This window comes from Photobacterium sp. GB-50, from assembly GCF_003026755.1.
GTDB lineage: Bacteria > Pseudomonadota > Gammaproteobacteria > Enterobacterales > Vibrionaceae > Photobacterium.
The window spans coordinates 1-115,343 of record NZ_PYNX01000007.1 but is presented as its reverse complement, the minus strand read 5'-3'; the positions used below and the strand labels follow the sequence as shown (position 1 = coordinate 115,343).

Sequence of the window (115,343 nt, the reverse complement as noted above, 5' to 3'; positions counted from 1 at the left end):
CGCCAGTTTTTTAGCTGTTTTCTTTTTATGCTTTTTTTGTTCAGTCTTACCTTCTGTATTTGCGAGTGGTGTTTCTAAAACCACCTTCGCATCTAAAATTAAATCACCGTAAGTAAAAGATTTCACTTTAAATTTGTGCATCGGCAATTGCGCAAGGTTGGCAATGGTTTGTCCTAAGTGGTAGCCCTTATTATTAATATCGGCACGCTCAACAAATTGCGGCAAATATTTAGGTTCTTCAATATGAAATTTATCAGTGGTTAACACCATAGAGTCTATTGGATCATGGAAATCAATCGCGAAAGCCATTTTCGTGATGATTTGCTTTTCTAAAATTGAATATAAGGTTTCCCACTCTGGAACCAAAGAGCCAATATTAATTTTGAGTGGAGTTGAATCCTTCTTCCAAGCAATAGAAAAATCACCATCGTTAAAAGGTAAACGATAATGAGGAGAGGGATTATAGTCAGGGAAAAACAGGGTTATCACACCGTGCTTTACTGTGCCAGATAATGCAATATCAGGATCACTATTAAAATCTACGTTAACATCTTCTAGTATCTGGATAGCGTTAGGCCACCCACTTACACTGTTAGTATGCAGCGCTGATGCTGTTACTTTTCGCGCATGGGCTGAAAAAAGAAAAGGTGTCTTAAAATGCGTAAACTTAAAATCAGCATCCCAAAAGTGAATGTAGTTAAGTTGTACATTGTTCTCTTTAAGCATTGATTTTGCTGCAGGAGGAAGTACCAGTTTCGTTTTTGTTGCCACTATATGATACGACACTTCTCCACTGGTTTTATCGAGACGTCGTTGAAGAGATAAATTGTTAAACTCTAATTTTGTATCATTAATACTGACAGAGATTTTCTTGGCAGAAAGACCATGTTTGAAATGTAACCCTGAAACGCTGTTAAGGTGGATCCCTTTACTGTTCAGCCAGATAGAAAGTACGACAGGCGGAAGCGTTGTGAAAAGTAAAATCGTCCAAAATAGAAAGCGACGGAATCGCTTAGGCTGCGAAACCGCATTAGTATGATCATTCTTACTTATATCTGAGTTTGTTTCTGCTTTATTATCTTTTTGACTGCCATTCGACATAGAATACAAACTCATCCGTAAAAGTGTAACAACACAATGTAAATCGTTATCATGTTATTGATATTAAAGATTATAGCCCTATAGTAAAGTGATTGTTTTTTGCTTTGTCATATTTGGGTTATTTATAGCTTTAAATATTGATTTGCAATGAATATATCATTCATATCAGCTTGCTTATCGTTATTCGGCAAGATAATGCAACCAGCCTTGATTAATGACAGAAAAATATTCAGGACAACGCTCTTTTTGCTGTTGGCGTTCAGAGACGGGTAACTCATCGAATATACGTTGATAACGGTTAGGGTTACTACCATACACTAAACATAAAATATTATAGTAACGCTGCAAGTCTAAACTGTGCTCGCTGACAAAATCCGCGTCATCAAAACTGTCTATATCCAGATCTTCTAACGCAAATAAATCGGCGGAGTTCATCGCTATTTCATCTCCTCTTGCGATATCGTTAAGTAATAGGATAGTCGCAAAGTTATCAATGGAATCTTCCTCTTTGCCTAAAATGGGTATTGCTCTATCAAGAATATAAGCATGACCAATTTCATGTAGTAGGGTATGTAATAATGCATCTTCTGTTGCTTGATTTAACTCTCGTTGATTGTTGATCAAGCCTTTATTTTTAAAACGTTTACGGACTTCAATGACAAATTGATAGGGAATGTGGATCGAATTTTTCTCAGGATCGAACAGTGGGCCATCTTTAGAACCGAACACAACCTGTAAACTGGGTGAGAAAATAAAACGACGTTGGCTAAGTTGTTTGATGGTGTCGAGTACAGGAGATTGTTCTATAAATTGTTCAATTTGTTGCTGTCCGGCTGCTGGTGGTAAAAAGCGATAAGTGATAGTTGGAGCAGGTTCAAGTGCTAATCCGTACTGATCATCAAGAGGAATGTTGGTACCAATATTTTTGGTCGTTCCTGCGTAAGTAAAATGCGATAGAAACAAAAAGCTCATGATAGTGGTGAGTAAATATAAATAATGACGTGTTTTATATCCCTCAGTGTTTAGATAGTTATACACAGTAACACCTCACATAATTCGGATAACTGTCTTTAAAGTGAAAATTATAGTGTATAAGGCATTTTTGTTAGCTAAATATGCTACGGCTTTAAAGATAATTTTATCAATACGTTTGATATTCTCAGTTTTAAAACAAATTACTGTAGTTTATAAATTTAAGTGCAATTAATTGCTTATTCTATATAAGGCTACAAGCTATGGACATTTTGGGTTAACTGAAGTGATCGCCGTCATATCTGCCGTTATTACTCAATAATAAAAGGCTAATACATTATGAATATCTCCAATATTTCAATAAGAAATAAGCTACTAATAAGTAATGGCTTCGTTATTTTTTTACTTGGCGTTTTATTTACCATTGTATGGAATGCAATTAATACAATGGAGCAAACATCCAAAAAAGTAGAACACACATATAAAGTTATCGATCATGCGAATGGGCTTGTTAGTGCGATGATTGATCAAGAAACAGGACTGCGCGGTTTTGCTATTGGTGGACAAACTGAATATTTAGAACCTTATGTGAGTGGTAAAGATAGGTTCAAAAAAGATCTTAATATTGTTAAACAATTGACCAGTGATAATCCAACACAACAACGACGGTTTGATAAAGTCGAGAGTGATGCGATGAACTGGCAAAAGTATGCAGAAAATATCATTAAGCTTCGAAAAGATATTAAAAGTGGTGAGAATGCAGCCATTGAAATCGATGAACTATTAGCTTCTGGAATGGGGAAGAAGCTTATGGATCAGATTCGAGTTGAAGTAAAAGATAGAAAGTTTGGCTATAAAAGCACTGATGTACTCCAAGCGTTAATTAATATGGAAACAGGATTACGTGGTTATATCATTAATAAAGATGAAGCTTACCTTGAGCCGTATTACATCGGTAAGAAAGAGTTAGAAAATATATTTAAATTCAACAAGTTTGAAGATAGAAACGTCAATGCTTGGATTAATAATTATGCTGAGGTTGCAATTAAGCTGATAAAAAATGGGCTTGATTACAAAGTGATGGAAGATTTATACCAAGAGCTTTCAACGAAGCAAGGCAAGATCTACATGGACGAACTGCGTACTAAAGTGAATGATATCATCGTAGTTGAAAAAGACTTAATGCAGCAACGTAAAATATCGGCAGAAAATGCTGCGGATTTAGCAACCAAAGTGATTACTTGGGGGGGAATCATTACAGCGATTCTTACCTTGATTATTGGCATTATTATTTCGAAAACCATCACTGGACCAATAGGACGAGCGGTTGTTGCCGCAAAAGAGCTCGCTAACGGTAATTTAACGATTCAAATCAAGCCAAATGGTAATAATGAAGTAGGTGTATTACTCACTGCATTGCAAACAACAGCAGATAGCTTAAAACAAATCATTTTAAAAATGAGTAATGCGAGTGATCAACTTGGAAATGCATCAGATAATTTAACCACGATAACGACGCAATCAAGCCAAGGTGTGAAAGAACAACAACATATGACAGATGAAGTGGCAGTGGCGATGAATCAAATGTCTATGTCAGTTCAAGAAGTTGCACAGAATGCCTTTTCAGCCGCTCAATTCGCTAATGAAGCAAATAGGGAAGCGCAATCAGGGATTATCATTGTTAAAGATACAATAGAAGGTATCCATCAACTTGATGAAGAAATAAACCTCACCTCAGTACGGTTAAATCAATTGGTGCAAGAGACTGAAAATATAGGTGGAATTTTAGATGTTATTCGCGGCATCGCAGATCAAACGAATTTGCTGGCTTTAAATGCTGCAATTGAAGCGGCACGAGCTGGCGATCAAGGGCGAGGTTTTGCTGTTGTGGCTGATGAAGTCAGAGAGTTAGCAAAACGCACGCAAGATTCAACGACAGAAATTCAAGTATTAATTGAAAAAGTGCAGCTAGGCACTAACGAACTAGTTGTCAGCATGGATAAGAGCAATAACTTTGTGAAAGAAAGTGTTGTGAATGCGACGAAATCCCGAGATGCGTTTGGCGTGATCAGCGAATCTATTGCCAAGATCAACGATATGAATACACAAAGTGCTAATGCTTCAGAAGAGCAAAGTACAACGACTGAAGAAATAAATAGAAACATGGAAACGGTGAATATGATTTCTCAGCAAAGTGCTCAAAGCGTTAATGAAACCGTTAAATCCACCCAAGAATTATCTGATTTATCATCACAGCTACATTATATAATTCGTCAATTTAAAGTTTAACGTTAGATGTTGAATATAAGCAATAAAATCAAAAAAGGCAGCAATTTGATGATTTCATCGAATGGCTGCCTCGGAGATTAGCTATCTTTTTTGTCAGTAAGTGGAAGTAGCATTTCCACAATGCCATCTTCTAGTTGTACATCAATGCTAAAACCGACTTTCTCTGCAAGATGGATCATCCCGCGATTTGACGGCATCGTCATTCCCGTTAAATATTGCAATCCACGTTGTTTACTGTATCTCACTAACTTGTCCATTAAGATACTGCCAAGTCCTAATCCTTTCATATCAGAGCGTACTAGAATCGCAAACTCGGCATCGTGGTTTTTAGGATCAGATAATGCCCGAGCAACACCTAAAACAACATCTTCTTTCTCATTTGTATCTGGGTTGATATTGGCATTTTGTGCAACGGCAACAAAAGCCATCTCACGGTCGTAGTCTATTTGCGTAAACTTAGCGAGTGCTTCATGGTTTAGCTCGCCGACATCAGAGAAAAAGCGTTTATAAAGATCTTCAACCGAAACCTTAGACATAAAGGTTTTATGTAACGGTTCATCTTCAGGCAAAATAGGGCGCAATAGTAAGGTTTGACCATCTTTGAGCACACAACTTTCTTCGTACTCTTTAGGGTAAGGACGTATCGCAAGGCGTTTTTGTTTATCACCACTGAAAGATTGAATCTCCATTGAGGCATCTAACACAGTGAGATCACTACCGCTGATTAATAATGGATGAATATTAAGGGCTTTGATCTCTGGGCAATCGATGATCAAATGTGAGATCTTAACCAATAAATTACACAAAGCAGGAATGTCTATTTTCTCTAATGCACTGCGCTGTTTGATTTTTCCTGTTTTTAGAGCATCGATCACCATATAACGAGCCAGCGCCATATTTAATGGTGGTATACCTACTGCTGCGTCACGGTGGATATCCCAATGCGCATTATCTTCACCCATTAAGATCACAGGGCCAAAGATCGGATCATTATGTACATCGATCCGCAATTCCTGTGCCCCTGAACGATCTGCCATACGTTGTACTAACAATCCATCAATACGCGCAGTGGGGTAAAGCATAGTAGCCCTATCAAAGATAGCTTGCGCTGCGGTTTCAACTTCTGCTGCGGTACGTAAATGAAGAACAACGCCATGTATTTCTGATTTATGTCGTATATCAGGAGAGCGTAACTTAACCGCAACGGGATAGCCTATTTGCTCAGCAATATGAACGGCTTCAACAGCATCAAGCGCAATCCATGTTGGTAGAGTATTAAAGCCATAACATTCTAAAATCGGGCGAGCTTCATGCGTTTCTAAATGATGAATATTATTGGTCAGCATGATATTCACTAATTCATGGACTTGATGTGAATTATGATTGTCATAGCCAACAGAAGCCGGTGTTTCCATCAGTTGCTTTTGGTTACGTCGGTATTCGACTAAATGCATGAAAGCGGAGACTGCGCTTTCAGGAGTGCGATAGGCAGGAAACCCTGCTTCTGTAAAGGTTCTTCGTGCTATAGCCGCTTCGTTTTCACCTGCCCAATTAGTCAATATATTAAAACGTTTAGTCCGAGGGTGCTGGTGGAGAGTGTCAACGAGTGCTTCAGCGGTCGCTGTATCGGGCGCAATAGCAGATGGACTGTGCATGATCAATAAGGCATCAAAATCATCACTGTCTAATAAGATCTTAATTGCCTGTTGGTAACGCGTTATATCAGCATCACCAATAATATCAATGGGATTAGAGTGAGACCAAGATGAAGGTAACACAGCAGAAAGCCGATTAATGGTTTCAGGACTGAGTTGGGCAAGTTTTCCACCGCGATCTGAAAGCGCATCGACAGCCATAATTGCAGGCCCGCCGCCATTGGTTAAAATCGCTAAGCGCTCGCCTCGTAACGGCACAGAGTGGGCAAGTGTTTCAACCGCAGCAAACAGTTCATGAGTATTGTTTACGCGTAACATACCTGATCGCCTAATCGCAGCGTCATAAACCGCATCTAAGCCAATATCACCACCGGTATGGATATGTGCAGCAGAGCTGCCCGCTTGTGTTCGGCCACTTTTTAACACCAGTATTCGGCGGTTACGAGCAGCGGCCCTAGCGGCAGACATAAAACGGCGTGCATCTTTTACCGAATCAATGTAAAGCAAAATCGCTTCTGTTTTAGAATCTTGGCATAAGGTATCTAATAACTCCGCAAAGTTAATATCGCAAGCATCACCGAGTGACAAAAAGGTAGAGAATCCAATACTCTTATTTTTTGCCCAATCTAAAATAGTGGTACAAACAGCCGCCGATTGAGAGATGAAGGCAATATTTCCTTTATTAGCACTTATAGGAGAAAACGATGCGTTCAAGTTTAGCCACGGTAAGATCAATCCCATACTATTAGGGCCGATTAATCGCATTCCATATTCTTTGGCTTTTGCCAACATTTGATCTTCAAGGCTTGGCTGATGGTTTGGCGTAAAAGGGGCGGGGTTTAACTGTGGATTATTCATTCCTGCCGCAAGAATAATAGCAGCTTTAACGCCTTTCTTACCCAGTTGTTCAACGATATCAATATTTAACTCAGCCCGAGTACACACAATAGCTAAATCAGGGACACGCGGTAGGCTAGCAATATCAGGATAAGCGAGAATACCTGCTACCGCATCATATTTTGGTGTGACAGGCATAATAGGACCACGGAATTGATCGGATAAGAGATTCCGAATAACCACATTACCGGCACGCGAAGGGTTATCTGATGCGCCAATAACGGTAATTGATTTTGGTTTGAGCAAACGTCTCATCCCATCCATGATCGATATCCTTTATAGTTAATAGATAAGCTAGTTATAGGATAAACCTGAATCAGATAAGATGGAAAACCTAGCCAAAGAGCTGTGATCTGAACGTAATAAATTCATAAAGAGATAAAGCTAAGAGGATCATTAATATCGATACTTGACTAGATAATTACACAATTCATTCAATTAACATTATTTTTTATCAATAAGTTATCTAATTGTTTTTATATAGATTTTGTTACAGTTTCTTTTTGGAGTATTTTTAACTGTTGAATTATTATTCATTAATATAGAACAAGAAAGAATAATAAATATGCTATCTAAATTTACATTCCACTATCAGCCCAGATATATCAACGGCGAAATCTCATCTTATGAAGCGCTATTATGTGCTGCCGAACAATCGATTAATATTCAAAACTATGTCAATGCTGTAGAAGATACTGTGAATTTTGATCTCATGGTTATTCGTCAGGTACTTGAGCAACGTGGAGTTAATCACTGTGCGTCAAAGATAAGAATTGCGATTAATATTTCAATTAACAGTTTGATTAACTTTGAGTTTATTAAACAATGTAAAGAAATCTTCGCTGTTGAGAAAAATGTTATATTAGAATTAACGAACCATGATAAGTGTCATGATTTTCGTCAAATTCAAGCGGCAATTGCTGAATTAAAAGCCGTTGGTGTGAATTTTGCGCTGGATGATTACGGCAAAGGCTATATCAATAGTGAGATGTTGATTCATCTTGATGTCGATTACATTAAATTAGATAGAAAATTAATTGAGAATATAGATCAAAGCTATGTCGCCTATTCGTTAGTAAGAACAACTTATGAAAAAATAGCTAAAGTTCTAGGTAAAAGAATTATTGTTGAAGGAATAGAAACCTTTGAACAGTTGAATTTGCTAAAGCAGTTTGGAGAGATGGAATACCAAGGTTTCTATTTTTCCAAACCGTTACATGTAGATAAATTGCAACCAACAAAGTCCTTGTCAGTTAATGAAAAAGGGCAAAAGTCTTTATGTTTAGCACTTGATCAGGCGATTTATGAACTTAATCGTTCTAAAAGCCCACTAGAAGCCAGAGCGGCGATAGAAAAGTTAACTCAAATTGATCACTATAATATTATCGGTGTGAGTCCCAATAGTTTTGATGTTTATGCAGAGCAACAAAGGATCAACGAGAATTATAAAGAGATCTTAGAAAACTGTAATAGTGCACCTTCTTTACTGATGTCATCACTGATTAGTACCTGTGATGCATTTGTCATTATTCGTGATAATAACGGTAATGCGATTTATAACAATCAAAAGCATATTGATTACCTTAATATGGATTTAGTTGATGTACCTGTTGATGAGGTATGCAGAATATTTCCTGATTACCGTACTTGCTTAGCGCTAGATCAAGAATTACTTAATGGTAATAGTTGTTTCATTACATCAAATGAAACCGTAGAAACAGACAATGGTAGTCAGTTTTTTCAGACTTATCGCCAAAAGTTAACCCACTTTGGCCAAGACTTTGTGATTTGTAGTGTCTATGAAGATAACGGTAATATCTCGATTGATAATTTAACGGGTTGCTTTCAAAAAGATTACTTAGAATCAAGCTATGTTAAACATAGCCAACAATTAGTGTTTATTGATCTAGATGGTTTTAAACCTATTAATGACTCGTACGGACATAGTAAAGGCGATGAGGTTCTACGTGATTTTGCTTACACTTTGAAAACTATGTTACGTACGAATGATGTCATGATTCGTTTTGGCGGCGATGAATTTATATTACTGTTCGATAGTCTATACGTTGATGTTGTAAGTAAAAGAATGGAAAAAATACGTACTAGTATTGAAGAGTATTTTTCAGCTCAAGAACTATATCTGAGCTTTTCATATGGTATTGGCACCTTAGATGATGGTGTTAAAGCTGCACTCAACATTGCAGATCAGAATATGTATGAACAGAAACATATTCGAAAGTTGGCTAAGCAGTAATAAAAAAGAGATCGCTATGATCTCTTGTTATCATCAATAAAATGTCATTGCTTAAACTTGATAACGTGTTTTATCACCAATATCAAAATGTAAAGGCATACGCCACTTACTAAATGCAGCTACGCCTAATAAGATTGCGCCAAGCATTGCACACGCAATAACGCCGGCGGGAACATTAAAGATAAAACAGAACCAAAAGCCAGCTAATACAATAGGGGTAAGCAGCAATGCTTTAATTTGAAAACAAAAGTATTCTTTGACGGAGAGTGCGCTAAACACAAATAAAGCAGCACCTAATGCTAACGGTTGCCATAAACCAGCAATTAGCCAAATAGCAGCAAATAAACCAGCGCCTTGAATTAACCAGCGGAAGCGTTTGTCATAAATGTGGACGGTTGTTGAAGCTAATAAAGCGACAATAATTAAGAATGGCGTTGCCGGTATCGTTTCGTAGCCAATAATAGCCATGATAAGTGCAGCAATCGTTAGTGCAGAACGGTAAAGCACAACAGTGAGCTTATCTAATACATCAAGTTCACATTTAATATGGGGATCAGCCATATCTACTCCAAAATAAAACACAATACAAAATAATAACGTCAGTTTACTGAATGAAGATGCTGACTTAAATAACTATTTAGTCAATATAGCTTTTCATTGACCTGCTTTAAAAAAATACCTTTCATGAGAAAAAATATCGATGCTTAAAATGAATATATACGTTTTGACTCAGGTATATCTGACGGTATGAGTGCTACTGAAACCGATGTTGAATTACGCTTAAATCTGAAGAACTTATTTGATATTGAGTACTTTGGCGGTGGTGGAAAAACAAATACAAATGTAGCTGGTGATCGAGAGTAAAGGCTAGGCATCAATGCAACATTATAATCAACTGAACCGTATTAATTCTTTTTATCGCTAACATTTCGCTCTGTATAATGCAGGGGGCTTTTTTCCTTTTTAGCGTGACCTTTAAAACAATTACTTAATAAAGAATCTATTAATAGAAGGTTACTGTTGATTGGTGAATAAAGGCACGGCAGAATATCATTAATGTAGTTGCTACACTTTCGTTAGGTCTGAATCCAATCATGAAAAAAATATTTACTATCAGTATGCTAGCTGCACTTACTGGCTGTATGTCTACACCGCAAACTCAAGCACCGGTTGAAACAATTAATCAATCTAATGCAGAACAAACAATAAAACCTATCGATACCGTAGCGGAAGTCGATCCAAGTGTTGTGTCTGAACCTTTATATTTATCCAGTGAATCTGTCGCCATTAGTGAAAAACAACTCCCAACAGAAACAACACCTGCTGTTGTACCAACAACAACTGAAACCCCAAATACGCAGACGACAGCAATAGAGCCTGAGCAAAATATAGCACAAGCTGATAATGCTAAGGTTCAAACACCTAATGATATGGTAGATATCGTGGGTGAAGACCATCAAGTATCAGCCCAACGTGTTGCTGAAAATACTCAGAACAAAAATGTAGTCGAGGCAACACCACAAGCAGCAGCGAATGTAGCGACAGCAGCAACAACGGCTGAACAAGCGGCAGAAATGGCGGTTGAAAGCACACCAGAACCTGAAGCTGTGAATGAACAAGCGACAGAAGCCACGCCAAATACACAGCCTATTGATGAAACACAAAACGCGGTTGATAAAGAGACGACGACAGAAGAAACTGCAGTAGGGGAGAAAACCACAGCCGTTAAAGGGTTCAGCATTCAACTGTTAGCCATGCGTGAAACAAATGAATTTAAACCTTATTTAAGTCAGTTACCCACCGATCAACCTGCATGGCTAAATGATAAGATGATCAATGGTAGTAGTGTCTATACCTTGCTATATGGCCATTACAAGGATTATGAAACTGCAAAGGCAGCACTGGCAGCTATGCCTCAAAAAGTGGTTCAATCTGGCGCATTTGTTCGTAACCTCGCAGATATTGAAGCAACACAATATCCAACATTACAACGTATTCGTTAAGCATTTCACATAACAGATTATATTGATGAAAAGTCATTTATTACGGTAAATGACTTTTTTATTGTCGTAAGTCCAGTAGATACATGTAAGCACGGTGTTAGAAGCGTTGATTTACTAAGCAAGTAACGAGTCAAATTTAAAATAAATCACGATTCACGATAGCAGAGGGTGCACAGTATCGATTTTTTTGATTACTATGTTATTCACACAGACTTTGACGATTTTGCATTGGTTCTATTTGTATCAAAGTTATTAATTATTTTCACGTTAGCGACATCTAAAGCTAGCGGCGTTTACAAGGGATGATGATGAGCTCTATCCATGTTTTATTATTATGCGGCGGCGGTAGTGCTGAGCATGAAGTTTCTCTCGTATCAGCAAACTTTATTGAAGAGCAACTAAAAACGATCAGCGGTGTTACTTATACTCGAGTAGAGATGACTAAAAATGACGGCTGGTTAGACGCTGAAAATCGTTCTTGTGAGTTAAATTTAGACAAAACATTGATTGTTGGCGATCAAGAAATAGTGATCGATTATGTCATTCCTTGTGTTCATGGTTTCCCAGGTGAAACGGGCGATCTGCAATCTTTACTGACAATCGCTGGTCTACCTTTCTTAGGGTGTGGAGCAGAAGCAAGCACAAATTGCTTTAATAAGATCACAACTAAACTGTGGTTTGATGCACTAAACATCCCTAACACGCCTTATATTTTCCTAAGTGAAAACAACCAAGAAGCACATCAAGAAGCGCTTGAAGCATTTAAAAAGTGGGGCAAGGTCTTTGTTAAAGCGGCTTGTCAGGGATCTTCAGTTGGTTGTTACTGCGTAACGACTGAACAAGAACTAACAGATGCTGTTAACAATGCGTTTGGTTACTCTGATCAAGTACTTATTGAAAAAGCGATTCGTCCACGTGAACTGGAAATTGCTGCTTACCAATACGGTGACGAGCTAGTGATCACCAAGCCGGGTGAAGTATCTTGCCCAACTGATAAATTCTACAGCTACGAAGAAAAATACAGCGCTGATAGTGTATCAACCACCATGGTTGAAGCAGAGAACTTAACGCAAGAGCAGATTGAAGCGATCCGCACTTATGCTCGTAAAGCGTTTGTACAAATGAAGCTAAAAGATCTTTCTCGTATTGATTTCTTCCTAAGTGAAGACAACGAAATCCTACTGAATGAAATCAATACCTTCCCAGGAATGACGCCAATTTCTATGTTCCCGAAAATGCTAGAGCATCACGGACATAAATTTGCTGAGTTCATCGAACAAGCAATTAAGAGCGCAGCGAAGTAATCATCGCCACGTTTAGCTAAATATAAAATAAAGCCCGTATACATGTTTATGAACAAGTTTACGGGCTTTTTGCTGGTGGATGTGAAGTTATTTATCGCTGTTTTTCTTAGCGAATTTTTTTAATTCATTATCACGTTTACCACGTTGGCCAATATATTGTGCGGGCATAGCAGGGCTTCGCCAACGTCCCTGATGCTGAATTTGACTAATAGATAGACCAGAATCGGCTAAATCTTGGCTTGCACCAACACGGGGTGATTGTCCTGAGAAAATGACATCAGCAGGTAAATCCAACTCTTGGCTTGCACGACGGAAAACACGGTAAATTGATGAGTGATCCAGTGGTTTATCGCCAATGTTACTGTGTCTATCAATACGTCTAAATACAAAGCTGTCCATAATCATGCCGAGTGTTAACCAGCGTTGAACCGCTTTAGAGGCTAAATCGCTAAGGGCAATAATCCGATCGTTCACAGTGATATTGATTAAGCCCGAATCTTCTATTTCAATATGATTTATTGTCAGTGCTGCGACTTCTGAACGTTTTAACATTGCCTCAAAGGTAATAGCCCAAATGGCCATATCGCGGACATCTTTGGGTTTTGTTGATAGGGCAAAGATATCAAGTAATGCCTGTAAATGATTATCTCTAAAGCCTTGTGCATGGGTGTAATCATCATGTTTATTTAACCGCTGCTTATGCATTGCGAGCTTAATTTCTTGGCTTTGACATGGATTAGCTAGGGCATGACATTTATGAATAAGTCCTATAGTGACAATGTAACGTTTTAGGCTGGCTAATTTACGTGACTCTGCCATTTTTTCGATAAAACGATGCACTGTTTCAGCTGTTGCAGGTAATGCTGATACCTTATTGTTTTCACAGAATATTAAAAAGTGGTTCCAGTCATTTTTAAACGCCACCAAGGTATTTTTAGCGTAACTATAGTGGGTAAGTGATTGCCAAATAGCAATGTTATCTGCCACTTGTTTAAACTGAGTAATACTTTTGGCACGTTTTACATCACAATCAATAATTGGAATTTTTTTCGCCATTACTTAACACCTAACGCACTATAACTTTATATCTAGAGTAAATTATAACACTATATATTGAACAAAGTATGCAAACTTTAAACATAAACCGCTTTAGTAGCATTAAAATACTAGTCATCAATAAAACATCATGCTTAAATTACAGAGCATTTATTAACAAATGGTAACCTTGTTATCATGATGTTGGACTTAAAGTAAGACAAGGATCAACAGTATGAAAAAACGGATTTTTCACCGTGGATATACTATTGAAAATACAACGGGCGTTACCAATGAATGGAAATCAGCAATTAAAGGTAACCCTATCAGCGGCACACTGACTGAAATTAAAAAAAGTGTTGATTGGTGGTTGGACATGAGTACATTCATTCATCCTCAGAAGTTCTCATCTCAATCCTCAAAGCCCGTTTCCCAAGGTTCATCTGAGAACTATCGTGGTTTTATCATACGTAATGATACGGGTAAGCCTAACGAATGGTATTTGCTTTTAAGAGGGCAGTTATTAAAGGGTAATGCGACATCCATTAAGCAATACCTTGATAAAGTCATTGAGAAACAATCTAAAGCGCAATAAACGACAAAGCCTGCTAATTCAGCAGGCTTTGTTTTAATCGTTATGACTTACTCTTTGTTTTTTATTATCTAATCGTCAGCATCTTCTTTTGTAACATCAACAAGGTAATCACCTTCTAGCCAGTTACGTCCAATTAAGAGTTTGTATTCTAATTTACTACGATCACGTAAGTTAACAGGAATTGCTTTGTTCTGACCGTTCCAAATCAGATCCATGACAACGGCATAACGACGCTCGACACCTTGCGCATTACGAATTTTACTTACTTTAATAATTTTAGCGGTGTGCGTGACTTCTTGACCAAGCTCATTCTCAGTTGTGAAAGTAATCTTGCGTCCTAAATTATTATGCATACCTTGCTTACTGTCGTCGTTCTCAGTTTTTCCGTCGATTTTGATATTGTAAGCATTGATAGATGTTGTGTTAGCTCCTGTATCTATACGGGCTTTATAATTAATACCAAGATCTTTTACTTTGATCGTTTCAACGGGGCCCACAATGGATTTTCCATCACATTGTGGTGTAGCAAAAGTTGTTCCTGAGGCAAGCAAAAGCACCGCAGAGATAAAAATGTTTTTCACACATACTCCTGAAACAAATAATATATCTATTTACTGATAATAGACTGGATACACCATTATTGGTTCAAGTGATTGTTAAAATTCATTAAAAAGCTTGGATTTCAGGGCTAAACATTGCAAGTACTTCTTCTATTTCTCTTATACAGTCTTGCGTTGGTGTAAAATGCACCGTATTAAACCCGAGTGATTTAGCTGTTTCGATATTAGGATAATGATCATCAATAAAGAGACATTCATGGGGATTAAGATGATAACGTTGACACAAAAGATGAAAGATTTCAGGCTCTGGCTTCATAGTTAGCTCTTTTCCTGAAACAACACCACCGTCAAAAAATGAAATAAAATGATGCTTTTCGTACAAGGTTTCAAAAAAAGCACTACACATATTGGTTAGGTAGTAGGTAGGGTAGTTTTTATCTAGAATTCTAAAAAATAATGCCTCAGTTTCTGGTATTTTTTCCAAACTTAATTGGATATGGTTAATGAAATCTTCCATCCGTTGGCATGAAATTCCTGTCCTTGCTGAAAATTTAGGTATTTCCTCTGCTAGTAGCATGGTCCCACGATCAAGCGCTAACCAATCAGGGTGGGCGAGTACTTGTTTCATTAGGATATTTTGCTCATCTATAGATTGAGTAAAAGTATCTACTATTTTCTGTGGATCCCACTCAAATAACACTGCACCAAAATCAAATATAACATTCCGAATCATAAGCTGTTCCGTTTAGTGTTCTTTTCTTGATAATATTAGCTTAAAGCGAATTAGCAAGATTCATATGTGAACTTGAAAGCTTATTCACAATAACCACGTAAACAATGAGACTAATTGCACAATGAATGATAACAGTCGTTTAGTTTTCTCAACCGAAACTGGTCGAATTAAAGAAGAAACTGTAGCACCCGTTCGCCCAAAAGGTGATGGTATTGTCCGTATTCAGCGTGAAACTAAAGGTCGTAAAGGCAAGGGAGTTTCTATTGTCACGGGCTTAGATGTTGAGGACACCCAACTAAAGTTAATTGCTGCCGAATTGAAGAAAGTATGTGGCTGTGGTGGTTCAGTAAAAGATGGAAAAATTGAAATTCAAGGCGATAAGCGTGATGTAATTAAAGCGCACCTTGAGAAAAAAGGTCACACAGTAAAATTAGCTGGCGGTTAAGTCAGCAATATAGAAAAGAGGCCATTAAGCGGCCTCTTTTGCTTTGAAATGAGTTATATTTTTAACGCTCTGAATTTTAATTGAAAAGGCTACAAAGCAGCCTGTTGTAGTGAGTACATCATGTCACTCTGGGCAGCCTGCATCAATCATTGCTTGAATATGTGTACCGTAGAACGAATCGTCTCCGACCCAACCCGCAGGATCGGGAGAAATAGCTGTGCCAGGCATGGTTTGATTAGCTGCACTTCTTAGCACTGTGTTGCAATAATCAAAGGAGATACCACCTATCTCATGGCAACTCGCACATGCACCATCGCCAAGTTCAGCAAAGGCAGGGGGATTTGTCCAGCCTTGTGCAGAGATCGGCTGATAGCGAACATTAGGATCAATGTCGTAATCATCAGAAATATCAATTGGCGTGTCGGGGTGAATTAAGAAAACATTCTTACCTCTATGGCAGTTAGTACAGTTTTCAGCGAGGTTATCACCATTTTGAATATCCGAAATTTTAAACGTTAAACCTTCACCACCTGTAATTCTTCCGCCTGTTTCTTTACTGATATTATCCCAAAAACACGCTTTACCTGTGGTTTTACTTTGGCAAATGATGCCAAGAAATTGTATATATTCACTGCCTGAAGCCCCTAAACTCCAGCGAGGTAGTGCCATACAGGTTCCTGCAACACTAGGATCTTCATAGGCATAAACTTCAGTTCTTCGGCTAGCAAGAAAATCAGTGGTTGCTGTACCTTGGTGTACCCATAAATCAGAGCCCCAATCGGGTGGAATAGGGACATTATTTTCACGGCAAGTCGCAGCATAATCGTCAGTCGTTTCTGGTGGGATCAATATAATATGCGTTAACCAAGAGCGTTGATTTAGAAACTCAAATAGCCAACTGTAATCACCTAAGCGTGAAATAGGGAACAGATGATGTGTCTGTTTACGGAACAAGCGAAAAGAAGAAAGGTATTTATCTTGTGTCTCTTTATCTGCACTGCTTAACATCGCATCAATCATGCTGTTGGAAAATAAGACCTTATCGACCTCATTTTTTTCGTCGAGGTCTTCAAATGCCTTATAGGCTTCGTTAAATGTATTTTGCTGTTCCTCTGTCAAAATAGGTAACACATCATCAACTAATGCGTCTTGCATAGATAAAACCTGATCTTTATCTAGCGTTAACTCATTACCTACCGCGTCATACAACTTATCGTAATAACCGCTTGAGATATCACTGATCAAAAATTTAGGCTCAGGATCATCAGTAGGTTCAGTTTCGTTCTCTGGTGTGCTGGGAAGTTGTTCATCAAGGGGAGGGAGCTCAGCCGTTGGTGTATCAACTTCAGTTGTATTTGTTGTGTCATCAGAGCTTCCTCCTCCACATCCTGTGAAGGCTAAAGAAGCTAATAACACAAAAAGTATCGTGTACTTCATCAATCATTCCTGTACTTATTGTGCTTAGAATCAATTACAGAAAGGATAGTGAGCAATAAATAATCACAAATCGCATAATTAAGAATTGAGGTATAGAAGCAAGAATGTTCTATAGTGAAGGTGTCATATATAAATAAAATTTAAAATAATGCCGCAACATAAAAAGCGCTTACTAAGTAAAATACTATGTTGGAACGGTTACTGAAAATGCATAAAAATAAAGAGAATAGACATGTCAGAACTTAATGTTTTTAAACAACCCAAGCCGTTTTATCTCATTTTTTCCATCGAGTTTTGGGAACGTTTTGGTTTTTATGGCATGCAAGCCATCCTTACCGTTTACTTGGTCGATGTGCTTGCCATGTCAGAAGCCGAGTCATTTACCTTATTTGGCGCATTTTCAGCATTGGTGTTTGGCTCTATTGCTATTGGTGGCTGGGTTGGTGATAAAATTATAGGTACAAAACGCACCATCGTATTGGGTGCAATTGTGCTTATGTTAGGGTATGCACTACTGGGTATTTCAGCGTCAGGCGAATTTAATAGCAAGGAACTGATTTATATTGCGATGGGGTTTATTACTATTGGTAATGGCCTATTTAAAGCGAATCCATCCAGCTTATTAGCTAAAGTTTATGAAAAAAATGATCCACGATTAGATGGTGCTTTCACCATGTATTATATGGCGATTAACCTCGGCTCATTTATCTCTACATTACTTACCCCATGGATATCTGAGCATCTAGGTTATGGAATCGCATTTGGTGTAAGCTCAATTGGTTTATTGATCACCATCGCTAATTTTCTTGTTAGCCGTCGATTAGTAAAGAACATTGGTTCTCAACCAGACAAAGAGCCAGTTAATTACGGTAAGTATTTTATCGTTGTTATAGGAACTATTCTATTAGCGTTTGTGAGTGCATTTTTGTTGCAACATATCTTTTATGCTCACCTGATCCTTGCCGTTGTGGGTGTCACCATTGTTACCTTATATTTCAAAGAAGCATTACAAACGACAGGATTAGAGCGCGCAAAGATGATGGTTGCGTTTGTACTTATGCTACAAGGAATCGTCTTCTTTGTTCTGTATTTTCAAATGCCAACGTCGTTAAATTTTTTCGCTATACACAACATTCACCATAAGATCTTTGGTATCGAAGTACAGCCAGAGCAATTTCAAGCACTCAGTCCATTTTGGATCATGATCTGTAGCCCTATACTCGCCATGGTATATAACAAAACGCGCGAAAACTTTTCCATGCCCTATAAGTTTGCTTTAGGTATGGTGTTATGTAGCTGTGCATTTCTTATATTAACCTTAGGCAGCCATTATGCAGATGCTAACGGTATAATGAGCTCAAATTGGTTAATACTTAGCTACTTATTGCAATCTCTTGGTGAGCTATTAGTTTCAGGATTAGGGCTTGCGATGATAGCCCAATTAGTGCCACAACGGATGATGGGATTTGCCATGGGGATGTGGTTTTTAACATCAGCAACTGCAGCGGTTATTGCAGGGTGGGTGGCAACATTAACAGCCGCACCTAAAGGGGTAACCGATCCACATACAACGCTAGAAATTTATGGTGTAGTGTTTAAAGAAATCGGCGTTATCACGGGTATTATTGCCATAATCACATTGATGATGGCACCTAAACTCACTCGTGTTATACAAGGTAAATAACCCGTTACGCGATTTTACAACATGTACACTGGCAATAAGACATCATCGTCTTAAGGAAATATATTCCCAAATGTTTACCATGTTCATAATCGTGATTTAATGAAGTTATATCACTACCAATAAGTTTAGATTTCAAAGACTTATGCGGGAAGATTTCATAAATATTAACATCATCAGGAGGGTTGGCAATAAAGTGTTCACTCTCGCTATAGCTTTTCTCGTGTAATAACAGCATATCAATTAATGTTGCTGCTTTAGTTTTTGATAAGCCTGCTTTTACTTTATGTAACCATTCATGATTCGCGCTAAGGCCAATAGGGTTAGTGCGAATAACAACAATGTTTTTAAAACCACGGTTATAGGCTTCTTTAGCTGGAATTGGAGCATTAAGGCCACCATCAACCCAATAATGATTATCAGAATAAATAGGTTGACGGTTTAATACAGGAATAGCACAAGAGGCTTTTAAGCGTTGATCCCATGAGTCAGAATTTAAATCAAAAAATCCTGCTTGATGGTGATCAATACCTGAAGCACTAGCAAGTACCGTTTTATTTTGCATATTACGGCGACCCGTTTCCCAGTCTAACTTTAATGTGGTTTGGGTTTGTTCTAATAACCAATCCAAATCCATACCACCTCGATTTGAAAACAGTTTGGAATAGCTAAAAAACTTCTTCTTGGTGGTGATTTCTGTGATCACACGATAAGCATGTTTTTTTTGTTCACAGATATATGAGGCAAGATTTAATGAACCAGCAGAAGTACCAATTAATAACGAAAATGGATTAAACTCATGCTCAAGAAACGCATCTAAAACACCTGCAGTAAAAATACCTCGTTGGCCTCCGCCTTCAGTAACAAGTGCGATATCTGAAATATTTTTTTTGGTAGCACAAAGAGCTTCAAAATTATTACGACAATATGAGATATGTTTTCCAGTCATGGTTAAATCCATTTTAGTTAAATAATACCGATAATTTTAAGCTAAAAATTATCGGTAATTGTTTACGCAGCACGAACATGTAATGGTAATTCACAACCTTTTTTGTTAGTGAAAATTGTAATAGGTTTAAATCACGACTTCTAAATGCACCAGCACAACTTAATAAATAATAACGCCACATACGATAGAAACGGTCGTTATATTGATCAGATATTTTATGCCAGTTACGTTCAAAATTTTCACACCATGCCATTAATGTCTGATCATAATCAGGACCAAAGTTATGAATATCTTCAATATTCATTTTTCCTTCAAGCGCACTGCTTAATTGTGTAATAGATGGAACAACACCTTTTTCTTCCCATAAATATTGTGACGTTGGTTCGCCTTCAATTTCACGGTCTAACGTATTTTCAAATAAAATTGCACCGATAATACGATCACTAGTGAAGACTGGGCTTGTAATAATACGAGAGCGCATGGCATGAACAAGATCATACATTTGTTCGTCATTATTGTAATCTGATTCATTAATACCATAAGCTTTTAATGCTTTAGGTGTGCTGCCGCCACTTTGGTCAAGTGCTGCAATGAAACCATCTTGAGTACGCATTTTTTCTAGTTGTTTTGAAAATGTCATCACAATTCCCCCTGGGGCTACTTGTGATTCAGTGCCACATGCTTCAGCGTTTCTACAGATTTATTATCTTTCTAACTTGTTACAAACTATAACGAATAATTTTATTGCTGAATTTATAACTTTTGACAATTAAAAGCTAAAAAACAGTCACTGCGTGTTTTTAGTTCTTACATGTCGGTTAAGTATCGCATTTACCTCTGATTTAACATCATCACGGGCTCGCCATCCCCAAAAACGTTCTCTCGCTTTTATGGAACTGCGAGCCAGATCAATAATGGGGGAAAGATAACGGCTGTTGTTATCTAGTTGGTACATCACAACTTCTAATTCTTTAAGCGTCCAAGGTTCAAATAACAAAGGAACGGGGATATTTGCTAATTCAGGTATCCATTTATGGATAAACTCACCATCAGGATCATGTTCTTTAGCTTGCTTAGTCGGATTATAAAGACGAATAGTGTTAATACTTGTAACTCCAGCTTGCACTTGGAATTGGCTGTAATGAATAGCGGGGTAGAAATATAAAAACAATTGGGCAAAGTGAGTGACATCGTCATGCCATTCAATATTTAAGTGGTGGGTAAGAAAGTTAACAAGCATTGAACGCATTCTGAAATTGATATAGCCGGTGTGATACAAACATCGCCTGCAAGCACCTATAAGAGGGATCCCAGATTACCGTGAAAGATAAAGACTTGGCTATTTACACAGCAAACTGATGGTTCATATCTTCCAATGATTGGCCGATAAATCGCAATAAGCCACACACATTTACTTTTTTCATCAATCTAGAGTACTTGTATGATTAAAACAATGTATACCCAAGCGACTTTAATATGCCTGATTCAGAGCTAAGGTCGTCTCGCTGAACACTGCATCTTGAGGTTGCTTGGGTATATAACATTACGAAGTAAATAATCTTTTTTCTTACTTGGTACGTAACAGTCATTACACTTAATGTTTGAAACAAAGAGAAGAGACACATGATGACGATGCCACTAAGTAAACTCGAAAAATTCTTTTACATTGATAAATTGGTTGTTCATTCGTTAGATTTATCATTGTATCAAGCATCAGCGGTTATAGATGAACAAGAGCATTACATTACTAATGAAAAAGGTGACTACATCAAAGCGATTTCTATATTAGAGATACAAAAAATATGCAGGAAATTAAAAGTAAAAGATTGGGTGCTAAGACAACAAAGTGCTTATGATGAAATGATAGGTATGCCAAATGGAAAACAAGATAATACGTTAGAAGTTCCATTAAGCAATAATAAACTGTATTAATCATGAAAAATTGTTATTACTGAGCATAATAAATAAGGTGCTTTTATTGTTATTTTTAATCATTGTCTATAAATGACAATAAAACGATAATTTATATATTTACATGTAAGCATTCCCATTCACACTGTGAATGATGATGTGATAGGAAGTTACATTTTTCTGTAAATAAAATCGAATTATTGCTAAATAATCAATGTAGACTATTCATAGTGATGACTAATAGCTTATTTTTCAAAAATAAAAAGTTAGTAATATCTAATATCTGTTTTTATAACTGTCTATTCTCTATAGAATCAAAGTCATAATACTAACTATCGAAAAAAGCAATATCTTGCTTATTAAGTTGCAATAATAAGCGATTATATTAGTAGACGATAAAAACATAGCAGCATCACTCATGTCTTCATATCGCCTTAAAAACGTATTAAAAGCTAAATTAAGAAAGACGTTATTATTGTCCTTAATAGCTTTACCGATAACAGCATTCGCACATACGCATTCTGAACATCATGTTGAACTTGATAAAAAACATCATTCAAATATTCATCATCATGTAGTTACTCACCATTACAGTCATAATATTGAACATAAACATAGCAAAACACCAAAACATAGTGAGAAGCATGAAACGCATCATGCACATTCAACACACCACAGCACAAATCATCATGTAGTGCATAAATCGCATTACTCACACCATGATAGTCACTCAAGGTACCATGATAGTCACTCAAGGCATCATGTTAGTGCTAGGAGGCATAGAATTCCTGTCGATTACTACACCTTGAAAGGGCATTACGTACATCACAGATCATTTTGGTCTGATGTCAGGAATTTGAGGCTGTCTCAAAAATGGCGTTCTAAGATCTGGCATGCTTATTCACATTGGGCGCATACGCCATACCTTTATGGTGGTAACTCACATCATGGTATTGATTGCTCAGCATTTGTTCGTCGAGTGTTTAATGAGGTCTATCATGTACATTTACCAAGAACTACATTACAGCAAGTAAAATTAGGTTATAAAGTTAGAAAAGAAAACCTTCACTATGGTGATTTAGTCTTCTTTAAAACCAGTGGCTGGCATCACCATGTTGGAATCTACTTAGATCACGGACGTTTTGTGAATGCAACAAGTTCACGCGGTGTGGCTATATCCAATATTAATCATCCCTATTGGCGTAAACGTCTATGGCAAATACGTCGATTAGTTGATTAGACGATTAATGAAATAAAGTAAACTAAGTGCTGCTGATATAGTGGCACTTTTTTTATATGTATATGAATAAAAAATTGAAATAAAGATTTGAAATTATTCATTTAGAAACTATAAATATACTAATAATTTATAAAGTCTATCTCGTATTACTTTAGATGTCTGATTTTAAATCAACTCATCTATTAACTGGTACCTATTAGCTCAGTTATATGACATTAACATTAAATATTTATTAAATTTAATTAAGTTCAAGTTGTACGAGTTGTACGGTTTATACAATTTAAAAAATAAATGTAAACATTTCAATTAGTAAACACTATTTTTTCATGGATGGAATATTACACTTTATATTATTAATAGGTGAGGATAATGGAGAAAAAAACATTAATTATTACAGGGACAAGACCTGAAATAATAAAAATGGCTCCGGTGTATACTGAATTTAAGAATCAAGATAAAACTATTGAATGGTGTCACACAGGTCAACATGATTCTCTTGCAGAGCAAACATTTGAAGTCTTTGATATTAAACCTGATTATATATTTCAACGTCCTACAGGCACTACATTAGTTGATCTTTTATCTGGCTTAATGACAAATATTCAATCGTTGCTGCAAAAAAATAGCTACGATTGCGTTTTGGTTCATGGTGATACAAGCTCAACCCTTGCAGGGGCTTTAGCTGCGTATTACGCAAAAGTACCTTGTATTGGACACGTTGAAGCAGGGCTTCGATCTGGCAACTTACAACATCCATTTCCGGAAGAATCTAATAGAACATTAGTCGCTCGCATTGCGAATTTACATTTTTCCCCTACTGACATTGCACAAAAAGCATTATTAGCAGAAGGGATTAATATAGATACAACAGTTGTAACGGGCAATACCATAATTGATACACAAAAGTTATTAATAAATAAAGGGTTAGTGAACCATACGGTGAATAATACAGTTTTAGTTACGACTCATCGACGTGAAAATTGGCAATCCATTTGCACAATCAGCCAAGCAATTAAATATCTCTCCTCAATTAAGCCCGAATTAGATTTTGTCGTTGTCGTACATCCCAACCCAACAGTGAAGCAAGCCGTGTTAGATAACTTAAGTGGTATTGAAAATATTACCATTGTTGAGCCGTTAGATTACCTAGCGCTTCAACAACTATTAGCTTCTTCTGTTTTAATAATGACCGATTCTGGTGGTATTCAAGAAGAGGCACCGACTTATGGCACGCCTGTTGTGATTTTACGAGAAACGACAGAGCGACCAGAAGCAATACATTTAGGTTTATCAAAACTTGCAGGAGCAAAAGATTATAAATCTATTGTAGATGCGGCCTTAACATTATTATCTATTGGTAAATCAGACGCTTGCTTTAATCCATATGGTAAAGGAAATGCATCCAAAATCATTCTCCAACGAGTGCAAGAGTTCTAATTATGGATATGTTCGATATTTTCATTTATTACCTATATGGATTACGTCTCGTTTTATTTGTGACTATGGTGATCTTATGTATTTGCGGTATCGATGATCTATTTGTTGATATTTATTACTGGGTGCGTCACTTATGGCGTAAAGGAACCGTTTATAAAAAATACACACGCAAAAACGTGGATGATCTTTATCAAAAAGACGAACAACCACTGGCTATCATGGTACCAGCCTGGCAGGAATTTGGTGTTATTGACAAAATGGCTGAGCTTACCGCGTCAAGTTTGGATTATGAAAATTACCAAATATTTGTAGGCACTTATCCGAACGATCCTGAAACCCAAGCTGATGTTGATCGAGTTTGCATGCGTTTTCCTAACGTGCATAAAGTTGTGTGTGCAAGGCCAGGACCGACTAGCAAGGCTGATTGCTTAAATAATATTATCTCATCAATTATTGAATTTGAGAAAAAGGCAAAGATTAAATTTTCGGGGTTTATTTTGCATGACGCTGAAGACATTGTATCGCCAATGGAATTACGTCTTTACAACTACTTATTGCCTGAAAAAGACCTCATTCAGTTACCTGTATATCCGTATACCCGCAAATGGTATCAAATGACGCCAGGGCATTATGCGGACGAATTTGCAGAATTACATGGCAAAGATGTTGTTGTCCGTGAATCTATTGCAGGGCAAGTACCTAGTGCTGGTGTGGGTACCTGTTTTAGTCGCAGAGCAATTTTAAAACTATTGGTTACCGGTGATGGTTTAGCGTTCGATGTTCAATCATTAACTGAGGATTATGAGATAGGCTTACGCTTAAAACAGTGGGGTATGAGCGAGATATTTGTACGTTTTCCTATTATTGATAAAGAACAACCAACACTAAAAGAATCGTCATTAGGCGTATCCCTGCACGATGGTAGTGTGGTTTGTGTGCGTGAACATTTTCCGACAACCTTTAGCGCTGCAGTACGTCAAAAAAGCCGTTGGATAGTGGGTATCGTGTTTCAGGGCTTTAATAAACAAAAATGGACCAATGACTGGAAGTTAAATTATTTTTTGTGGCGCGATAGAAGAGGCTTTATTAATAATACGATAGGCTTTTTGTCTATGGTTATTTTCCTTCAATTAGTGGCGCTCAGTATTTATTCTTACTTTGTGAAAGATGGTTATCATTTTTTGTCAATTATTGCTGATAATAAAGTGAATCAAGTACTATTAGTGATTAACACTTTCCTACTAATCAACCGCTTATTACAACGATTTTATTTTGTTAGCCGATATTATGGTTACTTTGAAGGTTTCCTATCATTGCTACGTTTATGTTGGGGAACGGTGATTAACTTTGCAGCTAATGTACGTGCGATTCGTCAAGTAATTCAACAAGGTGATGTTCATCGTGTTGCTTGGGATAAAACGACCCATGATTTTCCAACGCTTGCTAATGATTCACGAAAGCAACCACTTGGTGAGATATTAAAACGTAACATGAAAATTTCAGAAGAGATGCTAACAAGTGTCCTTCTTGATATGCCTAAAAATCGCTTGATAGGCTCGTATTTAGTTGAGCAAGGCATAGTCAGCAATGATGATTTAAGTCAGGCGATTGCAGAACAATTTGAAGAAGAATTTGAACACTGTGATCCCTTTGAATTAGATCCTTCACTCATACATCTATTACCTAAAAAACTGGCCTTAAAATACTCGGTACTACCTTTGCGGAAAGATGGTAATACTTTGATTTTAGGAAAAGAAATGCCATTAAGCCCTGTCGCAAAAGCAACAATTTCGAGACGTTTAAAGTGCCCAGTTAAATCAGTGATCACCACCAATGGTGCAGTGACACTAGGGCTAAGATACTGGTATTTAGAACAAAAAGGGATCAATCCTTATCACATAATTAAGACCATGGTCGGTCACCATAAATACTCAAAAGCCAAATATAAGCCTTTGATTGATAAATACTATGCAACACAAAGTCAGTTGGGGCAGTGTTTGTTAATGAGTAGGGCAATTGAACCTGCTGTATTACATCAAGCAATTCTTGCTTATGAAAACGAGCATGAAAAAAGCTTCGGAAAATTTTTGATTAATCATCGCTATGTCACCAAAGAAGTAATTGATAAAGCACTTGAATTACAAGTCGACCAACAAATGAATGTTGATAACCTTATTAATGAGTGTAAACAGTACTAATGAATTATATCGAAAAAGCCTTAATCGCAAGCGTTTGTACATTATTAAGTATCAGAGTTGATGCGGATGACAATATTTACACTAATTTGTCTGATCTTGAACATTTTCGTACATACCCGTATGTTGATAAAGCGTTTAAAAAGCAAAATAATCAACAATACAATGCGGCATTAGAAGAGCTTAATAATGCATTAGCAATTGTTCCAGCCCATATTCCTTTTTTAAAATTTGGTTATCAGCTAGCAGTCAAAGCCGATCAACCTATCAACATTCAACTCAAGTATCTAACTAAAATTCCGAAGGGTAAAAGGGGGGATGACATTCTTAATGTTTGGCTTGACGATGCCAACAACGGCAAGATCTATACGGATACCCAATTACAACGTATTGCTAGTACATTAACATCTAAACAGATGAAAAAGTTCTTTATATACAATGTTTATAAACTGTTAAAAAAATATAATGCAGAAACTGCAGTCGAATGGTCGTATAGTAAGCCTAATAAATATAAATCATTAGCGACTTTGCATTTTGAAGCGTATAACCTTTATGCAATAAAAAAATATGAAAAAGCCCAGCCGTTGCTAGAAAAACTTTATGAGTCATCACACAGCAACCAAACATATTTAAAGTATTTAGCCTTGAATACACTCGCAAATGGCAATGAAACTCAAGCATTAAAATATGCGGAAAAGATAATATTAGACAGTAGTTATAAAGACTTTTACAACCAGTATATAGAGTACCTATTATCAACTTATCAATACCGTAAAGCCAAAATTGAGCTCAATAAATTACACGATAATAATGCGCTACCAGAATCTTTTGCCAAACAGCATAATTATCTTAATTTATTAAATCAACAAACACTTAAAGAATTTTCGGTAATGTCTGATTGTCTAAAAAAGACAGTTACCAAGATCAGTACAAATAAAGCAGAACTAGCGCGATTTCAGTTTAAACACTGTAAGCCAGAAACTGACTCAGTAATGTGGATTAAACTGGCAAGTGAATTGAATTTATATACACAAATTGAAAACACCCAATTTAATACAGCAAGTGCTAAAAAGTTGAAAAAAGAGGTGTTACTAACACATTATAAACAACAACAAAAATGGTTGAAAATCATAAACGAATTAAAAGATGAAGGCTATAAATCACCATCATTATCACGTGATTTGGCTTATGCCTATTCACAAGTAAATCAATATAATAAATCTGCTCAGATCTTTTTTATCAACTATAAAAACAACCATCAGAATAGCGATTTAAGCCATGCTATTTTTAATGCGTTACAGTCGCCAAATGGGGATGAAATTGCAGCTTCGATGGTTAACTATGGATTGAAAAAACAGAAAGGAAAATTACTAGCTGACCCAAAGTTTGTTAATAACATTCTAAATATGATGCAACGTAACGTAAGATTATTTTCACCACAGAGTATTGCAGCCGCCAACCGGAAAATAGTGACATTGTCACCTAAAGTTTGGGGGATACAGCATCAATGTCATTTGATAGAAGGCTTATCTACTAATGATGACTTTTTAAAACAAGCAATCGCATATTGTGTTGCTGATAAGGATCCGCTAAAGGCAGCTAAGCATTACCAATCCTCGCTTAAGCAACAACCCACCAAAGAACAAGCATTACTATTAGCAGAATGGTTTGCAAAAGCAAACGAATATCAAGCCAGTTCGACATATTGGCTTAAAGCGGTGCGTAACAGTACCGACCTAAAAAGACTCACGCCATATTCACGTTATCTGTTTATTCATACACTTACTAAGGTAGGTGAACCAAAACTGGCTAATCAGTCTTGGTTAGAATCAGACTTTGATAAGAAAAATGTGCAATGGTGGGAGTTAGGCATTGATATTGCTAAAAGGTTAGAAGACCAAGAAATATTGATTGCACGTATAGAGCAGGGAGTTGATCACACACAATCAGCAGTATTAACACAGTATCTAGCCGAACACATAGTGACAACTAGCGATAGTAGATTAGCTAACAAACTATTTGAAAATGATAAAACGGGCAATGCGAGTGCATTACTGGGCTATCAAACCTATAAAAAAGATCCACAGTTAGCACTACGTGCATTTGAAAGTGCATATCGTTATCCGAAGCACAAAAAAAATGTAGATATGATCTCTCAATATGCTGATCTTGAATATAAAAATGGCAATCTTAGCAATGCGCAACAGCTTTATAAGTCTGCGATTGATCAAGTACTTGAACAAAAAGAAGCTAATCCGAAATTATTAGCGTACTTACAAAGCTCACATAAGAATATTGATCTAGGATGGAAATACAATGTTTCTGGTTGGGTAGGAACAGATCAACAAAATGCGATACCTGGACTAACTAACAGCACAGGCAATTACTTTTTATACGAAGAAGCCAAATACTATTTTGAAAAACCTTGGTTACCACGTTCTGCTTTTTCTATTGCGGCGTTAAGTAATGGGGGATTTGAAAATAAGTTATCGGACAATATCACCGATATAGACTTATCATATCAAATTCAGCCCTTTGCTAAACATAACAGCTACTTAAAAGCAGGCGTACGTCAGCGAGTTATTGGAAAAGATCATAAAACACGACCTTACCTTCGTATTAGTTCCAACGTATTATCAAATGATAAATGGTCAAAAGATTGGAAGCCAGAGCCTGACCAGTGGCTATATCAAAGTCTTTATGCTGATGGTCTAATTTACGTTGATAATTTACATGATTATATTTTGTTTGCTCGCTACGAAATAGGTAACACATTTAAAATTAAAGAGAAATACCAGCAAAGGCTTACTCCATATACATTTGTACAATGGGCCGACGACAGTGAAGACATATCGACTGTTGTTGGCTTGGGAGTAAGTTGGAACTTTAAATTGTTTAACACAAAATACAATGGCTTGAACCTAGATTCAGAAGTAGGTCTTGAATGGCAACATACAGTAGAAAGTTCACAACGCAACAAATCAGACGATGCTGCATTAGTACGGTATTCCTTTTCCTTTTAATCGGTTGCCAGAACACAGCCCAGAAAAACGATCTCAGCATCTTTTACCAACCACTCAATCAAGACTACGATATTTCAATAAAGCAATGGCAGCATTTTGGAACTGAAATAAAAAAGCTAGGCGTGCAAAATGTTGTTATCCAATGGACGCAATATGGCAATGAAACTTTTGGTGAATCACATGGTTGGCTTGCTAAGCGGATGGAAGTACTTCAAGACAACAATATAAAGCTATGGGTTGGCTTATATTCAGATCCAAATTATTTTCGACAAATACATACAGATCAAATCGCACAAAAAGTATATTTAAAGCAATATTTCGATAAGTTACATGAATCCTATTTACAATGGCGAGTATGGTTAAAGGTATATGCTAATAAAGTCCAAGGGTTATATTTACCATTGGAATTAAGCGATTATGACTTCAAAACACCAGCTCAAAGAGAACAGTTGGCAGAGATCTTAGCGCAACAAGTGAAGTTATATGACCAGCCATTAATGATAAGCCTTTATCTATCGGGTGAATTACCTCAAAAACAGATAAAGCTATGGACAGAGCAACTTACGAACTTGGGTTTAATTGTCTACGTACAAAATGGTGCGGGAACTCAAGCATTATCGGCAGATGAACGGCATGCATACTTAAATGATTTAGACTGTAATGTCGGCATTATCCGCGAAATCTTCGTGCAAGACAAAGCATATAAAAGTTTCAAAGCTGATCGTATAAGTAAAGGAAAACTCGACGGCATTTTGAACGAAAAAACCTGCCATCCAGACGCTATGTTTTCTTTACGTTACTTACCCATCAATTCCAATCCATTGAAATTGGTTGGCGAAAAGTAATTTCATTGTGGGTATATTTTTTATATTTAAAATTGAAATATAAATTTGCAGTAAATTATATTTCAATTAAATAAGAGAGCGATGTGTCGCTCTTTTTTAGTTTTAAGTATATGTAATTCCTGATGTTGGAGAGAATATAAGTACCTTTTTCTTACAATCATTTTAAACGGTGTATTATTTTTTTCTTTTTATAATTGAATATATTGTTTTATTATCGTAAATTCAGTCCGAATTATAGGTTGATTGAAAGTTACGTAAAAGTCATTAATTTTATTTATTTTTACTACATATTCATTAATAAATATTAACAATCATTGGTTAATAGCTTTTTGGATATTATAGGGGAGTTTTATATTAATATTTAATATTAAAATTTCAGATGGGTTTTGAGTTATAAATAGTTTGAGTAAATATCTATGAAAACACTTATTATTACAGGGACTAGACCAGAAATAATAAAAATGGCACCAGTATATGCTGAATTTAAAAAACAAAAAAAGTGGGTTGAATGGTGCCATACAGGGCAACATGACACGCTAGCAGAGCAAACTTTTCGAGTTTTTGACATAAAACCAGATTATTTCTTTCAACGTCCAGAAGGAAATACATTAACGGATTTAGTCTCTGGTTTAATGGTAAATATTCAATCGGTATTACAAAAGAACGAATACGACTGTGTCCTCGTTCATGGTGATACAAGCTCTACATTAGCCGGTGCTATGGCTGCGTTTTATGCTCAAATACCCTGCATTGGCCATGTTGAAGCTGGTTTGCGTTCAGGTAACTTGCAACATCCTTTTCCAGAAGAATCGAATCGAACCTTAGTCGCTCGTATTGCAAATTTGCATTTTTCTCCAACAGAAATGGCAAAGAAAGCACTACTTGCAGAAGGTATAAAACCTGAATCTGTGATAGTGACAGGTAATACAGCAATTGATGCGCAAAAATTATTATTAGACAAAGGTATCATTAACCTTGAAGCGACTAATACAGTACTTGTTACTGCTCATCGTCGTGAAAATTGGCTGTCTATTCCTACCATTAGCGAAGCAATTAAGAAACTTATTAACTTAAAGCCTGAGTTGCGCTTTGTTTTGGCGGTGCATCCAAATCCAACAGTTAAGCAAGCTGTGATGGATAATTTAAATGGGGTGGAAAACCTATCAATTGTCGAGCCGCTTGACTATTTGGCCTTGCAGCAGACTCTCGCTTCATCTGTGCTGACTATGACAGACTCTGGTGGTATCCAAGAAGAAGCACCGACTTATGGAACACCAGTTGTAATTTTACGAGAAACGACAGAGCGCCCAGAAGCGCTAAATTTAGGATTATCTATATTAGCGGGAGCCGATGATAGTGATCGTATTGTCGATGCAGCGTTGACACTGTTGCTGCAAGGGAAATCTGAAGATTGTCTAAACCCATACGGTAAAGGCGATGCATCAGCCCTTATTTGTAAGCGAGTGCACGAGTTCTAATCATGGATATGTTCGATTATTTTCTCTACTACTTATATGGCTTACGCGTTGTACTGTTCGTGACCATGGTGATTTTATGTATTTGTGGTATCGATGACTTGTTCATCGATCTCTACTACTGGATACGCCATTTTTGGCGAAAGGGCACCGTTTATAAAAGATTTTCACGTAAAAATGTAAATGATCTTTATCAAAAAGAAGAGCAGCCATTAGCGATCATGGTACCAGCATGGCAAGAGTTTGGCGTAATCGATAAAATGGCTGAGCTGGCAGCATCTCGCTTAGATTATGAAAACTATCAAATTTTTGTTGGTACTTATCCTAACGACCCTGAAACACAAGCTGATGTTGATCGTGTTTGTGCACGTTTTCCTAACGTACATAAAGTGGTGTGTGCTCGCCCAGGGCCAACCAGTAAAGCAGATTGCTTAAACAATATTATTTCATCAATTATAGAGTTTGAGAAAAAAGCAAAAATCGAATTTTCAGGTTTTATTCTCCATGATTCAGAAGACATTGTTTCACCAATGGAACTGCGCCTTTACAACTACTTATTGCCTGAAAAAGATCTGATTCAGTTGCCTGTTTATCCTTATACCCGTAAATGGTATCAAATGACACCGGGCCACTACGCTGATGAATTTGCTGAATTACATGGTAAAGATGTTGTTGTTCGAGAAGCGATAGCAGGACAAGTACCTAGTGCTGGTGTGGGGACATGTTTTAGCCGTAAAGCGATTTTAAAACTATTAGTGGCAGGTGATGGTTTACCATTTGATGTTCAATCATTAACGGAAGACTACGATATTGGTTTACGGCTGAAGCAATGGGGAATGAACGAAATCTTTGTACGTTTCCCTATTATTGATAAAGACCAATCAACACTCAAAGAAGACTCAATTGGGGTATCCCTGCATGACGGTAACGTTGTCTGTGTGCGTGAATATTTCCCTACAACATTTAGTACAGCAGTCCGTCAAAAAAGCCGCTGGATTATTGGTATCGTTTTCCAAGGTTTTAAAAATACCAAATGGACGAGCGATTGGAAGTTAAATTACTTTTTATGGCGTGACAGAAGAGGTTTTATTAACAATACGATAGGCTTTCTATCTATGCTTATCTTTTTACAATTAGTGGGACTAACAATCTATTCCTACTTTGTGAAAGATGGCTTCCATTTCCTATCTATAATTGCTAAAGATAAGACCACTCATATTCTTTTAGTGATTAATACCTTATTGTTTATTAACCGCTTATTCCAACGTTTTTTCTTTGTAAGCCAATACTATGGTTATTTAGAAGGCGTGCTATCACTACTACGTTTATGTTGGGGCACTGTTATTAACTTTGCTGCTAACGTTCGTGCTATTACACAAGTTATTCAACAAGGTGATGCAAGGCGTGTTGCTTGGGATAAAACTACCCATGATTTTCCAAGCATTCAAGATGAAATACGGAAAAAGCCAATTGGAGAGATCTTAAAAGAAAACAATAAAATAACGGAAGAAATGCTAAATAGTGCATTACTCAATATGCCGAAAGACCGTTTACTCGGCTCTTACTTAGTTGAGCAAGGTATTGTGAGCAATGACGATTTAAGTAAAGCAATTGCTGAGCAATTTGAATCTGAATTTGAACACTGTGATCCCTTTGATTTAGATCCAGCACTTATTGAATTGTTACCTAAAAAACTGGCATTGAAGTACTCGGTACTGCCACTACGAAAAGATGGTGAAATGCTCGTGCTAGGTAAAGAAATGCCATTAAGCCCTGTAGCGTTAGCAACGATAAAAAGACGATTAAAGTGCCCTGTAAAATCAGTAATTACGACTAATGGTGCTGTGACATTAGGTTTACGCTACTGGTATTTAGAGCAAAAAGAGATTAATCCTCATAAAGTGATTGAAGAAACCGTTGGTAAGAAAAATCTTTCTCAAGAGGCTTACAACACTCTGATTGATCAGTACTTTGCAACACAGAGTCAACTAGGTCAGTGTTTATTAATGAGTAAACAAATAGAGTCAGCGGTGCTGAATCAGGCTATCCTTGCTTATGAAAAAGAATATGAGCAAAGTTTTGGTGCATTTTTAATACAGCACCATTACGTGACAAAAGAAGCCATAGACAAAGCATTGGAGCTTCAAGCTTCACAGCAAATGAATGTTAATCAACTTATTAATGAATGCAAACAGTACTTATGAATAACTTCAAAAGAACATCAATCGCTATGGCTTGTGCATTTATGAGTGTTAATGTACATGCGTCAGCTAATATTTATGCGCATCTTACAGATTCAGAGCATTTTCGCACTTATCCGTATATTGATAAGGCGTATCAGGAACAAAAAAACAAACAATACAATGCAGCATTGAAAGAAGTGGATCACGCACTCATTATTGTTCCGAACCATGTTCCTTTTTTAAAATTCGCTTATCAGTTAGCTGTAAGTGCCGGTAAGCCGATTGAAACGCAATTAAAATATTTAACCAAAATACCAAAGAATGAGAGGGGTAATGAGGTTCTCAATGTCTGGTTGAATAACGCAAAAAATGGCAAGTTTTACACGCAGGAACAGTTGAAAGAAATTGCTGACACACTAACAGCAACACAAATGCAGAGTTTCTTTGCTAATAATCTGTACAATATAGATAAACAGTATGGCTCAACCAAAGCATTACAATGGTCATATAATAAGCCAGATAAATATAAGTCGTTAATAACGCTTCGCTATGAAGCTTATCATTTATATTCAGACAAGAAGTATGTTGAAGCACAACCAATACTTGATTCAATTTATCAATCACACTCGAGTAATCAGACGGATTTAAAATATCTTGCTCTTACTACATTAATGAATGGTAATGAGATAAAGGCGCTGAGTTATGCGTCTAAACTTATTTCACTTCCTGATCAGCAAGAGTTTTACAACCAATATATTGAACATTTATTGGCGACATACCAATACAAAAAAGCACGAAAAGAACTAAATCGCTTATATGACAATAATGCGCTTTCTGATGTGTTTATAAAACAACGAGATTACTTAAATTCATTAGACGAACAAGTCATTAATGAATTTGCCGAAATGACGCCTTGTTTGAAACAAACAATGAATAGTATATCGGAAGATAATATCACACAGGCCAAAATGAAATTGAAGCAATGTGATCCGCAGAAAGACTCAACAATGTGGATCGAACTTGATGATAAATTAGGGTTGTATGGCCAACTAGAACAAATTGACTTTAAGCAGAGTAGTGCAAAGAAATTGAAAACAAGCGTGCTATTAACGCACTACAAGAATCAACGCGCATGGTCGAAGATAATCAATTTATTAAAAGATAACGATCATCAGGAGTCATTTGGCAGAGAACTTGCTTATGCCTATTCAAAAGTAAAACAATACAGTAAAGCAGCCAGAGTATCTTTTCAGATTTACAAAAATGATCACCATAACTCCGATTTAGTTCATGCGGTGTTTAATGCGTTACAATCTTCCAATGGGGATAAACTCGCAGCATCAATGATTAAATACGGCTTACAAACACATAAACAAAAGCTATTGGCCGATCGTAAAATTGTTAATAACATCTTAGATATTGCTCAACGTAATATTACATTGTTTACCCCGCAAATCATTGCGGACGCAAACAGAAATAAAGTGACATTGTCACCTCAGGTTTGGCAGTTACAGCAGCAATGTAAGATGGTTGATGGCTTAGTAACAAATAATGACTATTTAAACCAAGCGATCGCATATTGTGTGGTTAATCATGATCCATTGAAAGCAGCAGAGCAGTATCAGGCAACAATAAAAAACGCTCCGACAGCTCAACAATCATTAGTGTTAGCGCAATGGTTCGCTAAAGCAAAAGCGTATAAGGTCAGTGAATCATACTGGCATAAAGCTGTGCGTAATACGTCAGACTTTAAAAACCTACCACCATACTCACGTTATTTAGATATAGAAACGATGAATGAAGTAGGGCAAACAAAGCGTGCAAATCAGGACTGGTTAGAATCAAACTTTGATAAACAGAATGAACAGTGGTGGCAGCTAGGCATTGATATTGCTAAAAAAATGGATGATAAAGCCACTGTAATATCACGCATAGAGCAAGGGATTGATCACACCCAGTCATCGGAATTAATCAAAGATCTTGCTAAATACATAGCAGAAAATAACGATACCGAATTAGCAAAAAAATTGTTTGAAAGCGACAAAACCGGTAACGCGAGTGCGCTATTAGGTTACCAAACTTATCAAAAAGACCCTGAGTTAGCGCAGCAGGCGTTTGCTAATGCATATCAACATCTGAAGTATAAAAAAGATGTCAATATGACTGCAGAATATGCTGATATCGCAAATAAAAATGGTGATACAGCACTTTCATCACAGCTATATAAAGCCGCTATTGATCAGGAGCTAACTAGCCCTGCACCAAACAAGAAACTGATAAATTACTTACAAAGCTCACATAAAAACATCAATTTAGGCTGGAAATATAATATCGCGGGTTGGATTGGGACTGATCAACAACAAGCAATGCCAGGGGTATCTAGTCGAGCAGGAAACTACTTCTTATACAGTGATGCTAAATACTATTTTGAACATCCGTGGCTCCCACGCAGTGCATTTTCTATTGCAGCATTAAGTAATGGGGGATTTGCTAATACATCATCAGACAATACCACTGACTTGGATTTATCGTATCAAGTCCAACCCATAGCAAGCCATGATACTTATTTAAAAGCCGGTGTTCGCCAACAAGTAATAGGCGATGACCATAAATTACGACCTTATGTACGTGTTAGTTCAAACGTACTTTCAAACGATAAATGGTCAAAAGCATGGAAGCCTGATCTCAATCATTGGTTATATCAGAGCGTTTATGCTGACGGACTATTATATCTAGATAATACAAATGACTATATTTTGTTTGGTCGTTACGAAATTGGTCAAACATTCAAGATGAAAAATGATTACCAACAAAGACTTACGCCATACACATTTATACAATGGGCCGACGACAGTGACAACACATCTACTGTGGCAGGTTTAGGAGCAAGTTGGAACTGGAATTCACATTACACCAAATACAATGGCTTAGACGTAGATTCAGAAGTAGGTCTTGAATGGCAACATACACTACAAAGTTCACAGGGAAACAAATCAGACGATGCTGTCTTACTGCGTTTTTCCTTATCTTTTTAACTAGCTGTCAGCAAAAGGCAGATAGTCAAAATCTTAGTATTTTCTATCAACCGCTTAATCAAGATCGTGATATCTCACAACAACAATGGAAAGAGTTTGGTAGAGAAATCAGGGGTATAGGTATAAAAAACATCGTCATTCAATGGACACAATACGGCAATCAAACCTTTGGAGAGTCTCACGGCTGGTTAGCGCAGCGTATGGAAGCATTGCAAGATGATAATATAAAATTATGGGTCGGATTATATTCCGATCCTAATTATTTCCGTGAGATACATACCAATGCTACTGAGCAAAAAGTGTATTTAACAGAGTACTTTAACAAACTGCATAAATCATACATGCAGTGGAAAACTTGGTTAAGAATACACTCAAACAAAGTACAAGGTTTATATTTGCCGTTAGAGTTATCAGATTACGATTTCAAAACACCGGCACAAAGAGAGCAACTGGCACAAATCCTAAAGCAGCAAGTAAAACGGTATGATGAGCCATTAATGATCAGTCTTTACTTATCAGGCCAATTAACTCAAAGCCAGATAAAACAATGGACAGATCAACTTACCAACTTAGGTTTAATTGTTTATGTACAAGATGGTGCGGGAACACAAGCATTATCGACAGATGAACGCCATGCTTACTTAGATGACTTAGGCTGTAATGTCGGCATTATCCGCGAAATCTTCGTGCAAGATAAAGCGGCTAAAAGTTTCAAAGCCGATCGTGTGAGTAAAGAAAAATTCGACAGCATTTTGAACAAAAAAACATGCCATCCAGACGCTATGTTTTCGTTACGTTACTTACCGAGCAATCTCAATCCATTGAAATTGGTTGGCGAAAAGTAAGTTAAGTATTAAGTAACATTAAAGCAGCCTCAAACTCTAATAGCGTTTGAGGCTGTTCTTTTTTGGTAATTCCAAATAATCCTTGTTCAAGAATGCATAGCGTTCGCAGAACAAGAATTATTAATGGTAATTACCTATTTTATGGTAAATACGCAATACTGTTAAATGACCCTGTAACAAACTAAAACTATCAATAAATCAGCAGAGTAGAGCAATACATGTGACGCTTTAGTTTACTGTCTATGACCGATAATAAGCTAGATATCCTATTTAACATAAGGTACATAATGCGCACCAAAGGTATAGATCCCAAAGTAAAGTGTCAGCAACATCAATTTAGGTATAAGTGTTTATTTTATCTCAATTTACGATCATCACTCGCATTTACTAATGATTGAAGTTTATTCGCTTCTGTAGATTATGGTAATTAGTAGTTGATATTTATACGTATTATATTCAATCAAGGAAAGATATGAATAATCACAAACTAGCTTTATCCGTTTTACTTGTCTCACTTAGTTCGGCAACGAGTGCTGCAGAAATATATAAGTGCACTATTGATGATAAAGTTGTATTTCAGGACTTTCCCTGTGCTGAAGATTATGAATATGGACTTACAGCGTTAGATACATTTGATGGTTGGAAGTATGGAATGAATATTCTAGCCTTTAAAAAGCGTTCTAAGTTGAAAAACATCCCGATTAATACTGGTACTTCAATACTTTATAATCAATATAATGAAAAATACCTTAATAAAAAGCCAGATGCTCGAATCTTTAGTTATTCGACTAAAGTCGCTGGTGAATCAGCTAAAGTTTCGCTTTTCTTTACTAAAAAATCTCAATCTTTGTATCGTATTCAAGTTAATATTTTTGTTATCTCAATGCCAGCTGAAGAAAAGGAATACTTTTATACCAGCTTAGTTAATCAGCTCACAAAGAAGTACAGTCAATACATAGAAGCTAAAGATTATCCATCTACAGCTAATATCCTTTCAAAATTTATACTTCAAGATACGGTTGGTACAGAGAAAATATGGGGAGCTAACTCTGATAACATAATTTCACTTACTGGAAATACAACGTTAGCTACATCTTACAGACTGAACTATAAATACATCCCTCTTATAAAGAAAAACATAGCGGAAACTACAGATGAAATTCGTTTAAGTACTGACAAAGCTTTTTCAAAAGATTCAATTAAATTGTAGTGAATATAGTTACACAGTGGTAAATTCTCGCTTTTAATTTCGAGTTTCTTATGTTTGATTTCATTTACATTTTTGGATTATTGTTCAGCTTTATTTGCGGCGTTGCTTTTGCCAAAAGAAAAATATTTGATGTTGAGAAGTCTAGACTTAACATTGGTGAACGATTAGTTTCTAAGAGATTGAACGCTTATCTAATGGATGAGCAAATTGCTGGCATTGTTATAAACAATGTGACTTTGCCTATTGATGGCAGCACAACCCAAATTGATCATATCTTAATTTGTACCAGAGGCGTGTTTGTTGTTGAAACTAAGCACTATAGTGGCTGGATATATGGAGATCCGAAACAAAAGAAATGGATGCAAGTGCTATTCAAAAAGCGTTCGTATTTTCAAAACCCTATCCATCAAAATTACAAGCATATTAAAGCAATTCAAGCCCTTTTCGACTTTGTACCAGAAGAACACATTAAGTCATTAGTTGTATTTACGGGTGACGGCGAATTTAAAACACCGTTACCTAAAGATGTTGTTTTATTGGATGGTATTAAAGATTGGATGAATCAACATGAAAATCATATATTTACCTTAAATCGTATCCAATTTTGTTATGGACGTTTAGAGTATTTACGTATGCCAGATAATGATGAAACCGAACAATTACACTTAAAAAACTTATCTAAACAACATTCTGTTTGATTGTTATGCGCCCTATCATTAATTTATTAATCGTTAAGGGCGTATAAATATTACTTCGCTTCTCGTCTTAACCATAACGATCATCACAACTTGTATTGGTATTTGAATCTGTTTCAGTGTTATTCATTTGTTTAATACACAGATTGGCCATTTGATACTGCAATCACTGCGTTATTGTTTTGTATATTATTTTCCTTGGGTACACGGCATGGATTGCCGTTGTTGGTTTAACTGTTAACAAAACAAAGGATTGTATGAAAAAATTAATTGTACTTGCGATCATTAGCTTTGCTGCTTGGTATTACCATGAGCATCACGGTTTTGAGTTTTTAGAAGACTTAGACCTTAATGACTTCAAAATCACTAACAAATACAACAGTGAAAACAAGTTTTAATCGATACATGGCGATTCATCATTATGTGAGATAGTCGCCAGCATTAACCTTGCTTGGTGCAGATGTCTGTAAAGAGATGAGCTAACTTGGTAAAGTTCAAGTTGGATTACACGACAAACACAACACTTAGGAATCTTTATGGCTAAGCATCAATGCCCTAACTGTCACTCTCCTATTTCCCTTAGCTATATATTATTTAGCAAATACACAACTCAATATCGCTGCGTGAAATGTTCAGCACTTATAAAATGGAATCGGCAAAGAAAACTATTTGGAATGTTTACGTCAGTTCTTCCAGTCATTTTGATTTTCGCTTTTAATGCATTAATCCCAAATCTAAACCTGTTGCTGTGTGGTTTTATCTCGGTGGTTGTTGCTATATTTGTTCTATGGTTGGTACCTAACCAAACTGAATTGGTTGATGAGAATGTAGGTAGTTAGTTCTACCTCATCTCTATAACCTTTATCGATGATCATCTGTCAATAATTCTATTATGACTTAAATTTTATAGTACGTTCGGCAATGAATGAAGGCACTTAAAGCGTAATTTTTTCGATTTAAAGCTTACTGAGATTGGTACTGGAGAGGTTGGTCTTGGTAGATTCCCAAAACTCAATGATGATTTTGAATTGGATAATTTTGAGTCCTTCTAGCTTTCAGGGAGTGCGGTAACCAGCCTTACGTTTGGTTACCACACAACCCTAACTCTTTAAGCGTTCTCTTTATTTTTGCGGTACAGATTTACTCTTATTTCGTGACTTTCTTTACTGGAGCTAGATATAATATTTTTAGTTTTGAGTAACTTCACCAGCTTTTCATTCTCTGGTGTGATTTCAAGTTTCACATGACCACTGATCTTCTGAACAATATCTGCAATTTTTCCTTTTAAGTTTTTTAAAGTATTTTTGATTTCATCTTTACTCAGCTGCTCACCAAATTTTATTAATAGAGCCATAAGGTCCTGTTCTGACATTACTTCATTCATAATACCGATAACCAACTCACCACTTAAGTCACTGTCCTTACATCTCTCATCCATCATAATGTTTATAATTGAGGCAATGGCCTGTGCGAGAGCTGAGCCTTCTATCATCGATATATTAATAGCCTTTACTATTTCAACCTTGTGCTCAATCGATATTTCCTGTGAAAGTAGATCTACATAAGTAAGATTATCAACTCTGAAATCGTCAATTTTCTGTATGAACTCATCAATATTTCGAGTAATGAATGGGACCAACAAACCTTCATTGCCTGATAAGGCATTTAAATTTGTTGCGGTAAAGCAAAGGACATCTGCATTTATCATGATAAGGGTTTTTTCGTCGCTCAAGCCTTCAGGGAGATCAGGGTGGCTATAGAAAAACACAGATAAATAAGCTTGGTAAGCATCATTATTTAGCTCCTTTGCATTTATAATAAATGCTTCCAGCGCCTCAGTTTCTTTTTCTGGTAGTTGCTTGCTTGATAATGCACTGTATACATTAGGTCTATTTAAGAACTTGAGAAGCTCACCTTTATCATAATACTCATCTTCACCTAAATAGCTCTTACAGTTATCTAAACTAGGTTCAATTAAGTTATTGCTTATAGCAAAGGTCCATAGTGTTTTAGGTATAGCTTCCAAGTGAGGGATTTTTAACGTCTGATTCGCCACAACAGATTTTACCAGTTCAATATCTACATTAGTCTTGCTTAGCAGTTTGACTATTGTTTCTGGATCTTCTTGCTTATTTTGTCCAAGCTTATTTAGTACATCAATTAAGTAAGTATCTAAATTACTGTTGATCTTGTTAATCAGTCCATGGCTACCAGAGTTTAGAATTGTTGTGTAGTTCTTGGTTTCGATATCACTCTTGCTGCCGGTATTGAGCAAATCTTTAATAATGTACTCTATATTGAAGGTATTTATTTCGAACTTCCCTTCCTCAACTAGCTTAGATGCAATATTTTTGTGCTCATGAATACTAGAAAGATCTTTTACGTTCACGTTACTAACAACTAGCTTCTCTGCATCGAGTTCAGGGGCTTCATTTAGAACTTCTTTAAGATTTGAAGATAAGTATTCCTTAAATCTTGACGTCTCACCATTAAGCTTTTCTAATTTATTACTTTCTAGATGAGTCAGTATCAGTGCAGCATGCTTGTATGCATATTTCCCTTCCGTTGCTTTAAGAACGAATGAAGGATAATCATCCATTAGTTGTCTAATAAAACAACCTACTTGGCCACCAGCATCATAATAAGCAATTATAGAGTCCTCAATTTTTGCGAATGACTTTATGATAAATTCATTCATCATAGTTAGCTGTTTTTTATACAAACTGCTATTTGAACAAAGGGTATCTATGATTTTTATATTTAATACGTAGTCTTGGCCAAAATCCTCTTCCCTCATATCAGCAATAACTTCTTTTGGGTTATCAATCTGGAAAGTAGGCTCAGGTGTATTAAACGCACGGATTTTCCTTAAAAACGCATTGTCGCTTGGAGACAGTCGTCCTGCATGAAATAAGGAAGTGTATTGGTAATAACTATCGTCTAAATACCCTTCTAGTATTAGATACCGAGCAAGATCACTGTTCCCTTTGAGCTTGCTAAAGAATTTATTTAATTTTTCATAATCATGACGCAAGATTTCACGAAGCTTTACTTTTCGCAATGCTGCACGCTTTTCTCTTAATTTACGAATATTTTGTAAATGTTCATCTTTTTTGTTGGTTGTTTTATTTATAATTAAATCATAACGGTCTTTGTAAGCATCTAATGAATAGCATTCTTTTAGTTTTGTTTTAGGATTAAAATATTTCTCATTACGCCCCACGTCTAAAGCAGTAATTAAAGTAGATGATAGTACGCTCCTTAAGCTGTCATCGCTATTTTTATAATGCTCTAAAGGTCGCCAATGCCCTTGATAGTCTTTTAACAGTTCTATCCCTTCAGGAAGATGCTCAAGGATGGCCATAATAAATATGGAATTTAATTCTTGTATATTTACTGGGAGCTGATCTTCGATGATAGTGATATCGTTCTCAATTTGCTCTATCTTTTGATCGTAATCTGTTTCTAATTTTGCGGTTAATTCATTACGAAGATTCAGTATCTCAGAGAGAATGCCATCATTACGGTGTAATAGCTCAAAGTCACTAGGATAGACGTTTTTATATATAAGTACTGCCAGTAACTTGTTTCGGTCAAGCGTCTCTACTGAAGCGTCCTCTAGTCGTGATTGGTAAATTACATACTCATTAAACACATTCCGGATAAGACGTAGATCATCTAGGTAGCGTGAGACTTCGCGTAAGAACTGGTCATTGAGTTTTTCTTGAATACCTATTCTCTTAGTGTGCTCTAATACCTTATCGATAGCGTTACTTGAGTTAACAATTGGAATAATCGGTACAATAAATTCGAAAAACTTTGTGCGATCTGTGCTTTCAAACATGTCATCACGTAATGCGTAAATGAAGCGCACTCGCTTTTTTATGTCGCTGTTATTGTTAATTAAGGTGTTTATCTCTCTTAAGGTAATAAACACCTCATGATCATTGAATCTATCCAAGTCCTCTATAATCACTAGGTCATATTTAGTGTTTTGGAAAAAGTAGATGATCTCATCAAGGTGACGATTCAGAATTGATGACTCATCATCTGAAGACGGTTTTATCTCTATATTTTTGAGTGAAAGCCCCTTTAGGGATAGGCCAAAACTCTTTCCGTACAAGATGCGCACTAAAGACCAGATAAAACAGACCGTGAAAGCAAATATGCCTATGTCGAGAGCATTTGATAAAGTGGAAGGATTAAGGAATGAGCCTTTGCTGATATCTGAGATTAAAGTGAGCGGCTTTAAGAAGGAGCCTTTGGTGATATCTGAGATATGATTGTAAATATAGTAAGACGACAAGCCACCAGCTGTTAAGTAAAGTGACTTTAGGCCTAAATAAGTTGGCGACTCTATGCGCTTGAATCTTGATAGAGGGATTTTTCTAGCATTTTCTTTGTAAACCATCTGCTGCAGAATGCTACGCTCCACATCTTGTCTATTTATTGTTGAGCTATTAGATGCGGAGTCTGATGGTTCGTCACTATCATTATCTGTTGATGAAGCAGAAGCGAAGGTAGCTAAGGATATTTGTAACGCTTCATGCTTACTTGATTTTAAGAAGGCCTTTATTACACTGCTCTTCCCTGAACCATATGGGCCAGTTATTGCTATGTTAAAAACATCTGGTCGAGTTAGCGCGTACTCGATCGCTTCGCAATATTTGCCGCAATCATCTGCACCATCTGTTGCGGCTAGGTCGACAAATTGAGTCTCACTTTCTTTATTGGATTTCCATCTCTTGAATAGACTTTTAAAGCGCCCAACTGACGAAGTTTGATTTATATTTTTCATTAATTTTCTCAAACACGATATAACATTTGTAGCATTATCTCCGATATTGCAAAAAACACTACAAAACAATAACATAGTTTTTATATTAAACGATTTAAATGCAAGATAGATACTTCCCTTAAAGTCACCTTTGGTTAGATTACTAGCTAAAGAAATTTGATTATCTTCAACTACCACTATGCTTGCTTTTTCATGATATGCCTTACACCGAGTGCATCTTAATCTAGCAAAAGATTAAATTGAGGCTGTTCGTATTACTACTCGATACTTATATGCAGATGTCTGTGTATTTTTCATTGAAATTTTTATATTCATCAGACCAGCAAAGCTTCAGTTTGTGTTTTCTCGGTGTTTGCATGTGTACTGAAGCTATGAACTCGATGTATTCATGTTTTTCTAATGAACTATATGGAAGCTTGCTCTGTAATTCAGATTCTGGGACTAAACATGACCCCTCTAAAAATTCGACCGTTACATTTTTAGCTTCTGCATTACCTTTGTTAAAGACTTTTAATCGATACTTGGAATTACCAAGCCTAATGAGATTTGCACCCAAATCAGCTTTATTGTTTTTAAGCAATTCATCTGTTTCTTTTCTTAATAGTATATTGCTCAGCTTTGTTTGTTCCTCAATGAAGGAGTCTTGTTTCTTGTTAAATTGAATCGTTCGCAAAGTAGCGTATCCAGAAAGACATAAAGCCAAAAATGCGATACCGTCACCAAATTCCATTTTTCTTGATCCTTTTACCTAAACTTTATATTTTTGTGACCTTTAAATGCGTCTTTGAACATTTTCTTCATTTCAGCTTCTATCTGTTTAGTCGCATCTTTTGCTAATTCATTTTTAACTTCTGAAATTAATTCAGAGTTCTCCTCAATAAGCTCATCACGAGTAAGCTGCCGTCCGCACTGAAGGCAAGTAACAGATTCAGACTCTCCATGCTCATTAAAGTCTATGGAGCCACAAGTTGGGCATAATAGGTTAATTTGTCTATCAAGATTTTTAAGTTTCATTTCCCTTAAGGCTCTCTTTTGTAAAAGTGATACACGTTGAATTATATAGCCATTTGATGACTTGGTAACTAGGCATTCTTGATGTATTTTCAATCAAGAAAGGTATTATTGATATTATCCAGTCGCTCTTGCTTATTATGCATATGTAAAAGATCTAGAAATAACACAAAACCAAATCACCAATTCACAGAAGATTATCATTAAGTGTCTGCTGTATAATTGTTTTTACAAGCTATAAGAATAAATATAACAGCCATCTATCGGCAGGTGGGTTAATCAAATTGGGATAACACTGTTGGCAAGGTGTCTTAGAGGATAGCTAAGAAAGAGACGAATACACCTAGCCAAGAAATTAGACAAAATACTTGTGCTTGCTCTGTATAATTGTCTTGCTTGGTTCTTATAGCTTGAAGGTTGTTAGGTTATCCAATCACTCTTACATGTGTTTTTTGATTGCATTGTCGTGATGGTCAATATATACAATCTTTTATTAGTATTTACGTTAATCTTGATAAAAAAAGATGACAGAAACCATCTCATACAAAGATTACTTTTGGTTATAAAAGCACAAAACTAAAAGAATAGTTACAATTTTATATGGGTTATTTATATTTTTATTGTGATAGAGGTTTCGAAATACGGTAATAGTGATAGTTATTTTTTGCCATTACTAAAGATAATTTATAAAGTATTAGTCATATGACTTCATATTCATTATAAGGAAATGGTGTTGAAAATGAGTAGTGAACTAATGCTAAAGTTGATGTGTACTCGGTTAAGATTATGTTTTGATGCGTATGGAGTTGACGCATTTGATGTTCCCAAATTTTTTAAACCTGGAGAGTTTCTACGATCCGATTATTTGGATGACAAATCTCTTATCGATGCAATGACAGATGAGGGTATTACACAACTTGGTAATACATTTAATATTAATCCAGAGTGGTTGCTCGGAAGAAGTGATAACACTACTCCACCATATAATTACCACTGGTATAAAAGCGTTGGGTTTGTAGCTCAAAACTTAGCTAAATACTCTTGTTGTAATCAAAGGCCCAAAGTCTATTTCGTTGCTGAGTACGATAAGTCTAATCTAAGTCAAGATATGGCTAATGCCGCTAAACGTGGTCTTGATGGCGAACACTTTAACGTTGGAATCGTTATATGTCGCACTATTGATGTTAGTGGTGTTCAGATACCAATTTACGATGTTCTTGGTACGGGTTATTGGGATTATGTCAAAAGCAGATCTCATTTAAAGCTCTTGATGCTGTTTTGTAAGAAAACAGGGTTAGATTTTTCGGGTGTGAAGCTCAATCATGAAAAATATAACCAGTTATTTGAAGGTCAAAAGCTTCCTGCCGAGATTTTTAATAATATCGACAAGAAAAGTTCGTGGTCCATTGATGGACTGTTATCAGAAGATCCAGAAATAAACCCTGAATTTGAAGATCTCTCTATGTTACTGCGCGATGGTGCAAGTGAGGCGTATGACGAACACATACACATACATGAGAACGCGATATTAGCACCATGGAAGATTAATGACCTTAAAGCCTATCTAAAAGGTGATTTAACGATAGAAATTGAGTTAAATACGCATCAGGCCCTCTCTACATAATTGGAGTATCGGATCCAACACTTCTTCATTATTTTCAGAAAATGAGTAGAGCGATTGATCTTAATTTTACCATCAGTAGCTTTGCTCATAATTATCCTTTCTTTATAACCACTACCCCAACCTTTCACCAAATCGCTCCAACAAGAACTCAATAAACAATCGAAGCCGTTTGGGTTGGTACTGGCGGCTTTGGTAAATCACGTTTAAGTCGGCACTGGCTGAAGATGTCGATGCGTTGAAGTTCTTCATGTAACCATCAAGCACCGTCACTAATCGTTGCTCTTGTATGTCGTGCTGAATATCTAATATCGATTTTAACGCAATGCCTGCTCCATCTAATGCCCACTGGCGGATCACTTCACCATCATCTGAAAAACGTTTGGGTACTAGGGTTATCACTGTTTGTTGGTTGTCGTCTGTAAAATGCCATGTTTTCAGTTCTTCATTACTGCGGATCATGGCTAAACAATGATGATCGGCGAGATCTTGCGGTGTTAAGGGTGTGCCTTTGTTGGCCAAGTATTCGGGCGTTGCACATAACACTCGCCTGCTGGCTGCAAGTTTGCGAGAGATAAGGTTACTGTCCGCCAGTTCACCGTAACGGATCACAATATCAATCCCCGATTCTGCTAAGTTGGTGAGCTTATCGTCTAAATACAAGTACGGCACTACGTCTGGGTATAATTCGCAAAATGCCGATATGACGGGTGAGATGTATTGTTTGCCTATGTCTCGTGGCGCCGAGATCTTTAGCGTCCCTCGTACTTCTTGGCTACCGGTTTGAAGTAAGTTTTCTGTCTCTTTTACGCTATCGATGATCTCTAAACAGGCTTGATGATACAGCGCACCAGATTCGGTTAAAGAGATATGCCGAGTACTGCGATTAAGCAGCTTAACACCGTAGCGATCTTCTAATGCTTGCAGCCTAGCTGTTACCGTTGCGGGAGATAAACCTAACTCTCTGCCTGCTGCGGCCATGCCTTGATTTTTAACGATACTGATAAATAACGTCATATCAGAAAACTTATCCATGCCCTTTCCTTTTGTTTATTGTTCAGCTCAGCCAAATAATCTTTTTAAATTTACCCCAATTATCAAATTCTATCCAATGAATATACTGACGCCATCAAAACAAAAATGGCTAAATAGGAAATAACGATGAAGCTTTATATTTATGAACATTGCCCTTTTAGTGCTCGCGTCCGTTATGTGGCTGGAATGTTGAATATCCCACTGACGGTAACTTGTATTGCTTATGATGATGACAAAACCACGAATGCGCTCATCGGTACCAAGCAAGTGCCTCTTTTGATTAAAGATGATGGCGAAGCCTTAGCAGAAAGTTTAGATATTATTCAGTATTTCATTGAGTTAGTGCAGTCTAGAGAGACAGTTGAGATTTCTAAGGCTGTGTTTGATTGGCAAAAAAACGCGTTTCTTCCATTACAAAAAATCGGCTATCCACGTTGGGCAAACATGGCGTTACCTGAGTTTGAAACGGTTTCTGCCCGACAAGCTTGGCGAGCCAAGAAAGAATCAGCCGAGCTAAATTTTGATGCGTTATTGCAAGATACCCCGAGCATCGCTAATGACGTTGAGTCTCTTATACAGCAAGCAAAAACGATCTTGCAGTTAGAAACTAACCAAGCTGTTCTTTTGGTTGATGGCGCGATTATGTTCTCTATTTTACGTGGGTTCTTTAGTGCGCCTGAGATCAAGTGGGACAACACAGTAAAAGATTGGATGGAATCGGTCAGCGTTAAAACCCAAGTTTCACTACTTAAATAAGGTGTCGATAATGAGCAAGCTTTTTGAATCAACACAGCTTAACGAATTGAATCTACAAAACCGTATTGTTATGGCACCGATGACACGTGCGCGTAGTAGCCAGCCGGGTAATGTTCCAAACGCGATGATGGCGAGTTATTACCAACAACGTGCCAGTGCTGGATTAATTATCTCTGAAGCGACGCAGATTTCTGATGATTCGCAAGGCTATTCGTTTACGCCTGGTGTTTATACCGATGAGCAAGTATCGGGTTGGAATTCAGTAACACAAGCGGTACATAAGAACGGCGCGGCGATGTTTTGTCAGCTATGGCATGTAGGTCGTGTGTCTCACCCTGTATTCCAAAATGGTGAGAAGCCGATTGCGCCATCGGCACTTAAACCTGTTGAAACTAAAGTGTGGATTGCAGATGAACAAGGCAATGGCAACATGGTCGATTGTGTTGAACCAAGAGCTATGACACAAGCAGATATTGATCGGGTTATCGCAGATTTTGCTTATGCTGCAAAACGCGCCATTGATGCGGGATTCGATGGTGTCGAAATTCACGGCGGTAATGGCTATCTTATCGATCAGTTCTTGCGTACTAACTCTAATCATCGTACAGATAGTTACGGTGTCACTAGAGAAAATCGTATTCGCTTCTTACTAGAAGTTGTTGATGCTGTTAGTAATATCATTGGTGCTAATAAAGTGGGTGTTCGACTTGCGCCCTTCATCACTTTCAAAGATATGAATTGCCCTGATATTGTGCCGACTATTTTAGAAGCAGCAAAACAACTTCAAGCCCGTGACATTGGTTACCTGCATTTATCAGAAGCGGATTGGGATGATGCGCCAGTGATCCCCGAACAGTTTAGAATTGAACTGCGTGAGTATTTCACTAATACGATCATTGTTGCATGTAGTTATACGCAAGCATGTGCGGATGAAGTGCTTAATAAAGGCTATGCAGATTTGGTGGCGTTTGGTCGTCCGTTTGTGGCTAATCCTGATTTTGTCTCACGCCTACAGCACCAACAACCATTAGCAGAACTGGATGGTGCGACGCTATTTGGCGGTAATGACCACGGTTATACCGACTATCCTACTATTGGCTAATTAAGCCCTAATTCTGAAGGCATAAGTATTAAGGCCAGAGTATTTAAAGCAAGCGTATTTAAGGCATGGGTTGTTTGCTCATGCCTTTTTTATACGTATAACTTGGCTTTATGCCAATCGCCCTGCTTGCTTTAATATCCCGTTAAATATCGATTCACTAATATCAGTAGGAAAATCGTTGGGTAATTGCTGACGGACTTTTTCTATCGCACTTGGCGCTTGGTTTTTCATTTCGAGCATTAATTCATTGGCACGTTGGGTCGAAAATCCAACCGTTTTTGCTGTACTTAAAAAATGCCGAGGCTGAATGGTTTGCCATTTGTAATATTTCTTGGTGCCCGTTAATGCCATTGCCATTTTTGCTTTCTGTTTCGGTATGCTGTTTGAATCCATTAAAGGATAAGCAGAAATAATGTCGTATAACGGTGTCATACTGTAACGGCTTTCAGGTTCTAGAAATAAGCTGAAGTTTTTACCGTGTCCATCAATGGCTGCTAACAACCAAAACAAGATCTGTGCTTTGAAAAATACTTCTCGATCTTGGGTTGATGTTCGTGAACCTAATAGAAATTGCATAATACTGGCAATGTTTGGCCCACCGTCCGATTCATATTTTAATGCCGGCGCAACACCTAACGCTTGGCACATGTCTTCTTGGGGTAAACGCATTAACCAACTGCCGTCTTGTGACCATCGACGATCAAAGCGCGTTAACGCTAATGCTTTTACATCTTCAACATTGATGATGCTGGCATCGTTCACTTCAAAGCCAAATGCTGCCGTGATTTTTAAACATAACCATTCGTTTTCACAGCTATCGCTTAAGTCTATGTTTTTGTGCGGTAAGATCCCGATTGGCAATTTCAGAATATGGCTGGTTGGGGTCGAACCTAACGGTAAATGCCACTGATTTTGATACCATAACAAGCCCGTTTTTTCCTGTGCGCCGGCTATAGATATACGAAAGTCGTCCATATCATCTAGCATGCCGAGTGGCGCATCGCTTTGGTAACCTCGTAATACCTGTGCCATTCGAGATTCGGTTAATGGTTCTGCTTGTATTTGCCTGACATCCTGTAGGCTATGTTGTGGTGAATAAAGCTGAATAGCACCAACACAATCGCCACCTATTTTGCTTAGTAAATCAAAGGGGCGTTTGGTAGCCGCTTGAAATCGAGATTGAATACGGCTGCGAATTTCTTCGTTATCAGGCAATAAATTATCGAAGAAGTTGTAAGGAATATCACCATGATAAGCATCGTGGCGTAACGGCATAGAAAGTGAGATCGCACGGGCTCCTGCTCGTGATAACCATGTTGGATCATATTGAAACAATATCGCACCAGAGCTTGCTTTGGTTAAGCTGCCGACTAAGATCCCATTCATTGCAACCGTTAACACATCCATGTTTACCACTCCTCATTCCATTTCTGTTGTGTGGTGTGTGGTTCGCTGTTTGTGTTACGCGGTTGAACATGCAGCTCTAGATCTAATGCGGCGAGTAATTTAAAAAGCGTTTCTAGCTTGGTACTTTCTGGGTTATTTTCGAACGCAGATACGGTGGTTTGTTTAATACCGACCAGTTTAGCTGTATCACTTTGGGTTCTGCTTTGGGCTTTACGTTGATCTCGCACTGCATTGGCGAGCATTTTAGCTGATGTGATTTGCATGGTTCCCACTTTGAATTATCCGCTATAAAGGATATTTAAAGTATATCCCTTATAGCGGATATTTACAATTTATCCGCTATAAGGGATATTATTGTGTTATCCCCTATAGCGGATAATACGTTGATACCCATTCCGTTGTGGAAGCGTTTTTCCCAACCCACTTGTAGATCGGCAAGTATATGAATAGATTCGGGATGGAAACTGAATACTGCATTATTTGTAGTTATATGAAGAGTATCTAGCTGACTATTGATTGACTGCATGCATATAACATTAGGTGAAATATCAACACATAAACTGCATTAATAAAAAGGGAATAAACACAAATAACTCTTTCTAGTTAAAAATGTCTATTCCTTTTGTGTTTTATCATTTGAAAGCAGATATTGTTTTATCTTACTTTTTAGCCGCTCGTTGCTGCTCTTTATGGGCAAGTTTGGCTTTTTTACGTTGCTCTATTAGTTGAGCAGCATCACCGCCGACATGGGTTTCACCACGTGCATTCGCTAATTGCACTTGTTTTTCACGTTCACGGAAACGGGCTTTTTGCTCTTCGCTGTGTTTATCAATACATTTTGGACAACTTACGCCTTTTTCAAAATGCTCTGATAATTGTTCTTCTTGTGTGATTGGCAATCGACAGGCATTACACACATCGTAATCACTTTTTTCTAGTTGGTGGTTTACTGCAACTCGCCCATCAAACACATAGCAGTCGCCTTCCCACATGCTTTCTTCTTGTGGGACTTCTTCAAGGTATTTAAGAATGCCACCTTCAAGGTGATAAACTTCTTCAAACCCTTGCTCTTTCATGTATGCAGTTGATTTTTCACAACGAATACCGCCAGTACAGAACATCGCAACCTTTTTGTGCTTATTAGGATCAAGGTTATCTTTCACGTATTGCGGGAATTCGCGGAAGGTTTCTGTATTTGGATTTACGGCGTTTTTGAATGTACCAATATCGACTTCGTAATCGTTACGGGTATCAACCAGAACAACATCAGGATCTGAAATTAATGCGTTCCATTCGTTAGGTTTTACGTAGGTTCCCACCACGTGACGAGGATCGATCCCCTCCACACCCATAGTAACGATTTCTTTCTTCAGTTTTACTTTGGTGCGGTTAAATGGCTGCTCTGCATTAAATGATTCTTTATAAACAACGTCAGCTAAGCGCGGATCTTGTTTAAACCAAGCTAGTAACGCATCAATAGATTCTCGTTTACCTGCTACGGTGCCATTGATCCCTTCACTCGCAAGAAGCAGTGTGCCCCGAATGTGATTAGCTTCGAGCAATTTCGTTAATGGTTGGCGAATTTCTTGGTAGTTATCTAATGCGACAAATTTATACAGCGCACATACAACGTATTGAGACATGTTTTTTCCTTCTGCGAGCTGGAGCGTAAATCCAGTGCTTTATGTATTCTATTTATAATAGTGAGTTTAAAACTTGCGCAGTATAGCTAAGTCGGTGTATGACAAAAACCAACTAAAATCAGGGATATATATCGGCAATTATTGTAGGGCTTTAAAGGAAAGCGTTGATACTAAGTGATTTACAACGCTAATTGTACTAGTGCTTAAAACATAAAAAAGGACATACACGCAGAGGTATATGCCCTATTAAATCACGTATGATGTAAAAGTTAGTTATTTACAGTTAAATTCCATCATAACTTTATGCTCTGAATTTAGTACATCACCACCTAAGAAAAACTTGCTCGCCGTGTTTGCAAGCTCAGTGGTTTTCTCATCAACGGCATGATCGAAATTACTCTATTCAGAAATCACATAGAAGGATTTACCTAAATCTTTACATGTCTTTTTTGCCGTCGCATTTGCAATTTGTTTTGCTTCTTGCGCACTGCTGCCAGTCGCTTCTACTGTATAAGAGTTCTCTTTCGGTGTAACAATACCGGTCTGTGCAGCACAACCTGTAAGAGCTAGGAATAAAGGTGTTGATTTCTACATGTACACGCTAGATTCTGCACCAGCAAGTGGCGAGCACTGGGTAACGAAGAAAGAGTCAGATAAGTATAATCTGATTCAAAATATTACAGACTAATAAAAAAACCGACATGTTGTTAGCATGTCGGTTTTTCTGGTTTTATCTTATTGTTTGGTTATCGTTCTAATGAATGCTACCGATACGGTTGAAGCGAACACCATTAGGTAACCAATGTGGCCACATTGAGTCTGGGTTATGGTTGAAAGTAAAGCTAATCCAAATGAAGGTCGCTTTACCTACTAAGTTCTGCTCTGGCATAAAGCCCCAGTAACGGCTATCTAAGCTATTATCTCGGTTGTCACCCATTGCAAAGTAATGACCCTTTGGCACTACCCATACACCCATTGGTTGACCTGGCTGTTGGTAATAACGATTAATTTGCTCTGGTAAAGTTGGATCACGCAGAATGTGGTGAGTCACCTTACCCAGTTCTTCTTTATACTCGTTTAGCTGTGTACCTAATTCAGTGAAATTAGTTAAGCCAACATATTGTTTTGGTACTTCTTTTGCTACTGGACATACTTTCTGTCCGTTACAAGCTGGTTTGATATAAAGGGTTTTGTTTTGGTAAATAATAGTATCACCCGGTAAACCAACCACGCGTTTGATTAAATCAATTTTCGGATTTGATGGATCAATAAATACTGCTATGTCACCACGTTGTGGCTTACCTGTTGGTATTAATGTTTTGTGGAAAATAGGATCGCGTAGGCCGTAGGCGAACTTTTCTACCCCAATAAAATCACCAGGTACTAATGTCGGCTGCATAGAGCCACTTGGAATTTGAAAAGGTTCGATAATAAATGATCGAATAATTAAAATAGCAAATAACACCGGAAACATTGAGCGTGCTTGAGCAACCCAACCTGTGTTCTCCTGTTTAACCCCTTCTCGTTTAGGTTGCCACACGAACTTATCTAACGCGAAAATAACACCTGTTATTAAGGTCGCGAGAGTAAGAATAAGTGCGAACATTTCTGCAGCGTTGAATATTGAAAGCATGTGCTATCCCAAAAACTGTGTAAATAGAATAATCTATAAATAATATTATTGCGTATTGAACATGATTAATGTGCTAAATAAAACGGTTATATTTCGGAAACTATGATCTCAATTTATCAATCTATTTGATCTCATCGCTTTTACTAATGTTTTATGTTGCTCATTTTATTGATAATCCCCTCATTCTAATAGAATGATAGGATACAGAGTAAAGCCTACACCAAGATTGAGCTCTGTGAGTATTTTAATGATGCTAGGGCTTAATCGCTTGGTGAATGCCCCATGCTGTAAGATGTTTCATAACCATGTTAACGCATTTGTGTTCAATTTCATCCCTTTTCTGATTAGCTTCATTAGGTATATCGTTCAGCCATTGGCAATTAGGCTATTTATATAAACATAAGCTTACATTCTATATTGGTCTAGTAATTCAAAATATTACTAACGGTTGTTTAGCATTTGAATGTTGTTCGGACTAATTTTAGTTCAAAAAATGGCCTTAATGTATAAAATCATCACTTTATGTAATTAATTTATAAAATATTTTCTCAATCGCTGTTATTCTTAAGGGGTATTATGTTACGTTTTATAGATAGAAGCATATTAAACAGAGTTATTATTGTGAAGATGCCCATAGCAACAAACAAAATCTTTTTTTACGCGTCGTTAGTATCTACTATTGTTTATACTTGTGAGTTATTTTACTTAACATTACATCGGACAACCACACTGCCCCATTGCATTATTATTTCCCTTTTAAAATGTGTGGCAAGCTGCGTTATCTGTTTAATTTCATTACAATCTATCTATCATAAACGAGAAGATAAATTTAATGAGAAAATGAAAAAGTATGATGATCCTACTTTAAGCCATGAGAGTTCGGAAAATAAACACCGTTAAAGTGAATGTCTTAAGCCTAGCTTCAGCTTCTTTGAGATATAAAGCATTTCGGTTCATAAAACCAATACGTTAAGGGTTAAAAATGCGAATAGGAATTGTTGGGCTAGGTGATATTGCACAGAAAGCGTATCTCCCAATTATGACGCAACTGAAAAATGTAGAGTTAATTTTTTGTACACGCAACCCTACCGTTTTAAATGCATTAGCTGATAAGCATAATGTCACTTGCTGTTTTGATGATTACCGCCAATTAAATAAAAAGAATATAGATGCGGTGATGATCCATGCTGCAACACGTAGTCACTATGACATAGCGCATTGGTGTATAAAGCAAGGTATTCCTACGTTTGTTGATAAACCGTTAGTTGATAATGCAGAGCACGTTGAACGTCTTTACGAGCTTGCAGAACAACATAACACCCCACTTTATGTTGGTTTTAACCGTCGTCATATCCCTCTATTTAACAAACATCTACCAGAGTTAGCTTCCGGAAATATTGGTGAATTACATTCACTGCGTTGGGAGAAAAATCGCCATAATCTGGTTGGTGATATTCACACCTTTATCTTTGATGATTTTATTCATGCACTTGATAGCGTTAACTTAAATACTAAATCGACACTCGATGATGTTTATGTTACTCATCAAATGTTTGGTGATCAGCTTTCACGTGTTGATGTGCAATGGCAAGCAGGACAATGTCTGCTACATGCTTCGATGAATCGTTTAAACGGCATTACCAATGAATGTGTTTCTGCCACTTATCATAACCAGTCTTACCAATTTACTTCTTTTATGCGTGGTCAACGCTGGCTAAATAATGAAGAAAGAATTTTAACATCAGAAGATTGGATGCCAATGTTAGCAACCAAAGGGTTTGATGCGATGATTTCTGATTGGTTAAGTGTGGTAGAGTCTGGCAATATGCCACTGCATACTATAGAACGTAACATTTCAACGCACCAATTAGCGGATGCCATTGCCCTTCAATTAGAGACATTATTTATCCGTTAATGGATTGATATTATTGAATATAAAGATAAATACCATTATCGCTAAAATAAAAGAATGGTATTTATCTTAATGGTGGTATTCAAATGTTTTTTGATATTGTTTTAGGCTCAGACCAAATTGATGTTGAAAACGTTGTGCAAATCGGGCTTCTGATTTGTAACCACATAAATGCGCAAGCTCTATTTGTGAATATGGCTTAGTTTGCAATAAGCTTAATGCATAACCCATTCTCAGTTCTGCTAATACATCCCTAAATTGGGTATTCTCGTCTTTTAAGCGCCTAATTAATGTCGATTTACTTAATCCGAAATGATCACAGACCGATTCAATTGAATGATTGGCTTTGGGATCATCATTAAAATATTGGGTTAACTTGTCTCGCCAGCTTAAATTTCGCATTGAAAATAACTGATGAAGATAACCATTGTTAGCAAGATGCTCAAATAATGCATTAACGATATGTGTTTGCACGTTGGGCTGAATATCCTTCGGCATTGTTATTATACTTTGCCATAAGTATTTCGCCGTTCCATCTAGGCTATATTCAGGTGTTAAACCGTCTTTCTGATTTTCTTGCGACCGTTGAATTTGCTCATCCGTTGGTCGGATCAAAAAACTCAGTTGGGTTGAGAAAAATTGGGTTTGGTTAGGGGTATTGATAAAGGTCAATGATGTATTGCCATGTGCCAATAACCAGTTATTGCTATTGAAGGTGATCCAGTCATTTTGCCAATGCAATTGTTTATTACCCTGTTGAATCCAGAAAATGGAAGGGTAAATAATCGGTACATTACGCAGGTGCTGCGGTCGATTACCATTATAATAATTAAGTTTGATTATGCCTGACATGTTTTTTTTATATAAACCTTGTGACTGGTTATTGATGATACACAATAAATAGACACAAGGTTTATCTCAATGATTATTAATATAAGCGTTATTTATCGAACATATGTTGGGGTAATCGTTGATTTGCCCAATGCTGTTGCGTTTAGCATAAAGCTAACTAATGCACATGATGCATCATCTGGCACTTCAAGTTTTTCTACTGGCAGTGCCCATACTGTAAATTGGTAACGATGCATACCGTGACCTTCAGGAGGACAAGCGCCGCCGTAACCGTTAAACCCATAGTCATTACGCATCTCTAAACCAGCCGCAAGTTTGCCTGATGCGCCCTGCTCAAGTGATGTAGTCGATGCTGGGATATTGATCACTTGCCAGTGCCAGAATCCGCTTTCTGTTGGTGCGTCTGGATCAAAACAAGTTATTGCAAAACTTTTTGTTCCTTCAGGTGCGTTTTCCCATGATAGCTGCGGAGAAACGTTATCACCGTCGTGTCCGAAGCTGTTAAATGAAAAGCGCTTGTCTTTTAATTGGCCTTCTACAATGTCTTGGCTATGTAATGTGAAAGTTGTCATTTTTTATATCCTATTATTTGCTGTTGGAATAATGATAGAACTATTTTGACAAAAAGGAATAACAATAAGTTCCAAATTTCGTTTAAAATATTTATTTTTGATACTTATTGTTTAAGCTGTAAATTATTTTTGTTGAAATGCTAATCGCTTTTTCAGTGTGGGTTAATGAATGGCGTTATGACAGTATCAAATGAACGTTATTTTGATTAACTATCATTAAAGATGTGACAAAGATCTCTGTTGTTATTGGGCAACAGTATTAATGAATACAACTAATTACAACGATTTAAATCTTGAATTGATGTTAGTTACTACTGTTTATAAAATCAGTGTTGTTATATACAGTTGGATGTAATTACTATATGCGTATTGAATTAATGCTTAATAAACTCAACCTATCTGATGCTCATTTTTCAAAGATTGATGATGAATTTAACAGAAGAGTATTAATGAACTGGCCGGATGCAAATATTCGTGTTCGTCTTGGTGGTGGAAATAATCTCACAGTGCTTGGTGGTTTTGCCGATGATAAAGAACGCGTTGAAGCACTGCTACAGGACATGTTTGATGAAGCAGACGATTGGTTATACAACGATCACGATATGTATTAATTAAGATATAAGATTCTTAACCTGATTTTGTAGCACGTCAATTTGGTTTTTTATCTTTCTTTTTTGGCTATCTATAAAATAACTTTCTTCACCTATAATAACTATATCTTCAAATAGTTATATGGTTTTATTATGAGTGATTTTGTTTCTAAAAACATCTGGTCTGATTTTACAAAAGAACCTGATATGCCAGGTTTTAGTTTCCGAGATACAGATGAAAAGAATGAAAACTGTGTAACAGCTTTACTTGAACGATGGGAAGCTGGTACGTTTGAAGCACCCCATCATCATCCTAATGATGACATGTCGATCATTGTTAAAGGTGAAATTGTTATTCAATTTTACGTCAAGAAAGATGGTGAACTCGCTAAAGATGGTGATGAAATGACGCTAACTGCAGGCCAAACGGGTTATATTCAAGCAAACAGAATACATAGTGTTTTATACAAAACTGATTGCGATATGGTGTATATCCAAGATCGTGTATTTGGTTTTGAGAGTGACGAATAATTAGATGCTATCTAAAGCAGCCATTCTTCTGAGTGGCTGTTTTTGTTTACAGCACAATCCATGGTTCATGTTCAACGAGTTCAATCGTTACTTTCTCCTCTCTTATTACAAAGTTTAGTGTTTCTTTATAGTGATCAATTTCATCTTGGTTATTACAGGGCCAGAAGAAATGAATACCGTAACTTACGCTGATCACACCACTATTTGAATCTTGTGCCATTTCTACCATATCAACATGTAGGCTAGCTGTTGCAAATTGATATCGAAGATCTTGTTGATCATGTTTAGTGAACAAAGCGGGTGAAAATTTATCTTCATGGCTTTGTACATATTCGATTATATTTTCCGCGATGGAAAGCTTGTTATTAACTGAAAACGTGACTGTTTGTATTGTCATGATCGACCCCTATCAAATTAAGACTATCATTACATATTTACTATAAAACGTCAGTTCTGATAACAATACGTTATTTTACTATTGTCACTAGCGACAATTGTTGAATCAGCAGCTTTATTTATTGTGATGGATGAATCATCTTCCATAGAACCATTTATTGTACTGTTCGCCGTATTGCACATAGTGGCAATTGACTCCTCTTTCATGTTTAATTCAACAAGGTTAACGCCTGATGTTAAAGAAAATAAAGAATCAGTGGCGAGTGATAATTTTAAAACTCCAATGGGTTTATTGATCTCAATAGATGATGATTGAAAGGCATTAACGATAACTTTTTCAGCAACAATACCGACCTTCACATGCGAATTGTCTGTTGCAGTTATATCGAGATTCGTTGTTGAACCGTGAAGTTCGGCATAACTTTTATTCGATACATTAGCGGTGAATGTAGTTTCATCTAGCGCACAGCCATCAATATTTACCTTTGCGTGATTAGCGATATCAATTTTATTCAAAGGTTTAGAAACAATAACACGAGCCGTAATGTTAACCTTAGGGTTATCTTTATCTGTAGAATATAATTTAAGTGTCGCATCATTCACTTGTAACATCACCATTTCGAGTTCATCACCCGTAAACGATATTGATGGTAACTTTCCGCAACTTATATCTAACACTAAATTGTTAAGGCTCATATCTATTTCATTAAATTGCTTGAGATAGATATTCGTTGCACTTACTGAAGTAGAAAAAAGGCAACAAAGCCAAATAGCTCTCTTTAACAATTTCATACCTACATCATTTTATCTCCATTAACTTTAATTATAAGTAATAACTTTCTAATTCAGCGTATTAAGTTTACAACCCATGTGTGACAGGGTAACACTTTTATGAATCACTAATTCGTAGGTTAATCTCTTAATTCATTTAAAATACCAACAAAAAAAACATGGTTAATAACAGTCAGTATATCTTTGTTGATGATCCAGATCTTTCGACTAACTAACAGATTTATATAGTAATTAAATTTAAGTCTTATATAATATCTCTTATAGCAGATCTAAAATAACTTATGTAATGCAGAACAAATTCCCTATCGATCCAAGAGCCGCGAGTTTAAGAACCACATCGTTACGTCAGCAAACACAATTAGCAGAACGCATTAATCATATAAATTATGCTTCGACTAATCCTGCGTTATCTTATGTGTATTCATTATCAGCGACTGACACCACCGGCGGTCAAGCTAATGCGCGTTATTCACTTGAAAGGCTTGCACGCTATGTATTGGGAGATAGCTTCCAACTCATTGATTGGATTGAACTATTTAATAATCAAGAAAAGCTGATTGATGCAGTTAAGTCATTTCTGATTGCTCGCGCTAAACAAAAAGCTAAAATGAAAAATCATTACTTCAGTGCGAATGAGCCAATAAAGAACTTACAAGTAAAGCCATTACTTAACGCTTTATTGAATGTAGCTAAATTTCTTAGAGATAATCAAAACTTACCTGCCTCTCGTGTTGTTGAATTTAAAGATCGTGTCGCAGTTTTTGATCTTGGAAGTTTTAAAAACTCAACGATAGAAAGTGGTTGGCTTCAACCGATTTTACCTCAGCACTATGCGTTTGAATTATCAAAACAATCAAAAGTGATGTTAGAGGCCTTTAGTTGTTTTTGTATTCGAAGTTGTATTGAGCGTTTTGATTGGACTGGTATTTTATATGCCCCTATTCTTCAATCAACGATGCAATCGTTTTTAAGTGATCGAATAGATAACCAAATCAGCGATCAAAAAAAAGCCTATGCGCCAGCAACTGCTGATAATTTACTTCGCATGTTACGCGGTGTAGCTCAACATGCCTGGCTCGCTGAGTTGATCTCAGTTGAAAATTTAGAACGTATAAAAGCAATTAAATTACCGAGGGGATCTCGTCAATCCAGTGGCAGATACCTTAGCTATAATGAATTAGATCATATTTCAGCTATTACGCTTAATCAAAAGAATGAAACTAAGGCATTGAGAGATAATGCTATTTTTTGGTTAATGTATGAGGCAGGTTTACGGCGAGCAGAAGTGGTCAATATAAATACCTTTGATATTGATATGGATCGGTGCCAGCTACGTGTTGTTGGTAAAGGTAATAAGGAGCGCTATGTTCCTTTCTCTCGAAATAGTGATTTATATAACGCGATGGAAAAATGGCTAGCCATTCGTTTGCAAGATTTTAACCCGAATTTACCTGCATTATTTTGCACTATTAATCGTTACCAAACATTGACTTATATGCGTTTAACAACACAAACACTTAATGATTTGTGTAAAAAACTCAATATGTTAGGTTTTTCTCGTATTGTTTCACCCCATGATTTTCGACATTCAGTGGCAACTAATCTTTTGCGTTCAGGTTACGACTTATTATTAGTCAGTAAATTTATGGGACATAGTAGTATTACGACAACCCAACGCTACGATAGACGTACTGATGATGATTTAAAAGGTGTAGTTCCGAGTCGGTAATGTAATTGATAACCTTATGTATTTTATAAAATAACTGCTTACCTCACATTTATTGTAAAACTTAATACTAGTAATTAACACTTATGAAATATAATACGCCATAGAAAGGAGTATTTATCATGAAAATGTGTGTCATTAGCTCATTAATTTCGATTTTTTTACTTATCTCTTTCCCTTCTGAGGCTCAAAGTGTGAAACAGTATAAGAATCAATACAGTGTTATACCTTGTGAAGGCTTAAAAACGAAACTAGAAAGCTTAGAAAAGCGTTCTAAAATGATCTTAAACGTTGCATCAGAGAAAGCTAAAAAAGAATTTAAATATAAAAATAAAGCACTACGTTTATTGATGAAACAAAAAAACTGCCAATAAATAACAAACAAGTGACGTTTGGCTTTTATTCATCTAATTGATTGGATGTATTATTTAAGAAAGTGTCACCATTAGGTATATGTTCAAGGCAACAACAAGAGCAATGATAACAATACCTGCATAACTAACGTATTTATTGTTTTTAAACTCACCCATTAGTTTTTCATTATTAGTGAAAATGAGTAACGGTATAATAGCTAATGCAATACCAAAACTAAGAACGACTTGACTCATCACTAAAATTTCAGTGGTATTAATAGCAAGCCCGATAACGATAAATGATGGGATCATTGTAACAAGACGGCGTAATAACAAAGGGATCTTAAATTTTACGAAACCTTGCATTACGACATCTCCAGCCATCGTGCCAACAACAGTCGATGATAAGCCTGATGCGATAAGAGAAATAGCAAACAATGTAGATGCCGCTTGTCCAACAAGTGGCGTTAATGTTTTGTACGCCGTTTCAATCCCAGCAATATCTTGATTACCTGAATAATGGAAAACGGCTGCTGCCATTGCCACAATTGCAATATTCACAAAACCTGCAATAACCATTGCAATGAGTACATCTAAACGTGTTGATTTTAATCTTTTTGCTTTTGTTTCACCGTAAGTATTTTTAAATAGCGCCGAGTGTAAATAAATAACATGCGGCATTACTGTTGCACCTAAAATACCTGCAGCTAAATAAATTTGATGTGAACTATTTAACGTTGGAATAGCAAGACCTTTTATCATCTCGCTTGCAGCAGGATGAGCAAAGAAAAGTTCAATAACATATACAACAGCTACGACTAATAATAATGTTGCAATGACAACTTCTAATGGTTTCTGGCTTTTATTACTTAATAATAAAATAGCCATTGTTACTATGGCTGTTATTATTGCTCCTTCCATTAAACTAATACCAAACAATAATTGGAAACCAACAGCAGCACCAATAAATTCAGCTAAATCCGTCGCCATAGCTATAATTTCGGCCTGAATCCAATATGGAGCTATCGCCCATTTGGGTAGATGTTCTCGTAAATGTTCCGCGAGATTTTTCCCCGTCACTATACCTAACTTTGCAGATAGGTATTGGATCAACATAGCCATTAGGTTTGCCCAAAGAACAACCCATAATAACTGATAGCCAAAAGAAGAGCCCGCTTCTATGTTTGTAGCAAAATTACCGGGATCAATATAACCAATAGCCGCAATGAATGCTGGACCTAGAAGTAGTAGTTTTTTCTTTAGTTTTAAACTGAAGATAGCCATTTCGGGCTTAACAGAAATTGTGGTAGAGACCATAGCTAACTCCTTAAACAATAACTTCATCATACATCGATACAAATGAGAATCAATATCATTTAGGTGCTATTAGTGGTTGGTAAGATTTCATAAAATTTATAGTTTTTATTATTAAAACGTGAGATTTTATTTCTATAGTGACTAGTAGATACTTTTTAGGTATCTTTTATTGAATTTATAATGTGAAGTAGTATTAATTTTTTATTAACTGATTAATAAAATGGGTGAATAGAATAAATCTTTATGATAGTGTGAGCCTAGTTGCTTATTGATAGTTGGCTTATAAACTTTAAATATAAATATCATAAAGGAATCTGAAATGGATATAAACAAAGAAGAACAATTTCCACATGGCGGGGATATCGTTCATTTATACCTAAAAGAAATATCAGAAAAGCCACTTTTAACGAAAGAAGAAGAAATTTTATATAGCCGAAAAAGCTTGTGCGGTGATGCTAATAGTAAAAATGTATTGATTGAGAGTAATTTACGATTAGTCGTAAGTATCGCAAAAAAATACCGAGGCAGTAACATACATATCAGTGATTTAATTGATGAAGGTAATATCGGATTAATGACAGCTGTTGAAAAATTTGATCCAGAAAAAGGGTTTAGATTTTCAACATACGCTACATGGTGGATAAAACAAACAATAGAACGTGCAATACATAATCAAGGAAGAACGATACGCTTACCTGTTCATGTATCAAAAGAAATTAACACCATTGTTCGGACGCATAAACAATTAGTAAAGAAAAACAATCAGGAACCAAGTACAGAGTTAGTTGCTGAAGTTTTAAATAAAACCCTTGATGATGTATCGACAACCCTTTCTTATGACACTCCTATTGTATCGTACGATCAATCATTCTCAAATGAAGCAAGTAATCAGTCAATAGCGGTATTAATTGCAGATGAAAACAGTGCAAAACCTGATGAACATGTTGATGATTTAGCAATCCAAAAAATAACATCCAACGTACTCAATTGTTTAAATAACCGAGATAAAGAAATCATATGTAGAAGATTTGGTTTACAAGGTTATGAAGCACAGACTTTGCAAGAAGTTGCAGAAGAAGTGGGACTGACAAGAGAACGTATTCGCCAATTACAAGTTACCTCATTAGCAAAACTTAAAAGCTCACTTAGCCGTGATAACTATGATATCTCTGTTTTGTTTGCTAACAGTTAATATTTGTTTGAGAGTATTAAGCACGTAGGTTTACGTGCTTTTTTTTATTAATATGAGCTATAAATAAAGCATATATATTTTTCTTAAGGTTTTTTATGCGCTTAAAAGCTCTGATTATTGTGAGTTCTGCCTTCTTCTTTGCTGGCTGTAGTAGTTACGGTATCACTGAAAGTGAGATGCAAAACTACATAAACAAAGAAACGAATGTTGAACGCTCTGTTGGTATTCAAGGTATCGCCTACGCAACAGGTAAGTTTGAAAAAGTAAAAGTAGGCATTGGCCGTGTCGCGGACAATCGTGTTAGTGTTGATACTACAGCTAGCGCTCAACTAGAGCTTGCTGGCCAACCACCTCAAGATATTGTTGTTAAAGCAAATTTCAGTGCCATCCCCTATTATAATCAAAATGAAGGGGCGATATATTTACGTGGTTTAAATATTGAATCATTGACAATAAAACCGGAGAAGTTTAATAACATACTGACTAAACCGGTTATCACTCCATTTGTTTCACTTATTGGACAGGTGCTATCAACCAAACCTGTCTATAAGCTAGATGAAAACGAAATGAAACAAGCGTTGCTTAAATCTACTAAGCCTGAATTAATTATTAAAAATCATCAATTAGTTCTCGATTGGTAAGTTGTTTTCATTATAGGTTATAAAGTTATAGTGCATTAGGAGTTAATATTTATACCACATCCAAGCCTATAAGCTGTTTCGATTATTCTATAAAAGAAGGGCTTGCATAAAGCAGCCCTTCTTTTTAACTAATTGATGTTATTAAGTTAAGATCAAATATTTGGTTGTGAAAAGCATCAAAGCTAACACCCATACCGGCCATTTGAAATATTTAAACGCAATAAATCCAACCACAACTGCTACAACATCAAATCCGGTTTTAACGCCACTGGTAATAATTGGACTAACAAAAGCACTGGCTAATAGTCCAACAACACAAGCATTGACTAAAGTGATTGATTGTTTTAATCGTTGATGCTCAAACAACGCTTTCCATGCTGGAAGAAATGCAAATAGTAATAAACTGCCAGGTAAAAACACAGCAATGGTTGCTATCAAGCTACCTAACACTGGGTGTATACCGTCTATCGAAGCACCTAAATAACTAGCCATAGTGAACATTGGACCAGGTACAAGCTGTGCAGATGCGTAAGCATTAATAAAGGTAGACTCCCCTACTAACCCTTCCATCATTGGTTGTAGGAGTGGTAATACAACATGCCCACCGCCAAAAACAAAACTCCCTGCTTGGTAGAAGATATTAAATAAATTAATACCGCTATTGTAAGGTGCTAATAAGGGTAACCCCACTAACAACACGCCAAATGTAACTAAAATACCAAGGTGTGGTTTTATGCTAGTCGTTAGTTTATTTGTTGGTGTAATCTGCGTTTTAAATGACAATGCGTAGCCAACAGCTGCCGCGACACAGATAGGCAACACTTGACCAAGTAGACCGGAACTAAAATAGACCCAAATAGCTGTCACCACTGCCACGGTAATTGTTAGGGCTGTCGTTAAGTTCTTTTTAGCCATTCCCCATAGCGCATCAGCAACGACGATAACGGCAAGTAGTTTTGCCGCGATGATTAAACTATCAACAACAGAGTTAGACGTTACACTGCTACTAACAATGGCAAGTCCTGTTAATAATGCAAAAGAAGGTAAAGTAAAACCCATAAAGGCAGCAACGGCGCCTAAATATCCCGCTTTCTTATAACCAATATACATACCAAGTTGGCTACTGGCAGGGCCCGGTAAAAATTGACATAACGCTACAGCATGAGTGAAATCATCATCAGAAATCCATTTTTTTTCTTGTACAAAAGAACGTTGAAAGAAACCAATATGTGCTGCTGGGCCGCCAAAGCTATATAGACCCAATAATAAAAAGGTGGTAAAAACGGTAAACATGCATTCCTCCATTAGCAATAGCGCTATCATAACGTTTCCGTTCTAATTATTTAAATCGTTTAAAATGATGTAAGTTATTATTTATATTCATACATATAGATTGATGTTTATGAGGCAAAAAATCATAATGCATAGATAGTGTTAATCGATTATTTTGTTACGCCATATCATCGTGACAGCGTAACTTGGAATACCAAATGCTTGATAATTTGCAACAGATGGTAATACTGGCTGCTATTGGTCATGAACAAAATTTCACAAAAGCTGCTGATCGTTTGGGAATATCAAAGTCTCAGGTAAGTAAGCAAATAAAATGTTTAGAAGAAAGGTTAGGCTGTCAGCTTGTTCAACGCAGTACACGTACCGTTGTATTAACTGAAATTGGCGTGCAATACGCAGACTATGGCCAACAATTAATTGATACAGTTAATGAAGCGGAAGCCATGGTGGCGGGATATCGAAATGAAATTACAGGTCTATTACGAATTGGCATCGCTCAATCTTTCGGTAATATTCATATCACTTCCGCATTAGCTGAGTTTCAAAAGCAAAATCCTGAACTAGAGCTTGAAATTAGTTTATTTGATCACCGCCCAAACCTTTTAGAAGAAGGCTTTGATTGCTGGATTGCTATTCATGAACATCCACCTGAAGGAATGGTAGCCCGAAAGCTCGCCAAATGTGAATTCGTCGTTGTCGCTTCCCCTGATTACATAGCACAACATGGTGAGCCCATTATCCCTGGTGATTTACGTCAACACAATTGTATTACTTACCAAAGCCGCGAGCGTAAATATGTAAACTGGGAATTTGGACGAGATGGATTAAAGCAATCCATTCGAGTTAATGGTAATTATCGTATTGATAATGCACCTGCAGTGCTTGATGCTGCAGTCAGTGGTTTAGGTATTGCTTATCTCTCAACCTATCTGCTAACGGACGAGATTAAAACAAATAAGTTAATCACTTTACTTAATGATTGGAAAACCACAGTAGAATTACCTATTTATGCTGTTTACCCTAGACGTAAATATCTTGCACCCAAAGTACGTTGTTTTATTGATTATATGGCTGAGCGGATGTCTCTACCACCCTATAAAAATATCAATCCAATCATAGATAATCACAAATAAGACGAATAACCTTAATTTTAGGCTATAACAATGTTCATTGTACTAAACTGATAATCATACAAGTACAATGAGCATGTTATGCCGTCATTTTTTTCTAACTTCATCACTAATAGATTATTTAACTATTCAGTAACTATAATTACAATTTTAGTGGCTGTCGCATTCACCATATTTCCAGCTTATGCGATGCATAATTTTAGCGACGCTAGTCCTATAAATCAGAGCACAATACAAATTAAAGCTTATATACCAAAGCAAGCATTATTAGTTGAAATCCAAGATCAGTACAATGTTGTCTATTTTAGTGATAACAGCAACAAATTAACCGTTGATACTAAAAGAGTATTGAATAACTTTGGTTACGCTCTTAAAAATTATCATCAAACCTATATTGTTATTATTCAACATATAACGACGGATTTAGGTTACGAGCGGCTATTTAATATAGCGTCTTATATTGCACTTCAATTCGATATTGAAGAAGAAAGGATTCAACTGTTATTGGTATCTGAGGAAGAGTCTAATCTATATCAACATATCGATGATAATTGGAAAAATGGCGCTGAAATAATCATACCTAAAGCAATTATTGTTACTTATGATCCATACTTCGGTGTGTATTAAAAAACGATGCCGTTCCTTATTAATAGAAAAAATCGACATCGTTTTATAGCTATTACATAGAGTGTTGTTGCTGTTTTTTTAGTGCAGGCAACGCGTACATCTGCTTTAAGATATCATTAACACTGTCACTATGATTTTCAAGTTTTTGGGCAAACTTGTTTCTTTCTTCGTCTGTCACTATGTCTGAATCAATATTCGCAGCAATGAAATTGGCTGGGAATAAATGGTAATTTTCAGTAATTTGACGATCAATTTCTTCAGCTAATTCTTCAGGCGTCTCTGGTGCATTGTTGATGACGTCACCAAAGCTAATATGGATACGACGCTTTTGCCCTACAATACCTTGTACTATACTTTCGATGTCTTCAAACTCACCTTTTTCATAGCTACCGGTTGATGCTTTTTGATAAAGTTCTTCAGCTTTAGCCACATCACAAGGATCGTTTTCATAAGAAATCGCGACAGGGACAATGTTTAAGTTACTCATAAACTCGGAAAAAGGAATTTTCTGCTTACGTCCTTCCATAAAGAACATTTTTAAAATAGCAGGATCTGTCTTATCGTTACCGTCTTTGGCACGCCCTTCTTTTTGAGCAATCCAAATATTGTTTCCTGTTTCTAAAGAGTGAGAGATATAACTTGAAAGCAGTCCAAGTGATTTCATCAATTCACGTGGCCCTTTTGCGGATCGTTTTACAATAAAGCTTTTATTCAAACGCATTAATTCTGTTGCACAAGGCTTCTTCAGTAAGTTATCACCAATGGCAATACGTACTGTGTTGAAGTTCTCTTTAAATAAACACCAGTTAACCATTGCAGGATCCATCGCGATATCACGATGATTAGAAACGAATAAGTAAGCCTTATTTGGGTCTAATTTATCTAGGCCTGTGCACGTTACACCGTCACATGAATGTTCAATAGTTCCTTGCATATATTTGGCAACTTGATTTTGAATATCTTTGACCGATTTAATGCCTGACCATTTCTTCACAAGGAAACGTTTAATAAGGGGAATAAGCAACCAACCAAACATGCCCGACGCATGTGGGAAACGGTACTTTAAAATAGCGTTGATAAAATCTTTATCATCAATGAGTCGTTGAATCGCACCACTGACTTCATCATCATTATACGGGCGAATTTCTTTATAAATATCGTTATCTATATGCACAGTAATGCTTCATGTTGAAAAAACTGAGTTATTTTACTAATAAATAATGATTAACCAAACAACCTCTGTCAATAACCGTGATGGTTGGAGGTCATACCTCATATAATTGTCTACTTTTTCATCGTAGCTGCTATTTTTTGCACCAATTTGATCATGTTAAGAAATGATATCTACAGTATTTAGTTAATACATAACCCTCTTTGTTGACGCTAATAGAAAAAAACACGAAGATGTGCATGCTTATGTGTAAGAGAGTCAGTATGAAACAAGCTATTGAGTTTTCAAATAACGAACACCCTTTTCTTTTTGTTGGTTCACGCAAAAAGAGCCAATCTTCTTACTTTATTGTTGTAACGAATGGTTGTGTGTTAATCCGATTAGGTAAACAAGAGCACATGATCACTAAGGGTCATGGTTTCTGGATCCCATTTGATTGTTTACATGCCATCACAGTGCTACCTGGTGCAACATTTTACCAAGTGGCCTTTTCGGTTCGTATGACACAGCCACTATGCACTGATGCAGGCTTTTTTGTTGTGTCATCGCTCGTAAGAGCTGTGCTTGATGAATTGGCAAAATCTCCCGTTCAAGATCATAAATGGGATGGCGCAGAAGGTCGTTTATTAAAAGTCATTGCAGATAAAGTTGAAAAACTTTCTGTGTCGACTCAATCACTTTGTCCAGCGATCAATAAGCAGCATCATAATTCATTAGCATTAATGCTAAAAGGCAATAAAATAACTGAAAAAACAGCCATATCAAGCCTTGAATCTGTAATGAATATGACAGTAAAAGAGTGTGAAGCCTGCATTCTAATGCGAGAAGTACTTAAGCTAAGTCGTTCAGGACGAAAGCTCCCACAAATTGCGGCTCAATTGAATACGACAGAACAAATGGTAGACGCACTTTCTTTGCCAATTTTAGGTGAAAGCTTACGCTAAATGAAATACGCCCTTAACATGGGCGTTTTTTAATTCAGAGGGATATGAACTTGCATTGATACGCCATCTTCAACATGGCTATTATTATGCCAACGATAATCAAACCTCACGCGTGGTTTTTGACCACTAATATCACCAAAGCCTAAACTCATTTGCAGTCCATGGTTTAATATCCAATCTTCAGCCCCCGCTGCACTTGTGAATGCTTCATCATCATCGTTAGTCGGCATCCAAAAACCTAAACCATAAAACGTCGATGAATTGTGATCCATTAAAACAGGTGAGTCTGCAAATTTATCATCCCAGTGTAGCCAGAATTTATCACCATAACTATTAGAATCAATTTTCCATGGTATAGCGTTATCGTGGCGTGAAAACATTAGCGAATGGTTTATATTATTGTTGCGATCAATGCTATAAATAGGTGCTGAGCAGTCTTTAGTATTATTTAGATAATCGATACTAAAAGGCTGAGAAACAGTATCTAAAGAATAATAATTTTTGCATTTGAAAGCGTAAGTTGACGAAGAAAACATAAATAATAAGCAACAAAAAACACCAAATGAGATTTGTTTAAACACTTCGCCATATCCCCTAAAGTTAAAAATGATAACGCTCGTCTGTCATTAATAACTGGCTAACACTTGCCGTTGTTAAATCACTGATATTTTGATTTTTAGCTAATGCTTCTCGAATTAGCGTACTTCTAATCGGCACCGTTTCAGGACATGCAAGCACTTGCCATTGACTAAGTATTTCATTTGACTTGAAAAATTTTCCAAAATTCAAGAAATTATCAGGGCCAATAACAAATGTAATTTGATGGTTTGGGTAACGCTTTTGTAATTCAACAAGTACCGCATAGGTTGTTATCGCCTCATCACCTACTGCGATATCTTGCTCTAACGTGGACAGCACGAGATTATCTTGGGAAATGTCATCGATAAAAGCAGAAACTAACTCACAACGTAATGAATAATCCAACATATTCTTACCCCAAGCATGATTGTAACTTGGAAGTAAAAGCACTTCGTCATAATGCGTTAATCGTTCTAAAACCGAACGATGCCCTAAACTAGGCGGATTAAAAGCGCTACCGAATATAGCAAGTGTTTGTTTCATCCATCAAACCTTTTGTTCTATCAATTTACTTATATTCACACTAGAGATTTCTAATGATGTAACTATTATTTAAGCATTTAATAGGAAAATGCCCCTTAATTTTAGTAATATCTATCTTTAGCATTGATCATAATAACGAGTTATCGCATGATTTTGCCAAAGGTGTAATGGTTTATCTCTCATTTATCCATTATATCGCTTCAAATGATTAATATTTGGGCTAACTCTCTTAAGGATTCATATACCATGGAACAGCTTATCCGCACTGAAATGCGCGTGCTACCAGTCATTGACGTTGATTTTGAAATCCAACGCCGAGTTGAATTTATTCAAAAAAAACTTAAACAATCAGGCTGTAAATCACTTGTACTAGGCATTAGTGGTGGCGTGGATTCAACAACATGTGGTCGCCTTGCTCAACTTGCTGTTGATGGTTTAAACCAAGTGTCTAACAGCAACGAGTACCAGTTTATTGCCGTTCGTCTCCCCTATGGTGAACAACAAGATGAAGACGAAGCACAACTCGCATTAAGCTTCATCCAGCCTAGTCACTCTGTCAGCGTTAATATTAAAAATGGTGTTGATGGCACTCATGCAAGCACCCTTTTTGCATTAGAAAATACTGGGCTTATTCCTAGCGACAACGCTAAAGTTGATTTCGTGAAAGGCAATGTAAAAGCTCGCACACGTATGATTGCTCAATACGAGATTGCAGGGCTTGTCGGCGGTTTAGTTATTGGTACCGATCATTCAGCTGAAAACATTACCGGTTTTTATACAAAGTTTGGTGATGGTGCTTGTGATTTGGCACCTCTATTTGGTTTAAATAAACGTCAAGTTCGTGCTCTAGCAGCAAAACTTGGTGCGCCAGAACAATTAGTTTATAAAGTACCTACAGCTGACCTAGAAGAATTAGCGCCACAAAAAGCTGACGAGGATGCTTTACAAGTTTCTTACGATCAGATTGATGACTTCTTAGAAGGCAAACCCGTTACCGATTTTGTCCGCGATCGCTTAATCTCTATTTATAAAGCAACCCAACATAAGCGCCAACCTATTCCGACGATTTACGATGAGGAATAATGACTGACAGCTATATGTCGTCATAAACAACTTATAAAAAAGCCCGTGTATTTATCAAATACACGGGCTTTTTTATTAACTAACCACAAAATTTTATGCACTAAGCACAGTTAACACAATCTTTTGAATGAATAAGCGCGTCTAATTGTTGCCATAAAGGATCACAGAGACCAGCACGATAAACAGCATGCTTAAAAGCGTCATGCTCAGCTTGATACATTAAGAAATGGCGGCGTGAATTATTACTGCTTGATTGAACGTTAGCTAAGCGATCGCAGGTTTTAACAATTAATGCTAAGCGTGCTGCATCTTCAGCTGGATCAAGTGATAGTAACCGTTGATTTATCTCTAATTTTCGTTTCGCTCGATCTTCTAACTTCACATCAGTGACGTAATTCACTGCGTCAGCAATGGTAAAACCAAATAAGTCTGCCAACTCGTCAAAGCTGGTATCAGTATCTTCAATCACATCATGTAGTTGAGCTACAATCATTGCATCAATACCATATGGTCGTGCAAATTCAGCAACTGTATCTAAATGTACGTAGTAAGGATAATCTCCGTATTTTTGCTCGCCATGTCGACTTTTAGCAAAAGCTTGAGCCTGTAAATATCGGTCATTCATATAATTACCCTAATAAAATTATGTTTTTATTATTTGTATAATAAAAGCATACAATTGAACAAGCTTTTATTTGAAATAAAAGTATCCAATTATAAAAAAAGAGCCGTTAAGCTCTTATTTTTATTACTCTTCTTCATCACTGAAGGTTTCACCAGCCGCTTCACGACGCTTTATATCCGCTTCTCGGATCTGGTGAGCAACAATCATTATCGCTTCACCACTACTAATACCTTGCGCCATCAGCTCATGGATACGCTCAGCAGCTTCTTGTTGTTGTTCATGATTGAGCGTTGGAGTGTGATTGTACATAACTATCTTCTTGTTGATGAACGAAGCATTATTTTAGAGTGAATAGCCGATAATGTCACTGATTATCAAGCTTATCAATACAGACTCTCACTTTAGTCACTTACCCTGGATGACCGTCAACACGCGGCTTTGTGAGTACTGGAAAATAGACGATGGTGAAAATCCCAAAAGCAACAGCCCACAAACTTGCAGAAATCACATAGCCATCAAGTAACAAAGCAGGCGCGACAGTAGTCAGTAATACTCGTGCTAGTAATGACAAAAATAACGCAATAAACGCAACCTGCATAAAACGCCCAACTTGCAATTTACGACCAGTGTGTCCTAAAGATACACGCGAGATCATTGCTAGTATCATTCCCCCTAGTCCGCCGATGGTAATAATATGAATAGCAATAGACTCACTGATCGCTGTTGTGTAAAAGCTGCAACCAAGCAAAAATAAACCAATAATTAAAGACAAGTAAGCAAGATGCAAAGACCACAACAGTGGAATACGGAGTGTTGAGATTGTGCGCCAGCGATAAAGACGAACAAAGTTAGTTGTAGCCGCAACGATCGACAACGGAGCAATAACCCCATTTATTGTTGCGTTATTTATAAAGAATGTCGCCAGCAGCAACAACCAAGCAGGTATAAGTGCAAGATATTCAATCGTTTTAATTCGTTTAATAACTTCAGTATTTGTTCCGCGTGAAGTAAAAAATGGGATAACCCGACCACCAACAACTAAGGTAATCACAGTAACAACAAGCACGACAGGTAAAGCAATATCAGCAATAGATTGATGACTCTTGCCTAATGCAATGAAATGAAATTGAATATTGGTAAAAGCAAACAGTAGTAAAACGGGTACAAAGAAAAGATTACGCCACTGTTTAACTTTTATGATTGGTATTGCAAGATAGTAGATAGCCACGACAATCCATAATGTATCAATAAACAGCCAAAGACTGCTAACTGAGCCCATCATTAAACCGATACGAGCAATCAACCAAAGGCTGAAAATCAGAAGTAGTTTAGTGCCTTTAATACTTGTTTGCCCTGTCCAGTTTTGTACAGCCGTCAATAAAAAACCAATAATGACTGCGCCTGAAAATCCAAATAGCATTTCATGGCTATGCCACCAAATAGGATTTGAATACATAAAACTAGATAATTGAAACTCACCTGACCAGAACAATGCCCACATTATCATTGCGATAACTGAAAAAGCACTTGCTCCAAGAAAAAACGGTCGAAAGCCTAATCGTAAAATTGCAGGTATTTTATCTTCTTTTGCTTTGTCGATAATTTGCATAATTTCCACCACTTTAAACATGCATTAATTATACATGTTTAAGAGTATAAAAAAACCACTCGTATAAAGTGGTTTTAAACTTAATGAGTATCATCAGAGTAATCAATGGGTCGAGTGATACTTTGAATGTCTAAAATAGATATCTCACCTTGCCATCGACTTTTTATTAAGCCAACATCAAGCCAATATCGCCCTTCAGGGATATTAAGTTTGGGTAACTTAGTCGGCAGATAAATGTCCGTTTGTTCGCTCCATAATGGTCGCCAATCTGTATCATTTAAGTCATACAGTTTTATCGACAAACTCGGTGCAGGACATGATGAATTCAATTTAGCCACATGATCAATTCGCCATGAATTGCTGTCTTTCCAACCTAAGTTCTGTTTGGCTGGCGGCTCATTAAGCACAATCCATTTATTCCAAGCGGGTTCACCATCAGCGATAATCGTCAACTTATATAATCCTGCTTCTACTTTATGATCGAGCTTTTTCGCATCAACCGTAAAGTAACCACCATCATCAACCACAGGTTTGGCATCAATTAAATTATCATTAGGCCACTTAGAAAAACTGATCTTCGTAATGTTAACTCGTGTTGAACCAACAATCGATAACTTAAGTAACTGCTGATTAATGTTTTGAACCACAGAACGCTCAATCGATAACTTGGATAACCAAGAAGGTAAAACTGTATTATCAAGGCTATGGCCACAGTCCTCTGTAATCGCAAGATCAAGCAAACCATTAAGATTCGCTTTCTGATCTGTTGTCGGAGATTGCTGCCAAGCCTCTATAATCGATTCAAATGATTTATCAGTTTGACCTTCAAGTAAATGTCGATGGGCAGCCGCATAAGAGCTTTGATCTACAAACCAAGCTGCGTTGGCGTTAGGTATTAAGAACAAAGCGTTAATAATACCTAACTGACACAAGAAAAAGGTTATTCTTCTCATTTAATAACCAGTACTTATGGCTTCATACGGTAGCCGACACCACGTAATGTTTCGATATCAATACCTGGTAATTTTTGACGTAATTGCAGAATATGAGTATCAACCGTACGTGTAGTTGGGTAGTGGTTATAACCCCAAACTTGATCAAGTAATTCGTCACGTGTAAATACACGACCTGCATTTTTTGATAAGAATACAAGAAGTTCAAATTCAGTACGCGTTAACGTAATATTTTCATTATCAAAAATGACTTCACGGCTTTCTTGATTGATAATGATATCGCCGACTTTAATGATATTAGCTGCTGCAGTATCTTCATCGTCACCACGAAGATGTACGCGTACTCGTGCAAGTAATTCTTCTTCAGCAAAAGGCTTCGTTAGATAGTCTTTTGCACCAGAATCTAAACCAACAACTTTATCGTTAATCGATACCATTGCAGTTAATAAAATAACAGGAACGTGCTTCTTTTTAAGCCATGAGCCTAAATAATTTAATGAGTCACCTTCAGGCAATTGACGATCTAGAACAACAAGATCGGCCTCTTTCCATAAAGCGTCTACCTTACTAGCGCAATCTGCATATAAACAGTTATAACCAGCTTGCTTTAAGCAATCGAGTAAACCATCAGCAAGGTTGCGGTCATCTTCAACCAGTAGCAGAGTTTGATTCACACGGTATCTCCAATATAAAGGTGGTTGGTGGGCCTATTAATTTCAATTTCCCCCCCATTCTATTAATCATTGATTCTACAATCGTCAAACCTAAACCTAAACCTTGTTCACTAACAAAAGGTTTACGCAGTTTAGACCAATCTTTGGCAGTTAATGGGCCTTGGTCTTGAACCACAATTTTAAGTTTTCCATCATAGTATGAAGTTGTTAATGTAATTGGTGCTACACCATATTTATGAGCATTAGAAAATAAGTTATCTAAACATGTACCAAGCCAATAAATATTTACGTGAACACTTCTATCTTCAGCAAGATGTAAAGTTACATCATACTCTTCAGCAAGATAGCCTAACCATTCATTGACGGATTCAACTTCTTGCGTACTTAATTGTTGTTGGTTAGCTTGTAAGTAATCTTTACTTGCTTCAGCTAACTGTCGTAATCGTCTTGAATCATCAGTCAAACGCCTAAACTCATCATACAGACCTTCTGGTAATTCATCAAAGTGGCGTCTAAATCCTTCAACAGTCATCGCTAAACTTGCTATAGGCGTTCTTAATTCATGCGTCAAAATTTGTAGAACTAACATGCGTTCTTGCATATCTCGGCGACGAATACGGAAACGATAAACTCCCCAACTTACCAGTAATAATGCATTACTTACTAACAAACATACCAGTAAGTAATACGTTAAGTGTGACTTATTCTCTTCACGCCAACATATATTTCCATTCTGAGCTAAACAAAAATCATGACGATTTAAGCGTTTTAAATGCAAACCATGACGGGCTAAGACCTTTAACCATGTTGACTGGTTATAAAGGTTATAGACATTACCATTTCGTACCCATAGTTCACCGTTCGCAATGAAGAAACGAGCACCAGAAATTAATACTTTAATTTCATCGCTATTCATTCGTTGTAAACGACCAAGTAAGGTTGTCGATGACGCTAATGGGTGTTCTTTAATATGCAAAAACTTACTGAGTTCTGACACCTTTCCTGGGTGTTCAGCTAAATAACGATATGCATAACTACCACCGCCGGGATGAATATATCCTGAACGAACAAACCACCCTTTTGGTAACGTTGTTTTATTACAAATAGCTCGAGTAAAAACTACAGGCTGTGTTACCAATGGTGAATAAGGCCACGGGCCCTTACATGTTAACGAGTTTTGATATAGCTGCCTCAGTGCTGAAAGAGGATACTTTTTAGTTTGAGGTAATAAGCTAGAAGGCAACAGTAAAGGTGCTGGATAGGTACTTTGTAGTTTACGAAAGTCGTATGTAGATACAGGTTCACTTTCCAATAAATCTGTTCGAACAGCCGCCAATCTTTCAGGTAATGAAACACCTTCAGCATGGCTAGCAGTAGTAAATAAGAGTGAGAATAAAAGTACATACGTTTTCATTCATATACTTTAACATTATTTCTCACTAAATTGTCAAAGTTATGTCATGTAAAAAAATGCAAACACTAAATATCGGTCAATTCATGCCATAAGGCAAAGGCTTTATACTTAAAAAGGATAAAAATTATTTATATTAGATACTCACCAGAGAAGTGACATGTGAAGCCTTCGTTGCTTCGGCTTCTTTTACTCAATCAAAAGAGTATTAATTTTATGCATGTTGTGTTGACGGATCTCTCTACGTTATTTGCCCGATTCGAGCGAAACATTGCTTTGGCGTTATTTATTAAATAGTGATTAGAAATAAAAATGCCACTCATGTGAGTGGCATTGTTTACTTTACTATTAACGATTTACAGGTGCTCAAGTATTTTCAAACATGAGTCTTTAGCATCGCCGAATAACATATGGCTATTATCTTTAAAGAATAATGGGTTTTGAACCCCAGCATAACCAGTACTCATTGAACGCTTAAACACAACCACTTCTTTGGCATTCCAGACTTCAAGTACAGGCATACCAGCGATTGGACTGTTAGGATCTTCCATCGCGGCAGGGTTAACAGTGTCGTTTGCACCAATAACAAGTACAACATCAGTTTGTGGGAAATCATCATTGATCTCATCCATTTCTAACACGATGTCATAAGGCACTTTTGCTTCAGCTAATAGCACGTTCATGTGTCCAGGTAGACGACCAGCAACAGGGTGAATACCAAATCGAACATCAATGCCTTTTGCACGTAACTTATCTGTGATCTCGTGAACAGGATATTGCGCTTGAGCAACCGCCATGCCGTATCCTGGAGTAATGATAACTGAGCGTGCATCTTTTAGCATTTCAGCCACTTCTTCTGCTGAAGCTTCACGGTGTTCGCCGTATTCTTCATCAGAGCTTGCTGCTGTACCATCCGAACCAAAACCGCCAGCGATAACACTAATAAATGAACGGTTCATCGCCTTACACATAATGTAAGAAAGGATAGCACCAGAAGAGCCTACTAATGCACCTGTTACGATTAGAAGGTCGTTTGCTAACATGAAACCCGCCGCTGCTGCAGCCCAACCAGAATAAGAGTTAAGCATGGATACAACCACTGGCATATCAGCGCCACCAATTGAAGCAACAAGGTGGTAACCAAATACAAACGCAATAAGTGTTACTAAGATTAGCGCCGTTAATGAACCTTCTGACTGTACAAACCAAACTAGCAATAGTGCTGAAACAACAAGCGCTAACAGGTTTAATTTGTGACGGTGAGGAAGCATTAGTGCTGATGATGAAACTAATCCGCGTAACTTAGCAAATGCAACTAACGAACCGGTAAAAGTTACTGCACCGATAAATACGCCAAGGAAAATTTCAACCAAGTGAATGTTTAACATTACACCTGTAAGGTCACCGTGATCTAAGTAAGTATTAAAACCTACTAATACCGCAGCCATACCTACAAAGCTGTGTAACATAGCAACAAGCTCTGGCATCTCTGTCATTTCTACTTTTTTAGCGTAGAAAATACCAATTGCACCACCAATGATCATCGCAAGGATAATCCAAACTGTGCCTTCAGTGTGAGTACCAAAGATAGTAGCAATCAGAGCGATTGCCATACCAGCAATACCAAAGTAATTACCGTTTCGTGCTGTTTCTTGCTTAGACAGTCCCGCTAAAGACATGATAAACAGTACGGCAGCAACAAGGTAAGCTGCTTGTACAATTCCTGCAGACATGTGTTACTCCTTATTTATCTTTACGGAACATTTCTAGCATTCTCTTGGTAACCGTAAAGCCACCAAAGATATTAATACTAGCGATGAGAACAGCAATAAACGCGAGGAAGGATACCACCCCATTTCCCTGACCGATTTGGAGCAAAGCACCAACAATAATGATGCCCGAGATAGCGTTAGTTACTGACATTAAAGGAGTATGTAAAGAGTGGGATACATTCCAAACCACGTAGTATCCAACGACACATGCAAGGACGAATACAGTGAAGTGCGTTAAAAACTCTGCTGGAGCATAATTAGCAATCCAAGCAAATAGCGCAATCCCCGCGCCCATTAAGCCAAATTTCTTAACCGGTGATGTAGGCTCTTCAACTTTAGGTTCAACTTTAGTCGCCGCTTTTGGCTGTTGAGCTGCCGCAGAAACTTTAATTGGTGGCGCAGGCCACGTTAATTCACCCGCTTTAACAACCGTTAGACCGCGTAATACTTCATCATCAAAATTGATATCAATATTGCCGTCTTTTTCTTTGCAAAGCAGTTTAAGTAAGTTAACAAGGTTTGTTCCGTAGAGCTGAGAAGACTGTGTTGGTAAGCGACCAACCATATCTGTATAGCCGATAACTTTTACACCATTTGGTGTCGTAACAACTTTATCTGCTTCAGTGTATGCACAGTTACCGCCATTCGCAGCAGCAAGATCGACAATAACACTGCCTGATTTCATTGAATCTACCATTTCTTTGGTGATCAATTTTGGTGCTGGGCGCCCAGGGATAAGTGCGGTAGTAATGATGATATCGACATCTTTCGCTTGCTCTGCGTATAAACGCTCAGCCGCTTTATTGAATTCATCAGACATTTCTTTAGCGTAGCCATCTCCCGTTGAAGTATCTTCTTTATAATCAACTTCTAGGAATTCAGCGCCCATTGATTCAACTTGTTCTTTAACTTCAGGACGAACATCAAAAGAACGAACAATCGCACCAAGGCTACCAGCAGCACCAATAGCGGCAAGACCTGCAACACCAGCACCAGCAACGAGGACCTTCGCTGGAGGCACTTTACCTGCAGCGGTAATTTGACCAGTAAAGAATCGACCAAACTCATGAGCGGCTTCAACAACAGCACGGTAACCTGCGATATTTGCCATTGAGCTTAAGGCATCAAGCGCCTGTGCACGTGAAATACGCGGTACAGAATCCATCGCCATAATATTAATATTTTTAGACGATAGTTTTTCTAATAATTCAGGATTTTGAGCAGGCCAAATAAAACTAACTAAACTTGCACCCTCTTTGATGAGCTCAAATTCATCTACACCTGTTACAGGATTAACCTGCGGTGCATTGACTTTAAAAATAAGATCCGATTGCCATACTTCATCAGTTGAGACAACCGTTGCCCCTGCCGCTTCATAAGCAGCGTCATCAAAGCTTGCTAAACGTCCAGCTCCTTGTTCAACAACAACACTGAACCCCATTTTCAATATCTGCTCGACCGTTTTAGGTGTTGCAGCTACTCGCGTCTCATGAGCGAGTACCTCTCTCGGTACACCAATCTGCATTATTATTCCCTGTACATTGGCTAAAACATAATCATTTTGTATCCAACCCAGCAAGCAACATCAAGCTTTTTGTAGTAAAAATACAAAAATTCCCATATCTACAAGTCAAAAACCCTAGTGACTGTCATTATGCTACTGAAATTAAACTACATTTATATTTCTAGCATCCATAATAGTACATTTGAAAATAATGACTGAATCACACTTTCTATCTACTTTTGACTCTAAAACGATAATTGTCAGCTATATACTCAATAAACAATATTTAACCTAATCAACTTATTGTTTTAAAAAACAACCAACTTTAAATATGCTTAACTGATAATTTTGTCATATGAATATTCACAATAGGATAATGATATAATGTAAAATTCATTTTTAATGTTTAAAAAGATACTTTTATACCATTACAATTGCAATGAAATTTGTTGAATATTACTACAGCTTTTATTTGAACATTTTATCGCCCATTTGTTTAATAAACATTTCTGCTTTTTTAATCATAAATGTTTCCGCATCATGACGAGAGCTGAGTAAATCTGAACGAATAAAGTGGTGTGTATTTAATTCTCCGTCGATCTCTTTACAAATTCTTCCAGCGATTCTAAATTGCCCTCCTTCTTGCTTCGGCTCAGGATAAATTAAGTAACCATTATAAAGAGTTGGCTCAACTTCCTGAGTGGTAACCTCTGATTTTTTAGAACCAAATAGCTTTGAAAAAAAGCCCATTTTTATACTCCTACGACTAAATCATTTAATAATATTTTTATTTTTAGCAATGAATATTTTACTTTAACTAAAGCCAAATAGTACCCACTATTTTTAGGCGGTTATAGCGGAATTTTAAGCAAAAAAAAGCCGGCAATCATGCCGACTTTAAAAATCTCAATACAAAATGTTATCGATAGATGCCAATATCTTTCTGTAAATGAACTGGGATATCTTCAATACTGTAAGCGACTGACTTTTTTGATCGGTTAAATACAATATCAAATAGGTGTGCAATCAATCCTTTGATCGTTACTTCGTAACTTTTTTTATCCTGAAGATGTAACGTTGTAGCTGCGTCCACATCAAATGTATGTGCCATGATTGCCCCTGAAAAAGGTATTAAATTCAATAAACACGAGTAGTTTATCGTCTGTTTACATAACCTATAAATGACAATATTTCTTTCATAGCATTAGTTTTTCTTATGTGTTAACACTTGATTACTAACGATTATTACCCTAAAGCACAAAAGACTATTAAGAACGATTACATTACTAAATGTTTAGTTTTTTGTTTCAAATAGAATCTTTTTTTGTATTTGAACAAAAACAATGATAACAATAAGTTAACAAAAGGATTTTTAACTTATGCTTTTTTTTCTTAATAAATATTCTGCTATTTTATTGATGTTTGCAGGTATCGTCGGTTTTAGCTTTCCAAGTATTAGTCGTATTGTCTTCCCTGCTTTACCGTATATCTTGTTTTTCCTGATGCTTTTTACTTTATTAGGAATTAAACAAGAGTTACTTATCCGCAAGTTGTTATCTAAAAGTGTTTGGTCTTATGCGCTTTTCCATAGCCTAGGGCTCACTTTATTCGCCGCTTTATTGCTATATATCTTTAACATTTCAACCCCACTATTTATCGCTATAACGGCGGTAACGGCGACAGGTACATTATTTGCGACCCCTGCCATAGCGAAAACCTTAGGCTTTGATGTATTGCATGCGATGGCATTAACGATTGCCTCAACATTAATGATGCCGATCATATTATTTTTTAACCTTACTTTACTTCAAAGTGACACGGTAACTTTGGATTTTATCCAATATATACAACGACTAACGATATTCATTATTGGACCAATGGCTATTTCTGCGCTTTGCTACAAAATGATAAACCCAACACTATTACAGAAAATTCATCACAGAATATCTAAGTTAACCGTTCTGCTAATTTTTGCTTTTCCGCTTGGACTTGTCGCTCCTTTGAGGGAAATGTTTGAACGTTCATTACACGAAGGGATGAGCTATTTACTGCTAGGCTGTTTACTTTGCGGATTATTTTTCGGTATCACTTACTTAACCTATTATAAGAAAAATCAACAAGCCAAAACGCTGTATGCCATTACTGCAACTAATCGTAATGTATTACTTACCTACACCATAGCAAGCAGTTATTTAGGATTTGAATATTTAGCACTGATGGCAGCGATTCAAATTCCGACTTATACATTACCTGTTCTTCTTAAACTCATCGCCAAGACTAAGTTTGAAAACCAAGATTCATTTGTCGATAAAAAGAAAGCCGACTAACGGTAAATTGTTAGTCGGCTTAAGCTTTGTTTCTATCGATGAGTTTACCTAGTATTTAGGCGACATCTTGATTACCAGTACAGGGAATATAAACCGTATTATTATCTACTGGTACATCAAAGTATTTTTTCTGTTTTGCATAAGCTTCAAAAGCATCAGCCATTGTAACGTTAAGCGGCATAGGCTCTTTAACGTAATCTAATAATGGCGCATAGCCTTCTTTACCTGTTGCGGTATAGCCCGATGAAACGGAACTATAAACTTTATCATCTTCAACAGGTATCCACTTACCGTCTTGTAAATGCTCTAATAACTCAATGCGTGTACCTTTCACAGCACAACAGCGATAGGTGTAACGAAGATCTGCTACATAGGGAAAACTTCCATCACCAGTCCCATCTACACCGTTACTAATCGCATTATCAATCGCTCCTTCAAGCGCTTGACGAATACGTTTACCTTTAACGCTATAAATCATAATACCAATAGCAAAAGGTAGTAATTTCCCTGCGATATCTGCTGGTGTAATAATACCTGGATTTAATGAGCACCTAACGCCACCAGCGTTATGAATACCAAAATCGACGTTATGACCTAGCTCACGGGCTTTCCAGACGAAACTTTCAACCACCCAAGGAGCAATTTGACTTGGACCTCGTTGATCAGGAATACGAATATGACGAAGCGGCTCATTAATAACAGCAATTTCTTCAGTTTGCAGTGCACGTACCGCAGGGCGATAGTGCTCATTGAGTATATTTTCAATGATAGGATCTTTCACTACAAAACGAATGTTATCTTGCTGGCTTAAAAAATGACGAACGATTTCATGATCATCACTTTCTAAATGCTCGGTGCGGCTTGCATCTACCGTAAATTGACGACCTAATAATAGTTGATTAGCACCAAACGCCTGCTCAATTGTTCCGTCTTCAGCAAACTCTAATGTTATATGTCCTACCGCCAATGCATTACAACCCGCTTGTACAACACAGGTATTATTAACAGTGTGTGCGTATTGATCAGTTTTACCGTAACCAACGTTGGTGAAATCACCTTGCATGGTGTGAGTATGGCCACCAATAATGACGCCTATTCCATCAACAGCTTGAGCAAGCTCAATATCGTGGTCATAGCCTAGATGGCTTAACACAACAATCTTATTGATACCCTGCTTATGTAGATACTGAACAGTATTACGCGCAACCGTCTCGACATTCATAAAGTGAGTATCGGGATCTGGGTTCGCAATGCCGGCCATATTTTCGATCGCTACACCAAAAATCGCAACAGGCTCACCATGCACATCTTTTACAATATATTTAGCGGTTGCAGTGCTATTGTCATAACCGTAAACATTGGCTTTATCTCGCAGCGGATTAGACTTGGTTTGAACTTCTTGTGACAGATCCCAATTACCAGCCAGTAACGGGAAATGCGTATGATCAAGAAAATCAGCGACACAGTCGTTACCCATATCAAGTTCATGATTTCCCAATGCCATCGCTTCAATACCAATCGCATTTAGTAGTACAGCATTAGCCATACCTTTATATAATGAGAAATATAACGTGCCTTGGAAACAATCACCTGCGTGTAAAAACATGAATTCACGTTGATTCAAATAGGCTTCAGCTTTTAATTCACTTACTGCCGATGAAATACGAGAAAAACCACCACAACTGGCATAAACCAAGGATTCAGTATCTAAAACGTGTTCAGGTAAATTCAGTGATATAGATGATGGTTCAAAATTTGAATGCGTATCATTGATATGAGCAAATGTAATCTTTGCTTTTTTATTATTCTTTGTCATAAAAAATTACGTCTCTCCCTGAAGGACTCATATGAATGAGAGATATGTTTAGTTTAAGTCACCTATTTAGCCTAAACGATTTCACTATAAGACAAAATAACTGTGATAAATATCAATATAGCATGATTCATGATGATCATTTAATGAATAGTAAGACTAATTGCTATTTATCATCTTACTATCCATTAAATCATCTTTGCTAAAATGTTACTGATAACGAGCATGGCGTTGTAAAAACTCAATTTTGTAACCATCCGGATCTTGTACAAAGAAAAACTTCGCTAATAACGTCCCCTCACGGAAAAACTCTTTAATCTCTAAAGGCGCATAACCACAATCCGTTAATTTTGCATGTTCAGCTTCTAAATCATCCACAGCGACAGCAATATGACCATAACCCGTACCATGGGTATACGGTTCTTCCGTTCCCTCATTCCAAGTCAGCTCAAGCTCCATATCATTTTCATTGTTGCGTAAGTAAACCAGACTAAACCCTTCAAAATCTAAACGCTCAGCAATCTCTAAATCTAATGCTTCTTTGTAAAACTTTAATGAAGCGTCAAGATCTAACACACGGATCATTGAGTGAATTATCTTAGCCATCTAACTCTTCCTTCTATTATTATTTGTTTGAAATCATATAACTATTTAAAGCATATCATGCTATGAATATGTGATCAGTTCTTGCGAGTCAACGATTGATTTACTATATCGTATACAGGAATAAACGAGGTTTGTAGAGTTTTATGCATTTAGAAAGAATTGAAATATCCGGTTTCCGTGGTATTAAGCGTTTATCCTTGTCTTTTAAAGAGTTAACCGTCCTAATTGGTGAAAATGCGTGGGGTAAATCCTCTTTGCTCGATGCGCTTTGTTTAGCATTGTCTCCAGATGCTGAGTTTTACGAGTTTAACTTTTCCGATTTCCATATCGATCATGCGTTAGGTAATGAGCGAGCGACAGAAATTCAGATTGTTTTACATTGGAATGAAGATTATAAAGGTGAACATAATGCCCGTCGCTACCGTGGGTTTCAGCCTTTTCTCTCAGAAAAAGACGGTATAAAGCATTTTTATTATCAAATTCACAGCCATATTGAAAACGATAAGATCATTACTAATAGACAATTTTTACATTCAACTGGTCATGGCATTTCACATCCTGATACGGATAAGTTGATTCGACAGCTAATGGTGCTTCACCCTATTGTTCGTATTCGTGATTCGAGACGTCTTCACGAAGAACGTCATGACGGTAATAATGAGCAGCCATTAACGCAAACGCCGCAAGAGCTTCGCGTACAAAAACGTTTAGATAATACCTGTCGACGGTTAATGACACAGCCCGGTCACGTCAGTACAGCAGAAATTAAAAGTAGTATTACTACGTTACGATCGTTAGTTGATCACTACTTTGCCTTTGCGCCCCACCAGCGTAGTAAAGCATTATCGCCACACTACTCTTCATTACAACAAACCAATACACATGGTTTATATGCAAATCCGTTTGATCAATTGATTCAGCCCCACATGACAAAGCAAGCGCGTTTATTGTTAATGGGGTTATTGAATGAATATATTCGTGCAAGGGGTCCTGTCGAGTTAAAACGCATTTCACGACCTATTATGATCTTAGAAGATCCAGAAGGTCGTTTGCATCCGATCATGCTCCATCAAGCATGGGCGTTTATTCAAAATATGCCGATGCAAAAGATCTTAACGACCAACAGCCCTGAGCTTTTAACTTCTGCGCCGTTAACCGCGATCAAGAAGTTGATACGTCAGCCATATAAAACGGAAGTATATGGTGTAGATAATGGGGAGTTGAGTAAAGATGATACCCGAAAAGTCACTTTTCACGTACGCATGCATCGCCCGAGTGCTTTCTTTGCAAGAGTATGGCTGTTAGTTGAAGGGGAAACGGAAGTATGGTTATTTAATGAAATGGCACACCTAAATGGTTATAACCTTGCCGCAGAAGGGATTCAAATTATTGAGTTTGCGCAAAGTGGATTAAAGCCATTGATCAAGTTGGCAAAGATACTCGGTATTGAATGGCATTTAGTGGCTGATGGTGATCTAGCGGGTAAGAAATATGCAGAGAAAGTCCGTAATATGCTTGGCGATGATCCCGAGCGTGAACGCTTGACAGTATTGCCAGCAAAAGACATTGAACATTTCTTATATAAAAATGGCTATGAACCTTTGTTTCGTGACTTAGCGAATATCACTGATACTAAAATACCAATGCGTAAGATCATTCATAAGGTACTAAGAAAAACAGCGAAACCCGATATGGCATTGGCAATCGTTAAATATACTCGCGATGAGAAAGATAACCGCACACCTCTGCTTATCCGTTGGGTATTAAAACGTATCGTTGCAATGTCGCGTGGTTTTGGGTGATAACCAGCATCGAGTTTAGTTAAATCAAAGCCTGTTTAGATGTAGGCTTCTAATCTTTTGATTAAAGATGTGCTAGAAGAGAACGATCTCTCGTATTTAATGGTTACCGTTTTCTTCTTTCTTTTTCTTTATCACATTTTGATATCGAATTTCAGCAAATATCCATCCAAAGTAATTTACTATTAAGCCCATGACAGACCAAAACAGTGCGTATTTTGCTGTATTCGGTAAAAACACATCCCATTTAGATTGATTAGAAAAAAGTAACGTTTGTAAAAACAAACCAATTATTAAGAAAAAAACATAAATTGCTGTTTGAGAAAGAACATAATGCAACTGCCCTTTTTCACGCCGTATGCTCCAACGTTTGAACCATTTTTCATTCCATTTTTTAAGCATTATTATTTTCCTAAATCCGTTATTTGATTATGTCTTTTAAATTACTATTTATAATTCATGATTTATAAACTCATTGACTAAAAATTAGAAACAAAGCGCACTATAATAGTAACCGTATAACATAGTATCTTTATGACGTGATAATTCGATCAAAAAAGCCAGTCAATCAAACTGGCTTATTATTGCGTAATAAATAGATAGAGAAAATATGGTATTACATATTTAAATTAATCATCTTTTTTGGAAAAACAACGTTACTTTACCTACTTCAAAGCCAAATTTGGTCATGGTTGCAACATTGAACATGTGCTTTTCATCTTGGCGATACATCCAGTCATTAAATGTAATATTATAAACTGTATCATCTACGGGAATCGCTAAGGTATATTGCCATTGCAATGCATTACCGACCTCAACTCCTTGTGCTTCACCAATAACATCACCTGCCGTTCCGGTATATCGTCCATCTGCTTGTTTTTTTATCGTCCAAATACGCTGTTGGGTTTCACCATCATCAAATACAAAGTCTTCGACAAGGGTTAATGTATCCTTTTTTACTGTACCTACTATATCAACCGTAAATCGGCGTGTTTGTTTACCTTTATAATCTTGCAGCATTCCCCATGCCGTTGTTTTACCAGCAAAGTAACCAAATAAATCAAACTTGGGTTGTGAAGATTTATAATCAGAAATAGACGCTGTACACCCTGTTAAAAGCAACATTAATGCTAATAATATTGAGGTTATTTTTTTCATGTCATGACCTTATTCCATAGTCTCACTTTGAATGATTAACATGCAGAGTAAGAGTATTTGATGCTCGCTATTTTCCAATTAACTGCTGACGTAATTCCGGATACGATGTCTTTGGTGATAACCAAATAGCAATAAAGCTTTGTGATAGCGATGGTGATAAGACTTTCCCTAGTGGTTTACTTTGTTGATAAAACTGCCCTTCACCATTACGGAGAACGAAAGTTAATCTGTCTCCCTTTTTAACGTCTGGCCATATGGTTGATAACATTTTTAGCCACGGTGTTATCTGTTGGCTGCTATAACCTAAATGTTGCCATTGTTCTTCAGTCGCATCCAACAAGGCATCTTTATCGATATTACGTAGATAAAGAATAATTAAAGCTAAATCATGTTCCGTACCCTTATATCGTCCTGTTGGCGTTTTTAGCTCTGAGTGATAAATATCCCATATTCCCCACTCAAGTGTTGCTTCGCCCACTATTTTCCACTGATACCATGGGTATTTATCACTAAGGGTCTGTAACTGTGGAGAGGCGTTATTTTGTATCACTTTATTGCTATAATCCGCTTCTGCTTTAGCTACATTAGAGCATATCAATAAACCCAAAAAGATAACGAGTGTTCGCATTTATTGCTCCTGTGCGGTCGGATTATTTGGATCTTTATGTAAAATACGCAGTAACCATAAAAGATACGCCGATAGAGCCAACCAGATCACTATTAGCACAAAGAATGTATCTAATGTTTCTAGCTGCCAAATTACCGCACCTAATTTCATTCCAGACCAATAACTCAATGCACCGCCAAAACTGCCAGCCACCAGCAACCAATGTGTAGCAAAGCTACTAATTGATGTGCGTAGAACCCAAACAAAAGTTGTGAAACCCAACCAAAGCAATATCAGCCAAAGTGGTATTAACCCAATACTCTCCACATTAAAGAAAAGTGGCGTTCGATTCGGTATTGGAAAATCAAACACCTGCCAATGTCTGAGCATTGAATCAATCACTATGCCGGGTATCGATGCTAATACAGAGAAACGCCACGCCTTAGATTCCATAAACCATGTAGCTATTAGTATGAAAACCAAGATATAAGTAAAACGATATTGCCCCCACACAGCGAGTAACCAATAGAAGTTAAACACCATGCCAGCCAATAACACTTTTAGTTTGTTTGCCAATGGATTTACTCTCTCCATTGCGGGCGACTTGCGACAAATTGAATAGTACTAATGGTGCGCTCTAAGAACCCCCCCTCGCAATAAGCAAAGTAAAAGCGCCACATCCTCATAAATCTTTCGTCGTAGCCATATTTTTCTAATGCTACGGCATTCTCATTAAACTGCTGATGCCAATCCTCAAGCGTTTTCGCATAATCTAAGCCAATATCTTTAATATCTCGCATCACGAAATCACTGTGCTGTGTTAGATTTTCAAGCAATACGGTAATTGAAGGTAAGAAACCACCAGGGAAGATATGTTTTTGAATAAAGTCGACACCACGGCTATAACTATCATAACGTTGGTCGGCAATTGTGATCGCCTGAATCGCCATTAAGCCAGTTGGTTTTAACAATGACTGGCACTTTTCAATATAAGTTTTAAGGTATTGTTTACCAACGGCTTCTATCATTTCAACCGATACTAGCTTATCGTATTGCCCCGTTAAATCACGGTAGTCGTCCATGAGTAAGGTAATACGATCGGATAGGCCTTCTTTTTCAACTCGCTCTTTAGCCCATAAATATTGTTGCTCAGAAATTGTGGTAGTGGTGACACGGCAACCATAATATTTCGCAGCATGAATAGCCATACCGCCCCAACCAGTACCAATTTCTAGTAAATGATCGTCTTCAGTCAATTTTAATTTCTGACACAAACGATCCATCTTATTCCATTGTGCTTGATCCAACGTGTCATTTTTATTGAGGTAAATAGCCGAAGAATAAAGCATATTAGGATCAAGAAAGTGACGATAAAGATCGTTACCAAGATCGTAATGTGCTGATATGTTTTTGCGCGCATTCTTAATGGTATTTTTACGCAGCAAGTGCCCAATCTGTTCGGAGATTCGACTCATCCACCCCACTTTTGCTTCAAGCTTATCTAACGTTGACAGGTTTTTAGCCAAAACTCGGACAACATTGGTTAAGTTAGGTGAATCCCACCAGCCTTCCATATACGCTTCACCTGCACCAATACTGCCATCCGTCAGTAAGCGTTTATAAAAAAGCGGGTTATGAACATTAATACTCGCTTGTAGCGGTGCTTGTTTGTCACCAAAGAAGACGGTGCCTTCCGTTGAATCAGATACACTTAAGCCCGCATTAGAAAGGTGTTTTAATACTTTAAATAAAATATGCCGAGATGCATGATCAGAGGCTGATACATTAACTGATGATGATTGTTGTACGTCGCTTCTAAGCATTGTCATTCCCTCGTTTAATCTTGTGTTTATTTACTTTTTCATACGGTGTGTTATTTGGGTGATCATAAATTGGTACGCCTTTAATAAATAATTTAAGCGCTTGCCAATAAATACCTATAACAACCTTTATTGTCATAATCGGTGTAAGCAGTAATTGCTTGATAAGTATTGCAGATGTGAAGTTTTGCTTACGCATCTGCATGGTGGCATCAAATACTTTTTGATGGCTATTTTTCGAATCACCCGAATACCTGCTCGGAGAGATGCAATCTTTGTATCGACTCACAGCCAAGTTAACCAGCAAATTGCTATCAGGCTCTGTTAATCGCCAATGATACTGTTGATGTATAGGGTTAAAAGGTGAAACATGAAACGCCTTATCATGGCTATATTCACGTCCCTGCCAATATTGCGGCGCTGGTATCGCATAGTAATGACGTTCGTTCCAAGGAGTATTACTTACTTCGGCTAACATATATTGCCATTGACCTTCATTATCATGGAGGTAATACAAATTAAGTGGGCTGAAATACAATCCACAATAACGCAAATGACATAGCATAGTGACATTGCCATCAATCATTTTACCTGTAAGTGCATAGACCTTATCTTTTACAGCTTGGGCTAAATCAGGATCGCCTTTTACATAATCATCACGTCGAAATCGAGCAAAATTAAACAGGGATAATCCAAAGCCTTTTACTTTTTTATCCAACTGTTCTAATTCATTTAAGTGGATATGGGGCATAAACATAGAATACGTGAATCTATGAACCACTGGTGTAAAACGTCGATGCCTAACCCATCCCTGAAAGATGCCGCTTTTTAGCTGATTATCTTTCCCCATACTAATAACTTCGTATGACACAGTTATATGATGGTTCATTAGAAACATTCAGAGATTTCGCTGTTACCATTTCATCTTCTGATTGCGTCAATGATTGCATTTTTATTGCTTCGACAACGTCTAACGCGCTACGTACCCCGTCTTCATGAAAACCGTTATACCAATACGCACCACAGAACCATGTTTGATTTTGTCCATTTATTAAATGACGTTTCTGCTGAGCCGCAATACTTTTCGTATTAAAAACAGGGTGAGAATAAACAAATTTGCGCAGTATTTTGTCTTTATCTATCGATTCAGTTTGGTTAAGGGTTACACAAAATGTTTCAGGAGCTAGAATGCCTTGAAGTATATTCATGTTATAAGTCAGTGACGCTAAGTTACGTTCTCGAGCATCACGAGATTTAGGTAACGAATAATTCCAAGATGCCCATGCAGCCTGACGTTTTGGTAATAACGAAGTATCGGTATGAAGAACCACTTCGTTTTCTTGATAATGAATATCTGATAACACGTAGTTTTCTTCTGATGTTGCGTCAGACAGCATTTTTAACGCTTGATCACTATGACAAGCGAAAATCACTTGATCAAATTCTTCTTGCTTAGTATTAACCGTAACAATTACCTTGCCTTTACTACGCTTCACCGAAGAGACAGGGCTATTTAGTTGAATACAATCTCCGATATAAGACATCATTTTTCTAACATATTCACGAGAACCACCCGGTATTACACGCCACTGTGGACGATTAGTTATGTCTAACAAACCATGGTTTAAGAAAAAACGCAGAAAGAAAGCTAAGGGAAAACGTCTCATATCAGATAACGTTGAAGACCAAATAGCAGCCCCCATCGGTAAGATATAATTTTCAGCAAAGTAATCACTAAACTGATGCTGAGTTAAAAAATCACCTAGCGTTTGATTCATTAACTCACTATCACCTACAACCTTTTTAGCAAGCTTATTAAACTGGGTGATCTCATACAAAAAGCGATAAAAAGCCGGGTTCAATAAATTACGTTTCTGGGCAAACAGTGATGAAATAGTATGCCCATTATATTCAAGCCCCGTACGCTCATTGTGAACACTAAAGCTCATTTCGCTTGGCTTACCTGTTATTTCAAGTTGTTCAAGCAAATTTTCAAAGTTTGGATAAGTACGATCATTAAAAACAATAAACCCAGTATCGATGGCATAATCACCACTATCTACAGTGACATCTACCGTTGCAGTATGCCCACCGACATAACTGTTTGCCTCGTAAACAGTAACTTCGTGTTCTTGATGTAAATACCAAGCGGACGTCAAGCCTGAAATACCGGAACCTATAATGGCTATTTTCATTATGATTTCCCCGTCATTCGTTTAATTACTGCCAATCGAAATGTAATTGGCAAAAGCGCAATAGTTTTAAGAAACAGTGTAAAGGTGGCAGGAAAACTAATTTCTTTTTTTCCTGCAGCAATACCTGATCTTATTTTTTTTGAAGCATGTTCGGGTGACACTAACATTGGCATCGTAAAATCGTTTTTATCTGTTAATGGCGTTTTTACAAAACCAGGATTCACTAACGTAATTTTCATATTCAAATAAGCGAGATCAACAGCAAGTGCTTGAGTGATATAACTCATTGCAGCCTTAGAAGCGCCATAGGCTTCTGCACGTGGTAAAGCAACGAAACTGGCAGAAGAACTGATAATGACTAAATGCGTTTTTTCATTAAATCGCGCTTGTAAGGCTTCTATGCAATGGAGAACTCCGTAAACATTGACATCAAAAACGCGTTTAACTAATGCTGTATCAATTTTTCCTTCATCAATGTATTCACACGTGCCGGCATTTAAAATAATTAACTCTGGTAGAGTCTCTAAGGATGTAAGCGCTGATAGTGTGCTTTCAAAATCTGTTACATCGAAACGTAATGTTTTTATCGCTTGATGTTCTTCTTCTAATTCATTTAAACGCTGCGCATTTTGACCGCAAGCAATAACACGCCACCCGTCATCTGCATAATCACATGCAAGCTGTTTGCCAATCCCTGAACTAGCACCTGTGATCAATACCTGATTCATTGCCCTAACCTTGATTTAATGTGTCGAATAATGCGTCCAAACATGGGTAGACCTTCATAAATCATTTCCCCCATATCGAAATAATCACGATGATAAATCACTTTATCTTGTTCAAATTTCAGCTGAGTACAGCCTTCTAAACTACGTTCTTTGCCATTTTGTAATCGAGGATGTGAAAAGTGCATTGTCCATTGAACAAACGCTTCATGATCATCTTCTACATAGCTATTAATAATAAATCGACAGCTATTTATATTTTGATAAAGGTTAAAAAAGTAAGCTTCTAAAGCACTAAAACCTTCAATTTTATGTGCAGGATCTTCAAAAATAACTAAATGATGATAAACGTCAGACAGTTGAGAGAGGTTGTCCTTTCCTAGTTGTCCATACACATTAAAAAACTTAATTAATGCAGGGTTTATCACTGCGTCCATTATTTATTCCTCCACCAGTGTTATTGATGAATATCCATATAAGCCTTTGCTTGTTTAAAAGACTCAATTGCGACTAGACGGGCTTCCTTATGATCGACAATTGGCAATGGATAATTCAGTGATTCTGCACTCGCCCATTGATGCGGCGTGTGTATGTATTTATCCGGAACATGTTCTAATTCCTTAACCCATGTACGGATGAAATCACCTTTTGGATCAAATCGTTGCCCTTGTAGTGTTGGATTAAATACTCTGAAATAAGGTTGTGCATCGGTACCTGTTGATGCGGCCCATTGCCAACCTCCGTTATTGGAAGCGAAATCACCATCAATGAGGTGCTGCATAAACCACTGCTCACCGACACGCCAATCACATAACAAGTCTTTCGTTAGAAAACTTGCAGTGATCATACGTAAACGATTATGCATCCAACCTGTTGCACGTAATTGCCTCATAGCGGCATCGACAATAGGAAACCCCGTTTTTCCTTCTTGCCATGCTTTAAGTAATGTTGCGTCATCTTTCCATTTGACAAACTGAGTAAACTTTTGAAATGGCTGATGTTGGCTTAATTCAGGGTAGCGATGAAGTAAATGACCATAAAACTCACGCCAAACAATCTCGTTCAACCATGTAAAAGCGCCATCATCCTTATTAATTTCTAATGCATTTGGAAAGTGCTGCAATAGCTGATGCAGACACTGCCTAGTTGAAAGCGCCCCAATAGCAAGATATGGGGATAAACAACTAGTGCCATCAATCGCGGGAAAATCTCTGTTTTGGTGATATGATTCGGCTTTAGTTTCACAAAACGTTTCTAATCTTTGTGCAATAGTTTCTTCATCTACTGGCCATAACACACTATCGATAATCGGATAGTTGAAAGCTTTGATTTGATGACAGGCAGACAATAACTTAATCACCACGTCACTAGTTACAGTGTCACCCTTATTTGTTACAGGGTAACTAGGTGATAATAAGAAACGCTTGATCCATGCATTTCTAAATGGGGTGAAAACTTTGAATAATTCCCCATCACGGGTCAAAACCATTTCAGGCTGCAAAATATAATTATCATCAAAAATACTGAATTTTATACTATTTTTTGCAAGCAATTCCCCTACAGCTATATCACGTTTATGCTCATTAATTGGATATTGTTTATTCGCAAAAACATGCACAGCATTATAATCAAAACAAACTTGCTCAATAACTTTAACCGATTCTGAGAAGTCATTAACTTCAATAACTTGCAAAGGAATATTTTGTTTAGCCAACTGTTGCTTTAATACTTGTAACCGACGATGAACAAAGTCTACTTGAACTGCCGCCATATTATGTTGGTGCCACTGCATAGGCGTTGCAATAAAGAGTGCGATAATAGGAAGTCCACTATCGATTGCATGATTTAATGCTGTATTATCAACAACACGTAAATCTGAACGAAACCAAATAATAACGTGCTGCTCTTTTACTGTTTTATTTGTCATCATCACTCCTATTAGCTTATTAAAATAATAATGCTGGTGGATCTTTTTACTTCTACTGCTTGTGGATCATTTTTATGCTTCCAATGAAAGAAACTTGAACATTGCTTTCTTTTTCTATTATTTCAATATCAGCTAACTGCTTATTATCAAGTTTGTTTTCTCCAACGATATAGACGTGGTTAATGTCATGCTCTGTTATAAATGCTGACAATCCTGTTACTTTTCCTAATAAATCAGATAAAACAATCGCGTAATAACCTTCATACGCTAATTTTAAGGCCTGTTGCCACACAAAGTGATTATCTGAAGATGAAAAACTTAACACGAGACTTGGGGGATTTTTATCTGAATTAACTTTCGCTAATACAGGAATAAAACATTGAGTAAGTGCTGAGTTCCACACACTTTTTTGTAATGTTTTTAATGGATTATCACTGCGTGTTATATGTTGCTCAATTGGCTTTAAAAATTGCTCTTCTAAAACATTAAATGGATAAAGTTTTAATGCTTCACGTACGCGTTTTTCTATTTGTTGTGCTTTACCCTGCTCAATTAAACAGATGGTTTCGTCAACCATTTCTATTTTTTCAACATTTAATTCATGATGTTCAGCAGTACCTTCTAATAAAGGTTTAACCTTACCAATTGATACTCCTTTGGCTAACCAAGTTAAAATTTCATGAATTTTAGCAATATCGCTATCGGTATAAAGACGGTGACCTTTAGGTGTTCGTTGAGGAACTAATAAACCATATCTGCGTTGCCAAGCACGTAAGGTTACAGAGTTAACACCCGTAGCTTCAGATACTTCACTAATTGAATACAACTTAATTTCAACGTTCAAATTATTACCTTCATTCGTAATTTCATAATTAGTTTAAGAACATAACAATACAAACTTGTACAACTGCTCTTTCATGTATAACTATAGTGTTAAACCTCCAACTTGTACAATGATTTAACCTTGTACAAGATTGAAGTTAGAGTTGTATCACATCAAAAAAAGAGGTGGTGAGTAGTAATTAGAAATAAGCTAAGTATTGTGGCAATCAAAATAATGATTGCCACATTGAAAAACGCTATGCGTTAAGTGCTTGTTCTAAATCAGCAATGATGTCATCAATATGTTCAATGCCGATAGAAAGTCTTATCATTTCAGGATGAACACCAGCTTGGCTCTGTTCTTCTGGTGTCATTTGTCGATGTGTGGTTGAGGCAGGATGACAAGCCAGTGATTTAGCATCACCAATATTCACTAACCGTTTAAACAAACCGAGTGCATCATAAAAACGAACACCTGCTTTATAACCATTTTTCAGTCCGAACGACAAGATAGCAGAGGGTTTACCCTTGGTATATTTTTGTGATAACTCGTAATAATCCGAATCAGGAAGACCAGCATAGTTAACCCAACTAACTTGGTCATGGTTAGCGAGATATTGTGCAACTTTAAGTGCATTTTCAGTATGTCTCTCCATGCGTAATGGTAAGGTTTCCAAACCTTGCATCAGCATAAACGCATTCATCGGAGACAGCGCAGCACCTGTATTTCTTAGTGGCACAGTTCGCGCTCTACCAATAAATGCCGCTTCACCAAACGCTTCATTATATACAACACCATGATAAGACGGTTCTGGTTGGCTAAATACAGGGAATCTATCTTTGTACTGTGTCCATGGAAATTTCCCTGAATCAACAATAACGCCACCTAATGTTGTTCCATGTCCGCCCACATATTTAGTCAATGAGTGAACAACAATATCAGCGCCAAATTCAATTGGTTTACATAGCACAGGTGTTGCAACAGTGTTGTCGACGATAACAGGTACGCCTTTATCATGTGCTAACTGAGATACTCTTTCGAGATCAATGATGTTACCACTAGGATTACCAATACTTTCACAATAGACCGCCTTGGTCTTTTCATCGATTAACGCAGCCATAGATTCTGGTTTATCATCTTTTGCAAACCGAACTTCAATCCCTTGGCTTGGTAACATATGAGCAAATAACGTATAGGTTCCGCCATAAAGTTGTGGTGTTGATACAATATTATCCCCTGCTTGAGCTAGGGTTAGAATCGCATAGTTAATCGCCGCGCTTCCAGCACTGACCACTAAACCCGCAATACCTCCTTCAAGCGCAGACATACGTTTTTCTAATACGTCATTGGTCGGGTTCATGATACGGGTATAAATATTGCCCGGCACTTCAAGATTAAAAAGATCAGCACCGTGCTGTGCATCATCAAACTCGTAGGCTACCGTTTGATAAATTGGTGTTGCGACTGATTTAGTTGTCGGATCGGTTTCGTAACCACTGTGAATGGATAGCGTTTCGTCTTTCATTTTTCTACCTTGAATAATTGAAAAGAATAATAAGTATACAGACTACATTTAATAATCTATTGATGTAGCCTAATGGTTATTTTAGTTCAACATATGGCGTTTATATCTTAAAAACCACAATACGTATTTATAATGAATAACGTAACTTCAATGCTTCAGGATAAGGCGCTAAATAAGCTTGTTTTGATAAATACTCATTAGGGTTTAATGCTAAATGATGATTGATGAGTGTTAACGGTGCGATTAATGGCAGGTTACCTTCACGATAGCGCATAATAACATCGCGTAATTCTGCTTTTTGTTGTTTATCTAAATTACGTTTAAAGTAACCTTGAATATGTAGCAGTACATTCGTATTCGTTTTGCAATTTGAACGATGTTTTAGACCGTCCATTAATAATTGACGATACTTTACAAAGAATGCATTAATATCACTCCACTCATGACTTTTAGCTAGTAGCTGACCAAGCTTACGGTACGTGGCTGGGTGGTTTGCCATCAAGGCTAATTTATATCGAGCATGGAAGTTCATTAATTTATTGCGACTGATTCCGTCTTCACCTTTTACACTCTCATATAAATCATTAAGTGCATAAACCCGAAAAACAAAGTTTTCTCTTAATACGGGATCGCATAAACGGCCGTCCTCTTCAATCGGTAACCAAGGCATTTTCTGCATAAGACGTTTTGTATAAATACCCATAGAGCCGCCAGGAACTGAGTGACCATTATCAAGATAAAGTTTAACTCGCTCCATACCGCAAGAAGGCGATTTAGCACATACAATGTAACCACATAATGTTTCTAATGAAGGTAAAACATTATCAGTAAATGCGTTCATTTTGTCAGTATAATCAAGCGTAGTATCTTTACTATCAACTAAACGAACATCAATGCTGTTATCCAATAAACGAATAACTGGACGCGGGATCGTCATGCCAATGCCGACTTCTGGACAAATAGGCTTGAACTCAAAATATTCACTTAATTCTTCGTCTGCGAATTTAAAACGTTTATGACCCCCGTCAAAACGTACTTGTTGTCCTAAAAGACAACCACTAATTCCTACTTTAATTGCCATAAATACTCCGTTGGCACTCAAAACTATAACCCTAAATAAATCAGGGCTAATGTTGCTATAAAATAATATTGAGTGTAATAATGCTGTAATGAATATTTACATTTTCCTAATTATTACGTTGCTCACATTATTTCCACCCTTGATGCCATAACGAAGTATTTCTTAAATCTTGCCAATTGATCATAAATTCACGTTTAGACATTACTGCTTCCATCGTGCAATGCAATACTTTACCTTCCTCGTTAATTTCAAGTTCAGTAATAATAAAATGTTTTTCTTTATTTTTAGGTGTTGCAGCAGTCCACTTACTATTTAACAACTTTTTCGGGTTGAATTGATTCATTATATTTACCCTTAATTTCATTATTACAATGAGAAACGAAGCTTTAGTTTTTCAGGGTAAGGAGATAAATATGCTTGCGTTGCAAGATATTCATCAGGGTTTACTGTTAAGTGATGATTAATAAGTGTTAGCGGGGCAATTAAAGGAATATTTCCCTCACGATAGCGCATAATTACATCACGTAACTCTGCTTTTTGATCCTTATCTAAATCACGTTTAAAGTAACCTTGAATATGCATTAACACGTTGGTGTTATTTTTACGGCTTGCACGGTTTTTCAGAGCGTCCATAAATTGCTGACGATAAGTTAAGAAGAACTCAATTAAATCATCCCACTCATGAATTTTCGATACTAAGCGTCCAAGCGAACGATAAGACTCTTGATGATGTGCCATTAAGCAAAGTTTGTAACGAGAATGAAACTTAATGACTTTTCCTCGAGTAATACCACCGTCAACACTACGATAGAGATCATCAAGTGCATAAACACGGAAGATAAAATTCTCTCGCAGTACTGGATCACATAGTCGGCCATCTTCTTCAATAGGTAACCATGGCATTGCTTCCATTAGTTGCTTGGTATAGATACCAACAGATCCGCCTGGTACTGAGTTACCATTTTCTAAATACAATTTAACTCGTTCCATACCACAAGAAGGTGATTTAGCGCACACCACATAGCCACGTAACCACTCAAAACTAGGTATAATTTCATCGGCGAACGCCTTCATTTTATCAGTGTGATCAATAGCATTATCTTTACTATCAACAAGCCGTACTTCAATGCCATTATCTTGTAAACGAATCACCGGACGCGGCGTAGACATCCCAATAGCCATTTCAGGACATACCGCTCTAAAGCTGAAGTATTCAGCTAAGTCTTCTGCTACAAAACGATTACGTTTATGCCCGCCATCAAAGCGTACTTTCTCGCCTAATACACATGAACTGATTCCTACAGGGATACCCATACCCGCCTCCAAAGTTGTACAGTTATTTCTTGTTGTACAATCAATGTAGACAAATAGATCACCTTGTACAAGTTTTTTTATTGTATAAGTATTGTGATGACGAATGAGAGCGCCTATAAGGCTTAAAACACACTTATCGTTAATATTTAATTAACAATACCTTAACTTGATCTAAATCATCATGATGATTTGGAAAGAAGTTTATTGTTAACTTATTGTTAACAGGAGGTGGTATGAAATTAAGAAAAGATAAAAGATGCTATACCGATCTTTGTATTAACGGTAAATGGTTCCATCATGATCACTGCACAAATACGGCTTATATGCTGAAAGGAGGTGATTCTCCTCTATTAGAATTGGCAAGAATACCGCAAACAGAGAGTGAGCTTATTGGACTGCTAGAGGAAGCAACATTAAATTAACATAGTGGTATGTTCTATGATTCTAATTCTGTGTAATCTTTGGATATTAATGAGAACCAATCATAAAGCGATGTATTGATAAATACATCGCTTATTTATAGCAAAAGCTAAATTAGCTCCAGCGCTCTTGGCGCCATTCTTGTTGCTGTTCTTCGTTTAAGAACGTCCAAGCAATAAGACGTGAGATCTTTTGACCTTGTGACATTTCAATAGTTTTTACCGAAACCGCACCCACTTTCTCAAGTTGCTTGTAAAGTACACCTAAGTTTTCTTTCTTCGATACTAAGGTTGTAAACCAGAAGCACTGTGTAGACTTACTTGCACTTTGATTGATCATTTTTTTGATAAAACCGACTTCACCGCCTTTACACCACAATTCAGCTTTTTGACCACCAAAGTTTAATACAGGTGTTGTTGATGACTTCGCATTATTAAAAGCAGGCGATACTTTACCGCGAGAACGAGCTTGTTGTTTCTTATTCGCATTTGCTGCAAGGTTACGAACTTTTCGTTCAGAACCTGCCATTGCTTCTTCTTCAGAGCTATGGAATGGCGGATTACATAACGTAAAATCAAACACTTCTTCATCATTGATCGTATCTGTAAAGATATTATCAGCATTCTTTTGTAGACGAATTTGAATAGCGCCTTTTAAACGTGGATTGTTACCTGCAATGAATTTTGCTGATTTCACAGCAAGAGGATCGATCTCTGAACCAACAAATTGCCAGCCATAAACACGATGTCCAATAATTGGGTAGACGCAGTTTGCACCGATACCAATGTCTAAACCACGAATACCTTTACCTTGAGGAATCGCCCCTTCGTTAGATTGCGCTAATAAATCAGCAATGTAATGCAAATAGTCGGCACGACCAGGAATTGGAGGACATAAAAAACCAGCAGGAATATCCCAATGATCCACTTGATAAAAATGCTTTAATAACGCTTTGTTTAATGTTTTAACTGCGAGTGGATCGGAGAAGTTTACAGAAAGATCACCATAAGCATTTTCGCTAACATGCTGATCTAACTCTGGGGTTGCTTTAATTAGTGTCGCAAAATCATAACGCGCACGATGTGGGTTACGTGGGTGTAAGCCTTGCTTAGGCTGTGCGTTTTTCTTTTGGGTCATCTTTGCTTCTCGCAGAATTGGATCTTATCAAAGCGCAGCATTGTACATGCTTATCGATGATAAACTTAGTGTTTAAGGTGTTAATGATTAAATAAATGGCTAAATCGTCCACTTATTATTGCTATATCTTAATAATTTGACGTGTTGTTTAGTTCTAAAATACAAATTATCAGCTCTTACCACTGCTTATTTGTCATTTTTAAATCCAATATCGCATCAGTACAAAAATCAAAACAAGAGAAAGGATTTATACTTAATAATAAAAACAACAAAAGGATAGTTAATAATGTCGCAAGAAAATACTTTTGTTATTTACTGTTCTCCACGCCTCGCTAAGTACCATCACCTGCCTTTACTCGTGCTATTAATCGTTATTTTTGCGGGAAGTTATTCACATATCGCCATCGCAAATACACCAGTGACAGCAATAACGGATACCCAAAAGTCAAACCATCAAGCTGTTGATACATCACATGAACTGACAACGGCTGCGTTAAGCAACAAGGAACTGGTCATCGGCACTTATATTTGCCCTCCTTTTGTTATGCAAGATCAATTTGGTGAATATACAGGATTAAGTATTTTACTATGGCAGCAAATAGCTGAAAAGTTGGAGATCCCTTACACCTTCAAAAATTACCCTTTAAAAGATCTATTACAAGCGGTTGCGGCAAAAGAAATCGATATTGGGTTATCGTGTTTATCGATCACACCAGAGCGAGAGCAAATCATTGATTTTTCGCACTCTTTTTACGAAACGCATCTTGCAATTGTTGTTAAATCTGCCAGTCATTTCGATACGTTTAAAAGTATTATAACTAACAGACACCTCTTAACCATTATTGCTATTTTTGTCACGGCTGCGGCAATTATCGGTGGCCTCTATTATTTATTAGAGCACCGTGTTAATGACAAGCTTTACTCGATGCGTTCAAGACCCGCGCAATTAATTGAAGGTTTTATTCTAGGGTTGTTATTTATTACCAAAGGACCTTTTAATTATTACGAATTTAAAACGCTAACAGGACGAGTACTAACCGTTGCACTGGCGGTTTTCACAACCCTGTTTATTGCCAGTATCACCGCAGTTTTAGCCAGTACATTTACTATCGGATTAATTAATAGCGATATAAAAAGCCCCAACGATTTAGCGAATGTTAATACTGGCGCAAAGACTGCTTCAACGTCGTCGCAATTTTTAACTCGTCACAGTATTGCCCATCGTCAATACGACACAGTCGTTGAAATGTTGGATGCTTTAGAACGTGGTGAAATCGATGCTGCCGTGAATGATGATGCAATCGTAAAATACGAGCTAAAGATCGCAAAACAAAACGGTAAATATGAAAAATTAACTGTCTTACCTTATCAATTTGAAAAGCAAAATTATGGTATCGCGTTAATAGAGCAAAGCCCTTACGAAGAATCAGTAAACCGAGAATTACTACAATTTAGGCAGAGTAATGAATGGCGTAATGCATTGCTTGAATACTTTAAAATCAAATAGCGCAGAACATAAAAAGAAAAAACAGATATTTGCGCTATAGCGTTACAGGATTAAGCTATAGCGCGAATAATGTAAACATTAACGAATACGGAATAATTTACCTAGTTGACTTAATTTAGAAGGGTGATAAGACCAACAATGATCGAACATCTCTAAAAGTTCTGGATTGCCGTATTTTGACAGGTTAACGGCATGAAAACGGTTCTTCTGGGCTTTCAGTTTTTCTACTCGGCTTAACATAGCCTCAGGCTGGCTAGGCGCAATAAAGTCAGATAGCACCACGAGATCAGCGTTTTTATATTTACCGTCACTCATCAAATCAATCGATTGATCTAATACAGGACCAAGATCCGTACCGCCATGAAATGAATAAGATAAAAAGTTAACCACTTCGCTTAACCCATCTTGCTTCGTCAACTCGTACGTAATCTGTTGAGTTGAAAACATAATGACATAACAATCACGTTCATCAGCAAGTGCTATTTGCATTAAGCCATAAGCCAGTGCTTTGGCACAATTTTCAGGGAAACCCGACATAGAACCTGAAGCATCAATACAAACAATAAATGGGCCTTTATCTTGATCTACCTGTTTAGTTTGTCGCTTATACGCTTTTACCTTACGTAGTTTACGCTGCGTACCTTGCATACGGTAATTCATTAAGCGTTTATCGGCTAAGTGTTTATAGAACACCACTTCTAATTCAGGATAGGCTAAAAACATTGCTTCATTAGGTAAGAGTTTGGCGAGATCGTCACTTTCATGGATCCCGACAATATCATCAGTGACATTGTCACTTTTCTCTTCCACCAGTTTAAGTTCTTCTGCTTTTACGCGCTCTTTATTAGGATCATCGACTTCACTGGCCATACGCCCTAACTTCTCAGCAATATCTTGCAAGCCGTTATTGTTTTTTAAAAACTTAGCAATTTTCTTCATGACATCGACATCAGTCTGCGTCAATTTCGCTTTTGCCATATCCCATAAACGACCGGCCTTTTTCTCATCGCCAGCTTCAGTTACTTCTTCCACTTGCTTTAACGTTTCAATACGCTGATACAAGTCTTTCAACAAATCTTCTTTATTTTCTTCAATTTCCGATTCTTGCGCTTCTTTTAAGGCATAAGCAATATACTCATACCACTTGTCACAAAAGAATCGTTGAAACATCGGATTATGTTTCTGGTGTTCTTTGGCTACAAGATTTTTTGCTTTGAAATAAAACGAAGACTGCCCTTCCAGCTTTTTTACGACGTCATCAGCATGCTCGATAAAATAATCTTGATCCCATTTACAGACTTGTTGATAAAGCTCTATTTCGTCATGAAACCGTTCTACCACCGTTCCCTTAGCGGTTTGACGGATCATTTGCCCTCGCCATTTCATGACTTGGTTTTTCATCGCCGTTTTAACACCAGGGCTAGATTCTGCCGCCATTAATAACTGCGGACGTACCATGACTTCATGAACAGCACTATCAATAACGCCTGATTCAGCAAGCATCAATGCGAAGTTTAATCCTTCAGAGACTGGCATACGCGATTCTCCTTTTTCGTGCCTACCGTTAGGTGTTGATTACACCTAACAATAAACTGCTTAACAACAAGCATTATTTGGCAAAATACTCAGAAAGATGGGTAATGCGAAATGCACTCTTTTCGACTAGCCCTTTAAGCTCTGCCACTTTATCTGCAGCATCACATAGACTTTGTTCAATCAGTGCAGGAAAAGCATCATTGATAAAGTTATGCGGTAATGCTCCGTGGAAACTTGCACGTGACTTTTTAATGTTATGCTCTGCATCAACTATTTTTGCCATGGCACCGTCAACACCGTCTTGCCATGTTTGTTGCTGAGTTTCAGTGATACCTTTATTACCTGCAATGCCTACTAATACCGAGCGATTAGCAATATCTTTAATGGTTAGGCGGTTTTGCGCATCAATTTCAAATTGTAAGCGACACAAATGCGTGTTCTTATTTACAAAACCATAAATATCACATTTACCCGTCCTAATTTTCTTATCAAACTCATCACCATCTACGTATACCCATCGGCTATCACCCGGCTCTTGTTCCGAGACTGATGGATTTTGCTGTAGCATCACCAATTTGATCATACGAGGGTTGTTGTTAACGTTAAATCTTGCGGCTGTCGCAAAGTTATATTTAAACCACTCTTTACGCATAGTGCTTTCTTTAGTAAAAGGCACAGCCAATTTTTCAACGACATCATTGTTAATCTTATTGATGATAGTTTCTGCTTCATTAGCGTCTAAACTTGAGTGAGTCTGATTAAAGGCATGTTCTGTCGCGAATGTATTAATGATATTACAAATAACATTACGCGATTCTGGGCTATGCCATAAGCAATCTTGCAACAGTAACAAATCAAGTGGGTTGATTTCACTACGACCATTAAAAAACGCGCTGGCTTTTAATAGCCGTACCGACTTTTTCCAACGTCGATCAGAGATATACAACTCACTGTCACTATCAATCACATCGGTTTGATTAACATGCTCTTCAACCATTGATTTAAGCTTAAAGATTTGTTCAAAGGTCTCTTCACTTAATTGGATCTCATCAATATGCTGCTGCCAGTTAACATACTCTTCATCTTTAATAGTGAGACTTGGATCTATTTCTTGTAGTGTTGGCCCTTCCCCCATCAATAGGGCTTTAAAGTTCTTTTTCTCTTGAATACGATTAACGAATACACGAACGAGCATTCGATCATATAAAGCATCAAGGCCACTATCTTCATCAGGTAACTCGTTAGATGCGGTGATCAACAAGCGCATAGGTACAGGTAGTATGTCTTGACCATTTTTGAATGTACGTTCATTAACCACTGTTAATAACGTATTTAGAATAGCAGGGCCGGCTTTCCAAATTTCATCAAGAAAAACCACTTGTGCTGTCGGTAAGTAACCATCAATTAAACGGACATATTTACCATTGTCTTTTAACTCTTGAATAGATAAAGGTCCAAACACCTCTTCAGGTGTTGAAAAACGCGTCATCAAGTAATCAAAAAATTTGCTATCATCAAAAGCCTGAATTAATCGTTTTGCAATTAAACTTTTTGCGATCCCTGGTGGCCCTAAAAGAAAAACACTCTCTCCTGCTAATGCCGCAAGCAAACACAGCTTAATCACTTCCTCACGTTCATAAACGCCATTAGAAAGCCCTTTAATCAATTTTTGAATCCGTTCAGATAAAATTGCTTTATTCGGTGATGTTGCTGTTGTTGCCATTTTAAGCATATAACCAACCTTGTGTATTTCCTACTAACGCTGTACGGCGCCTACCTCAATCATTAAATGTAAATCCCTACACTTAATGTTACATCTGTTAATCGACTTTAGCATTTTACTAAGTTGATTCAAAATTTTATCTTATATTGGCAATGATATTAACTATATACTCTCATGGCATTAACCTTTTACAGTGACTATTTCTAGTTACCATTAACTCGCCAACACATGACTTTTAGTTATGAGATTCACAAACCTGTCACACTATCGTAATAACATACGCTCGAAATAATGAAGCTCATGGAGTAAAAAATGCTTAAAACCGTAATTCGCTTACTCGCATTAGGCGTATGTATATCATTCAATGTACAAGCAAAAGAAACAGTCACCGTTGTTGGATCTACATCGGTAAGTCACATTATGGATGTGCTTGCAGATACCTACTCGTCAACGCATAAAGACACCACAATTGAAGTTCAAGGTATCGGTTCAACCGCGGGTATTAATGCTGTTAAGCAAGGTGCCGCTGAAATAGGTATGAGCTCCCGTGTCATTTCTCGTGCTGAATTAGATAATAACTATAAAGCCATTACTATTGCTTATGATGGTATTGCGCTTGTAGTAAATAAAGCGAATCCGGTAACAAATCTGACGCGTGAGCAACTTATTGCTATTTACCAAGGTAAAATCACTAACTGGAAATCAATTAACGGTAAAGATTTAGATATGGCAGTCGTGAGCCGTGAAAATGCATCAGGCTCTCGTTTTTCATTTGAACACTTTTTTGGGTTAACCAAACAAGTTTCTGGCTTTACTGTTTCTAATATCAGCCCACGCGTACTGGTGGTAAGTACCAATGGCATGGTGAAAAGTTTAGTTTCACGTAATAAACATGCAATTGGCTATGTCTCTCTTGGCTCTGTTGATGATTCAGTCAAGGCTCTCTCGTACGATAATGTTTTACCGACTGCTGCCAATATTGAATCAGGCGAATATAAAATTGCTCGACCGTTTTTGTTGATGTTTAAACAAAAAGGCTTAGCCAATGATGCGCAACAATTTATTAAATTTGTCCTTTCTAACCAAGCGCAAAGTATTATCAAAGATAAGGGCTATGTTGCTATTGATGAGAAAGCCTGATCGTTACAAATTAAATACCTCACCTTAATAACCAATAGAAATAAGGCGGCAGTATTAATTATCATGCTATTACACTGCTCGCCTCTATATTTCTATTTTAACGATATTTATTTAACAACGGGGTAACACTCAGTTGCCCCCCATTCTGTCCACGAACCGTCATAAACAGTGAGCGCTTTACGGCCAATCAAATTTGCAGCTAAAGCTAAAATGCATGCTGTCACACCTGAGCCACAGCTAAAAATTAAACGCTGTTCTGGTGTTGATAACGCATCAAACTTGGCTTTTATCTCGGCTAGCGCAATAAAGTGGCCATTATCAAGCAATTCACCAAACGGTAGATTTTTTGCATTAGGCATATGACCACTTCGAATGCCCTCACGCGGCTCTTTCACTGAGCCCAAGAAGCGTGCACGTGGCCTTGCATCAATCACAGCAACATTTTTATCAGTGAGTAATTCATTAAGGTGTTTAGCATCTATCACCCATTCTGATTGTAACTGGGCGTTAAAATCCATTGGGATTATATTTTCTAGTTCACCTGATTCGAGTTCAAGCCCAGCTTCTATCCATGCAGGTAACCCACCATCTAAAACAGAAACATTATTGTGTCCCATCGTTTTAAACATCCACCAGCCACGTGGCGCTGAAAACATGCCTAAGCTATCGTAAATCACAACATGGGTATTATTACTAATACCTAGTTTGCTTACCTCGAGTGAGAACTGCTCCGCCGACGGTAACATATGCGGTAAATCGGTATCTGGATCGGCTAGCTTGTTATTAAAATCAAAAAAGCGTGCACGTGGAATACGTTGTTCAATCAGCTCTTGCTCTGGAGAGCGATCAACGCCAGGCATAAAAGACGTAGCATCTAATACGACAAGATTGTTCTGTGCATTATTCGCTAATGCTTGATGTAACCATTGCACTGAAACTAAGTCTTGATGTGGTACTGATGTCGACATGACGGATCCTTTGTTTATGCTATTAACCAAATTGATCTTACTACTTAATCAACAGTTTGTACCAATACAGATAGCCCATTACTTTGCCAATCATTGTTTTCAGCCATACGCAGTACATCTGCACTACTATATAAAATGCCATCATATACAACCACAATACTGGTATCACCTGGTTGTAAGAAGTGTGTTTCTCCGTATGGTGTATAGCGAGTTGCACCAATACTAATAATGGCTTGCTTTGGATGATCAGCTTGATTTAGTAGCGCGTTAATATTTTCAGTTGGCCCAATATCCTGCTGGTGATTCATACGTTCAATAACCCAATCAAGCAGCTTTTGGTGAAAGTAGCTATATCCAACTACTGGGCTATCTTCACCATAGCAATGAAGTTGACCATTAGAACGATGAAAACTTGCGATACGGAAACGATCTAATATCCCACCAGTTTGGAAATGGTCGATATCAATCAAGGTTTCTGAAATCCCTTTACTGTTTGCTCCCCAATTCTTTTTCTCACTAATTTTATTCGCATCAGGCTTTCTAATAGAACAATCATTATACGCTGCAAACTGACGTGGAATTAAACTAACAACATTGATTTCACCAGTACTTTTTTGTTGATATTTAATATCACAAATAAGCGCAACTTCGGGCTCAATCTGTAAATTATCAGCGTTGTTTGATGGCGTAATGCGCGTAGATGAAAGTGGGTATACCGTTAAGAATGAATTTGTATTAGAAGGCACATAAAAAGGAAAAATGCCTTTGGGTTGAACTTCTTCTTTTACTTCTATATCTAAAAAATCCCTCGCTTCACCCGCTTGTTCTAAATGCCCAGCAAAGTTACCTGCAATACCAAAACCAATACATGATTTAAACATAACTCAATCCAGATAATGAAAATATATCGTAGATTCTAAATTCATCAGCAAAATTTTTCTGGAGTTCAGTTATCACTATTATGTATCGAAAATAATACAAATTCATTTTTTTGCGATAAATGACACGCTGCTGGTAATTTTTTAAACAGTTGTAGCTACGCTTTAATAAACAACAGTTCAAGATGGAGCTGCACATGACATTGCATTTATGGCTAAAAAAATTAACGTACTTAGTCGGTATTTTTGCTGCTTTTAGCTACCAATCATCTGCGTTAGCGAATACACCAGTTAATGCACAAGCAACAGCAAAGGCCATTAATGGTACCGATGCTACCCTTTATGATTCACAACTGATCCCTTGGCAAGCTGCACTCAAACAAAAAGGTTTCGACAGTGTCAGCTGTGGCGCTGTTGTGATAAGTGAGTATTGGTTACTAACAGCAGCACACTGCAACTCATCAAACATTAGTGATATTGCCATCGTTGGTACAAGCATGATTCAAGATGGTAATTTTGCAAACCTTGATAAAAAGCATTTTTTTAATATCGTAAAGAAGATCAGTCATCCTAATTATAATGAAGACAATTTTATCAATGACATAGCGCTCTTTCGCGTTAATCGTTCAATGTATGGTATTGCCCAGTCAGTTAAACTAGCTACTCCTAATGAACAAATCATAGCTGATAATATATTCAGCAACACTTGGGCGACCAATATGGATTCTCCTGTCACTGCTATTGCTTCTGGTTGGGGAGACACTCTTAGAAAAGGTTATCCAACTACATTACAAGTAATTAGTTTAGCCGGTGTTCCTGATAACCAATGCGTTGGGCTCAATATCGGTAATGAACATATTATCTGCGCAGATTCAAACATTAATGGCTTAATTAAAGATGTATGTAGCGGTGATTCTGGCGGCCCGCTTATCTGGCAAAATCATCAAGCAGTATCTGATAGTGATAAAGGCATTCGGTTAATCGGGTTAACCAGTAATGGGGCAAAATGTTCAAATCGAAATGACAACCCAGAAAACCAATATAATCAGCTTACAGGGCAATATACCCAGGTTTCTACCCATCGAGATTGGATAGAACAACAAATACAAGATTATGATAATTCAACATTCACACTTAATGATTCCTCATTACAACCAACGCTGAATATCGATCCTTTTGCCGTAATAAAAGATCCTTCAAATAATAGAGACAATACGCAAACTGTCGTAACTGCGGCTGCAGAACAAACAGAAAGTGGCGGTACAGTAACCTTTTATAGCCTCCTGCTTACTCTTCTCATACTTTACTATCGCCGAAACCAAGGTAACTAAACACAGCGAAATGATTACAATGTTAAACTTGCTCTTAATAATCTTTTCATGGTACTAAATTAGTAACCTTTATGAAGTGATTGATTTCTTAGTAAACATTAGCTTGTTGCACAACTCAAAATAAAAATGAGCGATTTGACGGATATACGAAATGGATTTTTTCCCTGTTTTTCTAAAGTTAACCCATAAAAAAGTATTAGTCGTGGGTGGTGGTGAAGTTGCCTGCCGCAAAGTAGATCTATTACTTAAAGCCCAAGCTAACATTACGCTTGTCTCGCCAGAGCTTCACCCTCATCTTGTATCACTACTCGATGAAGGTAAATTTGAATATCTAAAAGCCCGTTATAAAAAGTCACTTCTTACACAATTTGACCAAGTTTGGGCGACAACCGATTCTCGTGAACTCAACCATCAAGTTTATCATGATGCTAATGCATTAAAGATATGGACAAATGTTGTTGATGATCCTGCATATTGTGATTTTATAACGCCATCCATGATTGATCGTTCACCAATGCAAGTTGCCATTTCAAGTGGTGGCGCATCACCTGTTTTGGTTCGTTACTTACGAGAACGTTTCGAAACACAATTACCACAAAACTTAAGCTTATTAGCTCATTATTCAGGACAGCAGCGTACTCGAATAAAACAGCATTACAAAACCGTTGATGAACGTCGAAAGTTCTGGGAGACATTCTTTCGTCTACCAGCAGTTGAAACAGCAACAACAGAGCAAGAATTAGAACAGGCTTTTAGTGAATTATTAGCATCATACCAAGATACAGGCGCTAACTTGTATTTAATCGAAACAGGTAACGACCCTGAATTATTAACACTGAAAGCATTACGTTTGATGCAGCAATCAGAGTTTGTTCTCTACCCTGAAGGGAAGAATGATATTTTTGTCGACCTTTGCCGTCGAGATGCTGATCGTGAAAGTTACGAACACGAGAACGTCATCGCTCGTGCGAAACAATTACTGAATGAGGGAATGCGAGTTTGTGTATTAGCGTCTAAAGACCAACACCGACCAGCATTGAAAAAGCTGTGTATCGAGCGTAATGGTATTTTTGTGCCTAGTCATAGCTAATACATCGTAAATAGACAAATATAAATTTATCATTACATATAACAATGCCGCTGATTAATCGCTTTTTTAAGCATAAATCTAGCGGCATTTTTATAAAGCTGGTTAATGAGCAATATGTAAGATTGTTTACTTAATCCTGGGTGATGGGTAACTCTATTTCAGCGCGAGCCGTTTTTTTTTCTGCGAGTTTCGCGTGTAGCCATAAACCAGAACTTTTCATTAAATAGCCAAATACTACACCCACAACCAATGATGGTATAACCAATTGCCAATTACCATTTGCAGCAAACGTTGCGCATGAGCCTATAAAGGTACCAGGGATAAAAGATAACCACGATTTTTTTGCTTGTGCGCACATCATAAATGCAACTAGAGCAGTGACAACGTAACCAATAATCTCAAAATGAACTAAAGATGATAACTTAATGATCACCATCGCCCAAAAAACACCGCTTAAGTTTGTTGCAATGCTTAACCCAACGCCTTTTATACCATCGCGCTGAAGAGCAAAATATGTCGTGCAGCCAAGAAATCCTCCCCAGCTTAATAAGCCCAGAGATACAGCTACCCAGCCCCAAATCCCAGATAAAATTCCTGTTGTTAAAGCGATTACTATAAGTACCGACATGACTCACTCTTTTGCGATGACAGAATTGTATTGAGTGTAACCTAAGACCTGTTCAAATTAATCAACTAAGATCACACAAAGAAAGTAATACTACATTCCATTTCATAAAATAATCAACAAAGATCACCATAATTACTTTAATTTAATACTGATATTGGAAATGATTAAACCGTGTTCATCCCCTAAAAAATTCCATTATGATGATGCCTAAATTCACATTAAAAATTGCGGATAAAACTGACTATGGTAATTTATCGCCTAATATAATGTTACTCGGAGTGCCGTCATGGGACCTTTAATGCTTGATGTATCAAGTTATGAACTTGATGCAGAAGAACGCGAAATTATTCAACATCCTACAGTAGGCGGTATCATCTTTTTCGCCCGAAATTATGACAATCGTGAGCAACTTCGAGCGTTAGTTAAAGAGATTCGAAAAACGGCTAAACGCCCTTTACTGATTGGTGTCGATCAAGAAGGCGGACGTGTTCAACGTTTCCGCGAAGAATTTACCCAACTACCACCTGCTCGCGCTTTTGCAGCGTCTAAAAATGGAGAAGTGCTTGCTAAGCAAGGTGGCTGGCTAATGGCTGCTGAACTACTCGCGATGGATATTGATATTAGTTTTGCGCCTGTACTTGATCTTGGTTACGACTGTAAAGCGATCGGTGATCGCGCTTTCTCAAATTCCCCACAAGACATTATCCGTTATGCAAGCCAATTTGTAAGTGGTATGGCGCAGGCTGGCATGGCTGCAACCGGTAAACACTTCCCTGGCCATGGTGGTGTGATAGCCGACTCTCACTTAGAAACGCCTTACGATTCACGGGATAATATTAAGAACCATGATATGACCGTATTTACACATCTCATTGAAAACAACCTGCTGCAAGGCATCATGCCAGCACACGTTGTATTTGATGCTTATGACGAAAAACCTGCAAGTGGTTCAGAATATTGGTTAAAACAGGTATTACGTAAAGAGCTAGGTTTTAAAGGCGTGATCTTCTCTGATGATCTTAATATGAAAGGAGCTGACGTATTAGGCAGCTATAGCGAACGAGCTATCGCAGCTCAAGAAGCTGGTTGTAACATGGTGATGTTATGTAATAACCGTGAAGGTGCTGTACAGGCCCTTGATGGATTACCACAGATTCCAGTCCCTATTTTAGAAACATTGTTAAAAAAACCAACCGCTGAGTATAGTGATTTGATCAATACTCGTATGTGGAAAGAAAGCCAAGATGCCGTTTCTCGTCTTGCACAAGAGTGGAAAGAGAAAAACGTTTAACACGTGGTTACTGTAATCATTACCAACAAAAAAGCCGACATTATGTCTAATGCCGTTCGGATAAGCATCATCGTTTATACCTAAACGGGTACTTGGATGGCACAAAGAGGACTGAACGTGGAAACGTTCGGTCCTTTCTTTTGTCCGGCAGAATAAAGTGACTGACGGCCTC

At 37.2% G+C, this 115,343-nt stretch carries 102 protein-coding genes and 3 pseudogenes (1 of these 105 running past the window's edge); 43 read left to right on the top strand and 62 right to left on the bottom strand.

Annotated elements, in window-relative coordinates:
- On the bottom strand, nt 1–1,101 hold the 5' end (the start) of the coding sequence (locus tag C9J41_RS11485; protein ID WP_107294598.1) for a YdbH domain-containing protein. 2,640 nt of this gene lie to the left of the window's left edge; 1,101 of the gene's 3,741 nt are visible here — the first part of the coding sequence; its start codon is at nt 1,099–1,101; the stop codon falls past the left edge of the window.
- 180 nt (nt 1,102–1,281) lie between these two features.
- The gene (locus C9J41_RS11480) at nt 1,282–2,139 is read right to left on the bottom strand and encodes a DUF4344 domain-containing metallopeptidase (protein WP_107207910.1); all 858 of its coding nucleotides are present in this window, start codon (nt 2,137–2,139) and stop codon (nt 1,282–1,284) included.
- A gap of 273 nt (nt 2,140–2,412) precedes the next feature.
- On the opposite strand from C9J41_RS11480, the gene C9J41_RS11475 reads away from it, so the two are divergent.
- The gene (locus C9J41_RS11475) at nt 2,413–4,362 is read left to right on the top strand and encodes a CHASE3 domain-containing protein (RefSeq protein WP_107291011.1); all 1,950 of its coding nucleotides are present in this window, start codon (nt 2,413–2,415) and stop codon (nt 4,360–4,362) included.
- Nucleotides 4,363–4,439: 77 nt separating this feature from the next.
- On the opposite strand, the gene C9J41_RS11470 is transcribed toward C9J41_RS11475, so the two are convergent.
- Nucleotides 4,440–7,178, bottom strand: a complete 2,739-nt coding sequence (locus C9J41_RS11470) for a bifunctional acetate--CoA ligase family protein/GNAT family N-acetyltransferase (RefSeq protein WP_107261299.1) — start codon at nt 7,176–7,178, stop codon at nt 4,440–4,442.
- A 301-nt stretch (nt 7,179–7,479) separates the two neighbouring features.
- Between C9J41_RS11470 and C9J41_RS11465 the strand changes: the two genes are divergently transcribed.
- Entirely contained in the window at nt 7,480–9,168 is a 1,689-nt protein-coding gene (locus tag C9J41_RS11465) for a GGDEF domain-containing protein (protein WP_107294597.1), read from the top strand.
- A 51-nt stretch (nt 9,169–9,219) separates the two neighbouring features.
- Here C9J41_RS11465 and C9J41_RS11460 read toward each other — a convergent pair whose 3' ends face one another.
- Nucleotides 9,220–9,729, bottom strand: coding sequence for a hypothetical protein (locus C9J41_RS11460; protein WP_107207916.1), 510 nt, complete (start codon nt 9,727–9,729; stop codon nt 9,220–9,222).
- Nucleotides 9,730–10,262: 533 nt separating this feature from the next.
- Here C9J41_RS11460 and C9J41_RS11455 point away from each other — a divergent pair.
- Both C9J41_RS11455 and C9J41_RS11450 read left to right on the top strand, forming a co-directional pair.
- Complete coding sequence (locus C9J41_RS11455; protein ID WP_107294596.1) at nt 10,263–11,171, top strand: SPOR domain-containing protein; 909 nt, start codon at nt 10,263–10,265, stop codon at nt 11,169–11,171.
- A 308-nt stretch (nt 11,172–11,479) separates the two neighbouring features.
- The gene (locus C9J41_RS11450; RefSeq protein ID WP_107292632.1) at nt 11,480–12,475 is read left to right on the top strand and encodes a D-alanine--D-alanine ligase; all 996 of its coding nucleotides are present in this window, start codon (nt 11,480–11,482) and stop codon (nt 12,473–12,475) included.
- Between the two features lie 87 nt (nt 12,476–12,562).
- Here the strand turns inward: C9J41_RS11450 and C9J41_RS11445 are convergent, their stop codons facing one another.
- Nucleotides 12,563–13,531 carry a tyrosine-type recombinase/integrase gene (locus C9J41_RS11445; RefSeq protein WP_107294595.1) on the bottom strand — a complete coding sequence of 323 codons (969 nt, stop codon included), beginning with the start codon at nt 13,529–13,531 and terminating at the stop codon, nt 12,563–12,565.
- Nucleotides 13,532–13,745: 214 nt separating this feature from the next.
- Here C9J41_RS11445 and C9J41_RS11440 point away from each other — a divergent pair, with 214 nt between their 5' ends.
- Entirely contained in the window at nt 13,746–14,105 is a 360-nt protein-coding gene (locus C9J41_RS11440) for a DUF3319 domain-containing protein (protein ID WP_107207923.1), read from the top strand.
- Between the two features lie 68 nt (nt 14,106–14,173).
- Here C9J41_RS11440 and C9J41_RS11435 read toward each other — a convergent pair whose 3' ends face one another.
- Together C9J41_RS11435 and C9J41_RS11430 are read right to left on the bottom strand one after the other, a co-directional pair.
- Nucleotides 14,174–14,686: a RimK/LysX family protein gene (locus C9J41_RS11435; RefSeq protein ID WP_107207925.1), complete on the bottom strand. Its 513-nt coding sequence runs from the start codon at nt 14,684–14,686 to the stop codon at nt 14,174–14,176.
- 85 nt (nt 14,687–14,771) lie between these two features.
- The gene (locus tag C9J41_RS11430) at nt 14,772–15,398 is read right to left on the bottom strand and encodes an HAD family phosphatase (protein WP_107247425.1); all 627 of its coding nucleotides are present in this window, start codon (nt 15,396–15,398) and stop codon (nt 14,772–14,774) included.
- Between the two features lie 121 nt (nt 15,399–15,519).
- Here C9J41_RS11430 and yciH point away from each other — a divergent pair, with 121 nt between their 5' ends.
- Nucleotides 15,520–15,843, top strand: a complete 324-nt coding sequence (yciH, locus tag C9J41_RS11425) for a stress response translation initiation inhibitor YciH (RefSeq protein WP_107207928.1) — start codon at nt 15,520–15,522, stop codon at nt 15,841–15,843.
- A 123-nt stretch (nt 15,844–15,966) separates the two neighbouring features.
- Here the strand turns inward: yciH and C9J41_RS11420 are convergent, their stop codons facing one another.
- Entirely contained in the window at nt 15,967–17,280 is a 1,314-nt protein-coding gene (locus C9J41_RS11420) for a hypothetical protein (RefSeq protein WP_107294594.1), read from the bottom strand.
- Between the two features lie 232 nt (nt 17,281–17,512).
- Between C9J41_RS11420 and dtpA the strand changes: the two genes are divergently transcribed.
- On the top strand, nt 17,513–18,964 hold the full coding sequence (dtpA, locus tag C9J41_RS11415) for a dipeptide/tripeptide permease DtpA (RefSeq protein ID WP_107207931.1): 1,452 nt from the start codon (nt 17,513–17,515) through the stop codon (nt 18,962–18,964).
- 4 nt (nt 18,965–18,968) lie between these two features.
- Here dtpA and C9J41_RS11410 read toward each other — a convergent pair whose 3' ends face one another.
- The 4 genes and pseudogenes from C9J41_RS11410 to C9J41_RS11400 all read right to left on the bottom strand — a co-directional run.
- Nucleotides 18,969–19,910: a patatin family protein gene (locus tag C9J41_RS11410; protein WP_107260931.1), complete on the bottom strand. Its 942-nt coding sequence runs from the start codon at nt 19,908–19,910 to the stop codon at nt 18,969–18,971.
- Nucleotides 19,911–19,972: 62 nt separating this feature from the next.
- Nucleotides 19,973–20,262: pseudogene (locus C9J41_RS11405) on the bottom strand (class I SAM-dependent methyltransferase); the annotation flags it as partial.
- Nucleotides 20,251–20,550, bottom strand: a pseudogene (locus C9J41_RS22160) (class I fructose-bisphosphate aldolase); the annotation flags it as partial. The pseudogenes C9J41_RS22160 and C9J41_RS11405, both read right to left, overlap by 12 nt.
- A gap of 147 nt (nt 20,551–20,697) precedes the next feature.
- A pseudogene (locus C9J41_RS11400) lies at nt 20,698–21,225 on the bottom strand (FAD-binding domain-containing protein); the annotation flags it as partial.
- A 311-nt stretch (nt 21,226–21,536) separates the two neighbouring features.
- On the opposite strand from C9J41_RS11400, the gene C9J41_RS11395 reads away from it, so the two are divergent.
- The 14 genes from C9J41_RS11395 to C9J41_RS21810 all read left to right on the top strand — a co-directional run bounded on the left by C9J41_RS11395 (nt 21,537) and on the right by C9J41_RS21810 (nt 40,843).
- A complete protein-coding gene (locus C9J41_RS11395) occupies nt 21,537–21,842 on the top strand; it encodes a DUF6482 family protein (RefSeq protein ID WP_107294612.1) in 306 nt (101 codons plus the stop codon).
- A 397-nt stretch (nt 21,843–22,239) separates the two neighbouring features.
- On the top strand, nt 22,240–23,061 hold the full coding sequence (locus tag C9J41_RS11390) for a C40 family peptidase (protein WP_107292634.1): 822 nt from the start codon (nt 22,240–22,242) through the stop codon (nt 23,059–23,061).
- 369 nt (nt 23,062–23,430) lie between these two features.
- Nucleotides 23,431–24,498, top strand: a complete 1,068-nt coding sequence (wecB, locus tag C9J41_RS11385; RefSeq protein ID WP_107294593.1) for a non-hydrolyzing UDP-N-acetylglucosamine 2-epimerase — start codon at nt 23,431–23,433, stop codon at nt 24,496–24,498.
- A 2-nt stretch (nt 24,499–24,500) separates the two neighbouring features.
- Nucleotides 24,501–26,696 (top strand): glycosyl transferase family protein, encoded by a 2,196-nt coding sequence (locus tag C9J41_RS11380; protein ID WP_107294592.1) that lies wholly within the window; start codon nt 24,501–24,503, stop codon nt 26,694–26,696.
- The gene (locus C9J41_RS11375) at nt 26,696–29,716 is read left to right on the top strand and encodes a hypothetical protein (RefSeq protein ID WP_107294591.1); all 3,021 of its coding nucleotides are present in this window, start codon (nt 26,696–26,698) and stop codon (nt 29,714–29,716) included. Before C9J41_RS11380 ends, C9J41_RS11375 begins: the two co-directional genes overlap by 1 nt.
- Complete coding sequence (locus C9J41_RS11370; RefSeq protein WP_107294590.1) at nt 29,638–30,561, top strand: DUF4434 domain-containing protein; 924 nt, start codon at nt 29,638–29,640, stop codon at nt 30,559–30,561. The genes C9J41_RS11375 and C9J41_RS11370 overlap by 79 nt, the downstream gene beginning before the upstream one ends.
- Nucleotides 30,562–30,977: 416 nt before the next feature.
- Nucleotides 30,978–32,039, top strand: a complete 1,062-nt coding sequence (gene wecB, locus C9J41_RS11365; RefSeq protein WP_107294589.1) for a non-hydrolyzing UDP-N-acetylglucosamine 2-epimerase — start codon at nt 30,978–30,980, stop codon at nt 32,037–32,039.
- 2 nt (nt 32,040–32,041) lie between these two features.
- Nucleotides 32,042–34,240 (top strand): glycosyl transferase family protein, encoded by a 2,199-nt coding sequence (locus C9J41_RS11360; protein WP_107294588.1) that lies wholly within the window; start codon nt 32,042–32,044, stop codon nt 34,238–34,240.
- Nucleotides 34,241–34,281: 41 nt separating this feature from the next.
- The gene (locus tag C9J41_RS11355) at nt 34,282–37,254 is read left to right on the top strand and encodes a hypothetical protein (RefSeq protein WP_158259679.1); all 2,973 of its coding nucleotides are present in this window, start codon (nt 34,282–34,284) and stop codon (nt 37,252–37,254) included.
- The gene (locus C9J41_RS11350) at nt 37,176–38,099 is read left to right on the top strand and encodes a DUF4434 domain-containing protein (protein WP_107294586.1); all 924 of its coding nucleotides are present in this window, start codon (nt 37,176–37,178) and stop codon (nt 38,097–38,099) included. The genes C9J41_RS11355 and C9J41_RS11350 overlap by 79 nt, the downstream gene beginning before the upstream one ends.
- A 472-nt stretch (nt 38,100–38,571) precedes the next feature.
- The gene (locus C9J41_RS11345; RefSeq protein WP_107294585.1) at nt 38,572–39,309 is read left to right on the top strand and encodes a hypothetical protein; all 738 of its coding nucleotides are present in this window, start codon (nt 38,572–38,574) and stop codon (nt 39,307–39,309) included.
- 50 nt (nt 39,310–39,359) lie between these two features.
- Nucleotides 39,360–40,007 carry a nuclease-related domain-containing protein gene (locus C9J41_RS11340; protein WP_105062208.1) on the top strand — a complete coding sequence of 216 codons (648 nt, stop codon included), beginning with the start codon at nt 39,360–39,362 and terminating at the stop codon, nt 40,005–40,007.
- A gap of 254 nt (nt 40,008–40,261) precedes the next feature.
- Complete coding sequence (locus tag C9J41_RS21925) at nt 40,262–40,402, top strand: hypothetical protein (protein WP_199194437.1); 141 nt, start codon at nt 40,262–40,264, stop codon at nt 40,400–40,402.
- Nucleotides 40,403–40,678: 276 nt separating this feature from the next.
- Nucleotides 40,679–40,843 (top strand): hypothetical protein, encoded by a 165-nt coding sequence (locus C9J41_RS21810; RefSeq protein WP_158259678.1) that lies wholly within the window; start codon nt 40,679–40,681, stop codon nt 40,841–40,843.
- A 269-nt stretch (nt 40,844–41,112) separates the two neighbouring features.
- On the opposite strand, the gene C9J41_RS11335 is transcribed toward C9J41_RS21810, so the two are convergent.
- The 3 genes from C9J41_RS11335 to C9J41_RS11325 all read right to left on the bottom strand — a co-directional run bounded on the left by C9J41_RS11335 (nt 41,113) and on the right by C9J41_RS11325 (nt 45,816).
- Nucleotides 41,113–44,979, bottom strand: a complete 3,867-nt coding sequence (locus tag C9J41_RS11335) for a P-loop NTPase fold protein (protein ID WP_107294584.1) — start codon at nt 44,977–44,979, stop codon at nt 41,113–41,115.
- A gap of 91 nt (nt 44,980–45,070) precedes the next feature.
- The gene (locus C9J41_RS11330; protein WP_105062210.1) at nt 45,071–45,532 is read right to left on the bottom strand and encodes a hypothetical protein; all 462 of its coding nucleotides are present in this window, start codon (nt 45,530–45,532) and stop codon (nt 45,071–45,073) included.
- A gap of 14 nt (nt 45,533–45,546) precedes the next feature.
- Nucleotides 45,547–45,816, bottom strand: a complete 270-nt coding sequence (locus C9J41_RS11325) for a hypothetical protein (RefSeq protein WP_105062211.1) — start codon at nt 45,814–45,816, stop codon at nt 45,547–45,549.
- Between the two features lie 736 nt (nt 45,817–46,552).
- Between C9J41_RS11325 and C9J41_RS11320 the strand changes: the two genes are divergently transcribed.
- Nucleotides 46,553–47,437, top strand: coding sequence for a hypothetical protein (locus C9J41_RS11320; RefSeq protein ID WP_107294583.1), 885 nt, complete (start codon nt 46,553–46,555; stop codon nt 47,435–47,437).
- A 111-nt stretch (nt 47,438–47,548) separates the two neighbouring features.
- Here C9J41_RS11320 and C9J41_RS11315 read toward each other — a convergent pair whose 3' ends face one another.
- Nucleotides 47,549–48,469, bottom strand: coding sequence for a LysR family transcriptional regulator (locus tag C9J41_RS11315; RefSeq protein WP_107294582.1), 921 nt, complete (start codon nt 48,467–48,469; stop codon nt 47,549–47,551).
- Nucleotides 48,470–48,595: 126 nt separating this feature from the next.
- On the opposite strand from C9J41_RS11315, the gene C9J41_RS11310 reads away from it, so the two are divergent.
- Both C9J41_RS11310 and C9J41_RS11305 read left to right on the top strand, forming a co-directional pair.
- The gene (locus C9J41_RS11310; protein ID WP_107294581.1) at nt 48,596–49,225 is read left to right on the top strand and encodes a GrxB family glutaredoxin; all 630 of its coding nucleotides are present in this window, start codon (nt 48,596–48,598) and stop codon (nt 49,223–49,225) included.
- Nucleotides 49,226–49,235: 10 nt separating this feature from the next.
- On the top strand, nt 49,236–50,327 hold the full coding sequence (locus tag C9J41_RS11305) for an alkene reductase (RefSeq protein WP_107294580.1): 1,092 nt from the start codon (nt 49,236–49,238) through the stop codon (nt 50,325–50,327).
- A 108-nt stretch (nt 50,328–50,435) separates the two neighbouring features.
- Here the strand turns inward: C9J41_RS11305 and C9J41_RS11300 are convergent, their stop codons facing one another.
- From C9J41_RS11300 to lepB, 4 genes are all read right to left on the bottom strand, one after another.
- The gene (locus C9J41_RS11300; protein WP_107294579.1) at nt 50,436–51,734 is read right to left on the bottom strand and encodes a type II toxin-antitoxin system HipA family toxin; all 1,299 of its coding nucleotides are present in this window, start codon (nt 51,732–51,734) and stop codon (nt 50,436–50,438) included.
- A gap of 2 nt (nt 51,735–51,736) precedes the next feature.
- The gene (locus tag C9J41_RS11295; RefSeq protein ID WP_045151640.1) at nt 51,737–51,997 is read right to left on the bottom strand and encodes a helix-turn-helix domain-containing protein; all 261 of its coding nucleotides are present in this window, start codon (nt 51,995–51,997) and stop codon (nt 51,737–51,739) included.
- Between the two features lie 396 nt (nt 51,998–52,393).
- Entirely contained in the window at nt 52,394–53,377 is a 984-nt protein-coding gene (locus tag C9J41_RS11285; RefSeq protein ID WP_107207141.1) for a rhodanese-related sulfurtransferase, read from the bottom strand.
- Between the two features lie 754 nt (nt 53,378–54,131).
- On the bottom strand, nt 54,132–55,010 hold the full coding sequence (gene lepB / locus C9J41_RS11275; protein WP_107207142.1) for a signal peptidase I: 879 nt from the start codon (nt 55,008–55,010) through the stop codon (nt 54,132–54,134).
- Nucleotides 55,011–55,992: 982 nt separating this feature from the next.
- Here lepB and C9J41_RS11270 point away from each other — a divergent pair.
- On the top strand, nt 55,993–56,925 hold the full coding sequence (locus tag C9J41_RS11270; RefSeq protein ID WP_107207143.1) for a Gfo/Idh/MocA family protein: 933 nt from the start codon (nt 55,993–55,995) through the stop codon (nt 56,923–56,925).
- Between the two features lie 66 nt (nt 56,926–56,991).
- Here the strand turns inward: C9J41_RS11270 and C9J41_RS11265 are convergent, their stop codons facing one another.
- Complete coding sequence (locus tag C9J41_RS11265) at nt 56,992–57,774, bottom strand: helix-turn-helix transcriptional regulator (RefSeq protein ID WP_107207144.1); 783 nt, start codon at nt 57,772–57,774, stop codon at nt 56,992–56,994.
- A 92-nt stretch (nt 57,775–57,866) separates the two neighbouring features.
- Nucleotides 57,867–58,346: a YbhB/YbcL family Raf kinase inhibitor-like protein gene (locus C9J41_RS11260; protein ID WP_107207145.1), complete on the bottom strand. Its 480-nt coding sequence runs from the start codon at nt 58,344–58,346 to the stop codon at nt 57,867–57,869.
- Nucleotides 58,347–58,708: 362 nt separating this feature from the next.
- Here C9J41_RS11260 and C9J41_RS11255 point away from each other — a divergent pair, with 362 nt between their 5' ends.
- Together C9J41_RS11255 and C9J41_RS11250 are read left to right on the top strand one after the other, a co-directional pair.
- Entirely contained in the window at nt 58,709–58,957 is a 249-nt protein-coding gene (locus C9J41_RS11255) for a DinI-like family protein (protein WP_107207146.1), read from the top strand.
- 132 nt (nt 58,958–59,089) lie between these two features.
- Nucleotides 59,090–59,467 carry a cupin domain-containing protein gene (locus C9J41_RS11250; protein WP_107207147.1) on the top strand — a complete coding sequence of 126 codons (378 nt, stop codon included), beginning with the start codon at nt 59,090–59,092 and terminating at the stop codon, nt 59,465–59,467.
- Between the two features lie 46 nt (nt 59,468–59,513).
- Here the strand turns inward: C9J41_RS11250 and C9J41_RS11245 are convergent, their stop codons facing one another.
- Both C9J41_RS11245 and C9J41_RS11240 read right to left on the bottom strand, forming a co-directional pair.
- On the bottom strand, nt 59,514–59,864 hold the full coding sequence (locus tag C9J41_RS11245; protein WP_107294577.1) for a hypothetical protein: 351 nt from the start codon (nt 59,862–59,864) through the stop codon (nt 59,514–59,516).
- Between the two features lie 50 nt (nt 59,865–59,914).
- Entirely contained in the window at nt 59,915–60,655 is a 741-nt protein-coding gene (locus C9J41_RS11240) for a GIN domain-containing protein (protein ID WP_107260964.1), read from the bottom strand.
- A 286-nt stretch (nt 60,656–60,941) separates the two neighbouring features.
- On the opposite strand from C9J41_RS11240, the gene C9J41_RS11235 reads away from it, so the two are divergent.
- Both C9J41_RS11235 and C9J41_RS11230 read left to right on the top strand, forming a co-directional pair.
- Nucleotides 60,942–62,384, top strand: a complete 1,443-nt coding sequence (locus C9J41_RS11235; RefSeq protein WP_107247397.1) for a tyrosine-type recombinase/integrase — start codon at nt 60,942–60,944, stop codon at nt 62,382–62,384.
- Between the two features lie 119 nt (nt 62,385–62,503).
- The gene (locus tag C9J41_RS11230; RefSeq protein ID WP_107207151.1) at nt 62,504–62,755 is read left to right on the top strand and encodes a hypothetical protein; all 252 of its coding nucleotides are present in this window, start codon (nt 62,504–62,506) and stop codon (nt 62,753–62,755) included.
- A 54-nt stretch (nt 62,756–62,809) separates the two neighbouring features.
- Here the strand turns inward: C9J41_RS11230 and C9J41_RS11225 are convergent, their stop codons facing one another.
- The gene (locus C9J41_RS11225; protein ID WP_304589087.1) at nt 62,810–64,051 is read right to left on the bottom strand and encodes an Nramp family divalent metal transporter; all 1,242 of its coding nucleotides are present in this window, start codon (nt 64,049–64,051) and stop codon (nt 62,810–62,812) included.
- A gap of 319 nt (nt 64,052–64,370) precedes the next feature.
- Here C9J41_RS11225 and rpoS point away from each other — a divergent pair, with 319 nt between their 5' ends.
- Nucleotides 64,371–65,243 carry an RNA polymerase sigma factor RpoS gene (gene rpoS, locus C9J41_RS11220; RefSeq protein ID WP_107207152.1) on the top strand — a complete coding sequence of 291 codons (873 nt, stop codon included), beginning with the start codon at nt 64,371–64,373 and terminating at the stop codon, nt 65,241–65,243.
- Nucleotides 65,244–65,338: 95 nt separating this feature from the next.
- Nucleotides 65,339–65,884, top strand: coding sequence for a DUF1439 domain-containing protein (locus tag C9J41_RS11215; RefSeq protein WP_107207153.1), 546 nt, complete (start codon nt 65,339–65,341; stop codon nt 65,882–65,884).
- Nucleotides 65,885–66,025: 141 nt separating this feature from the next.
- Here C9J41_RS11215 and chrA read toward each other — a convergent pair whose 3' ends face one another.
- The gene (gene chrA, locus C9J41_RS11210; protein WP_107294576.1) at nt 66,026–67,177 is read right to left on the bottom strand and encodes a chromate efflux transporter; all 1,152 of its coding nucleotides are present in this window, start codon (nt 67,175–67,177) and stop codon (nt 66,026–66,028) included.
- A gap of 197 nt (nt 67,178–67,374) precedes the next feature.
- Between chrA and C9J41_RS11205 the strand changes: the two genes are divergently transcribed.
- Both C9J41_RS11205 and C9J41_RS11200 read left to right on the top strand, forming a co-directional pair.
- Nucleotides 67,375–68,310 carry a LysR family transcriptional regulator gene (locus C9J41_RS11205; protein ID WP_107207155.1) on the top strand — a complete coding sequence of 312 codons (936 nt, stop codon included), beginning with the start codon at nt 67,375–67,377 and terminating at the stop codon, nt 68,308–68,310.
- Between the two features lie 78 nt (nt 68,311–68,388).
- Nucleotides 68,389–68,934, top strand: coding sequence for a hypothetical protein (locus C9J41_RS11200; RefSeq protein ID WP_107294575.1), 546 nt, complete (start codon nt 68,389–68,391; stop codon nt 68,932–68,934).
- Between the two features lie 52 nt (nt 68,935–68,986).
- Here C9J41_RS11200 and C9J41_RS11195 read toward each other — a convergent pair whose 3' ends face one another.
- Entirely contained in the window at nt 68,987–70,108 is a 1,122-nt protein-coding gene (locus C9J41_RS11195) for a 1-acyl-sn-glycerol-3-phosphate acyltransferase (protein ID WP_107247394.1), read from the bottom strand.
- A gap of 260 nt (nt 70,109–70,368) precedes the next feature.
- Between C9J41_RS11195 and C9J41_RS11190 the strand changes: the two genes are divergently transcribed.
- Entirely contained in the window at nt 70,369–71,049 is a 681-nt protein-coding gene (locus tag C9J41_RS11190; protein WP_107207158.1) for an AraC family ligand binding domain-containing protein, read from the top strand.
- 29 nt (nt 71,050–71,078) lie between these two features.
- On the opposite strand, the gene C9J41_RS22040 is transcribed toward C9J41_RS11190, so the two are convergent.
- Nucleotides 71,079–71,429 carry a hypothetical protein gene (locus tag C9J41_RS22040; protein WP_233217789.1) on the bottom strand — a complete coding sequence of 117 codons (351 nt, stop codon included), beginning with the start codon at nt 71,427–71,429 and terminating at the stop codon, nt 71,079–71,081.
- Nucleotides 71,430–71,649: 220 nt separating this feature from the next.
- Nucleotides 71,650–72,171 carry a nicotinate-nicotinamide nucleotide adenylyltransferase gene (locus tag C9J41_RS11180; protein WP_107292281.1) on the bottom strand — a complete coding sequence of 174 codons (522 nt, stop codon included), beginning with the start codon at nt 72,169–72,171 and terminating at the stop codon, nt 71,650–71,652.
- Between the two features lie 246 nt (nt 72,172–72,417).
- Here C9J41_RS11180 and nadE point away from each other — a divergent pair, with 246 nt between their 5' ends.
- Complete coding sequence (nadE, locus tag C9J41_RS11175) at nt 72,418–73,254, top strand: ammonia-dependent NAD(+) synthetase (RefSeq protein ID WP_107207161.1); 837 nt, start codon at nt 72,418–72,420, stop codon at nt 73,252–73,254.
- Between the two features lie 100 nt (nt 73,255–73,354).
- On the opposite strand, the gene C9J41_RS11170 is transcribed toward nadE, so the two are convergent.
- From C9J41_RS11170 to C9J41_RS11125, 10 genes are all read right to left on the bottom strand, one after another.
- On the bottom strand, nt 73,355–73,879 hold the full coding sequence (locus C9J41_RS11170; RefSeq protein WP_107207162.1) for an HD domain-containing protein: 525 nt from the start codon (nt 73,877–73,879) through the stop codon (nt 73,355–73,357).
- 123 nt (nt 73,880–74,002) lie between these two features.
- The gene (locus C9J41_RS11165; RefSeq protein WP_005365166.1) at nt 74,003–74,188 is read right to left on the bottom strand and encodes a YoaH family protein; all 186 of its coding nucleotides are present in this window, start codon (nt 74,186–74,188) and stop codon (nt 74,003–74,005) included.
- A 100-nt stretch (nt 74,189–74,288) separates the two neighbouring features.
- Nucleotides 74,289–75,488 carry an NnrS family protein gene (locus C9J41_RS11160; protein WP_107287564.1) on the bottom strand — a complete coding sequence of 400 codons (1,200 nt, stop codon included), beginning with the start codon at nt 75,486–75,488 and terminating at the stop codon, nt 74,289–74,291.
- Nucleotides 75,489–75,568: 80 nt separating this feature from the next.
- Complete coding sequence (locus C9J41_RS11155; protein ID WP_233217638.1) at nt 75,569–76,441, bottom strand: DUF2861 family protein; 873 nt, start codon at nt 76,439–76,441, stop codon at nt 75,569–75,571.
- 14 nt (nt 76,442–76,455) lie between these two features.
- The gene (locus tag C9J41_RS11150) at nt 76,456–77,115 is read right to left on the bottom strand and encodes a response regulator transcription factor (protein ID WP_005365159.1); all 660 of its coding nucleotides are present in this window, start codon (nt 77,113–77,115) and stop codon (nt 76,456–76,458) included.
- A complete protein-coding gene (gene vxrA, locus C9J41_RS11145) occupies nt 77,090–78,529 on the bottom strand; it encodes a sensor histidine kinase VxrA (RefSeq protein WP_107207165.1) in 1,440 nt (479 codons plus the stop codon). The genes C9J41_RS11150 and vxrA overlap by 26 nt, the downstream gene beginning before the upstream one ends.
- A gap of 353 nt (nt 78,530–78,882) precedes the next feature.
- Nucleotides 78,883–80,259: a Re/Si-specific NAD(P)(+) transhydrogenase subunit beta gene (gene pntB, locus C9J41_RS11140; protein WP_107294574.1), complete on the bottom strand. Its 1,377-nt coding sequence runs from the start codon at nt 80,257–80,259 to the stop codon at nt 78,883–78,885.
- A gap of 10 nt (nt 80,260–80,269) precedes the next feature.
- Nucleotides 80,270–81,823, bottom strand: a complete 1,554-nt coding sequence (gene pntA, locus C9J41_RS11135) for a Re/Si-specific NAD(P)(+) transhydrogenase subunit alpha (protein ID WP_107294573.1) — start codon at nt 81,821–81,823, stop codon at nt 80,270–80,272.
- A gap of 447 nt (nt 81,824–82,270) precedes the next feature.
- The gene (locus C9J41_RS11130; RefSeq protein WP_107207168.1) at nt 82,271–82,552 is read right to left on the bottom strand and encodes an HlyU family transcriptional regulator; all 282 of its coding nucleotides are present in this window, start codon (nt 82,550–82,552) and stop codon (nt 82,271–82,273) included.
- 169 nt (nt 82,553–82,721) lie between these two features.
- Nucleotides 82,722–82,913 carry a hypothetical protein gene (locus C9J41_RS11125; RefSeq protein WP_107207169.1) on the bottom strand — a complete coding sequence of 64 codons (192 nt, stop codon included), beginning with the start codon at nt 82,911–82,913 and terminating at the stop codon, nt 82,722–82,724.
- A 268-nt stretch (nt 82,914–83,181) separates the two neighbouring features.
- On the opposite strand from C9J41_RS11125, the gene C9J41_RS11120 reads away from it, so the two are divergent.
- A complete protein-coding gene (locus C9J41_RS11120) occupies nt 83,182–84,129 on the top strand; it encodes a hypothetical protein (protein ID WP_107294572.1) in 948 nt (315 codons plus the stop codon).
- A 55-nt stretch (nt 84,130–84,184) separates the two neighbouring features.
- Here the strand turns inward: C9J41_RS11120 and C9J41_RS11115 are convergent, their stop codons facing one another.
- Both C9J41_RS11115 and C9J41_RS11110 read right to left on the bottom strand, forming a co-directional pair.
- Nucleotides 84,185–85,945 carry a bifunctional UDP-sugar hydrolase/5'-nucleotidase gene (locus C9J41_RS11115; RefSeq protein WP_107294571.1) on the bottom strand — a complete coding sequence of 587 codons (1,761 nt, stop codon included), beginning with the start codon at nt 85,943–85,945 and terminating at the stop codon, nt 84,185–84,187.
- Nucleotides 85,946–86,152: 207 nt separating this feature from the next.
- On the bottom strand, nt 86,153–86,548 hold the full coding sequence (locus C9J41_RS11110; protein WP_107207172.1) for a VOC family protein: 396 nt from the start codon (nt 86,546–86,548) through the stop codon (nt 86,153–86,155).
- Nucleotides 86,549–86,691: 143 nt separating this feature from the next.
- Here C9J41_RS11110 and C9J41_RS11105 point away from each other — a divergent pair, with 143 nt between their 5' ends.
- Nucleotides 86,692–88,350 carry a DUF2813 domain-containing protein gene (locus tag C9J41_RS11105; RefSeq protein WP_107207173.1) on the top strand — a complete coding sequence of 553 codons (1,659 nt, stop codon included), beginning with the start codon at nt 86,692–86,694 and terminating at the stop codon, nt 88,348–88,350.
- A gap of 96 nt (nt 88,351–88,446) precedes the next feature.
- On the opposite strand, the gene C9J41_RS11100 is transcribed toward C9J41_RS11105, so the two are convergent.
- From C9J41_RS11100 to C9J41_RS11030, 15 genes are all read right to left on the bottom strand, one after another.
- Nucleotides 88,447–88,749, bottom strand: a complete 303-nt coding sequence (locus tag C9J41_RS11100; RefSeq protein WP_107247210.1) for a hypothetical protein — start codon at nt 88,747–88,749, stop codon at nt 88,447–88,449.
- A 231-nt stretch (nt 88,750–88,980) separates the two neighbouring features.
- Complete coding sequence (locus tag C9J41_RS11095; protein ID WP_107207175.1) at nt 88,981–89,505, bottom strand: DUF3833 domain-containing protein; 525 nt, start codon at nt 89,503–89,505, stop codon at nt 88,981–88,983.
- Nucleotides 89,506–89,572: 67 nt separating this feature from the next.
- Nucleotides 89,573–90,133, bottom strand: a complete 561-nt coding sequence (locus tag C9J41_RS11090) for a chalcone isomerase family protein (RefSeq protein ID WP_107294570.1) — start codon at nt 90,131–90,133, stop codon at nt 89,573–89,575.
- Nucleotides 90,134–90,706 (bottom strand): DUF2878 family protein, encoded by a 573-nt coding sequence (locus tag C9J41_RS11085; RefSeq protein WP_107260984.1) that lies wholly within the window; start codon nt 90,704–90,706, stop codon nt 90,134–90,136. It abuts the gene before it with no gap.
- The gene (locus C9J41_RS11080) at nt 90,694–91,935 is read right to left on the bottom strand and encodes a cyclopropane-fatty-acyl-phospholipid synthase family protein (RefSeq protein WP_107294569.1); all 1,242 of its coding nucleotides are present in this window, start codon (nt 91,933–91,935) and stop codon (nt 90,694–90,696) included. The genes C9J41_RS11085 and C9J41_RS11080 overlap by 13 nt, the downstream gene beginning before the upstream one ends.
- A complete protein-coding gene (locus tag C9J41_RS11075) occupies nt 91,928–92,782 on the bottom strand; it encodes a DUF1365 domain-containing protein (RefSeq protein ID WP_107294568.1) in 855 nt (284 codons plus the stop codon). The genes C9J41_RS11080 and C9J41_RS11075 overlap by 8 nt, the downstream gene beginning before the upstream one ends.
- A 1-nt stretch (nt 92,783) precedes the next feature.
- Nucleotides 92,784–94,127 (bottom strand): NAD(P)/FAD-dependent oxidoreductase, encoded by a 1,344-nt coding sequence (locus C9J41_RS11070; protein WP_107291210.1) that lies wholly within the window; start codon nt 94,125–94,127, stop codon nt 92,784–92,786.
- A complete protein-coding gene (locus C9J41_RS11065; RefSeq protein ID WP_105062256.1) occupies nt 94,127–94,855 on the bottom strand; it encodes an SDR family NAD(P)-dependent oxidoreductase in 729 nt (242 codons plus the stop codon). The genes C9J41_RS11070 and C9J41_RS11065 overlap by 1 nt, the downstream gene beginning before the upstream one ends.
- A complete protein-coding gene (locus tag C9J41_RS11060) occupies nt 94,852–95,289 on the bottom strand; it encodes a nuclear transport factor 2 family protein (protein WP_105062257.1) in 438 nt (145 codons plus the stop codon). The genes C9J41_RS11065 and C9J41_RS11060 overlap by 4 nt, the downstream gene beginning before the upstream one ends.
- A gap of 20 nt (nt 95,290–95,309) precedes the next feature.
- On the bottom strand, nt 95,310–96,779 hold the full coding sequence (gene phrB, locus C9J41_RS11055; RefSeq protein WP_107247205.1) for a deoxyribodipyrimidine photo-lyase: 1,470 nt from the start codon (nt 96,777–96,779) through the stop codon (nt 95,310–95,312).
- Nucleotides 96,780–96,831: 52 nt separating this feature from the next.
- Nucleotides 96,832–97,623 carry a MerR family transcriptional regulator gene (locus tag C9J41_RS11050; protein WP_107247204.1) on the bottom strand — a complete coding sequence of 264 codons (792 nt, stop codon included), beginning with the start codon at nt 97,621–97,623 and terminating at the stop codon, nt 96,832–96,834.
- 235 nt (nt 97,624–97,858) lie between these two features.
- Complete coding sequence (locus tag C9J41_RS11045) at nt 97,859–99,127, bottom strand: O-acetylhomoserine aminocarboxypropyltransferase/cysteine synthase family protein (RefSeq protein ID WP_107294567.1); 1,269 nt, start codon at nt 99,125–99,127, stop codon at nt 97,859–97,861.
- Nucleotides 99,128–99,254: 127 nt separating this feature from the next.
- Nucleotides 99,255–100,208 carry a DUF523 and DUF1722 domain-containing protein gene (locus C9J41_RS11040; protein WP_107294566.1) on the bottom strand — a complete coding sequence of 318 codons (954 nt, stop codon included), beginning with the start codon at nt 100,206–100,208 and terminating at the stop codon, nt 99,255–99,257.
- 127 nt (nt 100,209–100,335) lie between these two features.
- Nucleotides 100,336–100,551, bottom strand: coding sequence for a TIGR02450 family Trp-rich protein (locus tag C9J41_RS11035; protein WP_107294565.1), 216 nt, complete (start codon nt 100,549–100,551; stop codon nt 100,336–100,338).
- Between the two features lie 23 nt (nt 100,552–100,574).
- Nucleotides 100,575–101,522, bottom strand: coding sequence for a DUF523 and DUF1722 domain-containing protein (locus tag C9J41_RS11030; RefSeq protein WP_107294564.1), 948 nt, complete (start codon nt 101,520–101,522; stop codon nt 100,575–100,577).
- A gap of 233 nt (nt 101,523–101,755) precedes the next feature.
- Here C9J41_RS11030 and C9J41_RS11025 point away from each other — a divergent pair, with 233 nt between their 5' ends.
- Nucleotides 101,756–101,944, top strand: coding sequence for a hypothetical protein (locus C9J41_RS11025; protein ID WP_107207186.1), 189 nt, complete (start codon nt 101,756–101,758; stop codon nt 101,942–101,944).
- A 112-nt stretch (nt 101,945–102,056) separates the two neighbouring features.
- Here the strand turns inward: C9J41_RS11025 and rlmF are convergent, their stop codons facing one another.
- The gene (gene rlmF, locus C9J41_RS11020) at nt 102,057–103,079 is read right to left on the bottom strand and encodes a 23S rRNA (adenine(1618)-N(6))-methyltransferase RlmF (RefSeq protein ID WP_105062264.1); all 1,023 of its coding nucleotides are present in this window, start codon (nt 103,077–103,079) and stop codon (nt 102,057–102,059) included.
- Nucleotides 103,080–103,365: 286 nt separating this feature from the next.
- Here rlmF and C9J41_RS11015 point away from each other — a divergent pair, with 286 nt between their 5' ends.
- On the top strand, nt 103,366–104,586 hold the full coding sequence (locus tag C9J41_RS11015; RefSeq protein WP_107292271.1) for a transporter substrate-binding domain-containing protein: 1,221 nt from the start codon (nt 103,366–103,368) through the stop codon (nt 104,584–104,586).
- A 78-nt stretch (nt 104,587–104,664) separates the two neighbouring features.
- Here the strand turns inward: C9J41_RS11015 and viaA are convergent, their stop codons facing one another.
- Nucleotides 104,665–106,122, bottom strand: coding sequence for an ATPase RavA stimulator ViaA (viaA, locus tag C9J41_RS11010; protein ID WP_107291215.1), 1,458 nt, complete (start codon nt 106,120–106,122; stop codon nt 104,665–104,667).
- 73 nt (nt 106,123–106,195) lie between these two features.
- Nucleotides 106,196–107,854 carry an ATPase RavA domain-containing protein gene (locus C9J41_RS11005; protein ID WP_107207190.1) on the bottom strand — a complete coding sequence of 553 codons (1,659 nt, stop codon included), beginning with the start codon at nt 107,852–107,854 and terminating at the stop codon, nt 106,196–106,198.
- A gap of 303 nt (nt 107,855–108,157) precedes the next feature.
- Here C9J41_RS11005 and C9J41_RS11000 point away from each other — a divergent pair, with 303 nt between their 5' ends.
- Complete coding sequence (locus C9J41_RS11000) at nt 108,158–108,985, top strand: phosphate ABC transporter substrate-binding protein (protein WP_107207191.1); 828 nt, start codon at nt 108,158–108,160, stop codon at nt 108,983–108,985.
- Between the two features lie 107 nt (nt 108,986–109,092).
- On the opposite strand, the gene C9J41_RS10995 is transcribed toward C9J41_RS11000, so the two are convergent.
- Nucleotides 109,093–109,953, bottom strand: coding sequence for a sulfurtransferase (locus C9J41_RS10995; protein WP_107291216.1), 861 nt, complete (start codon nt 109,951–109,953; stop codon nt 109,093–109,095).
- A gap of 44 nt (nt 109,954–109,997) precedes the next feature.
- Complete coding sequence (locus C9J41_RS10990; RefSeq protein ID WP_107207193.1) at nt 109,998–110,834, bottom strand: DUF5718 family protein; 837 nt, start codon at nt 110,832–110,834, stop codon at nt 109,998–110,000.
- A 194-nt stretch (nt 110,835–111,028) separates the two neighbouring features.
- Between C9J41_RS10990 and C9J41_RS10985 the strand changes: the two genes are divergently transcribed.
- Nucleotides 111,029–112,162 carry a trypsin-like serine protease gene (locus tag C9J41_RS10985; RefSeq protein ID WP_107294563.1) on the top strand — a complete coding sequence of 378 codons (1,134 nt, stop codon included), beginning with the start codon at nt 111,029–111,031 and terminating at the stop codon, nt 112,160–112,162.
- Between the two features lie 151 nt (nt 112,163–112,313).
- The gene (locus C9J41_RS10980) at nt 112,314–113,252 is read left to right on the top strand and encodes a siroheme synthase (protein WP_107247195.1); all 939 of its coding nucleotides are present in this window, start codon (nt 112,314–112,316) and stop codon (nt 113,250–113,252) included.
- Between the two features lie 130 nt (nt 113,253–113,382).
- Here C9J41_RS10980 and C9J41_RS10975 read toward each other — a convergent pair whose 3' ends face one another.
- Nucleotides 113,383–113,880 (bottom strand): DUF1097 domain-containing protein, encoded by a 498-nt coding sequence (locus tag C9J41_RS10975; protein WP_107294562.1) that lies wholly within the window; start codon nt 113,878–113,880, stop codon nt 113,383–113,385.
- Nucleotides 113,881–114,166: 286 nt separating this feature from the next.
- On the opposite strand from C9J41_RS10975, the gene nagZ reads away from it, so the two are divergent.
- Nucleotides 114,167–115,171 carry a beta-N-acetylhexosaminidase gene (gene nagZ, locus C9J41_RS10970; RefSeq protein WP_107261004.1) on the top strand — a complete coding sequence of 335 codons (1,005 nt, stop codon included), beginning with the start codon at nt 114,167–114,169 and terminating at the stop codon, nt 115,169–115,171.
- Nucleotides 115,172–115,343: the final 172 nt, after the last annotated feature.

Excerpts from the sequence above, each read along its gene's own strand:
- C9J41_RS11475 (WP_107291011.1), top strand. The coding sequence starts at position 2,413 with ATGAATATCTCCAATATTTCAATAAGAAATAAGCTACTAATAAGTAAT.
- C9J41_RS11470 (WP_107261299.1), bottom strand. The coding sequence starts at position 7,178 with ATGGATGGGATGAGACGTTTGCTCAAACCAAAATCAATTACCGTTATT.
- C9J41_RS11465 (WP_107294597.1), top strand. The coding sequence starts at position 7,480 with ATGCTATCTAAATTTACATTCCACTATCAGCCCAGATATATCAACGGC.
- C9J41_RS11460 (WP_107207916.1), bottom strand. The coding sequence starts at position 9,729 with ATGGCTGATCCCCATATTAAATGTGAACTTGATGTATTAGATAAGCTC.
- C9J41_RS11455 (WP_107294596.1), top strand. The coding sequence starts at position 10,263 with ATGAAAAAAATATTTACTATCAGTATGCTAGCTGCACTTACTGGCTGT.
- C9J41_RS11450 (WP_107292632.1), top strand. The coding sequence starts at position 11,480 with ATGAGCTCTATCCATGTTTTATTATTATGCGGCGGCGGTAGTGCTGAG.
- C9J41_RS11445 (WP_107294595.1), bottom strand. The coding sequence starts at position 13,531 with ATGGCGAAAAAAATTCCAATTATTGATTGTGATGTAAAACGTGCCAAA.
- C9J41_RS11440 (WP_107207923.1), top strand. The coding sequence starts at position 13,746 with ATGAAAAAACGGATTTTTCACCGTGGATATACTATTGAAAATACAACG.
- C9J41_RS11430 (WP_107247425.1), bottom strand. The coding sequence starts at position 15,398 with ATGATTCGGAATGTTATATTTGATTTTGGTGCAGTGTTATTTGAGTGG.
- yciH (WP_107207928.1), top strand. The coding sequence starts at position 15,520 with ATGAATGATAACAGTCGTTTAGTTTTCTCAACCGAAACTGGTCGAATT.
- C9J41_RS11420 (WP_107294594.1), bottom strand. The coding sequence starts at position 17,280 with ATGAAGTACACGATACTTTTTGTGTTATTAGCTTCTTTAGCCTTCACA.
- dtpA (WP_107207931.1), top strand. The coding sequence starts at position 17,513 with ATGTCAGAACTTAATGTTTTTAAACAACCCAAGCCGTTTTATCTCATT.
- C9J41_RS11410 (WP_107260931.1), bottom strand. The coding sequence starts at position 19,910 with ATGACTGGAAAACATATCTCATATTGTCGTAATAATTTTGAAGCTCTT.
- C9J41_RS11395 (WP_107294612.1), top strand. The coding sequence starts at position 21,537 with ATGACGATGCCACTAAGTAAACTCGAAAAATTCTTTTACATTGATAAA.
- C9J41_RS11390 (WP_107292634.1), top strand. The coding sequence starts at position 22,240 with ATGTCTTCATATCGCCTTAAAAACGTATTAAAAGCTAAATTAAGAAAG.
- wecB (WP_107294593.1), top strand. The coding sequence starts at position 23,431 with ATGGAGAAAAAAACATTAATTATTACAGGGACAAGACCTGAAATAATA.
- C9J41_RS11380 (WP_107294592.1), top strand. The coding sequence starts at position 24,501 with ATGGATATGTTCGATATTTTCATTTATTACCTATATGGATTACGTCTC.
- C9J41_RS11375 (WP_107294591.1), top strand. The coding sequence starts at position 26,696 with ATGAATTATATCGAAAAAGCCTTAATCGCAAGCGTTTGTACATTATTA.
- C9J41_RS11370 (WP_107294590.1), top strand. The coding sequence starts at position 29,638 with ATGGCAACATACAGTAGAAAGTTCACAACGCAACAAATCAGACGATGC.
- wecB (WP_107294589.1), top strand. The coding sequence starts at position 30,978 with ATGAAAACACTTATTATTACAGGGACTAGACCAGAAATAATAAAAATG.
- C9J41_RS11360 (WP_107294588.1), top strand. The coding sequence starts at position 32,042 with ATGGATATGTTCGATTATTTTCTCTACTACTTATATGGCTTACGCGTT.
- C9J41_RS11355 (WP_158259679.1), top strand. The coding sequence starts at position 34,282 with ATGAGTGTTAATGTACATGCGTCAGCTAATATTTATGCGCATCTTACA.
- C9J41_RS11350 (WP_107294586.1), top strand. The coding sequence starts at position 37,176 with ATGGCAACATACACTACAAAGTTCACAGGGAAACAAATCAGACGATGC.
- C9J41_RS11345 (WP_107294585.1), top strand. The coding sequence starts at position 38,572 with ATGAATAATCACAAACTAGCTTTATCCGTTTTACTTGTCTCACTTAGT.
- C9J41_RS11340 (WP_105062208.1), top strand. The coding sequence starts at position 39,360 with ATGTTTGATTTCATTTACATTTTTGGATTATTGTTCAGCTTTATTTGC.
- C9J41_RS21925 (WP_199194437.1), top strand. The coding sequence starts at position 40,262 with ATGAAAAAATTAATTGTACTTGCGATCATTAGCTTTGCTGCTTGGTAT.
- C9J41_RS21810 (WP_158259678.1), top strand. The coding sequence starts at position 40,679 with ATGTTTACGTCAGTTCTTCCAGTCATTTTGATTTTCGCTTTTAATGCA.
- C9J41_RS11330 (WP_105062210.1), bottom strand. The coding sequence starts at position 45,532 with ATGGAATTTGGTGACGGTATCGCATTTTTGGCTTTATGTCTTTCTGGA.
- C9J41_RS11325 (WP_105062211.1), bottom strand. The coding sequence starts at position 45,816 with ATGAAACTTAAAAATCTTGATAGACAAATTAACCTATTATGCCCAACT.
- C9J41_RS11320 (WP_107294583.1), top strand. The coding sequence starts at position 46,553 with ATGAGTAGTGAACTAATGCTAAAGTTGATGTGTACTCGGTTAAGATTA.
- C9J41_RS11315 (WP_107294582.1), bottom strand. The coding sequence starts at position 48,469 with ATGGATAAGTTTTCTGATATGACGTTATTTATCAGTATCGTTAAAAAT.
- C9J41_RS11310 (WP_107294581.1), top strand. The coding sequence starts at position 48,596 with ATGAAGCTTTATATTTATGAACATTGCCCTTTTAGTGCTCGCGTCCGT.
- C9J41_RS11305 (WP_107294580.1), top strand. The coding sequence starts at position 49,236 with ATGAGCAAGCTTTTTGAATCAACACAGCTTAACGAATTGAATCTACAA.
- C9J41_RS11300 (WP_107294579.1), bottom strand. The coding sequence starts at position 51,734 with ATGGATGTGTTAACGGTTGCAATGAATGGGATCTTAGTCGGCAGCTTA.
- C9J41_RS11295 (WP_045151640.1), bottom strand. The coding sequence starts at position 51,997 with ATGCAAATCACATCAGCTAAAATGCTCGCCAATGCAGTGCGAGATCAA.
- C9J41_RS11285 (WP_107207141.1), bottom strand. The coding sequence starts at position 53,377 with ATGTCTCAATACGTTGTATGTGCGCTGTATAAATTTGTCGCATTAGAT.
- lepB (WP_107207142.1), bottom strand. The coding sequence starts at position 55,010 with ATGCTTTCAATATTCAACGCTGCAGAAATGTTCGCACTTATTCTTACT.
- C9J41_RS11270 (WP_107207143.1), top strand. The coding sequence starts at position 55,993 with ATGCGAATAGGAATTGTTGGGCTAGGTGATATTGCACAGAAAGCGTAT.
- C9J41_RS11265 (WP_107207144.1), bottom strand. The coding sequence starts at position 57,774 with ATGTCAGGCATAATCAAACTTAATTATTATAATGGTAATCGACCGCAG.
- C9J41_RS11260 (WP_107207145.1), bottom strand. The coding sequence starts at position 58,346 with ATGACAACTTTCACATTACATAGCCAAGACATTGTAGAAGGCCAATTA.
- C9J41_RS11255 (WP_107207146.1), top strand. The coding sequence starts at position 58,709 with ATGCGTATTGAATTAATGCTTAATAAACTCAACCTATCTGATGCTCAT.
- C9J41_RS11250 (WP_107207147.1), top strand. The coding sequence starts at position 59,090 with ATGAGTGATTTTGTTTCTAAAAACATCTGGTCTGATTTTACAAAAGAA.
- C9J41_RS11245 (WP_107294577.1), bottom strand. The coding sequence starts at position 59,864 with ATGACAATACAAACAGTCACGTTTTCAGTTAATAACAAGCTTTCCATC.
- C9J41_RS11240 (WP_107260964.1), bottom strand. The coding sequence starts at position 60,655 with ATGAAATTGTTAAAGAGAGCTATTTGGCTTTGTTGCCTTTTTTCTACT.
- C9J41_RS11235 (WP_107247397.1), top strand. The coding sequence starts at position 60,942 with ATGCAGAACAAATTCCCTATCGATCCAAGAGCCGCGAGTTTAAGAACC.
- C9J41_RS11230 (WP_107207151.1), top strand. The coding sequence starts at position 62,504 with ATGAAAATGTGTGTCATTAGCTCATTAATTTCGATTTTTTTACTTATC.
- C9J41_RS11225 (WP_304589087.1), bottom strand. The coding sequence starts at position 64,051 with ATGGTCTCTACCACAATTTCTGTTAAGCCCGAAATGGCTATCTTCAGT.
- rpoS (WP_107207152.1), top strand. The coding sequence starts at position 64,371 with ATGGATATAAACAAAGAAGAACAATTTCCACATGGCGGGGATATCGTT.
- C9J41_RS11215 (WP_107207153.1), top strand. The coding sequence starts at position 65,339 with ATGCGCTTAAAAGCTCTGATTATTGTGAGTTCTGCCTTCTTCTTTGCT.
- chrA (WP_107294576.1), bottom strand. The coding sequence starts at position 67,177 with ATGTTTACCGTTTTTACCACCTTTTTATTATTGGGTCTATATAGCTTT.
- C9J41_RS11205 (WP_107207155.1), top strand. The coding sequence starts at position 67,375 with ATGCTTGATAATTTGCAACAGATGGTAATACTGGCTGCTATTGGTCAT.
- C9J41_RS11200 (WP_107294575.1), top strand. The coding sequence starts at position 68,389 with ATGCCGTCATTTTTTTCTAACTTCATCACTAATAGATTATTTAACTAT.
- C9J41_RS11190 (WP_107207158.1), top strand. The coding sequence starts at position 70,369 with ATGAAACAAGCTATTGAGTTTTCAAATAACGAACACCCTTTTCTTTTT.
- C9J41_RS22040 (WP_233217789.1), bottom strand. The coding sequence starts at position 71,429 with ATGTTTTCACGCCACGATAACGCTATACCATGGAAAATTGATTCTAAT.
- C9J41_RS11180 (WP_107292281.1), bottom strand. The coding sequence starts at position 72,171 with ATGAAACAAACACTTGCTATATTCGGTAGCGCTTTTAATCCGCCTAGT.
- nadE (WP_107207161.1), top strand. The coding sequence starts at position 72,418 with ATGGAACAGCTTATCCGCACTGAAATGCGCGTGCTACCAGTCATTGAC.
- C9J41_RS11170 (WP_107207162.1), bottom strand. The coding sequence starts at position 73,879 with ATGAATGACCGATATTTACAGGCTCAAGCTTTTGCTAAAAGTCGACAT.
- C9J41_RS11165 (WP_005365166.1), bottom strand. The coding sequence starts at position 74,188 with ATGTACAATCACACTCCAACGCTCAATCATGAACAACAACAAGAAGCT.
- C9J41_RS11160 (WP_107287564.1), bottom strand. The coding sequence starts at position 75,488 with ATGCAAATTATCGACAAAGCAAAAGAAGATAAAATACCTGCAATTTTA.
- C9J41_RS11155 (WP_233217638.1), bottom strand. The coding sequence starts at position 76,441 with ATGAGAAGAATAACCTTTTTCTTGTGTCAGTTAGGTATTATTAACGCT.
- vxrA (WP_107207165.1), bottom strand. The coding sequence starts at position 78,529 with ATGAAAACGTATGTACTTTTATTCTCACTCTTATTTACTACTGCTAGC.
- pntB (WP_107294574.1), bottom strand. The coding sequence starts at position 80,259 with ATGTCTGCAGGAATTGTACAAGCAGCTTACCTTGTTGCTGCCGTACTG.
- pntA (WP_107294573.1), bottom strand. The coding sequence starts at position 81,823 with ATGCAGATTGGTGTACCGAGAGAGGTACTCGCTCATGAGACGCGAGTA.
- C9J41_RS11130 (WP_107207168.1), bottom strand. The coding sequence starts at position 82,552 with ATGGGCTTTTTTTCAAAGCTATTTGGTTCTAAAAAATCAGAGGTTACC.
- C9J41_RS11125 (WP_107207169.1), bottom strand. The coding sequence starts at position 82,913 with ATGGCACATACATTTGATGTGGACGCAGCTACAACGTTACATCTTCAG.
- C9J41_RS11120 (WP_107294572.1), top strand. The coding sequence starts at position 83,182 with ATGCTTTTTTTTCTTAATAAATATTCTGCTATTTTATTGATGTTTGCA.
- C9J41_RS11115 (WP_107294571.1), bottom strand. The coding sequence starts at position 85,945 with ATGACAAAGAATAATAAAAAAGCAAAGATTACATTTGCTCATATCAAT.
- C9J41_RS11110 (WP_107207172.1), bottom strand. The coding sequence starts at position 86,548 with ATGGCTAAGATAATTCACTCAATGATCCGTGTGTTAGATCTTGACGCT.
- C9J41_RS11105 (WP_107207173.1), top strand. The coding sequence starts at position 86,692 with ATGCATTTAGAAAGAATTGAAATATCCGGTTTCCGTGGTATTAAGCGT.
- C9J41_RS11100 (WP_107247210.1), bottom strand. The coding sequence starts at position 88,749 with ATGCTTAAAAAATGGAATGAAAAATGGTTCAAACGTTGGAGCATACGG.
- C9J41_RS11095 (WP_107207175.1), bottom strand. The coding sequence starts at position 89,505 with ATGAAAAAAATAACCTCAATATTATTAGCATTAATGTTGCTTTTAACA.
- C9J41_RS11090 (WP_107294570.1), bottom strand. The coding sequence starts at position 90,133 with ATGCGAACACTCGTTATCTTTTTGGGTTTATTGATATGCTCTAATGTA.
- C9J41_RS11085 (WP_107260984.1), bottom strand. The coding sequence starts at position 90,706 with ATGGAGAGAGTAAATCCATTGGCAAACAAACTAAAAGTGTTATTGGCT.
- C9J41_RS11080 (WP_107294569.1), bottom strand. The coding sequence starts at position 91,935 with ATGCTTAGAAGCGACGTACAACAATCATCATCAGTTAATGTATCAGCC.
- C9J41_RS11075 (WP_107294568.1), bottom strand. The coding sequence starts at position 92,782 with ATGGGGAAAGATAATCAGCTAAAAAGCGGCATCTTTCAGGGATGGGTT.
- C9J41_RS11070 (WP_107291210.1), bottom strand. The coding sequence starts at position 94,127 with ATGAAAATAGCCATTATAGGTTCCGGTATTTCAGGCTTGACGTCCGCT.
- C9J41_RS11065 (WP_105062256.1), bottom strand. The coding sequence starts at position 94,855 with ATGAATCAGGTATTGATCACAGGTGCTAGTTCAGGGATTGGCAAACAG.
- C9J41_RS11060 (WP_105062257.1), bottom strand. The coding sequence starts at position 95,289 with ATGGACGCAGTGATAAACCCTGCATTAATTAAGTTTTTTAATGTGTAT.
- phrB (WP_107247205.1), bottom strand. The coding sequence starts at position 96,779 with ATGACAAATAAAACAGTAAAAGAGCAGCACGTTATTATTTGGTTTCGT.
- C9J41_RS11045 (WP_107294567.1), bottom strand. The coding sequence starts at position 99,127 with ATGAAAGACGAAACGCTATCCATTCACAGTGGTTACGAAACCGATCCG.
- C9J41_RS11040 (WP_107294566.1), bottom strand. The coding sequence starts at position 100,208 with ATGGCAATTAAAGTAGGAATTAGTGGTTGTCTTTTAGGACAACAAGTA.
- C9J41_RS11035 (WP_107294565.1), bottom strand. The coding sequence starts at position 100,551 with ATGAATCAATTCAACCCGAAAAAGTTGTTAAATAGTAAGTGGACTGCT.
- C9J41_RS11030 (WP_107294564.1), bottom strand. The coding sequence starts at position 101,522 with ATGGGTATCCCTGTAGGAATCAGTTCATGTGTATTAGGCGAGAAAGTA.
- C9J41_RS11025 (WP_107207186.1), top strand. The coding sequence starts at position 101,756 with ATGAAATTAAGAAAAGATAAAAGATGCTATACCGATCTTTGTATTAAC.
- rlmF (WP_105062264.1), bottom strand. The coding sequence starts at position 103,079 with ATGACCCAAAAGAAAAACGCACAGCCTAAGCAAGGCTTACACCCACGT.
- C9J41_RS11015 (WP_107292271.1), top strand. The coding sequence starts at position 103,366 with ATGTCGCAAGAAAATACTTTTGTTATTTACTGTTCTCCACGCCTCGCT.
- viaA (WP_107291215.1), bottom strand. The coding sequence starts at position 106,122 with ATGCCAGTCTCTGAAGGATTAAACTTCGCATTGATGCTTGCTGAATCA.
- C9J41_RS11005 (WP_107207190.1), bottom strand. The coding sequence starts at position 107,854 with ATGCTTAAAATGGCAACAACAGCAACATCACCGAATAAAGCAATTTTA.
- C9J41_RS11000 (WP_107207191.1), top strand. The coding sequence starts at position 108,158 with ATGCTTAAAACCGTAATTCGCTTACTCGCATTAGGCGTATGTATATCA.
- C9J41_RS10995 (WP_107291216.1), bottom strand. The coding sequence starts at position 109,953 with ATGTCGACATCAGTACCACATCAAGACTTAGTTTCAGTGCAATGGTTA.
- C9J41_RS10990 (WP_107207193.1), bottom strand. The coding sequence starts at position 110,834 with ATGTTTAAATCATGTATTGGTTTTGGTATTGCAGGTAACTTTGCTGGG.
- C9J41_RS10985 (WP_107294563.1), top strand. The coding sequence starts at position 111,029 with ATGACATTGCATTTATGGCTAAAAAAATTAACGTACTTAGTCGGTATT.
- C9J41_RS10980 (WP_107247195.1), top strand. The coding sequence starts at position 112,314 with ATGGATTTTTTCCCTGTTTTTCTAAAGTTAACCCATAAAAAAGTATTA.
- C9J41_RS10975 (WP_107294562.1), bottom strand. The coding sequence starts at position 113,880 with ATGTCGGTACTTATAGTAATCGCTTTAACAACAGGAATTTTATCTGGG.
- nagZ (WP_107261004.1), top strand. The coding sequence starts at position 114,167 with ATGGGACCTTTAATGCTTGATGTATCAAGTTATGAACTTGATGCAGAA.